The 112,518-nt window shown below is 72.0% G+C and carries 108 protein-coding genes, 1 pseudogene and 1 riboswitch (2 of these 110 running past the window's edge); of the genes and pseudogenes, 62 read left to right on the plus strand and 47 right to left on the minus strand.

The genetic code is table 11. The annotated features are described in order from the left end of the window. On the minus strand, positions 1-392 hold the 5' portion of the coding sequence (locus tag K8U61_RS11975) for a hypothetical protein (RefSeq protein WP_224123254.1). It extends 67 nt beyond the left edge of the window; 392 of the gene's 459 nt are visible here — the first part of the coding sequence; it begins with the start codon at positions 390-392; the stop codon falls past the left edge of the window. A gap of 80 nt (positions 393-472) precedes the next feature. On the opposite strand from K8U61_RS11975, the gene K8U61_RS11980 reads away from it, so the two are divergent. Then, positions 473-1,444 carry a GNAT family N-acetyltransferase gene (locus K8U61_RS11980; protein WP_224123255.1) on the plus strand — a complete coding sequence of 324 codons (972 nt, stop codon included), beginning with the start codon at positions 473-475 and terminating at the stop codon, positions 1,442-1,444. Here the strand turns inward: K8U61_RS11980 and K8U61_RS11985 are convergent. Both K8U61_RS11985 and K8U61_RS11990 read right to left on the minus strand, forming a co-directional pair. Then, complete coding sequence (locus tag K8U61_RS11985; protein ID WP_224123256.1) at positions 1,410-2,807, minus strand: sensor histidine kinase; 1,398 nt, start codon at positions 2,805-2,807, stop codon at positions 1,410-1,412. The genes K8U61_RS11980 and K8U61_RS11985 overlap by 35 nt on opposite strands. Beyond that, on the minus strand, positions 2,804-3,487 hold the full coding sequence (locus K8U61_RS11990; protein WP_224123257.1) for a response regulator transcription factor: 684 nt from the start codon (positions 3,485-3,487) through the stop codon (positions 2,804-2,806). Before K8U61_RS11990 ends, K8U61_RS11985 begins: the two co-directional genes overlap by 4 nt. Positions 3,488-3,555: 68 nt before the next feature. Here K8U61_RS11990 and K8U61_RS11995 point away from each other — a divergent pair, with 68 nt between their 5' ends. The 4 genes from K8U61_RS11995 to K8U61_RS12010 are packed head-to-tail and all read left to right on the plus strand — an operon-like array spanning position 3,556 to position 6,562. Then, the gene (locus K8U61_RS11995) at positions 3,556-4,491 is read left to right on the plus strand and encodes an ABC transporter ATP-binding protein (protein WP_224123258.1); all 936 of its coding nucleotides are present in this window, start codon (positions 3,556-3,558) and stop codon (positions 4,489-4,491) included. Next, entirely contained in the window at positions 4,491-5,366 is an 876-nt protein-coding gene (locus K8U61_RS12000) for a DUF2705 family protein (RefSeq protein WP_224123259.1), read from the plus strand. Before K8U61_RS11995 ends, K8U61_RS12000 begins: the two co-directional genes overlap by 1 nt. Positions 5,367-5,368: 2 nt before the next feature. Next, entirely contained in the window at positions 5,369-6,151 is a 783-nt protein-coding gene (locus K8U61_RS12005) for a hypothetical protein (RefSeq protein WP_224123260.1), read from the plus strand. 42 nt (positions 6,152-6,193) lie between these two features. Continuing rightward, positions 6,194-6,562 carry a DUF6054 family protein gene (locus K8U61_RS12010; protein WP_224123261.1) on the plus strand — a complete coding sequence of 123 codons (369 nt, stop codon included), beginning with the start codon at positions 6,194-6,196 and terminating at the stop codon, positions 6,560-6,562. 21 nt (positions 6,563-6,583) lie between these two features. Here the strand turns inward: K8U61_RS12010 and K8U61_RS12015 are convergent, their stop codons facing one another. The 4 genes from K8U61_RS12015 to K8U61_RS12030 are packed head-to-tail and all read right to left on the minus strand — an operon-like array spanning position 6,584 to position 10,057. After that, a complete protein-coding gene (locus K8U61_RS12015) occupies positions 6,584-7,666 on the minus strand; it encodes an NAD(P)H-dependent flavin oxidoreductase (RefSeq protein WP_224123262.1) in 1,083 nt (360 codons plus the stop codon). Next, entirely contained in the window at positions 7,663-8,427 is a 765-nt protein-coding gene (locus K8U61_RS12020) for a CoA-transferase subunit beta (protein ID WP_224123263.1), read from the minus strand. Before K8U61_RS12020 ends, K8U61_RS12015 begins: the two co-directional genes overlap by 4 nt. Then, positions 8,424-9,305, minus strand: a complete 882-nt coding sequence (locus K8U61_RS12025; protein WP_224123264.1) for a CoA transferase subunit A — start codon at positions 9,303-9,305, stop codon at positions 8,424-8,426. The genes K8U61_RS12020 and K8U61_RS12025 overlap by 4 nt, the downstream gene beginning before the upstream one ends. Then, positions 9,302-10,057 carry an enoyl-CoA hydratase family protein gene (locus tag K8U61_RS12030; protein ID WP_224123265.1) on the minus strand — a complete coding sequence of 252 codons (756 nt, stop codon included), beginning with the start codon at positions 10,055-10,057 and terminating at the stop codon, positions 9,302-9,304. Before K8U61_RS12030 ends, K8U61_RS12025 begins: the two co-directional genes overlap by 4 nt. Positions 10,058-10,107: 50 nt before the next feature. On the opposite strand from K8U61_RS12030, the gene K8U61_RS12035 reads away from it, so the two are divergent. Beyond that, entirely contained in the window at positions 10,108-10,869 is a 762-nt protein-coding gene (locus K8U61_RS12035; RefSeq protein ID WP_224123266.1) for an SDR family oxidoreductase, read from the plus strand. Continuing rightward, positions 10,866-11,759 (plus strand): SDR family oxidoreductase, encoded by an 894-nt coding sequence (locus K8U61_RS12040; RefSeq protein ID WP_224123267.1) that lies wholly within the window; start codon positions 10,866-10,868, stop codon positions 11,757-11,759. Before K8U61_RS12035 ends, K8U61_RS12040 begins: the two co-directional genes overlap by 4 nt. Positions 11,760-11,814: 55 nt before the next feature. On the opposite strand, the gene K8U61_RS25470 is transcribed toward K8U61_RS12040, so the two are convergent. After that, positions 11,815-14,061, minus strand: a complete 2,247-nt coding sequence (locus K8U61_RS25470) for a TIM-barrel domain-containing protein (RefSeq protein WP_224123268.1) — start codon at positions 14,059-14,061, stop codon at positions 11,815-11,817. Between the two features lie 284 nt (positions 14,062-14,345). Between K8U61_RS25470 and K8U61_RS12050 the strand changes: the two genes are divergently transcribed. Beyond that, positions 14,346-15,287 (plus strand): type IV toxin-antitoxin system AbiEi family antitoxin domain-containing protein, encoded by a 942-nt coding sequence (locus K8U61_RS12050; protein WP_224123269.1) that lies wholly within the window; start codon positions 14,346-14,348, stop codon positions 15,285-15,287. A gap of 194 nt (positions 15,288-15,481) precedes the next feature. On the opposite strand, the gene K8U61_RS12055 is transcribed toward K8U61_RS12050, so the two are convergent. Then, a complete protein-coding gene (locus K8U61_RS12055; protein ID WP_224123270.1) occupies positions 15,482-16,642 on the minus strand; it encodes a steroid 3-ketoacyl-CoA thiolase in 1,161 nt (386 codons plus the stop codon). A gap of 109 nt (positions 16,643-16,751) precedes the next feature. Here K8U61_RS12055 and K8U61_RS12060 point away from each other — a divergent pair, with 109 nt between their 5' ends. Next, on the plus strand, positions 16,752-17,993 hold the full coding sequence (locus tag K8U61_RS12060) for a cytochrome P450 (protein WP_224123271.1): 1,242 nt from the start codon (positions 16,752-16,754) through the stop codon (positions 17,991-17,993). Positions 17,994-18,009: 16 nt separating this feature from the next. On the opposite strand, the gene map is transcribed toward K8U61_RS12060, so the two are convergent. Continuing rightward, a complete protein-coding gene (map, locus tag K8U61_RS12065) occupies positions 18,010-18,783 on the minus strand; it encodes a type I methionyl aminopeptidase (protein ID WP_224123272.1) in 774 nt (257 codons plus the stop codon). Between the two features lie 49 nt (positions 18,784-18,832). Between map and K8U61_RS12070 the strand changes: the two genes are divergently transcribed. From K8U61_RS12070 to K8U61_RS12085, 4 genes are all read left to right on the plus strand, one after another. Then, positions 18,833-19,714, plus strand: coding sequence for an aldo/keto reductase (locus K8U61_RS12070; protein ID WP_224123273.1), 882 nt, complete (start codon positions 18,833-18,835; stop codon positions 19,712-19,714). 62 nt (positions 19,715-19,776) lie between these two features. Continuing rightward, positions 19,777-20,394 (plus strand): ClpP family protease, encoded by a 618-nt coding sequence (locus K8U61_RS12075; RefSeq protein ID WP_224123274.1) that lies wholly within the window; start codon positions 19,777-19,779, stop codon positions 20,392-20,394. Next, on the plus strand, positions 20,391-20,993 hold the full coding sequence (locus K8U61_RS12080; protein WP_224123275.1) for a ClpP family protease: 603 nt from the start codon (positions 20,391-20,393) through the stop codon (positions 20,991-20,993). Before K8U61_RS12075 ends, K8U61_RS12080 begins: the two co-directional genes overlap by 4 nt. Positions 20,994-21,007: 14 nt before the next feature. Then, positions 21,008-21,805 (plus strand): maleylpyruvate isomerase family mycothiol-dependent enzyme, encoded by a 798-nt coding sequence (locus tag K8U61_RS12085; RefSeq protein WP_224123276.1) that lies wholly within the window; start codon positions 21,008-21,010, stop codon positions 21,803-21,805. 7 nt (positions 21,806-21,812) lie between these two features. On the opposite strand, the gene K8U61_RS12090 is transcribed toward K8U61_RS12085, so the two are convergent. The 5 genes from K8U61_RS12090 to K8U61_RS12110 all read right to left on the minus strand — a co-directional run bounded on the left by K8U61_RS12090 (position 21,813) and on the right by K8U61_RS12110 (position 26,457). Next, entirely contained in the window at positions 21,813-22,664 is an 852-nt protein-coding gene (locus tag K8U61_RS12090; protein ID WP_224123277.1) for a glycerophosphodiester phosphodiesterase, read from the minus strand. Between the two features lie 113 nt (positions 22,665-22,777). Continuing rightward, a complete protein-coding gene (locus K8U61_RS12095) occupies positions 22,778-23,098 on the minus strand; it encodes a helix-turn-helix domain-containing protein (RefSeq protein ID WP_224123278.1) in 321 nt (106 codons plus the stop codon). Between the two features lie 164 nt (positions 23,099-23,262). Further along, positions 23,263-24,429: a thiolase family protein gene (locus tag K8U61_RS12100; protein ID WP_224123279.1), complete on the minus strand. Its 1,167-nt coding sequence runs from the start codon at positions 24,427-24,429 to the stop codon at positions 23,263-23,265. Beyond that, positions 24,429-25,496: a thiolase family protein gene (locus K8U61_RS12105; protein ID WP_224123280.1), complete on the minus strand. Its 1,068-nt coding sequence runs from the start codon at positions 25,494-25,496 to the stop codon at positions 24,429-24,431. Before K8U61_RS12105 ends, K8U61_RS12100 begins: the two co-directional genes overlap by 1 nt. A 10-nt stretch (positions 25,497-25,506) precedes the next feature. Continuing rightward, positions 25,507-26,457 carry a Zn-ribbon domain-containing OB-fold protein gene (locus K8U61_RS12110; protein WP_224123281.1) on the minus strand — a complete coding sequence of 317 codons (951 nt, stop codon included), beginning with the start codon at positions 26,455-26,457 and terminating at the stop codon, positions 25,507-25,509. 69 nt (positions 26,458-26,526) lie between these two features. Here K8U61_RS12110 and K8U61_RS12115 point away from each other — a divergent pair, with 69 nt between their 5' ends. The 4 genes from K8U61_RS12115 to fadD8 are packed head-to-tail and all read left to right on the plus strand — an operon-like array spanning position 26,527 to position 30,725. Next, complete coding sequence (locus tag K8U61_RS12115; protein ID WP_224123282.1) at positions 26,527-27,570, plus strand: LLM class F420-dependent oxidoreductase; 1,044 nt, start codon at positions 26,527-26,529, stop codon at positions 27,568-27,570. Between the two features lie 60 nt (positions 27,571-27,630). Then, the gene (locus K8U61_RS12120; RefSeq protein ID WP_224123283.1) at positions 27,631-28,314 is read left to right on the plus strand and encodes a sortase domain-containing protein; all 684 of its coding nucleotides are present in this window, start codon (positions 27,631-27,633) and stop codon (positions 28,312-28,314) included. Positions 28,315-28,327: 13 nt separating this feature from the next. Continuing rightward, the gene (locus K8U61_RS12125) at positions 28,328-29,098 is read left to right on the plus strand and encodes an NAD(P)-binding domain-containing protein (protein ID WP_224123284.1); all 771 of its coding nucleotides are present in this window, start codon (positions 28,328-28,330) and stop codon (positions 29,096-29,098) included. Positions 29,099-29,120: 22 nt separating this feature from the next. After that, positions 29,121-30,725, plus strand: coding sequence for a fatty-acid--CoA ligase FadD8 (gene fadD8 / locus K8U61_RS12130; protein WP_224123285.1), 1,605 nt, complete (start codon positions 29,121-29,123; stop codon positions 30,723-30,725). Here fadD8 and K8U61_RS12135 read toward each other — a convergent pair. After that, the gene (locus tag K8U61_RS12135) at positions 30,652-31,509 is read right to left on the minus strand and encodes a phosphatase PAP2 family protein (RefSeq protein ID WP_224123286.1); all 858 of its coding nucleotides are present in this window, start codon (positions 31,507-31,509) and stop codon (positions 30,652-30,654) included. The genes fadD8 and K8U61_RS12135 overlap by 74 nt on opposite strands. A gap of 205 nt (positions 31,510-31,714) precedes the next feature. On the opposite strand from K8U61_RS12135, the gene K8U61_RS12140 reads away from it, so the two are divergent. The 6 genes from K8U61_RS12140 to K8U61_RS12165 are packed head-to-tail and all read left to right on the plus strand — an operon-like array spanning position 31,715 to position 39,095. Beyond that, complete coding sequence (locus tag K8U61_RS12140) at positions 31,715-33,010, plus strand: ABC transporter substrate-binding protein (protein WP_224123287.1); 1,296 nt, start codon at positions 31,715-31,717, stop codon at positions 33,008-33,010. Continuing rightward, on the plus strand, positions 33,007-33,984 hold the full coding sequence (locus K8U61_RS12145; RefSeq protein WP_224123288.1) for a carbohydrate ABC transporter permease: 978 nt from the start codon (positions 33,007-33,009) through the stop codon (positions 33,982-33,984). Before K8U61_RS12140 ends, K8U61_RS12145 begins: the two co-directional genes overlap by 4 nt. Next, positions 33,981-34,835, plus strand: a complete 855-nt coding sequence (locus tag K8U61_RS12150) for a carbohydrate ABC transporter permease (protein WP_224123289.1) — start codon at positions 33,981-33,983, stop codon at positions 34,833-34,835. Before K8U61_RS12145 ends, K8U61_RS12150 begins: the two co-directional genes overlap by 4 nt. Beyond that, on the plus strand, positions 34,832-35,842 hold the full coding sequence (locus tag K8U61_RS12155; protein ID WP_224123290.1) for a LacI family DNA-binding transcriptional regulator: 1,011 nt from the start codon (positions 34,832-34,834) through the stop codon (positions 35,840-35,842). The genes K8U61_RS12150 and K8U61_RS12155 overlap by 4 nt, the downstream gene beginning before the upstream one ends. Continuing rightward, positions 35,839-38,127 (plus strand): beta-glucosidase family protein, encoded by a 2,289-nt coding sequence (locus K8U61_RS12160; RefSeq protein WP_224123291.1) that lies wholly within the window; start codon positions 35,839-35,841, stop codon positions 38,125-38,127. Before K8U61_RS12155 ends, K8U61_RS12160 begins: the two co-directional genes overlap by 4 nt. Beyond that, the gene (locus K8U61_RS12165) at positions 38,127-39,095 is read left to right on the plus strand and encodes an acetylxylan esterase (protein ID WP_224123292.1); all 969 of its coding nucleotides are present in this window, start codon (positions 38,127-38,129) and stop codon (positions 39,093-39,095) included. Before K8U61_RS12160 ends, K8U61_RS12165 begins: the two co-directional genes overlap by 1 nt. Here K8U61_RS12165 and K8U61_RS12170 read toward each other — a convergent pair. Beyond that, the gene (locus K8U61_RS12170) at positions 39,092-39,889 is read right to left on the minus strand and encodes a crotonase/enoyl-CoA hydratase family protein (protein ID WP_224123293.1); all 798 of its coding nucleotides are present in this window, start codon (positions 39,887-39,889) and stop codon (positions 39,092-39,094) included. The genes K8U61_RS12165 and K8U61_RS12170 overlap by 4 nt on opposite strands. Before the next feature lie 46 nt (positions 39,890-39,935). On the opposite strand from K8U61_RS12170, the gene K8U61_RS12175 reads away from it, so the two are divergent. Genes K8U61_RS12175 through K8U61_RS12190 form a run of 4 tightly spaced genes read left to right on the plus strand, consistent with a single transcriptional unit; the run spans position 39,936 to position 43,749 of the window. Then, positions 39,936-41,576: an acyl-CoA synthetase gene (locus K8U61_RS12175; protein WP_224123294.1), complete on the plus strand. Its 1,641-nt coding sequence runs from the start codon at positions 39,936-39,938 to the stop codon at positions 41,574-41,576. Then, on the plus strand, positions 41,576-42,682 hold the full coding sequence (locus K8U61_RS12180; RefSeq protein ID WP_224123295.1) for an NAD(P)H-dependent flavin oxidoreductase: 1,107 nt from the start codon (positions 41,576-41,578) through the stop codon (positions 42,680-42,682). The genes K8U61_RS12175 and K8U61_RS12180 overlap by 1 nt, the downstream gene beginning before the upstream one ends. 46 nt (positions 42,683-42,728) lie before the next feature. After that, on the plus strand, positions 42,729-42,866 hold the full coding sequence (locus K8U61_RS12185; protein WP_224123296.1) for a hypothetical protein: 138 nt from the start codon (positions 42,729-42,731) through the stop codon (positions 42,864-42,866). A 28-nt stretch (positions 42,867-42,894) separates the two neighbouring features. After that, positions 42,895-43,749 (plus strand): NAD(P)-dependent oxidoreductase, encoded by an 855-nt coding sequence (locus tag K8U61_RS12190; RefSeq protein ID WP_224123297.1) that lies wholly within the window; start codon positions 42,895-42,897, stop codon positions 43,747-43,749. Positions 43,750-43,791: 42 nt separating this feature from the next. Here K8U61_RS12190 and K8U61_RS25475 read toward each other — a convergent pair whose 3' ends face one another. The 3 genes from K8U61_RS25475 to K8U61_RS12205 all read right to left on the minus strand — a co-directional run bounded on the left by K8U61_RS25475 (position 43,792) and on the right by K8U61_RS12205 (position 47,794). Beyond that, positions 43,792-44,841 (minus strand): NAD(P)H-dependent amine dehydrogenase family protein, encoded by a 1,050-nt coding sequence (locus tag K8U61_RS25475; RefSeq protein ID WP_224123298.1) that lies wholly within the window; start codon positions 44,839-44,841, stop codon positions 43,792-43,794. A 113-nt stretch (positions 44,842-44,954) separates the two neighbouring features. Then, complete coding sequence (locus tag K8U61_RS12200) at positions 44,955-46,205, minus strand: DUF1501 domain-containing protein (RefSeq protein ID WP_224123362.1); 1,251 nt, start codon at positions 46,203-46,205, stop codon at positions 44,955-44,957. 5 nt (positions 46,206-46,210) lie between these two features. Then, the gene (locus K8U61_RS12205) at positions 46,211-47,794 is read right to left on the minus strand and encodes a DUF1800 domain-containing protein (RefSeq protein ID WP_224123299.1); all 1,584 of its coding nucleotides are present in this window, start codon (positions 47,792-47,794) and stop codon (positions 46,211-46,213) included. A gap of 213 nt (positions 47,795-48,007) precedes the next feature. On the opposite strand from K8U61_RS12205, the gene K8U61_RS12210 reads away from it, so the two are divergent. The 13 genes from K8U61_RS12210 (at position 48,008) to K8U61_RS12270 (ending at position 60,780) form a co-directional block, all read left to right on the plus strand. Then, complete coding sequence (locus K8U61_RS12210; protein WP_224123300.1) at positions 48,008-49,387, plus strand: hemolysin family protein; 1,380 nt, start codon at positions 48,008-48,010, stop codon at positions 49,385-49,387. After that, the gene (locus K8U61_RS12215; protein WP_224123301.1) at positions 49,384-50,451 is read left to right on the plus strand and encodes a hemolysin family protein; all 1,068 of its coding nucleotides are present in this window, start codon (positions 49,384-49,386) and stop codon (positions 50,449-50,451) included. Before K8U61_RS12210 ends, K8U61_RS12215 begins: the two co-directional genes overlap by 4 nt. 39 nt (positions 50,452-50,490) lie before the next feature. Further along, the gene (gene clsA / locus K8U61_RS12220; protein ID WP_224123302.1) at positions 50,491-51,090 is read left to right on the plus strand and encodes a cardiolipin synthase ClsA; all 600 of its coding nucleotides are present in this window, start codon (positions 50,491-50,493) and stop codon (positions 51,088-51,090) included. Next, positions 51,083-51,934, plus strand: coding sequence for a DUF881 domain-containing protein (locus K8U61_RS12225; protein ID WP_224123303.1), 852 nt, complete (start codon positions 51,083-51,085; stop codon positions 51,932-51,934). The genes clsA and K8U61_RS12225 overlap by 8 nt, the downstream gene beginning before the upstream one ends. Next, entirely contained in the window at positions 51,931-52,263 is a 333-nt protein-coding gene (locus K8U61_RS12230) for a small basic family protein (protein ID WP_224123304.1), read from the plus strand. The genes K8U61_RS12225 and K8U61_RS12230 overlap by 4 nt, the downstream gene beginning before the upstream one ends. 5 nt (positions 52,264-52,268) lie before the next feature. Next, complete coding sequence (locus K8U61_RS12235; RefSeq protein ID WP_224123305.1) at positions 52,269-53,000, plus strand: DUF881 domain-containing protein; 732 nt, start codon at positions 52,269-52,271, stop codon at positions 52,998-53,000. Positions 53,001-53,041: 41 nt separating this feature from the next. Then, positions 53,042-53,428 carry a glycine cleavage system protein GcvH gene (gene gcvH / locus K8U61_RS12240; RefSeq protein ID WP_372454241.1) on the plus strand — a complete coding sequence of 129 codons (387 nt, stop codon included), beginning with the start codon at positions 53,042-53,044 and terminating at the stop codon, positions 53,426-53,428. 115 nt (positions 53,429-53,543) lie between these two features. Further along, positions 53,544-54,077, plus strand: a complete 534-nt coding sequence (locus K8U61_RS12245; protein ID WP_224123306.1) for a zinc-ribbon and FHA domain-containing protein — start codon at positions 53,544-53,546, stop codon at positions 54,075-54,077. 7 nt (positions 54,078-54,084) lie between these two features. Continuing rightward, complete coding sequence (gene ftsR, locus K8U61_RS12250) at positions 54,085-54,831, plus strand: transcriptional regulator FtsR (protein ID WP_224123307.1); 747 nt, start codon at positions 54,085-54,087, stop codon at positions 54,829-54,831. Between the two features lie 52 nt (positions 54,832-54,883). Then, entirely contained in the window at positions 54,884-55,351 is a 468-nt protein-coding gene (locus tag K8U61_RS12255) for a bifunctional nuclease family protein (protein WP_224123308.1), read from the plus strand. 305 nt (positions 55,352-55,656) lie between these two features. Further along, positions 55,657-56,256, plus strand: a complete 600-nt coding sequence (locus K8U61_RS12260) for a MerR family transcriptional regulator (protein WP_372454242.1) — start codon at positions 55,657-55,659, stop codon at positions 56,254-56,256. Between the two features lie 127 nt (positions 56,257-56,383). Next, positions 56,384-56,492, plus strand: a riboswitch (glycine riboswitch). Positions 56,493-56,566: 74 nt separating this feature from the next. Next, positions 56,567-59,437: an aminomethyl-transferring glycine dehydrogenase gene (gene gcvP, locus K8U61_RS12265; RefSeq protein ID WP_224123309.1), complete on the plus strand. Its 2,871-nt coding sequence runs from the start codon at positions 56,567-56,569 to the stop codon at positions 59,435-59,437. After that, positions 59,434-60,780 carry a serine hydrolase domain-containing protein gene (locus K8U61_RS12270; protein ID WP_224123310.1) on the plus strand — a complete coding sequence of 449 codons (1,347 nt, stop codon included), beginning with the start codon at positions 59,434-59,436 and terminating at the stop codon, positions 60,778-60,780. Before gcvP ends, K8U61_RS12270 begins: the two co-directional genes overlap by 4 nt. Positions 60,781-60,890: 110 nt before the next feature. On the opposite strand, the gene K8U61_RS12275 is transcribed toward K8U61_RS12270, so the two are convergent. Beyond that, entirely contained in the window at positions 60,891-61,421 is a 531-nt protein-coding gene (locus tag K8U61_RS12275; RefSeq protein WP_224123311.1) for a hypothetical protein, read from the minus strand. A gap of 113 nt (positions 61,422-61,534) precedes the next feature. Here K8U61_RS12275 and K8U61_RS25480 point away from each other — a divergent pair, with 113 nt between their 5' ends. Beyond that, the gene (locus K8U61_RS25480; RefSeq protein WP_224123312.1) at positions 61,535-63,025 is read left to right on the plus strand and encodes a CYTH and CHAD domain-containing protein; all 1,491 of its coding nucleotides are present in this window, start codon (positions 61,535-61,537) and stop codon (positions 63,023-63,025) included. Here the strand turns inward: K8U61_RS25480 and K8U61_RS12285 are convergent. Both K8U61_RS12285 and K8U61_RS12290 read right to left on the minus strand, forming a co-directional pair. After that, positions 62,950-64,350, minus strand: a complete 1,401-nt coding sequence (locus tag K8U61_RS12285; RefSeq protein WP_224123313.1) for a metallopeptidase TldD-related protein — start codon at positions 64,348-64,350, stop codon at positions 62,950-62,952. The two genes, K8U61_RS25480 and K8U61_RS12285, sit on opposite strands and share 76 nt — an antisense overlap. Continuing rightward, positions 64,350-65,885, minus strand: coding sequence for a TldD/PmbA family protein (locus K8U61_RS12290; protein ID WP_224123314.1), 1,536 nt, complete (start codon positions 65,883-65,885; stop codon positions 64,350-64,352). The genes K8U61_RS12285 and K8U61_RS12290 overlap by 1 nt, the downstream gene beginning before the upstream one ends. Before the next feature lie 74 nt (positions 65,886-65,959). On the opposite strand from K8U61_RS12290, the gene K8U61_RS12295 reads away from it, so the two are divergent. Next, positions 65,960-66,439, plus strand: a complete 480-nt coding sequence (locus K8U61_RS12295; protein ID WP_224123315.1) for a pyridoxamine 5'-phosphate oxidase family protein — start codon at positions 65,960-65,962, stop codon at positions 66,437-66,439. Positions 66,440-66,447: 8 nt separating this feature from the next. On the opposite strand, the gene K8U61_RS12300 is transcribed toward K8U61_RS12295, so the two are convergent. The 3 genes from K8U61_RS12300 to K8U61_RS25485 are packed head-to-tail and all read right to left on the minus strand — an operon-like array spanning position 66,448 to position 71,069. Further along, positions 66,448-67,209, minus strand: a complete 762-nt coding sequence (locus K8U61_RS12300; protein ID WP_224123316.1) for a class I SAM-dependent methyltransferase — start codon at positions 67,207-67,209, stop codon at positions 66,448-66,450. Between the two features lie 25 nt (positions 67,210-67,234). Continuing rightward, entirely contained in the window at positions 67,235-69,883 is a 2,649-nt protein-coding gene (locus K8U61_RS12305) for an AAA family ATPase (RefSeq protein ID WP_224123317.1), read from the minus strand. A 4-nt stretch (positions 69,884-69,887) separates the two neighbouring features. Next, positions 69,888-71,069, minus strand: a complete 1,182-nt coding sequence (locus K8U61_RS25485) for an exonuclease SbcCD subunit D (protein ID WP_224123318.1) — start codon at positions 71,067-71,069, stop codon at positions 69,888-69,890. Positions 71,070-73,149: 2,080 nt separating this feature from the next. Here K8U61_RS25485 and K8U61_RS25630 point away from each other — a divergent pair. After that, positions 73,150-73,647 (plus strand): annotated as a pseudogene (locus tag K8U61_RS25630) (SCO7613 C-terminal domain-containing membrane protein); the annotation flags it as partial. Between the two features lie 66 nt (positions 73,648-73,713). Here K8U61_RS25630 and K8U61_RS12315 read toward each other — a convergent pair. After that, positions 73,714-74,550, minus strand: coding sequence for a formate dehydrogenase accessory sulfurtransferase FdhD (locus tag K8U61_RS12315; protein WP_224123365.1), 837 nt, complete (start codon positions 74,548-74,550; stop codon positions 73,714-73,716). Next, positions 74,547-76,991, minus strand: a complete 2,445-nt coding sequence (gene pepN, locus K8U61_RS12320) for an aminopeptidase N (protein WP_224123319.1) — start codon at positions 76,989-76,991, stop codon at positions 74,547-74,549. The genes K8U61_RS12315 and pepN overlap by 4 nt, the downstream gene beginning before the upstream one ends. 158 nt (positions 76,992-77,149) lie before the next feature. Between pepN and K8U61_RS12325 the strand changes: the two genes are divergently transcribed. Both K8U61_RS12325 and K8U61_RS12330 read left to right on the plus strand, forming a co-directional pair. Beyond that, the gene (locus K8U61_RS12325) at positions 77,150-78,934 is read left to right on the plus strand and encodes a hypothetical protein (protein ID WP_224123320.1); all 1,785 of its coding nucleotides are present in this window, start codon (positions 77,150-77,152) and stop codon (positions 78,932-78,934) included. Positions 78,935-78,984: 50 nt separating this feature from the next. Beyond that, positions 78,985-80,694 (plus strand): aminotransferase class V-fold PLP-dependent enzyme, encoded by a 1,710-nt coding sequence (locus K8U61_RS12330; protein ID WP_224123321.1) that lies wholly within the window; start codon positions 78,985-78,987, stop codon positions 80,692-80,694. Between the two features lie 35 nt (positions 80,695-80,729). On the opposite strand, the gene K8U61_RS12335 is transcribed toward K8U61_RS12330, so the two are convergent. Then, positions 80,730-81,725, minus strand: coding sequence for an NADP-dependent oxidoreductase (locus K8U61_RS12335; protein ID WP_224123322.1), 996 nt, complete (start codon positions 81,723-81,725; stop codon positions 80,730-80,732). Between the two features lie 67 nt (positions 81,726-81,792). Next, positions 81,793-82,077 carry a Fe-S cluster assembly protein HesB gene (locus K8U61_RS12340; protein ID WP_224123323.1) on the minus strand — a complete coding sequence of 95 codons (285 nt, stop codon included), beginning with the start codon at positions 82,075-82,077 and terminating at the stop codon, positions 81,793-81,795. A gap of 110 nt (positions 82,078-82,187) precedes the next feature. Between K8U61_RS12340 and K8U61_RS12345 the strand changes: the two genes are divergently transcribed. Then, positions 82,188-82,622 (plus strand): OsmC family protein, encoded by a 435-nt coding sequence (locus K8U61_RS12345; protein WP_224123324.1) that lies wholly within the window; start codon positions 82,188-82,190, stop codon positions 82,620-82,622. A gap of 62 nt (positions 82,623-82,684) precedes the next feature. Next, on the plus strand, positions 82,685-83,563 hold the full coding sequence (locus tag K8U61_RS12350; protein ID WP_224123325.1) for an oxidoreductase: 879 nt from the start codon (positions 82,685-82,687) through the stop codon (positions 83,561-83,563). 9 nt (positions 83,564-83,572) lie between these two features. On the opposite strand, the gene K8U61_RS12355 is transcribed toward K8U61_RS12350, so the two are convergent. From K8U61_RS12355 to K8U61_RS12375, 5 genes are read right to left on the minus strand one after another with little or no spacing between them, the layout of a single operon-like run. After that, entirely contained in the window at positions 83,573-84,262 is a 690-nt protein-coding gene (locus tag K8U61_RS12355; RefSeq protein ID WP_224123326.1) for a peptidylprolyl isomerase, read from the minus strand. A 23-nt stretch (positions 84,263-84,285) separates the two neighbouring features. Continuing rightward, the gene (locus K8U61_RS12360; protein ID WP_224123327.1) at positions 84,286-85,347 is read right to left on the minus strand and encodes an alanine racemase; all 1,062 of its coding nucleotides are present in this window, start codon (positions 85,345-85,347) and stop codon (positions 84,286-84,288) included. Continuing rightward, a complete protein-coding gene (locus tag K8U61_RS12365; protein ID WP_224123328.1) occupies positions 85,344-86,180 on the minus strand; it encodes an aldo/keto reductase in 837 nt (278 codons plus the stop codon). Before K8U61_RS12365 ends, K8U61_RS12360 begins: the two co-directional genes overlap by 4 nt. A gap of 13 nt (positions 86,181-86,193) precedes the next feature. Continuing rightward, complete coding sequence (locus K8U61_RS12370) at positions 86,194-86,568, minus strand: hypothetical protein (RefSeq protein WP_224123329.1); 375 nt, start codon at positions 86,566-86,568, stop codon at positions 86,194-86,196. After that, complete coding sequence (locus tag K8U61_RS12375) at positions 86,565-86,777, minus strand: hypothetical protein (protein WP_224123330.1); 213 nt, start codon at positions 86,775-86,777, stop codon at positions 86,565-86,567. Before K8U61_RS12375 ends, K8U61_RS12370 begins: the two co-directional genes overlap by 4 nt. 43 nt (positions 86,778-86,820) lie before the next feature. Between K8U61_RS12375 and K8U61_RS12380 the strand changes: the two genes are divergently transcribed. Beyond that, a complete protein-coding gene (locus K8U61_RS12380) occupies positions 86,821-87,531 on the plus strand; it encodes a M50 family metallopeptidase (protein WP_224123331.1) in 711 nt (236 codons plus the stop codon). 67 nt (positions 87,532-87,598) lie between these two features. Continuing rightward, complete coding sequence (locus K8U61_RS12385) at positions 87,599-88,471, plus strand: LLM class F420-dependent oxidoreductase (protein WP_224123332.1); 873 nt, start codon at positions 87,599-87,601, stop codon at positions 88,469-88,471. Positions 88,472-88,474: 3 nt separating this feature from the next. Here the strand turns inward: K8U61_RS12385 and K8U61_RS12390 are convergent, their stop codons facing one another. From K8U61_RS12390 to K8U61_RS12400, 3 genes are read right to left on the minus strand one after another with little or no spacing between them, the layout of a single operon-like run. Continuing rightward, on the minus strand, positions 88,475-88,981 hold the full coding sequence (locus K8U61_RS12390; protein ID WP_224123333.1) for a VOC family protein: 507 nt from the start codon (positions 88,979-88,981) through the stop codon (positions 88,475-88,477). A 33-nt stretch (positions 88,982-89,014) separates the two neighbouring features. After that, entirely contained in the window at positions 89,015-89,752 is a 738-nt protein-coding gene (gene lepB, locus K8U61_RS12395; RefSeq protein ID WP_224123334.1) for a signal peptidase I, read from the minus strand. Between the two features lie 35 nt (positions 89,753-89,787). Then, a complete protein-coding gene (locus K8U61_RS12400) occupies positions 89,788-90,339 on the minus strand; it encodes a hypothetical protein (protein WP_224123335.1) in 552 nt (183 codons plus the stop codon). An 84-nt stretch (positions 90,340-90,423) separates the two neighbouring features. On the opposite strand from K8U61_RS12400, the gene K8U61_RS12405 reads away from it, so the two are divergent. The 8 genes from K8U61_RS12405 to K8U61_RS12440 all read left to right on the plus strand — a co-directional run bounded on the left by K8U61_RS12405 (position 90,424) and on the right by K8U61_RS12440 (position 100,150). Next, entirely contained in the window at positions 90,424-91,203 is a 780-nt protein-coding gene (locus tag K8U61_RS12405; RefSeq protein WP_224123336.1) for a methyltransferase domain-containing protein, read from the plus strand. Between the two features lie 90 nt (positions 91,204-91,293). Then, a complete protein-coding gene (locus K8U61_RS12410; RefSeq protein ID WP_263427106.1) occupies positions 91,294-91,836 on the plus strand; it encodes a dihydrofolate reductase family protein in 543 nt (180 codons plus the stop codon). Positions 91,837-91,919: 83 nt separating this feature from the next. Next, positions 91,920-93,113, plus strand: coding sequence for an ROK family transcriptional regulator (locus K8U61_RS12415; RefSeq protein WP_224123338.1), 1,194 nt, complete (start codon positions 91,920-91,922; stop codon positions 93,111-93,113). Positions 93,114-93,349: 236 nt separating this feature from the next. Continuing rightward, on the plus strand, positions 93,350-94,675 hold the full coding sequence (locus K8U61_RS12420; protein WP_224123339.1) for an ABC transporter substrate-binding protein: 1,326 nt from the start codon (positions 93,350-93,352) through the stop codon (positions 94,673-94,675). A 37-nt stretch (positions 94,676-94,712) separates the two neighbouring features. Beyond that, on the plus strand, positions 94,713-95,642 hold the full coding sequence (locus K8U61_RS12425; RefSeq protein WP_224123340.1) for a carbohydrate ABC transporter permease: 930 nt from the start codon (positions 94,713-94,715) through the stop codon (positions 95,640-95,642). Positions 95,643-95,644: 2 nt separating this feature from the next. Then, entirely contained in the window at positions 95,645-96,472 is an 828-nt protein-coding gene (locus tag K8U61_RS12430) for a carbohydrate ABC transporter permease (protein WP_224123341.1), read from the plus strand. Between the two features lie 46 nt (positions 96,473-96,518). Then, positions 96,519-98,771, plus strand: a complete 2,253-nt coding sequence (gene yicI, locus K8U61_RS12435) for an alpha-xylosidase (protein ID WP_224123342.1) — start codon at positions 96,519-96,521, stop codon at positions 98,769-98,771. Then, on the plus strand, positions 98,768-100,150 hold the full coding sequence (locus tag K8U61_RS12440) for a GH1 family beta-glucosidase (RefSeq protein WP_224123343.1): 1,383 nt from the start codon (positions 98,768-98,770) through the stop codon (positions 100,148-100,150). Before yicI ends, K8U61_RS12440 begins: the two co-directional genes overlap by 4 nt. An 82-nt stretch (positions 100,151-100,232) precedes the next feature. On the opposite strand, the gene K8U61_RS12445 is transcribed toward K8U61_RS12440, so the two are convergent. Beyond that, a complete protein-coding gene (locus K8U61_RS12445) occupies positions 100,233-100,496 on the minus strand; it encodes a hypothetical protein (RefSeq protein WP_224123344.1) in 264 nt (87 codons plus the stop codon). Positions 100,497-100,618: 122 nt separating this feature from the next. Here K8U61_RS12445 and K8U61_RS12450 point away from each other — a divergent pair, with 122 nt between their 5' ends. After that, a complete protein-coding gene (locus K8U61_RS12450) occupies positions 100,619-101,017 on the plus strand; it encodes an MmcQ/YjbR family DNA-binding protein (protein WP_224123345.1) in 399 nt (132 codons plus the stop codon). A gap of 33 nt (positions 101,018-101,050) precedes the next feature. On the opposite strand, the gene K8U61_RS12455 is transcribed toward K8U61_RS12450, so the two are convergent. The 6 genes from K8U61_RS12455 to K8U61_RS12480 form a co-directional block, all read right to left on the minus strand. Further along, positions 101,051-103,399 (minus strand): ATP-binding cassette domain-containing protein, encoded by a 2,349-nt coding sequence (locus tag K8U61_RS12455; protein ID WP_224123346.1) that lies wholly within the window; start codon positions 103,397-103,399, stop codon positions 101,051-101,053. Positions 103,400-103,442: 43 nt separating this feature from the next. After that, positions 103,443-103,679 (minus strand): DUF1059 domain-containing protein, encoded by a 237-nt coding sequence (locus tag K8U61_RS12460; RefSeq protein WP_224123347.1) that lies wholly within the window; start codon positions 103,677-103,679, stop codon positions 103,443-103,445. Position 103,680: 1 nt separating this feature from the next. Continuing rightward, complete coding sequence (locus K8U61_RS12465) at positions 103,681-104,091, minus strand: VOC family protein (protein WP_224123348.1); 411 nt, start codon at positions 104,089-104,091, stop codon at positions 103,681-103,683. A gap of 5 nt (positions 104,092-104,096) precedes the next feature. Then, positions 104,097-104,558, minus strand: coding sequence for a helix-turn-helix transcriptional regulator (locus K8U61_RS12470; protein WP_224123349.1), 462 nt, complete (start codon positions 104,556-104,558; stop codon positions 104,097-104,099). 19 nt (positions 104,559-104,577) lie between these two features. Further along, the gene (locus K8U61_RS12475) at positions 104,578-104,940 is read right to left on the minus strand and encodes a hypothetical protein (RefSeq protein ID WP_224123350.1); all 363 of its coding nucleotides are present in this window, start codon (positions 104,938-104,940) and stop codon (positions 104,578-104,580) included. Between the two features lie 449 nt (positions 104,941-105,389). After that, positions 105,390-107,129 (minus strand): alkaline phosphatase D family protein, encoded by a 1,740-nt coding sequence (locus K8U61_RS12480; protein ID WP_224123351.1) that lies wholly within the window; start codon positions 107,127-107,129, stop codon positions 105,390-105,392. Between the two features lie 34 nt (positions 107,130-107,163). Here K8U61_RS12480 and K8U61_RS12485 point away from each other — a divergent pair, with 34 nt between their 5' ends. Further along, entirely contained in the window at positions 107,164-107,574 is a 411-nt protein-coding gene (locus K8U61_RS12485; protein ID WP_224123352.1) for a hypothetical protein, read from the plus strand. A 40-nt stretch (positions 107,575-107,614) separates the two neighbouring features. On the opposite strand, the gene K8U61_RS12490 is transcribed toward K8U61_RS12485, so the two are convergent. After that, the gene (locus tag K8U61_RS12490) at positions 107,615-108,634 is read right to left on the minus strand and encodes a zinc-dependent alcohol dehydrogenase family protein (protein ID WP_224123353.1); all 1,020 of its coding nucleotides are present in this window, start codon (positions 108,632-108,634) and stop codon (positions 107,615-107,617) included. 84 nt (positions 108,635-108,718) lie between these two features. On the opposite strand from K8U61_RS12490, the gene K8U61_RS12495 reads away from it, so the two are divergent. Next, complete coding sequence (locus tag K8U61_RS12495; RefSeq protein WP_224123354.1) at positions 108,719-110,248, plus strand: helix-turn-helix domain-containing protein; 1,530 nt, start codon at positions 108,719-108,721, stop codon at positions 110,246-110,248. A gap of 32 nt (positions 110,249-110,280) precedes the next feature. On the opposite strand, the gene K8U61_RS12500 is transcribed toward K8U61_RS12495, so the two are convergent. Next, a complete protein-coding gene (locus K8U61_RS12500; RefSeq protein WP_224123355.1) occupies positions 110,281-110,553 on the minus strand; it encodes a TFIIB-type zinc ribbon-containing protein in 273 nt (90 codons plus the stop codon). A gap of 60 nt (positions 110,554-110,613) precedes the next feature. On the opposite strand from K8U61_RS12500, the gene K8U61_RS12505 reads away from it, so the two are divergent. Then, the gene (locus K8U61_RS12505) at positions 110,614-111,426 is read left to right on the plus strand and encodes a glycerophosphodiester phosphodiesterase family protein (RefSeq protein WP_224123356.1); all 813 of its coding nucleotides are present in this window, start codon (positions 110,614-110,616) and stop codon (positions 111,424-111,426) included. Further along, on the plus strand, positions 111,423-112,518 hold the 5' portion of the coding sequence (locus K8U61_RS12510; protein WP_224123357.1) for an MFS transporter. The gene runs 269 nt beyond the window's last position; only the first 1,096 of its 1,365 coding nucleotides appear in the window; it begins with the start codon at positions 111,423-111,425; its stop codon lies off the right edge, out of view. Before K8U61_RS12505 ends, K8U61_RS12510 begins: the two co-directional genes overlap by 4 nt.

Below are 112,518 nucleotides of genomic sequence, written 5' to 3' on the forward strand. Positions count from 1 at the left end.
ACGGCGACCAGGCCGGCGACCAGCGCGATTCCGAAGCCGAGGTCGTAGAGGGAGTCGGAGTAGCCGAAGACCTGGGTCAGCAGCGAGAGCTGGCTGTCGTCGGTGTCGCCGAAGTCCGGCATGAACGCGCCGCCGACCAGGAGTGCCAGCCAGGTGGCCAGCTGCGCCCACGCCTGCAGGCCGGTGAGCGCGCGTGGCCGACCGTCCTGGGTGTAGGCCAGGACGGTCGTGACCAGCAGGGCGACGAGGAGCACCGGGACGACCGAGACGAGGAAGATCAGGAAGAACCAGCCGCCCACGCCGAAGACGATCCGGCCGATCCACACCCACGCCACCACCACGAGGTTGACGGGGATCATCCAGAGCAGCGTCGTCCGGCCCAGTGAGGTCACGGCGCGACCCTAGGGGAGCGGGGGAGCCCCGGGGCGGAAACTCGGATGCACGCGCGGCGACCCGGGTACATCCTCGACAGATGCAGCTGATCCCGGTCGACCCGGCCGACGCCGACGCCGTACGCCGGCTGGTCGCGGTCACCAACGCCGCCCGGTCCGTCGACTCGCCGTGGCTGCACGAGCTCACCGAGCACGAGTGCGTGGGGGAGCTGCGCTGGGGGTGGGACGGCGACCCGGACGAGGCCTTCCTCGTGACCGTCGACGGCACGGACGTCGCGGCCGCCCGCTACGAGACGTCGAGCTACGACAACGAGCACCTGGCCTGGTTCGAGATCGAGGTGGACCCCGCGCAACGGCGCCGCGGTCACGGCAGCGCCGTGCTCGACCGGCTCGTGGAGCGCGCGGTCGACGAGGGGCGCACCACGCTCGGCCTGGCCGGGTGGGACGCAGCGGCGGCCGCCGGCTTCGCCGCGGCCCACGGCTTCGAGCCGAAGCTGGTCGAGGTGCACCGGCGTCAGTACGTCGAGGGCCCGCCGGACCTGGCCGTCCCCGCACCTCCGGCGTACGAGCTGGTCCGCTGGCCGACGCCCACGCCCGCCGAGGACCTGCCCGCGCTGGCCGAGCTGACGGCGGCCATCAACGACGCACCGACCGACGACCTCGACATCGAGGACGAGGTCTTCCCACCCGAGCGGATCGCGGCGTACGAGCGGTCCTGGGCCGAGCGCGGCCACCGGATGTACCGCGTCGTCGCCCGCCACCGCGCCACCGGCGCCCTCGCCGGCCAGAGCGTGGTCTGCGTGGACGGCGAGCGACCCCACCTCGCCGAGCAGCACGACACCTCCGTGGCGCACGCCCACCGCGGCCACCGGCTCGGCGTGCTCCTCAAGCTCGAGGTGCTTCGCTGGCTCGCCGAGGCGGAGCCGCAGGTACGCGAGATCGACACCTGGAACGCCGAGTCCAACGACCACATGGTCGGCGTCAACGAGGAGCTCGGCTACCGGGTGATGGGACGGGTCATCGACTACCAGCGGTCGGCAGCACCACGGTGACCGTCATCTGACCGTCGTGCCGGCAGGGCACGCCGGTCGGGTCGCCGACGGCGTGGTGGGAGCCGTCGTGGCAGAGACGCAGCTCCCCGCCCGCGGCGATCACCAGCTGCTCGACGATCGCCAGGCCGAGCCCGGCACCGGGCCGGGCGCGGGCCTCGGCGGCGCGGGCGAAGCGGTGGGTGGCCTGGGCGAGGAGGTCGGGCGTCATGCCCGGGCCGGCGTCGGCCACGACCAGGAGCGTGTGACCCGGCGCGCCGTCGACCCGCACCCGGATCGGCGGCGCGCCGTGCAGCCGCGCGTTGGCGAGCAGGTTGGTGACCACCCGGTCGAGCGCGTGCGGGCCGATCGCGGTCGCCGGGCCGGCCGTCGTCTCGACCGCCACATCGGCCGCGTGCTCGGGCTCCGCAAGTCGCCACCGCTCGACGGCCGAGCGGACCACCGACGCGGCGTCACACTCGCCTGGCTCCTGGGCGTGCCGGTCGAGGGTCAGCAGCTGCTCGGCCAGGTCGGCCAGGCGCTCGACGTCGACGGCCAGCTCGTCGAGGACCCGCTCGTGCTCGGCCAGCGTGCGGGTCCGCCGGCGCGCGAGCTGGATGCGCGAGCGGAGGAGGGTCAGCGGCGTCCGCAGCTCGTGGCTCGCGTCGGTCACGAAGCGGCGCTCCCGCTCCAGGGACTCCTCGAGCGCGGCCAGCATGTCGTTGAGCGTGTGCCCGAGACGGGTGACCTCGTCGTCGCGCCCGGAGGGTACGTCGAGGCGCAGGTCAGCCGCGCCCGCCGCGACCTCCTCGGCCCGGCGCCGGTAGCGCTCGACGGGTGCGAGCGCCGCCCGCGCCAGGGCGTAGCCGACGAGGGAGGCGATCACCAGCGCCGTCACGCCGGCGGCGGTGAGCTGGGCCAGCAGCTCGCGGAGCGCCTCGTCGCGGTGGTCGCGGCGTACCCCGACCACGAGGTGCGCCCCCGACGGATCGTCGAGCGCGGTGACCCGGAGCCGGTACGGCGCGCCCGAGATCGGCAGCATGGTGCCCACGTCCACGGTCCGGGTCGGGTCGGTCCCGGTGAGCCGGCTCGCCGGCAGCATCGGTCGGACGGGTGCGGCGCCGCCGTGGGCGAGCACGTCGCCGTCGGCGCCGATGACCTGCCAGGCCGTGCTGGTCGCGTCGGCCTGCGCGGTCTCGTCCACCGCGCCGTCCGGGCCGACCAGCGGGACGATCGTCGACGTCGCCTGCGCGAGCTCGGTGTCGAGCCCCCGGTCGAGCGCGTACTCGACGCGCCAGTAGACGAACGCGCCGGCCGCGGCCAGCAGCACCAGCATGGCGACCGAGAAGCCGGCGACCAGGCGGACCCGCAGCGGCAGCCGCCTCACCGCTCGGGCCCGTCGACCCGGTAGCCGGCGCCGCGCAGGGTGGTGATGGTGGAGGTGCCGAAGGGCCGGTCGATCTTGCCGCGGATCGAGGCGAGGTAGACGTCGATGACGTTGCTGCGCAGGTCGGTCTCGCCGTCCCAGACCTCGTCGAGGATCTGGAAGCGAGACACGACCCTGCCGGCACGTGACACCAGCAGGTGGAGGACGTCGAACTCCCGCGCGGACAGCTCGATCTCCGTCGAGCCGCGCCGGACCCGCCGGGCACCGGCGTCGACGACGAGGTCGCCGACCTCGACGACCGCCTGCTCGTCGTACGTCGACCGCCGGCGCAGGGCCCGCAGGCGGGCGAGCAGCTCGTCGAGGTCGAAGGGCTTGGGCAGGTAGTCGTCCGCGCCGGCGTCGAGACCGCTGATCCGGTCGCGGACGTCGCCGCGCGCGGTGAGCATGAGCACCGGGGTGGTGACGCCGAGGTCGCGCAGCCGTCGGCAGACCGTGACCCCGTCGAGCTCGGGCAGCATCCAGTCGAGCAGCAGGACGTCGTAGGGGAGGCCGTCGGGCAGCGAGCGCCCGTACGCCGCGCGGCCGTCGTGGACGACCTCGACCTCCCAGCCGGCCTCGGTCAGCGACTGGTCGAGGAGCTCGGCCAGGCGCTGGTCGTCCTCGGCCACCAGGATCCGCACGCCTCCACCCTCCCACCCGGTCGGTGACTTCATCGTCCCTTCATCGAGGGCTTCGTACGGTCCCGCCCATGGATGACCAACTCGCAGTCGACGCCGTCGACGTGGTGAAGGCCTTCGGGTCGATCCGCGCCGTCGACGAGATCACCATCAAGGTCGCGCCGGGCGAGGTCTACGGCGTGCTCGGCCCCAACGGCGCCGGCAAGACGACCTTCCTCCGGATGCTGCTCGGCCTGATCCGGCCGGACTCCGGCACCGTCCGCGTCTTCGGCCGGACCTGGGCGCACGACGGCATCGCCACCCTCGACGGGGTCGCCGGCTTCATCGAGAGCCCCGCCTTCTACCCCTACCTGACCGGACGCCAGAACCTCGAGGGCCTCGGACTCCTCGACGGCGGTGCCCGCAGCGGACGGCTCGACGAGATCCTGGAGGTCGTCGACCTCGCCGGGCGCGCGGACGACCGGGTCCGCGGCTACTCCTACGGGATGCGGCAGCGCCTCGGCGTGGCCGCGAGCCTGATCCGCGAGCCGCGGCTGCTGGTGCTCGACGAGCCGGCCAACGGCCTCGACCCGGCCGGCATCCGCGACATGCGCGCGCTGGTGAAGCGGCTGGCCGACAGCGGACTGACCGTGCTCCTGAGCTCGCACCACATGGACGAGGTCGAGGAGATCTGCGACAACGTCACGATCATGCGGCGCGGCGAGGTCGCCTTCCACGGCGCCATCGCCGAGCTGCGGGCGCAGGCACCGGATCCGGGCTACGCGCTCGCGACCACCGACGACGCTCGAGCACTCGCGGTCGCGGGTCGGCTGCCGGCGGTCACCGCGACCCGAGCGCCGGACTCGGGTCTCACCGTGACCGGTCCCGAGGACGCGGTGTCGTCGTACGTCGCCGACCTGGTGCGCGACGGGATCCGGCTGCGCGCCTTCACCCCCACCCGCACGCCGCTCGAGCAGCTCTTCTTCATGCTCACCGACACCGGCGTCCGCAACGAGGAGGTCGCCTGATGACCGCCACCGACGTCCTCACCGGTCGCCCGACCCAGGCGGCCCCGGTCCTCGGCAGCAGGCCGGGCCTCGGCGCCGCCCTGCGCTGGGAGACCCGCAAGCTGCGTGCGCAGCTGCGGACCAAGGCCCTGCTGATCGGCGCCGTCCTCGTCCCGATCGCGGTCGTGGTCATCGTCCACAGCCAGCCGCGGCCGCCGAAGGACACCCTCTTCGGGCGCTTCGCGACCGACAACGGGTTCGCGATGGCGCTGCTGGTGCTGGGCTTCGCGGCCCAGTGGGTGCTCCCGCTGCTGACCTCGATCGTGGCCGGCGACATCTTCGCGAGCGAGGACCAGCACGGCACCTGGAAGACGGTGCTGACCCGGTCGACCAGCAGGTCGACCCTCTTCTGGGGCAAGAGCCTCGTCTCGATCGGCTTCGCGCTGCTGGCCCTCCTCGTGCTGGCCGCTGCGACGATCGCGGCGAGCGTGCTGATCGTCGGGCACCAACCGCTGACCGGCCTCTCCGGGCAGACGATCCAGCCCCAGAGTGCCGTGACCCTGGTCGTGGCGAGCTGGGCCTGCATGGCGCTGCCGATGATCGGCTTCACGTGCCTGGCCATCCTCTTCTCGGTCTGGTCGCGCAACGTCGCCGTCGGCATCGCGGCCCCGGTCGTCATCGGGCTGGTCATGCAGCTGGTCGGCGCCCTGGGGGGCATCGAGTCGCTCCGGCCCTACCTGCTCACCACCCCGTTCGAGGCCTGGCACGGCCTGCTCGCGGAGCCGCGCTTCACGGGCCCGCTGCTGGACGGGGTCATCACCAGCGCCGGATGGAGTGTCGTCTGCCTGGTGGCGGCCTACCTCGTCCTGCGCCGTCGCGACATCACCGGAGGTTGATCATGCGTCGTTTCATCATCAGCGTCATCGCGGCCCTCGCGGTCGTCCTCGCCGTCAGCGGCGCCGTCCTCGCCGGCACTGGCGGGGGCAGCTCGGTCACCGAGGCGCGCCTCGAGCGAGCCCTGCCGACCGAGTTCGCGAACCTCTACAGCCAGCAGGCCAAGCTGCTCGGCCACCGGGGCGTCACGCCCGCATCGCTCCACGCGAAGGCCATGTGCGACAAGGGCGGCGCCGTCGAGGACAACGTCGGCCCCGGCAGCAACTGGAACTGCCTGGTCAGCTGGACCGACCCGAACAACCCGATGCCGCCCGAGGGGTACGGCAAGTTCGAGCTCGACGTGCACAGCAACGGCTGCTTCACCGCGGGCGGACCGAGCAAGCTCGTCGGCTTCCAGACGATCACCGACACCCGTGGTCGCGAGGTGGCCAACCCGGTCTACGAGTTCGACGGCTGCTTCGACCCGAACGGCGACAACACGCCGACCGGGGTCCGCTTCCCCTCGGTCCTCAACGTCACGACGACCGCACTGCGACCCGATGCGGACAACCGGGTCGGCCTGCAGCTCAGCTGCGGCACCGGCGCCACCGGCTGCCAGGGCACGGTCACCGCGACCGCCGGGGGTACGACGCTCGGCCGGCAGCCGTTCGACCTGCAGGAGGAGCTCACGGGCACGGTCAGCTTCCCGACGCCGGTCCCCGCCGGAGCCACGGAGGTGACCTTCACGATCCGGACCGACACGGGCGTCGGCCCGACCTCGCCCTCCACCCTGTCGATGCCGGGGTGAGGGGAGCGGTTGGTCGGCGCCGGGCCGGGGTAGACCCGACGCATGGCTCACTACGACGTCCGGCTGACCGGTGACCCGGACGACTTCATCGCCCACTTCGACCAGGCGATCACCACGACGAGCGTCACGGCGTCGCGTGAGCACACCGTCGACCACCGGATCGGGGACGCGCGGATGCTGGTCGGCAACTACGAGCGGTTCAGCGCGATGGGCAGCAGCCGGGTCAGCCTGAGCATCAGCGTGCTCGCCGTGGGCAGCGAGATGGCGGTCTCGCTGGTGAGCTCCGGCGGCAGCCAGGCCATGTTCCTCAAGCTCAACACCTTCGGCGAGGAGTCGTTCCTGGAGATGGGGGTGCGGGCGATCACCGGCTACACCCAGGGCCGCACGCACATGGATGGGGACGGCCGCTGAGGGCGCCGCCGCCGTGAACGGTCAGACGACGTACGACGATGCGCGGCGCAGCTCGTCGACGGCGCGGGTGACGATCCGGTCGACCAGCTCCTCGCAGGTCGGGAGGTCGTCGATCACGCCGACCACCTGACCGCTCGCGAGGACGCCTGCCGAGGTGTCGCCCTCGACCAGCCCGGCCTTGAGCATCGTCGGGGTGTTGGCGGCCAGCGCCATCTGGCCGAGCGTGCGACCCTGCGCCTTCTTCATCGCCCGGCCGTCCTTGAGCAGCGCCGCCCACGACATGCCGGAGTCCATCTTGAACTCCAGCGTGCGGCGCATCGTCGGGCCCATCCGCTTGAGGGCGCTGGTGCCCTCAAGCTCCTCGACCAGGTCGGTGCGCAGCATCCGGTGGGGCATGCCGTCGACCTTCGCGGTGACGACGGTGTCGGTCAGCCCGCGCTCGAGGTAGAGCTGCTTGACCGCGTCGGGGACGGCCGAGTCCTGGGTCAGCAGGAAGCGGGTGCCCATGCCGACCCCGGCGGCGCCGTACGACAGCGCGGCGGCGAGGCCGCGGCCGTCGAAGAAGCCGCCGGCCGCGATGACGGGGATGTCGCTCTGCGCACTTCTCAGGCCGTCGAGCACGGTGGGCAGCAGCAGTGTCGTGGGGATCGGGCCGGTGTGGCCGCCGCCCTCGCCGCCCTGCACCATCACCGCGTCGGCGCCCCACGAGGCGACCTTGACGGCGTGCTTCGCTGCGCCGATCGACGGCATCACGACGATGCCGTGCTCCTTGAGCTTCGCGATCAGCTCGGGCTTGGGCGCGAGCGCGAACGACGCGACCTTGACCCCGTGGTCGATGAGCAGCTGGCAGCGGTCCGGTGCGTCCGCGGCGTCGGCGCGCAGGTTGACGCCGAAGGGCTGGTCGGTGCGGCCCTTGACCTCGATGATCGCGGCGTCGAGCTCGGCGAAGGACATGGTCGCGCTGGCGAGGATGCCGAGGCCGCCGGCGTTCGCCGTACCGCTGACGAGGCGGGGGCCGGAGACCCAGCCCATGCCGGTCTGCACGACCGGATGACGGACCCCGGTGAGCTCGGTGAAGGGGGTCTTGATCAGCTGGTCGATCACGGCTGTGCCTCTTCCTGGGGGACCTCCTTGAAGCGCAGGCCCTTCGGGTCGAGGACCTCCTTGATGAGGACCTGCTCCTCCGTCGTGGGCTCGCGCGTGGTCGGTACGTCGGCGGGGACATCGAGCTCGAAGCCGGTCGCCTCGCGCACCTCGTCGACGCTGACCCCCGGGTGGACGCTCAGGAGGCGGAGGGTGTCGCCGGCACCGGTCACGTCGAAGACCGCGAGGTTGCTGACGATCCGGTGGATGTCGTTGTAGCGCGCGGCCGCGGGGCCCGCCTCCTTGGCGAGCTTCGGGCCGACGCCGGAGACGATGTCGACCCGCTCGACGAAGACGCGGGGCGAGTGCTTCGGCACCCAGTAGGACGTGCGGTTGTTGACGGTGTTGCCTGGCGCCCCGCGGCTGCCGAGCAGCTGCCGCTTGGGCTGCGCCCAGTCGCCGATGGCGGAGATGTTCTGGTTGCCGTGCCGGTCGACCTGGGTGGCGCCCATCATCACGTGCCGCTTGCCGTAGGCGACGACGTCGAAGACCTTGCGGAAGGGGATCCAGCCCTCGACCACGTCGCCCTTCGCGAAGAGCGGCGGCACCCCGGCGAGGAAGAGGGACTCGCCGTCGGAGATGACCAGGTCGGGGTTGCTGGTGAGCTTGGCGAGGCGGACGCCGAGCATCGGCAGCAGGCCCATGGGGCTGGCGAAGATCTCGCCGTCGTCCTGGAAGGCGTCCGCGATGGCCGCGGCGCACACATCGGCGCGCGTGCTCATGCCTGCTCCTCCCGGAACGCGGCGACCGCGGCCTGGTAGGCCGCCTCGTCGCCCTCGAGGAACCGGGCGCTGAACGCGGCCCAGCCCTCGTCGCCGCCGGACGCCGCAGCGGCGTACGCCCGCTGGAACTTCTCGTCGCGCTCGTAGTCGGGCGTGCAGGTCGTGAAGTGCGCGCCGTTGGGCGTCTCGACGACGCCGCTGACCATCATCCGGCTCAGGAGCAGCCGCTGCACGGGGGTGTCGACGGTGAGGCCGGCGGTGTCGGTGACCTGCTCGACGCTGACGTAGGCACGGTCGGCGGCCATGCAGAAGAGATCGTCGAAGTAGGGGTCCGGGCCGAGGTACGTCGCGTTGCCGTGCTGGTCGGCGCGGTTGAGGTGGACGAGCGCCACGTCGAGGTGCAGCGCCGGGACGGCGACGAGCTCCTCCTGGTCGTCGTACGGGCTGGTGACGGTCTTGATCCACGGCTGGTTGACCAGCACGTCGGAGCCGAGACCGGCGCGCATCGGCAGGAAGGGCAGCCGCTGGGCGGCGGCGCGCAGGCCGGTCTGGAACATGCCCTCGTCGAGCTCGACCAGCTCGGGGATGGTGCCCTCCTGGCGGGCCTTCTGGAAGTTGGGCTCGAGCGGCACGGAGTCGAGGGAGACGAACGCGTAGACCAGCTTCTTGATCTTGCCGGCCCGGGCGAGCAGGCCGACGTCGGCGCCGCCCCAGCTGACGATGGTGAGGTCCTCCAGGTCGCTGCGGAGGATGGCGCGGACCAGCGCCATCGGCTTGCGCCGCGGGCCCCAGCCGCCGATGCCGATGGTCATGCCGTCCTTCAGCTCGGCGATGACCTCGTCGATGCTCATCCGCTTGTCGCGGGGTCCCTTGGTCATCGCTTGCTCTTCTCCGTTCCCGCGAAGTCGTCGCGCAGCTCGTCGCTGACGCCCAGCAGGTTGAGCTCGAACGTGAAGCCCTGCTCGAAGCGGTAGCTCTTGTTGACGTCGATCGGGTCGATCCCGTTGAGGCACTCCTTGGCCGCGCGGATCACCCGGGTGTCGTGGGCGGCGATCTCGCCGGCCACCTTCAGCGCGGCGTCGTCGAGCTGGTCGCGCGGGACCACCTCGAGCACGCTGCCGAACTGGACGAGGTCGGCCGCCTTGATCGTCCGGGCGGTGAAGTAGAGGGTGCGCATCATGTGCGGCGGCACGAGGCGGGCCATGTGGGTGGCCGCGCCGAGCGCGCCCTGCTTGACCTCCGGTACGCCGAAGAACGCGTCGTCGCTGGCGACGATGCAGTCCGCGTTGCCGACCAGGCCGACACCGCCGCCGAGGCAGAAGCCGTTGACCGCGGCCACGACCGGGACGGCGCACTCGTAGACCGCCTTGAAGGCGGCGAAGCACCCCTTGTTGGCGCCGATCAGGGCGTCGAACCCCTCGGTGTGCTGCATCTCCTTGATGTCGACGCCGGCGTTGAAGCCGCGACCCTCGGCCCGGAGCACCACGACCTTGGTGTCGAGGTCGGCCGCCGCCTCGTCGAGGGCCGACGCGACGTCGTACCACCCCTGGACGGTGAGGGCGTTGACGGGTGGGTTGGCCATCGTCACCACCCGAATCCCGTCGGGGCGGAGCTCGGACGTGATCGGCACATCTCCTCCTAGCAAGAGCCAACCAAGCAAGTGCTTGGTAGGGTAGCAGCATGGTGCTGCCGATCGACCTGTCCGGACGAGTCGCGCTCGTCACGGGCGGGGCCCGTGGCATCGGGCTCGGCATCACCCATGCGCTGCTCGCCGCCGGGGCCGACGTGGTCACCTGCTCGCGGTCCGAGGTCGACCCGGTGGCCGGTACGACGCACCGCGTCTGCGACGTCCGCGACCCCGACGCGGTCGCCGATCTCTTCAGCTCGATCGACCGCCTCGACGTGCTGGTCAACAACGCCGGGGGAGCGCCCGCGACCGACGCGGCGACCGCCTCGCCGCGCTTCCACGACAAGATCGTCGGACTCAACCTCCTCGCGCCGCTGCTCTGCTCGCAGGCGGCCAACGCCCTCATGCAGCGGCAGGAGACCGGCGGCGCGATCGTCAACATCTCCTCGATCTCGGCCCACCGGCCGGCGCCGACGATCGCGGCGTACGCCGCGGCCAAGGCCGGCCTCGACTCGCTGACCACCTCGCTCGCGATGGAGTGGGCGCCGAAGGTGCGGGTCAACGCGATCGACGTCGGGCTCTGCCGCACCGAGCAGACCGACGACCACTACGGCGATGACGGATCGGTCGCCGTCATCGAGCAGACCATCCCGCTCGGCCGGATGGCGCGGCCCGAGGAGGTCGGCCACGTGGTCGCGTTCCTCGCCAGCGACCTCGCGTCGTACGTCTCCGGCGCCACGGTCGCCTGCCACGGCGGGGGCGAGACGCCGGCCTTCCTCGCCGTCCAGCACCTCGTCTCGAAGGGACTCGCATGACACTCCTCGAAGGTCGCGTCGCGATCGTCACCGGCGCCGGCCGCGGCATCGGCCGCGCGCACGCGCTCGAGCTCGCCCGGCAGGGTGCCGCCGTCGTCGTCAACGACTACGGCGTCTCGCTGGCCGGCCAGCGGGATGGGGCAGAGGGGACGGGGGAGACCCCGGCCGAGTCGGTGGTCGCCGAGATCGAGGCGCTCGGCGGTCGGGCCGTGGTCAACACCGCCGACGTCGCCGACTTCGAGCAGGCGGCCGCGATGGTGCGGCAGGCCATCGACACCTTCGGCGGGCTCGACATCCTGGTCAACAACGCCGGCTTCGTGCGCGACCGCATGCTCGTCAACACCTCCGAGGAGGAGTGGGACGCCGTCATCCGGGTGCACCTCAAGGGCCACTTCGCGCCGCTGCGGCACGCCGGGGCCTACTGGCGCAGCGAGGCCAAGGAGGGCCGCCCGCGTGCGGCTCGCGTCATCAACACCTCGTCCGGTGCGGGACTGCAGGGCTCGGTCGGGCAGGCGACGTACTCCGCTGCCAAGGCCGGCATCGCCGGTCTCACCCTGGTCGCCGCCCAGGAGATGGGCCGCTACGGCGTGACCGTCAACGCGATCGCCCCGGTCGCCCGGACCCGGATGACCGAGGGCGCGTTCGACACCTCCGCCATGGCGCTGCCCGAGGACAACTCGCCGATCGTCGCCTGGCTCGCCTCCGAGGAGGCCGGCGACGTCACCGGCCGGGTGATCGAGATCGACGGCGGTCAGATCACCGTGGAGTCCGGCTGGGCCCACGGCCCCGCCCACGACCTCGGCCGCCGGTGGGAGGCGGCCGAGGTCGGCCCCGCCCTGCGCGACCTGCTCGCCGCCGCTCCCGCCCCGGAGCCGGTGTACGGGGCCTAGACCGGCCGCGGGAGTTTCATCGGCCGGCCGATGAAGCTCCTCCGGCCGCCGAGCCTCAGCCCAGCGGCTTCGTCCCGCAGCGGGAGTACCACGGCAGGGTGGCGAGGCCGGCCTTGGCGGTCACGGTACGGCGGCCGTCGAGCTTCGGGCCGGAGCCGTGGAGCCGCCAGCAGCCCTGGGGGAGGTAGACCTTGCGGGAGGTCGCGCCCTGGGCGACGACGGGTGCGACCAGAACGTCGGGGCCGAGCAGCCACTCCTGGTCCTGGGTCCAGCCCTTGCGGTCGTCGGGGTGCTGCCACCACAGCGGCCGGGTCGGCGGAGCACCGGTCTCGTCGGCCTCCTGCCACAGCCGGCGCAGGAGCGGCCGGGCGCGCAGGTGCAGCTCGGAGAGCTGCTTGTAGATGCGCACGGTCTGCGCGTCGTACGACCACGGCGTGTGGGTGCCGTTCTGACCGCTGCCGTGCAGGCGGAAGACGGGGCTCAGCGCCGCCCACTCGGCCCAGCGCAGGAAGAGCTCCTTGGTCGTCGGGGGAGTGCTGTAGTCGAAGTAGCCACCGATGTCGGTGCCGTAGCCGTAGGCGCCGCCGACCGCGCGGTTGAGCATGTCGGTCGTCAGTGACCCGAGCCCGGAGGCGTGGTCCCAGTCGGTGGTCTCGTCGCCGGGAAAGTTGGCGTTCTCGTAGCGCGCCGAGCCGGGCAGCCCGGAGTAGCCGGCCCGGGTGAAGAACCACGGACGCCGGGCGGGGTGCTCCAGCTTGTAGCGCTGGATCTCCTGGCGGGTCGCCTTCGCCATCAGCGTCGCGTAGTCGTTGTGCCGGTCGACGCCGGTGGTGCCGTCGGCGAAGTGCATGTCGAACATGACCTGCTCGCCGTAGTCCTGCATGAAGCCCTCGAACCCGAGGTCGAGGGTGTCGCGCACCTGCTCCTGCCAGAACTCCACCGCGTCGGGGTTCGTGAAGTCGATGAGCGCGAAGCGCCGGCCGAGGGTGCCGCTCAGGTAGTAGGGGTCGCCGTTCGCGTCGGTCACGGCGTACCCGGCCTGCACCGGCGCCGAGTCCGGCGTGAGCCACGGGCGCAGGTAGGAGAGCGTGTGGATGCCGCGCTTGCGCAGCTCGCGGATCATCTTCGCCTGGAACGCGGGCGTCACGAAGCTGTGCAGGGACAGGCCGTGGTTGTTCTCGGGATCGTCGGGGAAGACCGAGCCCTCGAGCCGGTACGCCGTGAGCGGCAGGTCGTACTTGTCGATCTTCTTCAGGTCGTCCTTGAGCTCGGACTCGTAGTGCTCGACCGTCTCGGTGCCGTTCTGGACGAGCCGGTCGAGCATCGGCCCGAGGGCCCACTTCGGTGGAGTGCGGTGCCGCCCGGTGATGGCCGTGAGGGTGCCGCTCGCCTTCGCCGGGTCGCCCGGGGCGACGACGTAGTCGAGGTGGTCGGTCGACGCCGCGACGTTCCACGCGTCGTCGCTGTCGACGGCCATCTTGAAGCGCGCCAGCTCCGGCTGGGCGAGCAGGAAGCCGTAGTGCGTCGTCCAGAACATCGCCTGCGGGTAGTAGGCCCCGGCCGGTCCGTTGGGGTACATGCTCGGGTCGTCCGCGGTGATGCCGGAGTGGAAGTTCTGCTGGTTGACGAAGCTCGAGAGCACTCGGCCGCGCTGGTCGAGCCGGTCGTGGCGGCCGCCGAAGCCGAAGAACCCGTCCTGCGGGTCGGCCACGAACGAGTCGCCGATCATCGCGACCCCGTCGGCCGGCTCGGCGTCGACACGGACGCGTACGGCGTCGGTGCCCTGCGCGCCGATCCGGACGACCAGCTCTCGTCCGCTGGGGTCGTTGGTGGAGAGCGTCAGGACCAGGTCGTCGCCGTCCTGCGTGACGCTCTCGACGGCCTGCGCGGCGTACCAGGTCCCACTCCGGGTGCCGGACTTGAGGTTCCCGACCCACTCGGTGTTGGGGTACTGCTGCAGCGTCTCGGTGCCGACCAGGAACGACAGCGGCGAGTAGAGCGTCGGCGTGTCCTGGTTGTCGGTGCCGGTGCCGATCGGGTCCAGGGTCGCGAGCTCGTCGAGCGTGTCGGTCTCCGGGCGGGCGACCTCGTGGAGCACCGTCTGCCCGTCCCCGTCGGTGACGCTGAGCCGGAACGGGTCCTGCTCGACGACCACGCGCGCGCCGCCGGCGTCGACGACGAGGTCGTCATCCGCACGCTGCGCCGCGGCGGTCGGTACGGCGTCCGCCGGCACCGCCGTGATCGTGAGCGGGACGAGGACGAGCGCGAGCGCGGCGGCCAGGGCGGCAGGAGTGCGTGACACAGCGCACACCGTAAACGGTGATCCGCGTCGGTACGCCGGAAGTCGGCCGATCCGGTTGCCCGTCGGTTCGGTGCGGGAGGTGGCGGTTCACCAAGGGATCAGGGCGAACCGTCGCTTCCCCGGGTGAACTCCGCCAGGGAAGTGCGGGTTCACCAAGGGATCAAGGTGAACCCGCTGCGACCGGGGCGACCACCAATCGTCCACAGCGCGCTTCCGATCAGCGTCGTCCACAGTGGCCGCACGCGCCACGGCGGAACGCACCGGCTGCGGGCGAGTCTTTCGCCATGGACCCACTCCGACTGCTGGTCGCCGACCACGGCTTCTTCACCAGGGCTCAAGCCCGTGAGGCCGGCTACGACGATCGCGCCGTGACCCGACAGATGCGCACGGGGAGCTGGCACCGCATGCGCCGGGGCTACTACTCGTTCCCCGACGTCTGGGCAGCTCTCGACGCGGTCGGCCGCCATCGCGCACTCGCGCGTGCCGTCGCGCACTCGCACGGCGGCGCCGTCGCGCTCAGCCACGTGTCCGGCCTCGTGCTCCACGGCGTCGACGTCTGGGGCGTCGACCTCTCGCGCGTTCACGTGACCCGGCTGGACGGTGGGACCGGACGGATCGAGGGCGACGTCGTCCACCACGAGGGCCAGTGTCTGGAGAGCGACCCGGTCGAGCTCGACGGCGCGATCGTGCTGCCCGCGGCGAGGTGCGCCGTGGAGGCGGCATCGCGCACAACGAACGAGTCCGCTCTGGTGCTGTTCGACGCTCTGCTCCGGCGTGGACTGTCGGACCACGACCAGCTCTTCGGGCAGTTCGAGCTCATGGAGCACTGGCCCTACACGCAACACCTCCACATCCCGATCCGCATGGCGGACGGGCGAGCCGAGTCGGTGGGGGAGTCGCGGGGTCGGTGGCTCTTCCGGGTCTCCGGGCTGCCTGCCCCGGTCCTGCAGTACGAGGTCCGGGACTCCAGGGGTGAGCTGCTCGGCATCGCCGACTGGGCATGGCCGAACCACGGGCTGCTCGGCGAGTTCGACGGGCGGATCAAGTACGGCCGACTGCTCAGACCCGGACAGCACCCCGGCGACGCGGTCTTCGCGGAGAAGGTCCGCGAGGACCAGATGCGCGAGGCCTCCGACATGGGGATGGTCCGGCTGATCTGGGCCGACTACGACACGCCGGCGGCCACCGCCGCGCGGGTCCGGTCGCGGCTGCGTCAGATCAGCTGAGCGTCGTACGGCGGGCACCCGGGCGACCGGCACTCGGGCCGTGTCGGGCACTCGGGCCGGGTCGGGCACTCGGGCCGGGTCGGTTCACCTTGATCCCTTGGTGAACCGACACTTCCCCCGCGGAGTTGACGTGGGGACGTGCGGGTTCACCCTGATCCCTTGGTGAACCCGCGCCACGCGGTGCCCCGGAAGCGTCAGATCCGCTCCAGCACGGTGCCGGTCGCCATCGCGCCGCCGGCGCACATGGAGATCAGGGCGGTGGTGCCGTCGCGGCGCTCGAGCTCGTGGAGGGCGGTGGTGATGAGGCGGACGCCGGTGGCGCCGACCGGGTGACCGAGGGCGATCGCGCCGCCGTTGACGTTGACCTTGTCCATGTCGGGCTGGTGGGCGCCGGCCCACGAGAGCACGACCGAGGCGAAGGCCTCGTTGACCTCGAAGAGGTCGAAGTCGGACATCGACATCCCGGTCCGGGCCAGCACCTTCGCGGTCGCCTCGATGGGTCCGTCGAGGTGGTAATAGGGGTCGGAGCCGACCAGGCAGTGGCGGACGATCCGGGCCCGCGGCTTGAGGCCGAGGGCGCGGGCCTTGTCCTCGTCCATGATCAGCAGCGCGGCGGCGCCGTCGGAGATCTGCGATGACGTGCCGGCGGTGTGCAGGCCGTCCGGGAGCACCGACCGGAGACCGGCCAGGCCCTCGAGCGTCGTGTCGCGCAGGCCCTGGTCGGCGTCGACGACCCGGGTCTCGCCGGTGGGGCCGTCCTCGCCGAGGACGGGCGCGGTGATCGGCGCGATCTCGCGCTTGAAGCGCCCCTCGTCGACGGCGACACGGGCCTTCTGCTGCGAGGCCAGGCCGAAGGCCTCGAGGTCGGCGCGGGAGATGCCGCGGTTGCGCGCGATCCGGTCGGCCGCCTCGAACTGGTTGGGCATGTCGATCGACCAGTCCTCGGGCCGCGGGTCGCCCATGCCCGGCGGCACGTTGGCGCCCAGCGGGATCCGGCTCATCGCCTCGACGCCGGCGGCGATGCCGACGTCGATCGTGCCGGCGGCGACCATGTCGTTGATCATGTGCGCGGCCTGCTGGCCCGAGCCGCACTGGGCGTCGACCATCGTGCCGCCCGTGTGCTGGGCCAGTCCGGCGTGCAGCCAGGCGCGGCGTACGGCGTCGTTGGACTGCTCACCCGCCTGCGTGACACAGCCGGCGACCACCTGCTCGACGAGGTCGGAGTCCACGCCCGCGCGGCCGAGGACCTCGGTCATCGCGTGCCCGAGCAGGTGGGCGGGGTGCAGGCCGGCGAGCCAGCCGTTGCGCTTGCCGAGAGGGGTGCGGACGGCGTCGATGATCACGGGGTTGCCCATGGAGGAAAACTAGAACACGTTCTTGTCCGTCACAACCCTTGCGGACGTACCCTCGGTATGTATGCTCTGTCACTAGAACGTGTTCCACCCGATCTCGAGGGAGCCCCCTGTGACCGCAACCGTCCTGCCCGCCGGCTTCGACTTCACCGACCCGGACCTCAACCAGGCGGGTATCCCGCACGACGAGTTCCGAGCGGCTCGGCAGAACCACCCGATCGTGTGGGTGGCCCAGGAGCCGACGTGGACGTCCGGCTTCGCGCCCGAGGGCCAGGCCGGCTACTACGCCGTCACCAGGCACGAGGACGTCGCGGCGATCTCCAAGGACAGCAAGAACTGGTCGACCGCCGAGAACGGCGCGATCATCCGCTTCCCCGGCGAGATGTCCCGCGACCAGATCGAGCTGCAGCGGGTCATCCTGATCAACCAGGACCCGCCGGAGCACGCGACCACCCGCGGCATCATCTCCCGCGGCTTCACGCCGCGCTCGATCGCCGAGCTCGAGGAGACCATGGTCCGGCGTGGCAAGGAGATCGTGGAGGCCGCCGTCGGCCGCGGCACCGGCAACTTCGTCGAGGAGATCGCCGCCGAGCTCCCGCTGCAGGCGATCGCCGACCTGATCGGCGTCCCGCAGGAGGACCGCCACAAGCTCTTCGACTGGTCCAACCAGATGCTCGCGGGCGAGGACCCCGACTACGCCGGGGAGAACGACCTCGCGGCCGCCGAGATCCTCGGCTACGCGATGATGCTCGCCGCCGAGCGCAAGGCCAACCCGCGCGACGACCTCATCACCAAGCTCATCAACGCCCACAAGGGCGAGCGCGGCCTGACCGACGACGAGTTCGGCTACTTCGTGATCCTGCTCGCGGTCGCCGGCAACGAGACGACGCGCAACGCGATCACCCACGGCATGAACGCCTTCTTCGACAACCCCGAGCAGTGGGAGATCTGGAAGCGCGACCGGCCGGCCACGATGATCGACGAGGTCGTCCGCTGGGCCACGCCGGTGAGCGTCTTCCAGCGCACCGCTCTCAACGACGTCGAGGTGAGCGGCCAGCAGTTCAAGAAGGGCGAGCGGGCGGCGCTGTTCTACGCGAGCGCCAACTTCGACGAGACCGTCTTCGAGGACCCCTACACCTTCAACATCCTGCGCGACCCCAACCCGCAGCTCGGGTTCGGCGGCCACGGCAACCACTACTGCCTCGGCGCCAACCTGGCCCGCCAGGAGATCCGGGTGATCTTCGATGCGCTGGCCGACCACGCCCCGGACATCAGCCGGCTCAAGGAGCCCGCGCGGCTGCGCCACTCGTGGGTCAACGGCATCAAGGACCTGCAGGTCAGCTACACCGGCTGAGCCCGTCGTACGACGGTCAGGAGGCGGCCCGCTCGGTGAGGACCAGCGGGCCGTCGGCCGTGATGGCCACGGTGTGCTCCATGTGGGCGCCGCGCGAGCCGTCCTTGCTGCGCAGCGTCCAGCCGTCGTCGTCGGTGTAGATCTCGTCGGTGGTCTGCAGGAACCACGGCTCGATCGCGATCACCAGACCCGGGCGGAGCTTGAGCCCACGGCCCGGGCGGCCGTCGTTGGGGACGTGCGGCTCGCCGTGCATGGTGCGGCCCACGCCGTGGCCGCCGAACTGCAGGTTGACGCCCAGCCCGGCCGCGCGCGCGACGTCGCCGATCGCGGCCGAGATGTCGCCGAGACGCTGGCCCGGTCGGGCCTGCTCGATGCCCGCGGCGAGCGCCCGCGTGGTCACGTCGATCAGCTCGAGGTCGGCGGGGTCCGGCGTGCCGGCGACGACGCTGAGCGCCGAGTCGGCGACCCAGCCGTCGACGCTGGCGGCGAAGTCGACGCTCACCAGGTCGCCGTCCGCGATGACGTAGTCGAAGGGCAGGCCGTGCAGCACGGCGTCGTTGACCGAGGTGCACAGCACCTTGCCGAACGGCGAGGCGCCGAACGACGGGTGGTAGTCGATGTAGCAGGACTCGGCGCCCCGCTCGCGGATCATCCGGTGCGCCAGCTCGTCGAGCTCCAGGAGGTTGACCCCGACCGCGATCTTGTCGCGCAGCGCGGTGAGCACGTCGGCGACGAAGCGGCCGGCGGGGCGCATCTGCTCGATCTGGGTGGGGGTGCGGAGCTCGATCATGGGGCCGACCCTATCCGGGGTCGACGGCGGGCTCCGTATCGTGACGGTCGTGGACCTCGTACTCGGCACCATGTACTTCGGCACCCGCACCGACGAGGCGACCTCGTACGCCCTGCTCGACCGCTTCGTCGAGGCCGGCGGGCGGATCCTCGACACCGCCAACTGCTACTCCTTCTGGTCCTCGCCGAGCGGCCACGGCGGGCAGAGCGAGGCGTTGCTCGGGCGGTGGCTGGCGGCCAACCCGGGGCTGCGGCACGAGCTGACGATCGCCACCAAGGTCGGCGTCGAGCCGGTCGACGGCGGGGGAGTGGAGGGGCTGTCCGCCCCGGTGATCGAGCGCGAGGCCGCACGGAGCCTGGAGCGCCTCGGGATCGACGCGATCGACCTCTACTGGGCGCACGGCGAGGACCGGTCGACCGATCTGGAGGAGACGGTCGCGGCGTTCGGCGCGCTCGTCGAGGCGGGCGTCGTACGCCGGCTCGGGGTGTCCAACCACCCGACCTGGCGGGTCGAGCGCGGCCGCGCCATCGCGGAGCGGCTCGGGCTGGAGCCGTGGACCGCGCTCCAGCTGACCACGTCGTACGTCGAGCCGCGTCCGGGCGCGCAGGTGCCGGGGAAGGACCACCGCTTCGGCTTCGTCACCGACGAGACGGTCGACTACCTCGACACGCACCCGGACGTGGAGCTGTGGGTCTACAGCCCGCTGGTGCAAGGCAGCTTCGACCGCGACGACCGGCCCTTCCCGGACGCCTACGACCACCCGGGCACGACGGCGCGGCTGGCCGAGCTGAGCGCACGCGCCGGCGAACTCGGGGTGCCGCGCTCGCAGCTGGTGCTCGCATGGATGCTCGGTCGCGGCTGGAAGCCGATCGTCGGCGTCAGCTCGGTCGAGCAGCTCGACTCGGCGCTCGCGTCGGCGTCCCTCCGCTGACAGCAGATCCGCCCCGAGCGGATTCGCTGGAACGCCGGGGTCGTACGCCGAAGTCTGGAGGCATGACCCAGACACCCAACCTCGCCGGGCTCTCGGCCGCCGACCGGCTGCTGCACCAGCGGATCATCGTCCTCGGCCAGGAGGTCGACGACGCGATCGCCAACAAGATCTGCGCGGAGCTCCTGCTGCTCTCCGCCGAGGATCCCCACCGCGACATCGCCCTCTACATCAACTCCCCGGGCGGGAGCGTGACCGCCGGGCTGGCCATCTACGACACCATGCGGCTGATCCCGAACGACGTGAGCACGCTCGCGATGGGGCTGGCGGCGAGCATGGGCCAGTTCCTGCTCTCGGCCGGCACACCAGGCAAGCGCTACGCGCTGCCGCACTCGCGCATCCTCATGCACCAGGGCTCCGCAGGGATCGGCGGCACCGCGATCGACATCGAGATCCAGGCCGAGAACCTCGAGCACGTGAAGAACGTCCTCATCGGCCTGATCGCCGAGCACACCGGGCAGCCGGTCGACCAGGTCGAGCGGGACTCGCTGCGGGACCGGTGGTTCACCGCCGAGCAGGCGCGCGACTACGGCTTCGTCGACGCGGTGCTGACCGAGATCAGCGCGGTCACCCCCGCGCGTACGGCGGCCGCATTCGGCGCGGCGTTCGGCGTCGCCCGATGAGCCAGTACACAATCCCCAGCGTCGTCGAGAAGACCCATCGCGGCGAGCGCGCGGTCGACATCTACAGCCGGCTGCTCACCGACCGCATCGTCTACATCGGCACCGAGATCGACGACGGCGTGGCCAACGTCGTCATCGCCCAGCTGCTGCACCTGGAGTCGGAGAGCCCCGACTCGCCCATCGACCTCTACCTCAACAGCCCGGGCGGGTCGGTGACGGCGATGCTCGCGATCTACGACGCGATGCAGTTCATCCGCTCCGAGATCGGCACCACCTGCGTCGGGCAGGCCGCCTCGTCGGCCGCCGTCCTGCTGGCGGCGGGGTCGCCCGGACGCCGGATGGTGCTGCCGCACGCCCGGGTCGTGCTCCACCAGCCGTCGGGCGGGGGACAGGGTGCGCTGCCCGACCTCGCCGTCCAGGCGAAGGAGATCGCGCGGGTCCGCGCCGAGATGGAGCAGATCCTCTCCCAGCACACCGGCCGGTCGGTCGAGCAGGTCCGCGACGACACGGACCGCGACCTGGTCCTGTCAGCGGACGCCGCGGTCGCGTACGGCATCGTCGACGGGGTACTCGACTCGCGGAAGAAAGTCCCCGTCTGAGAGGTTCCGCCCGCATGACCGCACCCAGCACTGCGCCCAGCGCCGAGCTCGTCGACCGCGTCATCGCGGCCCTCCGACTCAACCACGACGTCCTCGTCACCCTCGTGCCCCACCTCTCCGAGGAGCAGCTCACCGGCCCGAGCGGCGCGTCCGAGTGGACGATCGCCCAGGTCCTCTCCCACCTCGGCAGCGGTGCGGAGATCAGCCGCAAGCCGATCGCGCGGGCGGTCGGACTCGACGTCGCCGACGAGGACAACCAGTCCATCTGGGCTCGCTGGGACGGCTCGACCCCGATCGACCAGGCGGCCGGTTTCGTCGAGCACGACACCGCGCTCGTCGACCTGGTCGAGCGGCTGTCCGACGAGGACAAGGCGTCGGCGACGATCGACATGGGCTTCCTGCCCGAGCCGGTCCCGCTCGTGGTGGCGCTGGGGATGCGGCTCAACGAGGTCGCCAACCACGTCTGGGACGTGCGGGTCGGGCTCGACCCGGCCGCGGAGGTCGACGACGAGACCGCTGCGGTGCTCGTGGAGCTCTACCAGGGCCCGCTGGCCTTCCTGCTGGGCTTCTCCGGCAAGGCCGACCAGGTCGACGGCTCCGTGCTGCTCGCGGTCCCCGGCGCGGGGATCGAGATCGCCGACGCGGTCACCGTCGTCGGGTCCGCCGACGCGCCGGACGCGACGCTGACCGGCCCGAGCGGTGCGACCGTGCGGCTGATCAGCGGGCGCCTCACGCCTGAGCACAGCGACGGTGTCGAGGTCTCCGGTGCGGTGTCGCTCGAGGACCTGCGGAAGGTCTTCCCGGGCTACTGAGCCCGGGCTACTGGGCGGGCGGGGCCAGCTCCCACGCCAGGGCGTCCGCCGGTCGGTCCACCATCACCTTGGCCGCGCCGTTGTCGAAGGCGGCCTGGTAGGTGGACTCGGTGACCCAGCGTGCGTAGACGGCGATCCCGCGGGCGGCCAGGTCGGCGGTGTAGTCAGGCGTGATCGAGGCGGGAGCCTGGGTCACGTACGACGCACCGGTCGCGGCCACCTCGTCGTTGGTGGGCTGGCAGGCGATGGTGTCGCTGAGCTTGAGGCCGATGGGGAGGCCGGCGTCGTGGAGCGCCGGGAGGTCGCCGAGGTCGCACGTGCTCGACGGCTGCTTGTAGAAGCTCACGCTCGCCCCGGACTCAGCGACGTAGTCGGCGATCCCCTGCGGGTCCGCGACGCCGTTGCGCAGCTCGACCATGAGCGGCACGCCGTACCGCGCGGAGGCGTTCACGATCCCCCGCAACGTGGCGACGGGCTCGCCCCCGAGGGTGCGGATCTGGCTGACCTGGTCCCAGGTGGCGTCGGCGACCCGATCGGTCGGGAGCACGCCCTCGGGCAGGGTCGCGGGGTCGGCGACGCGCTCCCAGGTGTCGTCGTGCCAGATGATGTGGTGGTTGTCGGCGAGCCGCCAGACGTCGACCTCGCACGTCGCGCCCGGGACCGCGGCGACGTCGGCCAGCGCCGCGACGGTGTCCTCGTTGGTGACCGCGGCGTCGTAGGTGCGGCACCGGTGTCCGATGAGCACGCTGCCGTCGAGTGCGGAGGCGGGCGGCGCGACGATGAGGGGCGCCGCCACCACCAGGGGGAGGACGGCGAGGACGAGGTGCCGGACGAGGGCGCGGCGCGGGTGCGTGGCCATGGCGGCCTCCGGGGTCGGGGACGGAAGGTGCCAGTAGACGACCGGGTTCCCGCGATCAGCTCCGAACGGCCATCGGCATCCCCAATTTTGGAAGCACGGCCGCGGCGCCCCGCTCAGGCGGCCAGGCAGACGGGGCCGGAGATCGCGCCGGTGCCGAGCCGCCGGCTCACCCGGGTGGTCAGGTCCACCAGGCGCAGCCCGAGGGCGCCGGCGACCGCTCCGAGCACCTCGGAGCTGGGCTCCTTGAGGCCGCGCTCGACCTCGGAGAGGTACTGCGTCGAGACGCCGGCCTCCCGGGCCACGTCGGCGAGCGTGCGCTCCGCCGTACGCCGCTCCTCGCGGAGCTCGTGCCCGACGGCCTCGCGCCACAGCGGCTCGGGCTCGGGAGTCGACTCGTGCGCGGGCTGGTGCGGGAAGGCCAGGACGTCACCCATGGGCTGACGGTACGCCTGCCGTCGCCTGCGTGGGGACCTCCGGCGCGGCGTTCGCGATGGGCGAACGTGCGGGGTCGTCAGCCGGAACCCGCCCGACGCGCCGATGCCTCCCGGCGTGGTGAGCGGGTTTCCCCGGGCAGCCGGGGAAACCCGCTGCTGCGCGGCTAGTTGCTCGGCTTCTCGGCGCCGACGACCCACATCGCGAAGAACTGCGAGCCGCCGCCGTAGGCGTGGCCGAGGGCCTTGCGGGCGCCGTCGACCTGGTGCTCGCCGGCTGCGCCGCGGACCTGGAGGGCGGCCTCGCCGAAGCGGAGCATGCCGGAGGCGCCGATCGGGTTGGAGGAGAGCACACCGCCCGAGCAGTTGACCGGCAGGACGCCGTCCATGGCGGTGCCGCCGGACTCGGTGAGCCGCCAGCCGCCGCCGTTCTCCTCGGCGAAGCCGAGCGACTCCAGCCACATCGGCTCGAACCACGAGAAGGGTACGTAGATCTCGGCGCAGTCGATCTCGTCGATCGGGCTGGTGATGCCGGCCTGCTTCCACAGCGCGGCCGCCGCGTCGCGGGACGCCTGCGGGTTGACCTGGTCGCGCTCGGCGGCCGTGGTGGCCTCCGACCGCATCACGGTGCCGTGGATCCAGGCCGGGTTGGGCGAGGCCTTGGCGGTGTCCTCGTCGACGATCACGAGCGCGCACGCGCCGTCGGAGGACGGGCAGGTCTCGTCGTACCGGATCGGGTCCCACAGCATCTGGGACGCGAGCACGGACTCGACGGTGGTGCCCTCGTTGTGGAGGTGCGCGTAGGGGTTCTTGAGCGCGTTGTTGCGGTCCTTGGCGGCCACGATCGCGCCGACGTGCGTCGGGGCCTCGGACCGTCGGATGTAGGAGCGCACGTGCGGGGCGAAGTAGCCGCCCGCACCGGCGTGCACCGGCATGTTGAACGGCAGCGGCACCGACAGCGCCCACATCGCGTTGGACTCGGACTGCTTCTCGTAGGCGACCGTGAGCACCTTCTTGTGCACGCCGGCCTGGACGAGCGACGACGCGACGATCGCGGTCGAGCCGCCGACCGAGCCCGCGGTGTGCACGCGCAGCAGCGGCTTGCCGGCCGCGCCGAGCGCCTCCGCGAGGAAGAGCTCGGGCATCATCACGCCCTCGAAGAGGTCGGGCGCCTTGCCCACGACGATCGCGTCGATCTCGTCGAGGGTCATGCCGGCGTCCTCGAGGGCCCGGTCGATCGCCTCGCGACACAGGCCGGCCATCGAGACGTCGAGTCGCTTGGCGCGGTGGTGGGTCTGGCCGACGCCGACCACCGCGGCGGGCTGCTTGGCCATCAGTTGCTCGCCCCTTCGGGAGTAGAGACCAGGGTGCACAGGAGGTTCTGCTGGAGGGCCGGTCCGGACGTCGCGTGTCCGACACCCTTGGCGACCTCGCCGGACCAGATCCGGGTGGCGACCTCGCCGATCCGGATGCCGCCGCCCGAGAACATCGGGTTGCTGGTGAGCGCGCCGCCGGACGGGTTGATCCGTACGTCGTCGGCGAGCCCCAGCTCGCGGCGCAGGATCAGCTCCTGGTGGCTGAAGGGTGCGTGGAGCTCCGCCACCTCGACGCCGTTCAGGTCGACCGCAGCGGCAGCCCGCTCGGCGGACGGGGACCGGGTGAGGTCGCGGGTGCCCATGCCCATCGGGTCGATGTAGTGGGACAGCCCGCTGATCCAGGCCGGCTTGTCACGGACGTCGCGGGCCTTGTCGTCGGCGGCGAGCACGATCGCGGCCGCTCCGTCGGTGACGGGGGAGCAGTCGTGCTTGCGGAGCGGGTCGGCGTACATCGGCTTCGCGAGCAGCTCCTCGACCGACGAGCCGCCCTTGCGGATGGACCAGTCGTTCTTCTCCGCGTCGGTCAACGACCGGTTGGCGACCTCGGCCATCGCCGTCTCGTCCCAGACGCCGGCGTCGATCCCGGCGCGCGCCTGCAGCCCCGCGAGCGACACGGTGTCCGGCCACAGTGGCGTCATCGTGTACGGCTCGAGCTGGAGGCCGAGGGTACGGCGGAGCACGCCCGCCGACGACTTGCCGAAGGCGTAGACGAGCGCGGTGTCGACCTCGCCGGTCTGGATCTTCAGCCAGGCCTCGTACATCGCCCACGCGAGATCCATCTCGACGTGCGACTCGTTGACCGGCGGGATGACGCCGATCGCGTCGACCGCCGACACGAAGGAGAAGGACCGGCCGGCCAGGTAGTCGGAGGACCCCGAGCACCAGAAGCCGATGTCGCGGCGAGTCCAGCCGGTCTGCTCGTAGCACTCCGCGAGCAGCGGGACGAGCATCTCCACGCACGTCGGCGACCCGTCGAACTCGGGCATCTGTCGCTGGGCGAACCCGACGACGGCAACGTCTCTCATCCTCAGTCCCTCACAGGTGGTTGCGGTAGGTCTCGTAGTCGGCGTCGGGATCGCCGGTGGGCTCGAAGTGATCGATGTTCTCCAGGGAGTACGTCCACTCGGTCTCGGGCTTCCACACGGCCTTCACGCGCATGCCCATCCGCACCTCGGCGGCCTCGACGCCGAGGATCAGGTGCAGGATCGCGATGTCCGCGCCGTCGAGCAGCACGTACGCCGAGACGTACGGCGGAGTGATCTTCTGGCCCAGGAACGGCACGTTCACGATGCAGAAGGTCGTGATGGTGCCGGTCTGCGACACCTCGACCTCCTCCGCGGTCGGTGTGCCGTCGGACGGGCAGGCGCTGCGCGGTGGGACGTAGACCTTCTGGCAGGTGGGGCAGCGCTGGCCGACGATCCGACCCTCGTTGAGGCCGCGGTAGAACGCGGACTCCTCGGGGCTCGCGGCGTACAGGTAGTCGAGCGAGACCGGGACGATGACGCCGGAGACCGGGTTGTCGCCGATCGCCTCGACCCCGGTGGGGCCGGAGGCGGACAGCGGCTCGAAGACGAGGTCGGTGATCGCGCCGATGCGTTCAGCGGCCCAGCGCGCCTGCACCCGCATCCCGGTCGAGACCTCGTCGGGGGAGGAGACGTCGAGCGCGTGCAGGATCGGGACGTCGGCCCCGTCGAGCAGCACGAGCGCGAACGCGAACGGGCGGTCGAAGGGCTGGTCCTTGACCGGCTCGGGGACCCACGTCCAGGAGGTGACGGTGCCCGTGGGGGCGACCTCGACGAAGTCGGTCGTGGCCTCGTGGGTGACCGGGTCGAACTCCAGCGGGGGTACGACGACCTTGCCCTCCGACGTGCGTCCGCCGACGACGACGCCGTCGCGAAGGCCCGTGAGGAAACGACCGAGCACCGGCCCGGTCGATCGGGTGTAGTCGAACGCTACGGTGACCGGTGCTGACAGTGTTCGTGTCATGGTCCGAAAGTAGAACACGTTCTAGACTTCGGCAAGCACCCACCCCCGAACGCACGACAGGAGAGAAGGATGAAGCTCGGACTGCAGCTCGGCTACTGGGGAGCACAGCCCCCGCAGGGCGTCGGCGAGCTGGTCGCCGCGGCCGAGGAGGCCGGCTTCGACGCGATCTTCAGCGCGGAGGCGTGGGGGAGCGACGCGTTCACGCCGCTGGCCTGGTGGGGTCGGGAGACCTCGCGGCTCAAGCTCGGCACCTCGATCGTGCAGATGTCGGGGCGCACGCCGACCTCGATCGCGATGCACGTGATGACGCTCGACCACCTGTCCAACGGCCGGGTCATCCTGGGCATGGGCGTGAGCGGCCCGCAGGTCGTCGAGGGCTGGTACGGCCAGCCCTTCGGCAAGCCGCTGGCCCGCACCCGCGAGGTCGTCGACATCATCCGCAAGGTCCTGGCGCGCGAGGAGAAGGTCACCAACGACGGACCGCACTACCCGTTGCCCTTCCGCGGGGAGAACTCCGTCGGCCTCGGCAAGCCGCTCAAGCCGATCGTGCACCCGCTGCGCGCGGACGTGCCGATCTGGCTCGGCGCCGAGGGCCCCAAGAACGTCGCCCAGACCGCGGAGATCGCCGACGGCTGGATCCCGATCTTCTACACGCCCAACTCGGCCGCGATGTACCAGCCGTGGCTCGACGAGGGGTTCGCGCGACCCGGGGCCCGCCGTACCCGCGCCGACTTCGAGATCGCCGCGACCTGCCACCTCCAGGTGGTCGCCGACGCGGAGGAGAAGCAGCTGGTCCTGGACGCGATCAAGCCGTCGGTGTCGCTCTACATGGGCGGCATGGGTGCCCAGGAGGCCAACTTCCACAACCAGGTCTTCGTCCGGATGGGCTACGAGGACCTCGCCAAGGAGGTGCAGCAGCTCTACCTGAGCGGTGAGAAGGACAAGGCGACCTCGCTGATCCCGAACGAGCTGGTCGACGACATGCACATCGTCGGCACCGCCGGTGAGGTCAAGGAGAGGGTCGCCCAGTGGGAGGAGACCGGCGTGACGACGCTGCTGCTCAGCTTCCGCTCCGCCGACGAGATCCGGACCGTGGCGGAGCTGCTCGCCTAGCGGAAGGTAAATACGGACCGATCCGGGTCTGGACGCCCGCGAGGTGGGTACGACGGTCGCATGACTCCTCGCTCCCTCCGCCGGATCCGCCCGCTCCTCGGGGTCGGTGCCGTCACCCTCGCCGTCGGCCTCTCGGGGCTCGCGGTCGCGCCCGCCGAGGCGCAGGCCGCGGCGGATCACATCAAGGTCTCCAAGGACTTCAGCTCGGGCAAGCCGCGCAACGCGCGGATCACGATCCCGGCCGTCGGCATCCGCCGGCTCCCCGTGATCGCCTACCGCGGCAAGACCGACGACGCGCCCGGCACCCGCATCCAGAACCGCGGGATCGCGGCCGCGCCGTACGGGCCGAACGGTGGCACGGGTCCGGGCGGCAAGGGCAACTACCAGGTGACCGCGCACCGCACCGCCCACGGCGGGGTCTTCCGGCGTACGCCGTCGCTCGACAACGGGGCGAGGATCCTCGTGGACGTCGGCAAGTACCGCTACGTCTACCGGGTGACCCGGACCCGCTGGGTCTCCTTCCGCTCGGCGAAGTCGCTGCGCCAGCAGCGGGCCGCGGTGCCCGGTCACCCGGGCCGCGAGCCGAAGCGGGCGTTCATCACCGTCTCGACCTGCGCGACGCCCGAGGACCACGCGCGGGGCAACTACTGGACCGACCGGTTCGGCAACCCGGAGCACCGCATCGACAAGATCGGCGTGATGGTCCGCCGGACGGCCAACCCGAGCTACGAGCCGAAGGGCTGACAGACTCTCCCGGGTGACCACCTACGGCGTCCTGGGAGTCGGCTCCATCGCGGAGGCCATCGTGCTCGGCCTGTGCCGGCACGTGGCCGACCCGCCCGCGGTGGTGCTGTCGCCGCGGAGCGCGGAGCGCTCGGCCCGGCTCGCGGTCGAGCTGCCGAGCGTCCGGGTGGCCGTGGACAACCAGGCCGTGGTCGACGAGTCCGACGTGGTGCTGGTCTGCCTGCGCCCCGTGGACGCCGTCGAGGTGGTCGAGGGCCTCGACTTCCGGGACGGGCAGGCGGTCGTGAGCGCCGTGGCCGGACTCTCGGTCGCGCGGCTGGCCGAGCTGGTCGCTCCGGCCACGGACGTCGCTCGCAGCATCCCGCTGCCGGCGGTCGCGACGCGCGAGAGCACCACGCCGGTGCACCCCGCGACGCCCGCCGTGACGGACCTCTTCGACCGGCTCGGCGGCAGCCTGGTCGTCGACGACGAGCTCGCCTACGAGTCGGTCGCCGCCGCGTCGGCGACCGTCGCGGCGTACTTCCGCTACCTCGGCACCGTCGCCGGCTGGCTGTCCGAGCGCGGCATCCCGCAGGCCGAGGCCAGCCGCTACGTGGCCGACACGTTCGCCGCGCTCTCGAGCGAGCTGGGACACCCCGGCGCCGACTTCGTGGCGCTCGCGCAGGCGCACGCGACGCCTGGCGGCCTGAACGAGCAGTTCGCGCGCGACCTGGCCGACGCTGGGGTGTACGACGCGGTGCGCGCGGGCCTGGATGCCGTGGTGTCGAGGATTGCCCCGACGTAGAACACGTTCTAGTCTCGGCGCCATGACGGACGAGATGCGAGTCGGCACCCACAACGGCCACCTCATGGTGTCCGCGCTCAAGCGACACCGGACGAAGCCGGTCATGTACCTCGGGGACGCCACCATCACCGGCGGCGAGGCCGCGGACCGGATGAGCCAGTACGTCCAGGCGTTCGAGGCCCTCGGCGCCGGCTTCGGCACGGCGGGGGCGCTGCTCGCGCTCAACCGCCCCGAGGTGCTCTTCATCCTCGGTGCCGGCCAGACCCAGGGCTACCGCCGGAGCTCGCTGCACCCGCTGGGCTCGCTCGAGGACCACGCCTACGTCATCAACGACGCCGAGATCACCTCGCTGACCATCGACCCGGTGCCGATGTTCGTCGAGCGCGCGCTCGGCCTGCTCGAGCGCTGCCCCAAGCTCGACAAGATCCTCACCATCGGGCCGGTGCCCGACGAGCTCTCGCACGTCGGCCAGGACCTCGTCGCCGCGGCTGCGTCGTTCGACCCGCAGCCGCTCGAGGCGCGCACGCTCGACCCGGAGCACATGGTCTCGATCACCTACACCGGCGGGACGACCGGCAAGCCCAAGGGCGTCATCGGCCTGTCGCGGCAGATGAACACGATGACCCAGATCCAGATGTCGGAGTGGGAGTGGCCGGAGTCGCCGCGCTTCCTCATGTGCACCCCGCTCTCACACGCCGGCGCCGCGTTCTTCGTGCCGACCGTGCTCAAGGGCGGCTGCCTCTACGTGCTGGCGAAGTTCGACCCGGCCGAGGTGCTCAGGACGATCGAGGAGCAGAAGATCCAGGCCACCATGCTGGTGCCGTCGATGCTCTACGCCCTGATGGACCACCCCGACAGCAAGACCCGCGACCTGTCCTCGCTCGAGACCGTCTACTACGGCGCGTCCGCGATCAACCCGGTCCGCCTCAAGGAGGCGATCGACCGCTTCGGCCCGATCTTCGCGCAGTACTACGGCCAGTCCGAGGCCCCGATGGCGATCACCTACTTCGCCAAGGAGGACCACGTCTCGGGTGACGACAGCCGGCTGTCGTCGTGCGGCCGCCCGTCGGCGTTCGTCCGTACGGCGCTCCTCGGCGAGGACGGAAAGCCGGTACCGGTGGGGGAGCCCGGCGAGATCTGCGTGGCCGGGCCGCTGCTGGCCGGCGGCTACTGGAACCTGCCCGAGCAGACCGCCGAGACCTTCCACGACGGCTGGATGCACACCGGCGACGTCGCCCGCGAGGACGAGGACGGCTTCTGGTACATCGTCGACCGCACCAAGGACATGATCGTGACCGGCGGCTTCAACGTCTTCCCGCGCGAGGTCGAGGACGTCGTCGCCGAGCACCCGGCCGTGGCCCAGGTCGGCGTGATCGGCACCCCGCACGAGAAGTTCGGTGAGGCCGTGACTGCGATCGTCGTCCTGCGCTCGGACGCCGCGACCGACGAGGAGTCGGTCGCCCGGATGACCGCCGAGATCCAGGAGATGGTCAAGGAGCGCAAGGGCTCGGTCCAGTCGCCCAAGCAGGTGATCGTCGCGGAGTCGCTGCCCCTCACGGGGCTGGGGAAGCCGGACAAGAAGGCACTGCGGGCTCAGTACTGGACGGGAGATCGCGCGGTCGGGTGACCCTGGCCCGGTAGCGGGACAGCAGGGCGGTGTCGATCCAGAGCGCGCCGGCCAGGAGCATCAGCGCCACGATGCCGTCGAGCCACCAGTGGTTGCCGGTCGCGGAGACGACCAGCACGGTCAGCACGAGGTGGAGGAGGAAGATCCAGCGCCACCGGCTGGTGCTCGCCGCAACGATCCCGAGGGAGACGATCGCGGCCCACGCGACGTGGATCGACGGCATCGCGGCGAACTGGTCGGAGACGCCGGTGTTGGGATTGGCGCTGTAGACCGACGGTCCGTAGTGGTGCGAGAGGTCGACGTACCCGAGGCTCGGGATGAAGCGCGGGGGAGCGACCCGGATGAAGCGGATGATCAGGCAGCCCGCCGTGACCAGCGCGAGGGCGTTGCGCCACCGCGGATAGACGTCGCGGTGCCGGTAGAAGAGCCAGACCAGGAACGCCAGCAGCGCCGGCACGTGCACCGTCGCGTAGTACCAGGTCGAGAAGTCGGCGAGCTTCTCGTGGGCGATGACGAACTTCTGCAGCGCGAGCTCGGTCGGCAGGTGGATCGTCTGCTCGAACGAGGCGATGTCGTGCGCGCGCTCCCGGGCGCCGTGGACCGAGGCGATCGGCAGCATCCGGGCGAGCCGCCACACGGCGTACAGGCCGGAGATGAGTGCGAACTCCGCCGCCAGCGGCTCGAGGTGGGGCGTCAGGCGGGTACGTCGGGTCCGGACGCCGAACCAGACCAGGATGCTGATCACGCAGGCGATCGCTGCTTGGTCCCAGGTCGGCCACGGCACGCAGGGATTCTGTCAGGCCGATGAAGCCCGGGTGACCGGAAGGCGCCGGATCGGTCCACGGCGGGCGGTTCAGGCGTGTCGACATTTCGAAAAGTGCTGGACAGTGGAAAACGTTATCGACAACGATTGACACCGGGTGTGACGAGTGCCACGTTCCCTTCGTGACGGCGTCCCATCGGGCGTGGGGCGAAGGAGGAGGAACTCAATGAGGTCGAAGACTCGCAGCGCGGCGCTCGCGCTGCTGTGCGTCGGCAGCCTGGCGCTCGCGACCGCGTGCGGCAGCGACGACGACTCGTCGGAGGGCGACGGCGGGAGCACCACGATCACGTGGTGGCACAACTCCAACAACGACCCCGGCAAGAGCTACTACGAGCAGGTGGCCGCGGACTTCGAGGCGGACCACCCCGGGGTCAAGATCGAGATCAGCGCGATGGCGCACGAGGACATGGTCGACAAGCTCGACGCGGCCTTCCAGAGCGGCGACATGCCGGACATCTACATGGAGCGCGGTGGCGGCGAGATGGCCGACCACGTCGACGCGGGCCTGGTCCGGGACCTCTCCGACGACGCCTCGGAGGAGATCGGCAAGATCGGCGGCTCGGTCGCCGGGTGGCAGCTCGACGGGAAGACCTACGCGCTGCCGTTCTCCCTGGGCGTGGTGGGCGTCTGGTACAACACCGACCTCTTCAAGCAGGCCGGGATCACCGACACGCCGACCACGATGGACGAGTGGTACGACGACATCGCCAAGCTCGAGGACGCCGACATCACGCCGATCTCGGTCGGTGCCGGCGACAAGTGGCCGGCCGCGCACTACTGGTACTACACCGCGCTGCGCTCGTGCCCGGAGGACGTGCTCAAGGACGCGGTGACCAGCCTCGACTTCTCCGACCCGTGCTTCGTGCAGGCCGGCGACGTCCTGGAGGACCTCCTCGCCACGGACCCCTTCAACGCGGGCTTCCTGACCACCAAGGCCCAGGAGGGCGCCACCTCGGCGTCCGGGCTGCTCGCCACGGGCAAGGTCGCGATGGAGCTCCAGGGCCACTGGGAGCCGGGGGTCATGCAGGGTCTCACCGACGACGGCAAGGGCCTGGGCGACAAGACCGGCTGGTTCCCCTTCCCGGCGGTCGACGGCGGTGCCGGTGACCCGGCCGACGCCCTCGGCGGCGGCGACGCCTGGGCGGTGTCCGAGGACGCCCCCGACGAGGCGGTCGACTTCGTGAAGTACCTGCTCTCCGACGAGGTCCAGAAGGGCTTCGCCGAGAACGACATGGGCCTGCCGACCAACCCCGCGGCGAGCGGATCGGTCAAGGACCCGGCGCTCGCGCAGCTGCTGCAGGTGCGCGACGACGCGCCGTACGTCCAGCTCTACTTCGACACGGCGTTCGGCACCTCGATCGGTGGCGCGATGAACGACGAGATCGCGCTGCTCTTCGCGGGCAAGGCCTCGCCGCAGGACGTCGTCGACGCCACGCAGGAAGCCGCGGACGCCGAGAAGTGACCACGACGGAGGCGGCCATCTCGGGCGAGGTCACCCGGCGCGCGGCGACGCGCCGGGTGGCCCCGCGCCGCGCTCCGGGGCCGGCGGGCGCCCGGTGGCGCCAGCGGCTGGAGATCGCGTTCTTCGTGACCCCGGCCCTGGCGTTGATGGCGCTCTTCGTCGTCTGGCCGGTGGTCTCGGCGGTCCGGATGTCCTTCTACCACTGGAAGGGCTTCGGGCCGATGGACGAGCTCGTCGGCTGGCGCAACTACGACTACGTCCTCCACGACGACGTCTTCCGGGGCGCGGTGACGCACAACTTCGTCATCGTCTTCGCCTCGATCCTGATCCAGCTGCCGCTCGGGCTGGCCGTGGCGCTGCTGCTCAACCGGCGGATCCGCGGACGAGGGCTGCTGCGCACCATCGTCTTCGTCCCGTACGTCGTGGCCGAGGTGATCGCCGGCGTCGTCTGGTACCAGCTGCTCCAGCCGGAGTCCGGCGTGATCGACGGCTTGATCCGGTCGGTCGGCCTGACCCCACCCGAGCAGGGCTTCCTCGGCACGCCGTCGCTGGCCCTCGGCACGGTCTTCGTCGTGCTCACGTGGAAGTACCTCGGGCTGGCGATCCTGCTCTTCCTCGCCGGCCTCCAGGGGGTCCCCGACGAGCTCTTCGAGGCGGCGCAGCTGGACGGCGCGAGCTGGTGGCAGGTGCAGCGCCGGATCGCGGTCCCGCTGCTCGGACCGACGATCCGCACCTGGTGCTTCCTGTCGATGATCGGCTCGCTCCAGCTCTTCGACATGGTCTGGATCCTCACCGGCGGCGGCCCGGCCGACGCCACCACGACGATGGCGACGTACCTGGTCAACCAGGGCACCGGACGTCACAACTACGGCATCGCCGGCGCCGCGTCGGTCGTGCTCTTCGTCATCGGGTTCCTGATGGCGCTGATCTACCAGGTGTTCGTGCTGCGGCGCGACACCCACGAGGCTCGGTGAAGGGGGTGAGCGCGGTGTCGGGCCGGACGAAGACCTTCGGCGGGGGTGGCCTCGTCGTCTACCTGCTCGCGCTGGTCGCGGTCGTCATCACCCTCGGACCGGTGGTGTACGGCGCGCTCGGCGGCTTCCGCAGCAACGAGCAGCTGGCCAGCGACCCGTCGGGCCTGCCGGACCCGTGGGTGTTCCGCAACTACTCCCAGGTCGTGACCAACCCCGACTTCTGGCGCTACGCGCTGAACTCGACGATCGTCGCGCTGATCACCACCGTGGTCGCGGTGCTCTTCGGCGTGATGGCGGCCTACCCGCTCGCGCGCTACCAGTTCCGGCTGCGCGAGCCGCTCTTCATGGTCTTCGTGCTCGGGCTGCTCTTCCCGGCTGCGGTCGCGATCATCCCGCTCTTCATCCTGGTCACCCGCGACCTCCACCTGGGCAACTCCTACTGGGGCGTCGCGCTGCCGCAGGCGGCGTTCGCGCTGCCGATGACGGTCGTCATCCTGCGGCCGTTCCTGATGGCGATGCCGCGGGAGCTGGAGGAGGCGGCGCTGATCGACGGCGCCTCCCGGGTCGGCATCTTCTGGCGGCTCGCGCTGCCGCTGTCGATGCCGGCGCTGGTGACCGTCGGCGTGCTGGCGTTCGTCGCCTCGTGGAACGCCTACCTGCTGCCGCTCCTGATGCTCCAGGACGACATGCGTACGCTCCCGCTCGGGGTCGCTGACTACTCCAGCGAGCACTCGTCGGACACCGCCGGTGTCCTGGCGTTCACCACGCTGGCGATGATCCCCGCGCTCGTGCTCTTCCTGGCGATGCAGCGGCGGATCGTCAGCGGTCTGCAGGGGGCGGTCAAGGGATGAGCGGTCGGGTCACGATGCACCAGGTCGCGGCCGAGGCGGGCGTCTCGGTGTCGACGGTCTCCAAGGTCATCAACGGGCGGTACGGCGTCTCGCCCGAGACGTTCGAGCACGTCACCGGCGTGATCAACCGGCTCGGCTACGAGGCGAGCCTGGTCGCGCGCAGCCTGCGCAACCGACGGACGAACGTGATCGGCGTGCTCGTCGCCGACTTCGAGCCCTTCAGCACCGAGGTGCTCAAAGGCGTCGCGGACGCGATCCGTGACACCGGCTACGAGCTGGTCGCCTACTCCGCGGGCGGCCGCATCGACGAGCACGTCGGCTGGGAGCGGCGCTACCTCTCGCGGGTGATGGGCACCCTCGTCGACGGCGCGGTGATCGTGACGCCGACCGTCACCGACGTGCAGTACGACGGGCCGATCGTGGCCGTCGACCCGCACACCGGCCGATCCAGCCTGCCCACCGTCGCCGCCGACAACCTGCAGGGCGCCCGGCTGGGGGTCGACCACCTGCTGGCGCTCGGCCACCGCCGGATCGGCATGGTCACCGGCCGCCCCGACCTGGTCTCCGCGCAGCTGCGTGAGCAGGGCTACCGCGACGCGATCCACGCGGCCGGGCTGCGCGTGGACGAGGACCTGCTCGCCCTCGGCGCCTTCGACCCCGAGCAGGCACGGGAGGCGGCCCGGGCACTGCTCACGCTGCCGGACCCGCCGACCGCGATCTTCGCCGCCAACGACATCTCGGCGCTGGCGACCCTCGACGTCGCGGCCGAGCTCGGGATCGACGTACCGGGCCGCGTCTCCGTGGTCGGCTTCGACAACATCCCCGAGTCCGCGCTCTCCGAGCCGGCCCTGACCACCGTGCAGCAGCCGATGCGGCAGCTCGGTCGGGAGGCCACGGCGATGCTGGTCCGCCTGATCGCGGGCGAGGAGATCGCCGACACCCACATCACCCTGGACACGACGCTCGTGGAGCGCCGGTCCACCGCACCGACGGAGGTTCCCACGTGACCGAGCTCTGGCGTGACCCGGCGACGCCGCCGGAGGCCCGCGTCGCGGACCTGGTGTCCCGGATGACGACGGCGGAGAAGGTCGCGCAGCTCTCCGGCATCTGGTGGCTCGACCCGGACGCGGGCGGGATGGCGCCGATGCTGCGGGAGAGCATCGGGCCGCAGGACACCTGGGACGAGGTCGTCGCCGACGGGCTCGGCCAGCTCACCCGCACCTTCGGCACCGCCCCGCTCGAGCCCGAGGAGGGCCTGCGGATCCTGGCGCAGCGGCAGCGCGACGTGATGGCGGGCAACCGGTTCGGGATCCCCGCGCTGGCGCACGAGGAGTGCCTCACCGGACTCGCGGTCTGGCGGGCGACCATCTACCCGGCGCCGCTGAGCTGGGCGGCGTCGTTCGACCCTGACCTCGTCGAGCGGATGGCCGGACGGATCGCCGGGTCGATGCGCAGCCTCGGCGTCCACCAGGGTCTCGCGCCGGTCCTCGACGTGGTCCGCGACCTGCGGTGGGGCCGGGTCGAGGAGACCATGGGGGAGGACCCCCACCTGGCCGGCGTGCTCGCGAGCGCCTACGTGCGCGGGCTCGAGCAGGCCGGCGTCGTGGCGACGCTCAAGCACTTCGTCGGCTACTCCGCCTCCCGGGCGGCCCGCAACCTCGCGCCCGTGTCGATGGGCCCGCGCGAGATCGCCGACGTGATCCTGCCGCCCTTCGAGATGGCGCTGCGAGCCGGCGCGAGGTCGGTCATGAACTCCTACACCGACATCGACGGCGTCCCCGTCGCCGCCGACCCGGGCCTGCTCTCGACGCTGCTGCGCGACCGACTGGGCTTCGCGGGGACGGTGGCCTCCGACTACTTCTCGGTGGCCTTCCTCCAGACGCTGCACGGCGTCGCCGGCGACCTCGGGGAGGCGGCCGCCCTCGCGCTCGAGGCCGGGATCGACGTCGAGCTGCCCTCGACCAACGCGTTCGGCTCGCCGCTGCTCGCCGCACTCGCGGACGGCACCGTCGACGAGGAGCTCGTCGACCGGGCGCTGTCGCGGGTGCTGCTGCAGAAGTGCGAGCTCGGGCTGCTCGATCCCGGCTGGGCGCCGGTGGAGCCGGGACCGGTCGACCTCGACGACGCCGCGTCGCGGGCCCTGGCGCGGGAGCTGGCCCAGCGCTCGATCGTGCTGCTCGCCAACGACGGCACGCTCCCGCTCGCCCCGGCGACCCGGGTCGCGGTCGTCGGTCCGCGCGCGGACACCCCGGACGCGATGCTCGGCTGCTACTCCTTCCCCCTGCACGTGCTCGTGCACCACCCGGGCGTCGAGACCGGGGTCGCGATCCCGACGGTGCTCGAGTCGCTCGCGGCCGACCTGTCGACGACGTACGCCCTCGGCTGCCCGGTGCTCGGCGGCTCGGACGCCGACATCGCGGAGGCCGCGGCGGTCGCCACCGACGCCGACGTGTGCGTGGTGGTGCTCGGCGACCAGGCCGGCCTCTTCGGCAAGGGCACGTCGGGCGAGGGCTGCGACGTGCCCGACCTGACCCTGCCCGGACGGCAGGAGGAGCTGCTCGAGGCGGTGCTCGCGACCGGCACCCCGGTCGTCGCGGTGCTGCTCGTCGGCCGCCCCTACGACCTGAGCCGCCAGGCTGACCGGCTCGCGGCGATCGTCTGCGGCTTCTTCCCGGGCGAGGAGGGCGGACCGGCGCTGGCCGACGTCCTCACCGGCCGCGTCAACCCGAGCGGGCGCCTGCCGGTGGGCTTCCCGGGCGCCGGGTCGACCCAGCCGTCGACGTACCTCGCCGCGCCGCTCGCGCAGCGCAGCGGTGTCTCCTCGGTGGACCCGACCCCGCTCTTCCCCTTCGGGCACGGGCTCTCGTACGCCGCCGCGACCTGGGACGCGGTGTCCACCGCCAACGGGCCGGGGTGGGACACCGACGGCACCTGCGAGGTGGTTGTCGAGCTCGCCAACGACGCCGACCGGCCGGTCTCGGAGGTCGTCCAGGTCTACCTGCACGACCGGGTCGCCTCGGTCGTGCGTCCCGAGCAGCAGCTGGTCGCCGCCGTCCGGGTCGACCTGGGGCCGGGGGACCGCGGCGTGGTCCGGCTCGGGCTGCACGCCGACCTGACGTCCTTCACCGGCCGCGACCTGGTCCGGCTGGTCGAGCCCGGCCTGGTCGAGCTGCGGGTCGGGGCGTCGAGCGCCGACATCCGGGCCGTGCTGGAGCTGGAGCTCGTCGGCCCGGCCCGTCAGGTCGGCGTCGACCGGGCGCTCGAGCCGACGGTGGCAGTCGAGGTGCGCTGATGCACTACGACCTGCCGCTCGAGCGGCTCCAGGAGTACGCCCCGGACCTGCCCGAGCCAGCGGACCTCGACGACTTCTGGGCGCGCACGCTGGCGCCGCTGCGGCGCGACGCGTCGTACGAGCGCGTCGACAACGGCCTGGTCGGCGTCGAGACCTGGGACGTGGTCCTCTCCGGGTACGCCGGCGACCCGGTGCGCGCCTGGCTGCACCTGCCCGCCGCGGCACTGCGGAGCGGTCCGCTGCCGGGCGTCGTGCAGTACCAGGGCTACAACGGCGGCCGCGGCCTCCCGCACGAGCACGTGCTGTGGGCGACGGCCGGCTACGCGCACCTGGTCGTGGACACGCGTGGCCAGGGCAGCGGCTGGACCACCGGCGCGACCGGCGACCCCGCGGGCTCCGGACCGGCGCAGCCGGGCTTCCTCACCCGCGGCCTCGACGACCCGGACACCCTCTACTACCGGCGCGTGTACGCCGACGCCGTCGCCGCGCTCGAGGTGCTCCGCAGCCACGAGCTCGTCGACCCGGCCCGGGTGGCCGTGGCGGGAGGGAGCCAGGGCGGCGGGATCTCGACCTCCGTCGCCGCCCTGGTTCCCTCCTCCGTGGCCGCGGTGCTGGCCGACGTGCCCTTCCTCTGCGACTTCCGCCGGGCGGCGTCGGTCGCCCAGGCCGAGCCCTACCTCGAGCTGGTCCGCTACCTCGCGGCCCACCGGGACCGGGTCGAGCAGACCTTCGCGACGCTGGCGTACGTCGACGCCGCGGTGCTGGCCCCTCGCGCGACCGCGCCGGCGCTCTTCTCGGTCGCGCTGATGGACGTGACCTGCCCGCCGTCGACCGTCTTCGCGGCGTACCACCGCTACGGCGGCCCGACGGCGACCAAGGAGATCGACGTCTACGAGTACAACGACCACGAGGGCGGCGGCGCCTACCACCAAGCGCGCCAGCTCGCCTGGCTTGCGCAGGTGCTCTAGCGCCCCTGGAACTGCGGCGCGCGCTTCTCGGCGAAGGCGCGCGGACCCTCCTTGGCGTCCTCGGAGGCGAAGACCGCCATGCCGACCTTCGCGTCGTCGGCCCAGCAGTCCTCCTCGTGCTTGCCCTCGGAGTCGCGGACGGTCTTGAGGATCGCCTGGACGGCGAGGGGGCCGTTGGCGCAGATGAGGTCGGCGATCTCGTGGGCCTTGGCGAGCGCCTCGCCGTCGGGGACCACGTGGCCGATGAGTCCGATCTCCTTGGCCTCCGGCGCCTGGATCGCGCGCCCGGTCAGCAGCAGCTCGAGCGCGACGGTGTAGGGGATCTGGCGGGGGAGGCGGACGGCGGAGCCGCCCATCGGGTAGAGGCTCCACTTGGCCTCGGCGACGCCGAACCGGGCCGACTCGCCGGCGATCCGGATGTCGGTGCCCTGCAGGATCTCGGTGCCGCCGGCGATCGCCGGACCCTCGACGGCGGCGATCAGCGGCTTGGTCAGGCGGAAGCCCTTGAGCAGGCCCTTGAGCACGGACGGGTCGAAGCCGGCCTTGAAGCTGTCGTCGGGGGACCGCTTGGTGGCCGCCTTGAGGTCCATGCCCGCGCAGAAGTAGCCGCCAGCGCCGGTGAGAATGCAGGCCCGGATCTCGGGGTCGGAGTTCACCCGGTCCCAGGCGTCCTCCATGATCGCGAGCATCTCGCCGGAGAGCGCGTTGCGGGTCTCGGGACGGTTCATGGTCACGACCAGCTTGTGGCCGTCCTGCTCGACGAGGCAGTGCGGTGCTGCTGCGGTCTCACTCATGGCCGGGATGCTAGCCACAAACGAGAACGTGTTCTAGTCTCTCGGCGTGGCTCACAACATCGCAGATCTCTTCGAACACGCCGTGGACGCAGCCCCCGACGTACGGGCGGTGAAGGTCGGTGACCAGGAGCGGACGCTCGGTCAGCTGGAGGTCGAGTCGAACAAGCTCGCCCACTACCTCCAGTCGCAGGGCATCGGCCCGGGCGACCACGTCGCGATCTACTCCAAGAACTCCCTGGAGTTCGTGGTCGGCATCCTGGCGATCGCCAAGATCCGCGCGGTGAACATCAATGTGAACTACCGGTACGTCGAGGCCGAGCTCGACTACCTCTTCGACAACGCCGACGTGAAGGCGCTGCTCGTCGAGCGCACGTACGCGCCCCTCGTGGCCGCCTGCTACCCCAAGCACGAGAAGCTCCAGCACGTCGTGGTGATGCCCGACTCCGTGGAGCCCGACGACGCCTCCGACATCTCGTCCTTCGACGGGGTCCTGTGGGCCGACGCGATGGCCGGCCAGAGCGCCGAGCGCGACTTCGGCGAACGCAGCCCCGACGACCTCTACATCATCTACACCGGCGGCACGACCGGCTTCCCCAAGGGCGTGATGTGGCGCCAGGAGGACTTCTGGCGGGTGCTGTGCGGCGGCATCGACTTCATGAGCGGCGTGCCGCTCGAGGAGTACGACCAGTCCAAGCAGGCCGACCAGCCGGGCCGGCTGATCACCTTCCCGCTGACGCCGCTCATGCACGGCGCGGCCCAGGCGAGCCTGTTGATGCACCTCTTCGCCGGGCAGCTGACGATCCTCGAGCCGCGCTTCGACCCGCAGCGCACCTGGGAGATCCTCGAGCGCGAGAAGGTGATGCTGACCTTCTTCACCGGCGACGCGATCGCCCGCCCGCTCATCGAGGAGTTCGAGCGCAAGGCCGCCACGGGCGCGCCGTACGACGGCTCGAACCTGTTCGCGATCTCCAGCAGCGGGGCGCTCTTCAGCCCCGCGATCAAGGAGCGCTGGATGGCGGCCTTCCCGAACGCGATCTTCACCGACTCGATCGGCGCCTCCGAGACCGGCTTCCAGGGCACCGGCGTCCAGGACGCGAAGTCGATGGGCAACGACGGGCCGATCTGCTCGCTCGGCCCCCACATGGTGGTGCTCGACGAGGACAACCAGCCGATCGACGTGGCCACGAACGTCGGCAAGATCGGCCGGCTCGGCCGCGGCGGACACGTTCCGGTCGGCTACTACAAGGACGAGGCCAAGTCGGCGGCGACCTTCCTGGTCGTCAACGGCGAGCGCTACTCGGTGCCGGGCGACTTCGCCCGGATCGAGGAGGACAACAAGGTCACCATGCTCGGCCGCGGCTCCAACTGCGTGAACACCGGCGGCGAGAAGGTCTTCCCCGAGGAGGTGGAGATGGCGATCAAGCGCCATCCGGCCGTCTACGACTCGCTGGTCGTCGGCATCCCCGACGAGCGCTACGGCCAGGCGGTCGCCGCGGTCGTCGAGCTGCGCGAGGGGGAGAGCGTCGAGCTCGACGAGCTGCGCGAGTTCCTGCGGGCGCACCTGTCCGGCTACAAGCTGCCGCGGTCGCTGACCGTGGTCGACCGGATCCCGCGCAACGCCACCGGCAAGGCGCAGTACGCCCAGGCTCGCGACGCGGCCCTCGCCTCGAGCGGGGTGAACGCCTGATGCGTACGGCGCTCTGCGACGAGTTCGGCATCGACTACCCGATCTTCGCCTTCACCCCCTCCGAGCACGTCGCCGCAGCGGTGTCGCGGGCCGGCGGCCTCGGGGTGCTCGGCTGCGTGCGGTTCAACGAGACCGAGGAGCTCGAGAAGACGCTCTCGTGGCTCGACGACAACACCGACGGCAAGCCGTACGGCGTCGACATCGTGATGCCGATGAAGGTGCCGGAGGAGGTCAAGGGTCTCGACGTGTCGTCGATGATCCCCGAGGAGCACAAGAAGTTCGTCGACGAGACGTTGCTCAAGCTCGGCGTCCCCCCGCTCCCGGAGGGCGAGGGCCGCGAGGGCGTGCTCGGCTGGCTGCACTCGGTCGCCCGCTCCCACCTCGACGTCGCCCTCCAGCACCGACCCGTGCTGATCGCCAACGCGCTCGGCTCCCCGCCGGTCGACGTCATCGAGAAGTGCCACGAGCACGGGGTCAAGGTCGCGGCGCTCGCAGGCGCGGCCAAGCACGCGCTGTCGCACGTGCGGAACGGCGTCGACATCATCGTCGCCCAGGGCTACGAGGCCGGCGGCCACACCGGAGAGGTCGCCAGCATGGTGCTCCAGCCGGACATCGTGGACGCGGTCGGCCCCGACGTACCCGTGCTCGGTGCCGGCGGCATCGGCTCCGGCCGGCAGATCGCGGCATCGCTGGCGCTCGGCTCGCAGGGCGTGTGGACCGGGTCGATCTGGCTCGGCACCGAGGAGTACCGCGGGATGGGCGCCAACAGCCAGGCCTGGGAGACCGCCTTCACCCGCGCCACGTCGAGCGACACCGTCCGGACCCGGATCTACACCGGCAAGCCGGCCCGCCTGCTGAAGACGAAGTGGACCGAGGCCTGGAACGAGGAGGGCGCGCCGAGCCCCCTCCCGATGCCGCTGCAGAACCTGCTCGTCGCCGACGCCCACAACCGGATCAGCGCCGCGAACGACCCCGACGTCATCTCGATGCCGATCGGTCAGATCGTCGGTCGGATGAACGACGTCCGACCGGTCGCGGACGTCATCGCCTCGCTGGTCGAGGAGTTCGACGAGGCCGTCGGCCGGCTCGACTCGATCCGCACGTGAGCTGAGTGCCGCTCAGGTCGCGCCGTACGGCGCCGATCTGGGTGGCATGAAGTCGGTGCTGCACGCGATCGCGACGTTCACGGTGATCACCGTGGCCGTGCTGCTCGTCATGGGGCAGCTCGCCAAGCTCGACAACGAGATCCAGCGGATCATCGACCGGCCGGCCTCGACCGCCGAGCGGTGACCGTGGGGCTCCTCCGTACGGTGGGGCCATGACCTCTCGACCGACCGTCGCCCTGCTCGGCACCGGCACGATGGGCGCCGGCATGGCGCGCAACATCGCCGCCGCCGGCCTGCCCCTGCGCGTCTGGAACCGCACCCCGTCCCGCGCCGCCGCGTTGTCCGACGTCGCCACGGTGGCCGACGACGCCGCCTCGGCCGTCGACGGCGCCGACGTCGTGGTGACGATGCTGTACGACGGACCGTCGGTCGAGGCGACGATGGCCGAGGTGCACGACGCCGTGGCGTCCGGCGCCGTATGGGTGCAGGCCGCGACCGTCGGCGTGGCCGCCACCGCGCGGCTGATCGCGTTGGCCGAGGAGTGGGGGATCACCTTCGTCGACGCCCCGGTGCTCGGCACGAAGAAGCCCGCCGAGGACGGCACCCTCGTGGTGCTCGCCTCCGGCCCCGACTCCGCCCAGTCAGTGGTGGCGCCGGTCTTCGAGGCCGTCGGCAGCCGGACCATCTGGGTGGGGGAGGCCGGCGCCGGCACCCGGCTGAAGCTGGTCGCCAACGGCTGGGTCTTCACGGTGCTCGAGGGCGTCGCCGACTCGCTCGCCCTGGCGCGTGACCTCGGCCTCGACCCCCGGCTCTTCCTCGAGGCCGTCTCGGGCGGCGCGATGGACGCGCCTTACGTGCAGCTCAAGGGGAACGCGATGCTCGAGGACGCCCTGGAGCCGTCGTTCGCTCTCTCCGGCGCGCTCAAGGACGCCGACCTGATCCTCGAGGCCGCCGCGTCGGTCGGGACCGACCTCGCGCTGCTGCCCGGCGCCCGCGAGCACCTCGCCCGCGCCGTCGAGGCCGGCCACGGCGACCTCGACATGGCGGCCACCTGGAAGGCGCACTGAGCGCGCCCCGCCGCCCCCGCGGGCGTGGGGGTCGGCGCGGGGTCAGCGCAGGTCGGGGTGCGCCCGGCCGGCGATGAGCGGCAGGTCGAGGTAGGTCTTGATGCCGGGGTCGGCGGCGACGACGTACGGGATCGAGTTGACGCAGTGGAAGGCCGTGGCGGTGACGCCGGGGTTGCGCTCGAGGCCCTCCTCGACGGTGTCGGGCTGCCAGCCCTTGATCGTGACGAAGCAGCTGGGGTCGCCCTGGACCTCGACCTCGAAGCGCTCGCCCTGCGGGCCGAACTCCCAGGCCGGGTCGAGGTGCTCCTCGCCCATCAGCCAGTTGACCGCGATCTTCACCACGCAGGTCTCGCCGACGAACGCCTCCCAGATGAAGCGCTGACCCGCGACGTGGCCGGGCTCGATGATGCCGATGGGCGTCTCGATGGGCCTGGTCGCGACGGCGACCTCCTGCGACGTCCGCACCTCGGGGTCGGCGGCGAAGCCGAGCGCGTCGACGCACATCCGGACCGACTGGATGAAGCCGCCGGAGAGCAGCCCGAGCATCGGGCCGCCCATGGCCTCCTCGGGCTTGCCGCCGAACATCATGATGTGGCGGACGACGTCCGGGGCGTTGTAGGTCCGGATGTCGCTGAACTCCTCACCGCGCACGAAGGTCACCGCCGACGACAGCGCGGAGAACATCAGCGGGTGCAGCTCGGTGATGCCGCCCGGGTTGATGCCGGTGCCGTGCAGGGTGACCCCGGCCTCGGCGCACGCGGCCGCCAGGGGAGCGCCGTCCTTCTCGCCGGGGTAGAACCAGCCGACCGGGGTGACGACGTTCTTGCCCGACCGCAGGATCGCGGCGACCTCCTCCCGGTCAGGGATCAGCGGCGCGTAGACGACGGCGTCCGCCTCCAGGGCGAGCACCTCCTCCTTGCTGCTGGAGGCCAGCACCCCGATCGGCTCGGTGCCGAGGATCTCGCCGACGTCCACGCCGTTCTTCGAGTCCGAGTGCACCCAGCACCCGACGAGCTCGAGGTCGGGGTGGAGCAGGATTCCTTCGATCGCGGCCCGGCCCACTCCGCCGGTCGCCCACTGGATCACGCGCACGGCGTCACTGTGGCAACTAGAACGTGTTCTTGTCTACGGGTCGGCGCTTCCGGGAGTTTCATCGGCCGGCCGATGAAACTCTCGCCGGGACGACGAAGCTCCCGCGACCGACCTCAGAGCGACGACATGACCCCGACCGACTCGGGGGAGAAGCCGGGGAAGACGGCGGCGGTGGAGGCGCCGAATCGCGACGAGACGACCTCGGAGAGCACGCTGCGGTAGTCGGTGGTGACCATGACGTCGGAGTCGAGGTCCTCGCTCAGCCCCTGCCACTGGCCGTAGTAGGTGCCGCCCTTGACGCCGGCGCCGGCCAGGAACATCACGTTGCCGTAGCCGTGGTCGAGGCCCTGGCTGGCGTTCTCGACGGTACGACGCCCGAACTCGCTGATCGTGACCAGCGTGACCTTCGAGCGCTGGGCGCCGAGGTCGTCGAAGAAGGCCGCGAGCGAGGTCGCCAGGTCGCGGGCGTTGCGGTTCATCCAGCCGCCGTCGGCGGTGCCCATGCCGGAGTGCATGTCCCAGTCGCCCTGGTCGACGGTGACCACCTCGACGCCGACGTCGCCGCGGATCACGCGGGCGACCTCGGCGAGCGCACGGCCGAGGTCGGTGTCGGGGTAGTCGTCGCTGTGGTCGGCGGCGTCCTTGACCGGCGCGAAGTCGTCGAGCGCGCCGAACATCGAGCGCATGGCGGTGCCGAGCGGGCCCGACTGGCCGTCCCACAGCGTGTGCAGCGAGGAGCGGCGCCCCTTGGTGACGTCCCACTTGTCGTCGCCGGGGATCTCCACCGAGTCCACGCTGCCGGCCGACATCACCGGCTGCACGCCGTACAGGGAGGTCGGGACGACGCCGCCGGCCGCGTTGAAGCCCTGGAGCGGCGAGGTCGAGGCGTCGGTGCCGATCAGCCGGTTGAGCCAGCCGCTGCGGATCGTCGAGCCCGGGTCGGCGTCCTCGACCTCCTCCATCGCGGAGAAGTGCGAGCGGTTGGGCGCCGGCAGGCCGGTCGCGTGGACGGCGGCGAGGGTGCCGGCGTTCCAGAGCGGGACCAGCGGCTCGAGCTCGGGGTGCAGGCCGAACAATCCGTCCTTGGCCAGCAGCCGGTCGGAGGGTACGGCGATGCTGGGGCGCGCGTCGTAGTAGACGGGGTCGCCGTGGGGGACGACGAGCGAGAGCCCGTCGGCCGCACCCCGCAGCGACAGCACGACCAGCACCGACGACGCGGGCGTCACGGCCGCGGCGGACGTCGTGATCGCGGCCGAGCCGATGATCGTGGTCGCACCGGCGAGCGCGACGGCGCCGGAGAAGAGGCCTCGTCGCGAGACGGCGGCGAACTCGGGGCAGCAGGGCTGGCGCAGCGGGGACGTCATGGGGCTCACCGGGTCAGGAAGTCGGGGGAGTCGAGGAAGGTCGTCATCAGGCGGTACCAGTTCCAGCGCACCAGGCCGTGGTCCTTGGTGATCTTGTCGTGCGGCTGCACGTCGACCGCCTCGCAGCAGGCCTGCAGCAGCCGCGCGGTCGACCGCCGGTGCAGGACCACCTGCGAGAGGTGGTCGACGAGCAGGTCGAAGCGGATGCCGTAGTGCGGCATCCACCAGCCGACGGAGCGGTACGTCGCGCCGGTGCTCGGCCACCAGCCCCCCGCCAGGTTGACGTGGATCGACATCGACGAGAGCACCCGCGACGGCGACGCCCACGCGTCGTTGTCGATCGGCTGCCCGTCGGGACGGGGCCAGTCGAAGGGCTTGGTGCCGATGCCGTCGGCCTGCCAGAGGATCTGGTTGGCGGCGTACCCGTCACCGGCGTCGCCCTGCGGCGGCTTGCTGATCCGCACGTTCAGGGCGCGGTACGCCGCGACGACGTCCTCGCCGGGGTCGCGGACCTTGGCGCCGGTCGCCTGCGCGAACTCCGCCGAGCGGACCAGCGCCCGCAGCACCGGCCGGATCTCGGTGTCGTGGTCGAGGTAGACCTGCGCGAGCCGCTCGACGAGTGCGTCGGACGGGTCGTCGCTGACGAACTTCACCGCGAGCTTGCGCGCGACCCGGCGGGCCGTCGCCGGGTGGTGGGCGAGGTAGGTGAGGTAGGCGGCCGTGACGGCGCGGCCGTCGGTGTCGGCGTTGTCGTCGGTGAAGTCGATCACCCGGACCGGCCCGGTCCAGTGCCACTTCTTACGGTAGACCGGGTCGAACGTGGTCCACATGTCCGCGCTCCAGCCGGTCAGGATGCGCGCGGAGCTCTTCACGTCGTCCTCGTCGTACTCCCCGCGCCCGACCGTGTGCAGCTCGAGCAGCTCGCGGCCGAGGTTCTCGTTGGGGTGGTCGGCCGAGGAGCTGACGTTGTCGAGGTTGATCAGCATCGCGGGATGCGTGATGACGGCGTGGAGCAGGTCGTCGAAGCGGCCCAGTGCGCCGGCACGGATGGTGTCGCCGTACTGCGTGCGCCAGAACCACGCGGAGTCGTTGTACGCCGGGACGTTGAAGTGGTTCTCCCAGAGCTCGGTGACGATCTCCAGGACCTGGCGCTTGGACTGGATGCGCCGCAGCAGCACCCACCGCTGGTAGTCGGCCATCACCTCCCAGCCGCCCTCGACCGAGTTGCGCTGCCGGTCCCAGATCTGGGTCGCGGTGCGGGAGAGACCCGACCACCACGACCGGAGCCCGTCGGCCTTGTGGTCGTCGATGGAGCCGGGGTGGAGCTGGTCCTCGAACCACTTCAGCGCGCCGCCGGCCTTGCGGACGTCGGCGGCCAGCGCGGGAGTCACGCCGTAGGAGAAGCGGCCGACGAGGTGGCGCGCCTTGGCACTGAGCAGGGGAGCGCCGCCGCGGTAGTGGGCGGGCCGGTACGTCGCGGCGCGTCCGGCCGTGGCGGCCGACGCGGACGAGGCGACGGCGACCGCCGAGACGGCGCCGATGCCTCCGACGATGGCGCGTCGCGACGCGCGCGTGGTGCGGTCCTGCATCCCCAAGATCTCCCGAGTGGTCGTGGCGAAGTGACAGGCTACGACGAGACGAGCCCCGCAGGGGCCATTACGGAATCCTCGTCCGTGGAGCCTCGCCGGTAGAGTGCCTGCGAACCGCCCCCGCACCCAGTGAGGACTCGACGCACCGCCCATGGACGGCTCCCAAAGTCCCCAGCTCTCCCCGCAGCACCCTGATCGCGGAGGAGAGCCCCGATGACCGCCTGGCTGCTGCTCGTCGCAGCCCTGCTCCTGATCCTCGCCTGTGGCGTCTTCGTCGCCGCCGAGTTCTCCTTCGTGACCGTCGACCGCAGCAAGGTCGAGCAGGCCGCCGCCGCCGGTGACGCCGGCGCCCGGGGGCTCCAGCAGGCGCTCCGCACGCTGTCGACCCAGCTCTCCGGCGCGCAGGTCGGCATCACGATCACCAACCTGGCCATCGGCTACCTCGCCGAGCCGGCGATCGCCGACCTCATCGACGACCCGCTCGAGGCGCTCGGCGTCCCGAGCGGCGCGGTCACGCCGATCGCGGTCGGCGTCGGGCTCGGCCTCGGCACCGTGCTGACGATGATCTTCGGCGAGCTCGTGCCCAAGAACCTCGCGCTCGCCAAGCCGATGGAGACCGCCCGCGCCACGCAGCGGTTCCAGCGCACCTTCACCGCGATCATGCGCGGCCCGATCCGGGTCCTCAACGGCTCCGCCAACGCCGTCGTACGTCGCCTCGGCGTCGAGCCGCAGGAAGAGCTGCGCTCCGCGCGCAGCTCGACCGAGCTCGCGTCCCTGGTCCAGCGCTCGGCCGACCTCGGCACCCTCGACGTCGAGACCGCCGAGCTCATGGAGCGGTCGGTCGAGTTCGGCACCCGCACCGCCGGCGAGATCATGACGCCCCGGGTGCGCAGCACCAGCCTGGACGCCAACGACCGGGCCGTGGCCGTGATCGAGCGCACCCGCGAGACCGGGCACTCCCGCTTCCCGGTGCTCGACGCCGAGGAGAACGTCGTCGGCACCATCCACGTCAAGCACGCCGTCGCCCTGCCGGTCGGCGAGCGCGCCACGACCCGGGTCAAGCACCTGATGGCCAAGCCGATCGTGGTGCCCGACTCGCTGCGTCTCGACCCGCTGCTCGCGCTGCTGCGCGAGGACGGCTTCCAGATGGCGGTGGTCATGGACGAGTACGGCGGGTTCGCCGGCATCGTCACCCTCGAGGACGTCGTGGAGGAGATCGTCGGTGACATCTCCGACGAGCACGACCGGCTCAGCACCAACGCGCGGCTGCTCCGCGACGGCACCTGGTCGGTGTCCGGCCTGCTGCGCCCCGACGAGGTCGAGGACCTGACGGGGATCGAGCTGCCGGACCACGAGGACTACGACACCGTCGCCGGCCTGGTCCTCCAGGTGCTGGGCCGGGTGCCCGGCGTCGGCGACCTGGCCGAGGTGCCGGTGCCCGACCGCTCCGACCCCGAGGAGCCGCGCGAGCGGCTCGCGGTGCTCACCGTCGAGCGGATGGACGGCCTGCGCATCGACCGGTTGCGACTCCGGTTGCTGGACGGGCCGGCGGACCCGTCTACGGAGGGGCCTGCGGACGGGGGTGCGGCATGAGCAGCGGAACCGCGGTCGTGGTGGCCGTCCTCCTGCTCCTCGGCAACGCCTTCTTCGTCGGGGCCGAGTTCGCGCTCGTCTCGGCGCGGCGTACCCAGCTGGAGCCGAAGGCCGAGGCCGGCTCCCGGATGGCGCGCACGACGATCACCGCGATGGAGAACATCTCCCTGGTCATCGGCGTCAACCAGCTCGGCATCACGGTCTGCTCGCTGGTGCTCGGCGCCGTGGGCGAGCCGGCGGTCGCCCACCTGGTCGAGCCGCTGCTGCACGCCGCGCACGTGCCCGAGGGGCTGCTGCACCCGATCTCGTTCGTCATCGCGCTCGCGGTCGTGGTCTACCTGCACGTCGTGCTCGGCGAGATGATCCCGAAGAACATCGCGCTCGCCGGTCCCGACCGGGCCGCGCTGGTCCTCGGGCCGCCGATCTGGGGCATCGTCACGGTGCTCCGGCCGATCGTGGTGGTGATCAACTGGGTGGCCTCGGGCTTCCTCCGGCTGCTCGGCGCGCGGCTGACCGACGAGGTCAGCTCGACGTTCACCCGCGAGGAGGTCGCGGCGCTCGTCGAGGAGTCCCGCGGGGAGGGCCTGCTCGAGGACGACGAGTACGGCCGGCTGGCCGGCGCGCTCGGCTTCACGGAGAAGACGGTCGGCACCGTGATCATGCCCACCGACACGCTGACCATCGTCCGCCGCGGCTCGACGGTCGCCGAGGTCGAGGACCTCTGCGCGGCGACCGGCTTCAGCCGCTTCCCGGTCGTGAACGACGACGGAGACCTGATCGGCTACCTCCACATCAAGGACGTGCTCGAGCTCGACGAGCACCGCCGGCTGCGCCCGGTCGAGGACAAGTGGATCCGCCCGTTCGCGCCGATCGCCCCCGACGAGGCGCTGCACGACGCCCTCGAGACGCTCCAGCGCCGCGGCGCGCACCTGGGCCAGGTGATGGCTCCGGACGGGACGGTCAGCGGCCTGGTGACCCTCGAGGACGTGATCGAGGAGCTGGTCGGCGAGATCCGCGACGCCGCCCACCTCGAGGAGTCGGGCGGAGGTCAACCCGTCCTCTAAGGTGTGCTCGGCAGGAGGACCCAGGAGAAGCAGGACCAGGTGGCAGACGACGTTGCGGGCAACCGGGTGTGGACCCTCCCCAACCTGCTGAGCGTGCTGCGACTGGCCGGCGTGCCGGTGTTCCTGTGGCTCGTCCTCGGCCCCGAGGCCGACGGCTGGGCGCTCGCGCTGCTCGCCGTCTCCGGAGTCACCGACTTCCTCGACGGCTACCTCGCCCGCCGCCTCGGCCAGACCTCGGTGATCGGCCAGGTCCTCGACCCCGTCGCCGACCGGCTCTACATCCTCGCCGTCGTCGTCGGGCTCGCCCTGCGCGACGTGATCCCGTGGTGGGTGGCCGTCTCGCTGCCCCTGCGCGACCTGCTGCTGTGGGGCCTCGTGCCGCTGCTGCGCAGCCGCGGCTACAGCGCGCTGCCGGTCCACTTCCTCGGCAAGGCCGCGACGTTCAACTTGCTCTACGCCTTCCCGCTGCTGCTCCTCGGCGACGGCGACGGCGCCGTCGCCACCCTGGCCGACGTCTTCGGCTGGGCGTTCGCGATCTGGGGCATCGGGCTCTACTGGTGGGCCGGCGTGCTCTACGCCTGGCAGGTCCGCACGCTGCTGCGCACCACCGAGCGACGGACGGCGGACCACGATGCCTGACCTCCTCGACCGCACGACGCCGCTGCTCACGCGGATCACCCAGGAGTCCCTGGACGGGGACTACCAGCACGTCGCGGACCGGCGGGCGGCCGCCGGTGACGGCCGGCCCTCGTCGCGCCGCAACCGGCTCACCGCGTCCATCGTCGTCGGCGCCTTCGGCCTGCTCGTCGCGGTCGCGGCGGTGCAGACCGACGAGCAGTCCGGGGTCACCAGCGCGAGCCGGGCCAGCCTGATCGACCAGATCAACGACCAGCGCGACCGGCTCGCCGACCTACAGGCGCGGACCGTCTCCCTCCGCGAGCTCAACATCGGTCTCCAGGACGACTTCGACGAGACGAATGACAAGGCGACCGCCGCCGAGGCGCGCGCCCAGCGGCTTGCGGCGCAGACCGGCTTCGCCGCGGTCACCGGCCCGGGGATCGTCATCACGGTCGACGACGCGCCCGACGGCGAGGCGGTGCGCGACTCCGACCTTTCGCTCCTCGTCGACGGCCTCTGGAACGCCGGCGCCGAGGCGATCTCCATCAACGGCAAGCGCCTCACGGCTCGCTCTGCGCTGCGCAACTCCGGCCCGGCGATCAACCTCAACGGGCCGCCGCCGCTGTCCCCGCCGTACGTCGTCTCGGCGATCGGCAACAAGGACACGCTCCAGGCCGACCTGCTCGACACCGACAGCGGGCTGGCGTTCACCTCGCTGGCCGAGTCCTTCGGCTTCCCGGTGAGCATGGACAATGAGGACGAGCTGACCCTGCCTGCTGCCGCTCCGCGGATGTTGCGCCTGCCGACCATCGAGGCCGCCAGGGACGCCCAGAGCGACAAGAACCGGAAGGAGACCACGGAGTGATCGCCGCCCTCGGGCTGCTGGCCGGGATCGTGCTCGGCGTCGTGTTCAAGCCCGACGTCCCGCTCGGTCTCGAGCCCTACCTGCCGATCGCCGTCGTCGCCGCGCTCGACGCCGTCTTCGGCGCGCTACGCGCCTACCTCGACGGGATCTTCGACGACAAGGTCTTCGTCGTCTCGTTCGTCAGCAACGTCGTCATCGCCGCCGCGATCGTCTACCTCGGCGACCAGCTCGGCGTCGGCGGGCAGCTCTCGACCGGCGTCATCGTCGTCCTCGGCATCCGGATCTTCTCCAACGTCGCCGCCATCCGGAGGCACCTCTTCCATGCGTGAGTGCCATGCCTGATCCCGACACCGGTCGCGACCGCCTCCGCGCCGCGCTGGTGCGTCCGAGCCGCGGTCAGGTGATCGTCGCCGTCCTGCTCGCGGCGCTGGGCTTCGCGGCCGTCACGCAGGTGCGCTTCACCAACGTCGACAACACGTACGCGGGCCTGCGCGAGCAGGACCTCATCGACGTCCTCAACGGCCTCGCGGTCAACACCCAGCGCGCCGACTCCGAGATCGCGCGGCTCCAGCGGACCCGCAACGACCTGCTGTCGAGCACCGGCGCGCGCGACGCCGCGCTCGCGCAGGCGCAGAAGGACGCCGAGACCTACTCGATCATGGCCGGGCTCGTGCCGGTCACCGGTCCGGGCATCCGGATCACCATCACCGAGGGCGACGGCATCGTCGACGCGGACAGCGTGGTCGACATGATCCAGGAGCTGCGCACCGCGGGCGCGGAGGCCATCCAGTTCAACGGCCAGGCCCGGGTGACCGCCTCGACCGCGTTCGACGACACCGTCGGCGGCATCACCGTCGACGGGCAGACGATCACCTCGCCGTACGTCGTCGACGTGATCGGCGACCCCGGCACCCTCCACGGCGCCGTCGACTTCCCGAACGGTCCGCGTGACCAGTTCGAGGACGAGGGGGCGACCGTGACCGTCGACGAGCTGGGCTCGCTCGACATCGAGAGCGTCGCGAAGCCGCAGCGGTCCGAGTACGCCCAACCCGCCACCGGGCAGTAGCCTCACGGCTGGACCGGTCCATCCCCCCAAGAGGAGTCAGCGTGTACCCCGACGACCTGAAGTACACCACCGAGCACGAGTGGGTCCGTCAGCCCGGCGAGCACGAGGGATCGGTCCGGATCGGCATCACCGACTACGCCCAGGACGCGCTCGGCGACATCGTCTACGTCTCGCTGCCCGAGGTCGGCGACACGGTCGAGGCCGGCGGCACCTGTGGCGAGCTCGAGTCGACGAAGTCCGTGAGCGACGTCTACGCCCCGATCAGCGGCGAGGTCGTGGCCCGCAACGACACCCTCGACGCGACCCCCGAGCTGGTCAACAGCGACCCCTACGGCGGCGGCTGGCTCTTCGAGGTGGTCCCGTCCGACGCCGGTGCGTACGACGCGCTGCTCGACGCCGCGTCGTACCAGGCCACCCTCGACGCCTGAGCCCGGCCGAGCCTCGCGAGTCCGCCTTGAACGGCGGTCTCGGGCTGATAGGTTCGGTGCAACCATCACCCTCAAGCCCGCGTTGAGGGTTGGCCCCGATCCGAAGGACTGACCGATGCCGTTCTGCACATCGTGTGGCACGCAGAACCCCGACGACGCCCGCTTCTGCTCGCAGTGCGGCAGCCGCCTGGTGGCCCCTACGCCGCCGCCCGTCGCCGGCCTCGGCGAGGGTGCGGGGGAGTCGACGGCGACGATCGCGATCGGCGGCGCCGACAAGCTCCAGGACTCCGGCCAGCAGCTCAACCCGGTCGACGCGGCCGCGGTCGACGCGCTGCCGCCCGGGCACGCCCTCCTCGTCGTCCAGCGGGGCCCGGGATCGGGCAGCCGCTTCCTGCTCGACGCCGACGTGGTGAGCGCCGGCCGCCACCCCGACAGCGAGATCTTCCTCGACGACGTGACCGTCTCGCGCCGGCACGCGGAGTTCCACCGCACCACGGACGGCTTCACCGTCAGCGACGTCGGCAGCCTCAACGGCACCTACGTCAACCGCGACCGGATCGACCGCGTCCAGCTCAACGACGGCGACGAGGTCCAGATCGGCAAGTACCGCCTCGTGTTCTTCTCCGGCCACCCGGGCAGCGCCGGGTGACCGTGGCATGACCACCGGAGCGGGCGCCAGCGCCGCCGCGTCCTCGCGCGGGCGGATGAACATCGGCGAGGTCCTCGACCGGCTGCGCCCGGACTTCCCGGGGATCACCATCCCCAAGATCCGCTTCCTCGAGGACAAGGGGCTGATCAAGCCCGAGCGGACGCCCGCGGGCTACCGGAAGTTCTCGACCGACGACGTCGAGCGGCTGCGCTACGTGCTGCGCATGCAGCGCGACCACTACCTGCCGCTCAAGGTGATCGGCGAGCACCTCGACGCGATCGACCGCGGGCTCGAGCCGCCGCCGATCGACCCGGTCGTCCCCACGGTGCCGAAGGTCGCGCTGGCGGCCGACGGACTGCCCAGCGCCGACTCGTTCCGTCGTACCGACCAGCTGCGGCTCTCGCGGCGCGAGCTGGTGAAGATCGCGGAGATCTCCGAGGAGCTCCTCGACCAGCTCCAGCAGTTCGGGCTGATCACGCCGCGGCCCGGCACCGGCCACTACGACACCGACGCCCTGGTCGTCGCGACGACCGCGCGCGAGCTCGCCGACTACGGATTCGAGCCGCGGCACCTGCGGGCGTTCAAGACCGCCGCCGACCGGGAGGTCGGGCTGGTCGAGCAGGTCGTCGCTCCGCACAAGCGCGGCCACGACCCGGCCGCGCGGGCCCGCGCCGAGGAGACGGTCAGCGAGATCGCCGCCCTGTCGGTGCGGCTGCACGCGACGCTCGTGAAGTCCGGGCTGCGGTCCTCCTGACCGTCCTGCGGGCCGGCTGGTCCGTCGTACCGCCCGGAGTAGGGTGGGTGGCGTGCGCGAGGTAGACGTCATGGGAGTCCGGGTCGAGATGCCCTCGAACCAGCCGATCGTGCTGCTGCGCGAGGTCACGGGGGACCGCTACCTGCCGATCTGGATCGGCGCGGTCGAGGCCACCGCCATCGCCTTCGCCCAGCAGGGCGTGGTGCCGCCACGGCCACTGACCCACGACCTCATGAAGGACGTCCTCGAGGCCACCGGCAACGAGCTGTCCGAGGTCCGGATCACCGAGGTCAAGGACGGCGTCTTCTTCGCGACCCTCGTCTTCGGCTCCGGTGTCGAGGTGAGCGCCCGCCCGTCGGACTCGATCGCCCTCGCACTGCGCACCGGCACCCGCATCGTGTGCTCCGAGGAGGTCCTCGACGAGGCCGGCCTCGCTGTCCCCGCCGAGCAGGAGGACGAGGTCGAGAAGTTCCGCGAGTTCCTCGACCATGTCACCCCCGAGGACTTCGACGCCCACTAGGCGCACCGATCGCACGCGCCTCGCTTCGTTGTCGTCGCTCGACGACCCGCTCCGCTCGAAGGTCGCCTTCGCTCCTCCGCCTTGCGAGGCACGCACGCTCGGCACTGGACGCGGCGTGAGGGGTAAGCCTCAGGTAGAGGTTGAGGGTTGCGACACGCCGCCGGCATCTTTGACGGGCCCGGATGCGCGGCCTACCTTGAACTGTCTCTGTTGTAACTCCACCGCTGTGGTGCCCGGTTGTGACCCGGGCCGACCGGCACCTTCCCCGGGGGTTACGCTCAACGGAGTAGCCCACGGAGGACCGTGTGAACGAGAACGAGAAGCAGCACGACGACGTCGAGGTCGTCCTGGCTGCCCAGGCGGCCGAGGAGCAGGGTCTCCTGTTCACCGACGACGTCTCCCCGCTGCCCAGTGACACCGGCTACCGCGGTCCGACCGCGTGCAACGCCGCCGGCATCACCTACCGCCAGCTCGACTACTGGGCCCGCACCGGCCTGATCGAGCCGACCGTCCGTGGCGCCAAGGGCTCCGGCTCGCAGCGGCTCTACTCGTTCCAGGACATCCTGCTGCTCAAGGTCGTCAAGCGCCTGCTGGACGCCGGCATCTCGCTGCAGCAGATCCGTACGGCGGTCCAGCACCTCCGCGACCGCGGCACCGACGACCTGACTCGCGTCACGCTGATGAGCGACGGCGTCTCGGTCTACGAGTGCACCAGCAACGACGAGATCATCGACCTGCTGCAGGGCGGTCAGGGCGTGTTCGGCATCGCCATCGGCGGTGTCTGGCAGGAGATCGAGGGCACCCTCGCCGAGCTGCCCAGTGAGCGCACCGCCGACGACGCCACCGCCGAGCCGAGCCCGGGGGACGAGCTCGCCGCTCGCCGCGCGGCCCGCAACGCCGGCTGAGGGTTTCGAGACGGTTGCAGAGCAACCTCCTCGGCCACCGTCGAGAGCTTCTCGTCGGCCCGTCGCCCCCAGGGCGGCGGGCCGACGTCGTGTTTCGCGCGCCGCCCGGTAGATTGGGGTCCGCTGACAATCCCGCACGGGAGAGTCTTCGCCGGGGCCGGACTGGGGCTGCGGCGGAGCGCCGAAGGGGCAATTCCTCCCCGGAACCTCTCAGGCGCCCGGACCGTGCGGACCAGGCAACTCTGGAGCCACGACGACGTGACGACAGAGGGGGAGGCACCCGGACGACCTGATTCGAGGAGCCCCCCAGATGGCTGACGGCCACGCCCTTCCCGAGCTCGACCACGCCCTGCCCTTCGTCGACCGCCACATCGGTCTGCGCGAGGCCGACATCGCCACGATGCTGGAGCGGCTCGGCTTCGACACCCTCGACGCGCTGATGGACGCCGCCGTGCCCGGCGCGATCCGCGCGATGGAGCAGCTCGACCTGCCCACGCCGCTGACCGAGGAGGCGACGGCCCGCGAGCTGCGCCGGCTGGCCCGGGCCAACCGTCCCGGCGAGGCGATGATCGGCCTCGGCTACCACGCGACCCTCACCCCGGCCGTGATCCGCCGCAACGTGCTCGAGGACCCGAGCTGGTACACCGCCTACACGCCGTACCAGCCCGAGATCTCCCAGGGCCGTCTCGAGGCGCTGCTCAACTTCCAGACCATGGTCGGCGACCTCACCGGCCTGCCGACCGCCAACGCGTCGCTGCTCGACGAGGGCACGGCCGTGGCCGAGGCGATGACGCTCGTACGCCGCGCCAACCGAAAGGCCACCGGCCCCTTCGTGGTCGACGCCGACGCGCTGCCGCAGACCATCGACGTCGTCCGCACCCGCGCCGAGGGGATGGGCATCGACGTCGTCGTCGCCGACCTGACCGACGGGCTGCCCGAGGGGCCGCTGTGCGGCGTCGTGGTGCAGTACCCGGGGGCGTCCGGTCAGGTGACCGACCCCCGCCGGGTCATCGAGCAGGCGCACGAGCGTGACGCGCTCGCCGTGGTCGCCGCCGACCTGCTCGCTCTCACCCTGCTCGAGGCGCCCGGTGCCCTGGGCGCCGACGTGGTCGTCGGCTCCAGCCAGCGCTTCGGCGTCCCGCTCTTCTACGGCGGCCCGCACGCCGGCTTCATGAGCGTCGCTGCCGGCCTCGAGCGCCACCTCCCGGGCCGCCTGGTGGGCGTCTCGGTCGACGCGGAGGGCCGCCCGGCCTACCGGCTCGCCCTGCAGACCCGCGAGCAGCACATCCGCCGTGACAAGGCGACGTCCAACATCTGCACCGCCCAGGTGCTGCTGGCCGTGGTGGCCTCGATGTACGCCGTCTACCACGGCCCCGAGGGCCTGCGCGGCATCGCGCGGAGCGCCCACGGGCTCGCCGCCCGGGCCGCGGCCTCGCTCCGCGCTGCCGGGTACGACGTGCCGACGACCGCCTTCTTCGACACCTTCACCGTCCACACGCCGGGCCGCGCGGCCGACATCGTGAAGGCCGCCCGCGACCAGGGCCTCCAGCTGCGGCTGGTCGATGCCGACACGGTCGGGCTGTCCTTCTCCGAGGCCAGCACGGCGAGCACGCTCCGCGCGATCCACACCGCGTTCGGCGTCACGCCGGCAGCGGTCGAGCCGGTCGACGCGCTCCCGGCCGCGCTGGCGCGCACCACGCCCTACCTCACCCACGAGGTCTTCCACGCCCATCGCAGCGAGACCCAGATGCTGCGCTACCTGCGCCAGCTCTCGGCGCGCGACTACGCCCTCGACCGCGGCATGATCCCGCTCGGCTCCTGCACGATGAAGCTCAACGCGACCACCGAGATGGAGCCGGTCTCGCTGCCGGGCTTCGCCGACCTGCACCCCTTCGCGCCCGCCGAGGAGGCGAGCGGCTACCGCGAGCTGGTCGGCGAGCTCGAGGGCTGGCTGGCCGAGGTGACCGGCTACGACCGGGTCTCGATCCAGCCCAACGCCGGCTCGCAGGGCGAGCTCGCGGGTCTGCTGGCGATCCGTGGCTACCACCGGGCCAACGGCCAGGGCGAGCGCGACGTCTGCCTCATCCCGTCCTCGGCCCACGGCACCAACGCGGCGTCCGCGGTGATGGCCGGCATGCGCGTGGTCGTGGTGAAGTCCGGCCCGAGCGGCGAGGTCGACCTCGACGACCTGCGCGCCCAGTGCGACGCCCACTCCGAGGACCTCGCGGCGATCATGGTGACCTACCCGTCGACGCACGGCGCCTACGAGGACACCATCACCGAGCTCTGCGAGGTCGTCCACGGCCACGGCGGCCAGGTGTACGTCGACGGCGCCAACCTCAACGCGCTGCTCGGCTACGCCAAGCCCGGCGAGTTCGGCGGCGACGTCTCGCACCTCAACCTGCACAAGACCTTCTGCATCCCGCACGGCGGCGGTGGTCCCGGCGTCGGCCCGGTCGCGGTGCGCGCCCACCTCGCGCCGTACCTGCCGTCCCACGCGATGCACCCCGACACCGACAAGCGTGAGGGGATCGGCCCGATCAGCGCCGCGCCGTACGGCTCGGCGGGCATCCTGCCGATCTCGTGGGCCTACATCCGGCTGATGGGCGCGGAGGGCCTGACCCGCGCGACGGCGGCGGCCGTGCTGTCGGCCAACTACGTCGCCGCCCGGCTCGGCGAGCACTACCCGGTGCTCTACCGCGGGCACGGTGGGCTGGTCGCCCACGAGTGCATCCTCGACCTGCGCGGCATCACCAAGGACACCGGCGTCAGCGTCGACGACGTCGCCAAGCGGCTCATCGACTACGGCTTCCACGCGCCGACCATGTCCTTCCCGGTCGCCGGCACGCTGATGGTCGAGCCGACCGAGTCTGAGGACCTCGCCGAGATCGACCGGTTCATCGACGCCATGATCGCGATCAAGGGCGAGATCGACCGGGTCGCGGCGGGGGAGTGGACCCCGGAGGAGTCCCCGCTGCGCGGCGCCCCGCACACCTCCCGCGCGCTGGTCGGCAAGTGGAAGCGGGCCTACACCCGCGAGGAGGCCGTCTTCCCGACCGGCATGACAGGACCGAATGGCGTGGCTGACAAGTACTGGCCGCCGGTCGCCCGCATCGACCAGGCGTACGGCGACCGCAACCTCGTCTGCGCGTGCCCGCCTCTGGAAGCATTCGCCGAGTGAACGACGCCATCCCTGTCTCCGACAGCACCGCCCGGCGCCTCCAGGCGCGGCTCGCCCACGCCCAGTCGACCGGCCGCCTCCCGTCGGTCACGGCCGGGCTGGTGCGCGACGGCGAGCCCGTGTGGCTCGGCTCGTACGGCGGACCGGCGGTGCCCGGCCACGACCCGCACGACGTGCAGTACCGCATCGGGTCGATCACCAAGACGATGACCGCCGTCGTCGTGCTCCAGCTGGTACGCGACGGCCGGATCGCCCTCGACGACCCGGCGTCGGTCGCGCTGGGCGAGGTCGGCTACGCCGACCGCACGCTGCGCCAGCTGCTGTCCCACGGCTCCGGCATGCAGTCGGAGCCGGTCGGGTCGTGGTGGGAGCGGTCGGCCGGCCTGTCCTTCGACGAGCTGGTCGCCGCCAACGACGGCAGCCGGGCCGTCTTCCGGCCCGGCGAGCGCTTCCACTACTCCAACCTGGGCTACGCGCTGCTGGGTGAGCTGGTCGCGCGGCTCCTCGGAACGACGTGGTGGGAGGCGGTCCGCGAGCGGGTGCTGACCCCGCTTGGCATGGCCCGCACGTCCTACCTCCCCGACGGCGCGGCCGCGCAGGGCCAGTCGGTGCACCCGTACGACGGCACGCTCGTCGCCGAGCCCGCGACCGACACCGGCGCGATGGCGCCGGCCGGCCAGGTCTGGGCGACCATCGAGGACCTCGCGCGCTACGCGGTCTTCCTCGGCCAGGGCCACCCCGACGTGCTGTCCGCCGACGAGCTGGCCCAGGCGTTCGCGCCGCAGGCCGGCAGCCCAGAGGACGGGCTGGGCGGAGCCCACGGGCTCGGCTTCCAGGTCATGGCCGGCGGCTCCGGCACCCTGGCCGGCCACACCGGCTCGATGCCCGGCTTCCTGGCGACCGTGCTGGTCGACATCAAGCGGCGCACCGGCGGCGTGGTGCTCGCCAACGCGACCACCGGCTACTCGCCGGCCCGGATCGTCATCGAGCTCCTCGACGAGCTCGAGCGATCGGAGCCGACGATCGCGGCGCCCTGGGTGCCGTCATCCGGCGTGCCGGCGGAGCTCGCTGGCGTCCCCGGTCTGTGGCACTGGGGCAACACCCCGGTGGTCTTCGCGATGGCGGGCACCGACCTCGTCGGGTCCCGCAACGGCGTCGAGGCCTACCGGTTCGCCGTGCGCGACGGCCGCGTCGTCGGGACCACCGGTTACCACGCCGGTGAGGAGCTCCACGCCGTACGCCGCGAGGACGGCTCGGTCGCCTGGCTCGACATCGCGACGTTCATCTACACGCGCGAGCCCTACGACCCCGAGGCGCCGATCCCCGGAGGTCACCCGGCCTGATGGGTGACTGCGGGATTCACCGGTGCACCGGTGAATCCCGCACTTCTCGGCCGTTGCAACGCCTGAGAAGTGACGGGATCCCCTGAGAAGTCGCCCGCCGGCGCGGCGTCTCACTCCACCGGCGTCCGCGTCACGGTGAGCCGGTAGCGGAAGGACTCCGAGCAGTCGAGCTTCACCGCGCGGTCCTTCCAGTGGAAGGCGACGTTCGTGTCGAGGCCGCGCTGGGTGCCGGTGGACTCGATGGTCTGGCCGGCGTCCTCGAGGACCTCGTGGACGTGCTTCCTGGTCCCGTCGAGCCGGGCCAGGCCCTTCACGACCGCGCGCGACCCGTCGAGACGGACCCGGGTGCGGACCTGGTCGTGGGTGACGATCGAGGCGTCCTGCCAGCGCTCGGCGGCGTACGCGCCGTCGTCGATGACGACCTGGACGTGGTTGCCGTGCAGCGAGTTCTCGTAGACCTCGGCGTAGACGTGCTTGCCGCGCCACTCGCCGCCGCAGCTGATGGCGACGCCCTTCTCATGGGTCGTGGTCGAGTCGGTGCTGGTGTGGTCCGTGGTGGCGGCCCGCGCCGTGCTCCCCAGCCCGATGAGGCTCGAGGTCGCGACGACGGCCAGGACGCCAGTGATGAGCTGGTTCCGCATGACGTGCATTCCTTGTCTGGTGGAGGGATCGAACGCGGGGGATACGCACGGCGGTCCGGTCCGGTTGCATTGGATCTGCGGGAACGTTCACGTTCGTCCGCTAGACAGGTCTCGTGAGGCCGCACCACGAGATCGAGACGACCTTCGCGCCCGGGGAGGACGCCACGGTCCCGGACCTGACCGTCGTCGACGGGGTGGACGAGGTCCGCGACGCGGGCACCGTCCTCCTCGAGGCCGTCTACCACGACACCCCGGACCTGCGGTTGGAGCGCGCCGGGGTGAGCCTGCGTCGCCGCACCGGCGGCGAGGACGAGGGCTGGCACCTCAAGGTCCCGGCCGGGACCGGGCGCGACGAGTACGCCCGTCCCCTCGACGACGCGTCGACCCCGCCGCGGTCGCTGAGCGACCTCGCGCTCGGCTGGACGCGGGGCGCCGCGCTGGGGCCGGTCGCGACGATCACCACCGAGCGCCGGCGCCTGCACCTGCTCGGGCCCGAGGGCGACGTGCTCGCCGAGCTGGCCGACGACCGGGTCCGCGCCGACCGCGAGGCCTGGCGGGAGTGGGAGGTCGAGCTCGTCCTCGGTGACGCCGACCTGCTCGCCGCAGTCGCGGCCGAGCTCGCCGACCGGGGCGTTCGGCGCGCGGCCGTGACCCGCAAGATCGAGCGCGCCCTCGGCAGTGCGGTGCCGGTCCCGCCCAGGCTGCGCAAGCCGAAGCGTGACCGGCCGGTCGCACGGCTCGTCCACCGGCGGCTCGCCGAGCAGGTCGACGCGCTGGCCCGCGAGGACGTCGGCGCCCGGCTCGCGCGGGACGAGGCGGTGCACCAGGTGCGAGTCGCGTCCCGCCGACTGCGTGCGCTGCTCGGAACCTTCGGTCCGGTGCTCGAGCACGCGGCCACCGAACCGGTGCGGGTCGAGCTGCACTGGCTCGCCGGGGCGCTGGGCTCCGCCCGCGACGGGGCGGTCGTGCACGAGCGGCTACGCGCGCTGGTCGCCCAGGAGCCCGAGGACCGGCTGCACGGCCCGGTCCTCGAGCGGCTCCGGACGACCTACGCCGACCGCGGCAAGGACGAGCTGCGCTCCGTGCTCACCTCCGAGCGCTACCTGTCCCTGCGTGGGCGCCTCGAGCGGCTGGCCGCGGACCCGCCCTGGACCGAGGCCGCCGACGCGCCGGCCCGCGACGTGGTCCCCGGCCTCCTGCGCCAGGAGGTCCGCCGCTTCCGCAAGCGGCAGCGCGTCGCGTCCCGTGAGGGGTCGGGCCCGCACGAGCTGCACGACGTGCGCAAGGCCGCGAAGCGGCTCCGTTACGCGGCGGAGGCGGTGGAGCCCGTCGCCGGGAGGGCTGCGCACCGGCTGGCCGACGACGCCCAGCGGATCGCCTCGCACCTCGGCGACCTCCAGGACGCCGCGGTCACCATCACCGAGCTCCGTGCGCTCGCCCTCGCGGCGGAACGTGCTGGCGAGCCGAGCTTCACCTACGGCGTGCTCCTGGCGCGCGAGGAGGCGCGCGCGGCCCGCCTCGAGTCGGACTACTGGGCCTGGGACACGCTCGACATGTTGAAGTCGGGCACCAGGAGCGCGGGCATCGCGGTACGGGAGAAGTAGTCGTCGCCCCACTCGCGGCTGAACGCCGGCCCGGTCGCCGAGGCGTCCGTGAACCGGTTGAGGATGTCGATCGGGCTCTCGTTGAAGCGGTAGTTGTTGACCGCGCCCGTGATCTCGCCGCCCTCGACGAGGTAGACGCCGTCGCGGGTGAGCCCGGTGAGCAGGAGGGTCTGCGGGTCGACCTCGCGGATGTACCAGAGGCAGGTGACCAGCAGCCCGCGCTCGGTGCGGGCGACGAGGTCGTCGACGCCGCCGGTCGCGCCGTCGACGTCGAGCACGAGGTTGTCGATCGCGGGAGTGACCGGCTGGCCGGTCATCGCTGCGGAGTGGCGGGTCTGCAGCAGCGACGTCAGCTCGCCGCCACGGATCCAGTCGGTGCTGGTCAGCGGCAGTCCGTTGTCGAAGACCGACGACTCGTTGCCCGAGCGGGTCGCGACCTCGAAGGGCGAGCACTCCAGGCCGGGGTACGCCGGGTCGGAGTAGAGCCGCACGCTCGGCCGCGCGATCCGCTGGCCGATGCGGGTGCCGCCGCCGCGCTGGCTGTAGACCGACTGCCCCTCGTGGGCGGTGCGCGCGCCGGCGTACCAGTAGGCGTCGATCATCAGGTCGGCCATCGCGATCGGCGGCAGGATCGTGTCGTAGCGCCCGGCGGGCAGGTCGATGCGGCGCTCGGCCCACGCCAGCCGACGGGCGAGCTCGTCGTCGAGGGCCAGCGGGTCGACGTCGGAGAAGTCGCGGGTCGCGGCACCCACCCAGGCGCTGCGGGTCAGGTCGGCGGACTTGCCGGTGACCCCGACGTGGCCGGTCGGCTGCACGTGCCGCAGCCGGACGCCGGTCGAGGAGCCGAGGTAGGTCGTGGTCATCTCGTGGTTGACGAAGCCGTAGAGCACCCGGCCGGCCCCGCGGGCGCGACCGAACGCCTCGCCGAGCGCGGGTGCGACTGCGTCGTACACGTGGACGTCGGTCGGGACCGGCGGCTCGTCCCAGTCGGGGGAGACGGCGTCGCGGGCCAGCGGGTTGGCGTCCTCGGCCGGGTCGGCGTCGCGGGCGGCGGCGTCGGCCGCCTCGACCAGCGCGCTCAGCCCGTCGAGGGTGGTGACCGATCCGGTCATCGACCCGGTCGCGACCTTGTCGCCGGAGCCGACGAACGAGACGACCGTGACGTCGACGCCGGCCATCACGCCGTTGGTGGTCAAGGTGTTGTTGGCCCAACGGAGGTTGGCGCTGGTGTGGTCGCGGACCAGGACGATGCAGTCGTCGGCGCGGCTGGTCGCCAGGGCGTGCTCGACGAACGCCTGCGGCGTGGCCGGGGTCGTGGTGGTCATCAGTGGGCCGCCTCGTCGGTGGTGTTGAGGATCCGCACGCCGCGGAAGAGCGCGGTCGGGCAGCCGTGGCTGACGGCCGCGACCTGCCCGGGCTGGGCCTTGCCGCAGTTGAACGCGCCGCCGAGCACCCACGTGTCGGGGCCGCCCACCGCCTCCATCGAGCGCCAGAAGTCCGTCGTCGTCGCCTGGTACGCCGCGTCGCGGACCTGGCCGGCCAGCTCGCCGTCGACGATCTTGTAGAAGCGCTGCCCGGTGAACTGGAAGTTGAATCGCTGCATGTCGATCGACCACGACTTGTCGCCCACGACGTAGAGGCCGCGCTCGACCCGGCCGATCAGCTCCTCGGTCGACGGGCCGTCGGCAGCCGGCTGGAGCGAGACGTTGGCCATCCGTTGGATGGGGATGTGGCCGGGGGAGTCGGCGTAGGCGCAGCCGTTGGACCGGCCTGTCCCATCAGGTCCAGGATTGAGGTCGGGGTGCATGAGGCCCATCGCCCGGTCGAGCTGGTAGCCGACGAACGTGCCGTCGCGGACCAGGTCCCACTGCTGGCACTCGACGCCCTCGTCGTCGTACCCGATCGTCGCGAGGCCGTGCTCGACGGTGCGGTCGCCGGTGACGTTCATGACCGGGGAGCCGTACTGCAGGTTGCCGATCAGGTCCGGCGTCGCGAAGGACGTGCCAGCGTAGTTGGCCTCGTAGCCCAGTGCACGATCGAGCTCGGTGGCGTGCCCGATCGACTCGTGGATGGTGAGCCAGAGGTTGGAGGGATGGATGACGAGGTCGTGGGTGCCGGCCTCGACGCCCGGCGCCTTGAGCTTCTCCGCGAGCAGCTCGGGGACCTGCTCGATCTCGCCGTCCCAGTCCCAGCTGTGCTCGCCGCCGGTGAGGTACTCCCAGCCGCGGCCGACCGGCGGAGCGATGCTGGCCATCGAGTCGAAGGTGTCGGCGCCCGCGCCCATCGCCTCGAACCCCGGCTGGAGCCGGACCCGCTGCTGGGTGGTGCGGGTGCCGGTGAGATCGGCGTAGTACTTGTTCTCGAAGACCTGGAGCAGGAACGCCGACGCGTGGTCGACGGCCGCGCCCTCGCACAGCCGGTTGGTCCAGTCGATGAGCAGCGCGGCCTTCTCGGCGGTGGGCACCGACAGGGGGTCGATCTCGTACGACGAGATCCACTCGGCGTCGGCGTGCACGGGCTCCGGTGCCAGCTCGACCGGCGCGGTGGTCATCTCGGCGGCCACCCGGGCGACCGCGACGGCGGTCTCGGCGACCCGGGCCGCCTCGTCGGGGGTCAGGACGACGCCGGCGGCGAAGCCCCATGCGCCGCCGTGCAGCACCCGGACCGCGAAGCCGAGGTCCTCGGTGTCCGACGCCCCCTGCAGGACGCCGTCACGGACGGCGAGCTCCTGGTAGCGCACCCGCTCGAAGCGGAAGTCGGCGTGCGTCGCGCCGAGCTCCTGCGCCCGCGCGAGCGCGACGTCGCCGAGGTGGCGGTGGGGAAGTGCGGTGAACGACGGATCCAGCACGCGAGCGCCCATGTGGTCGAACCTACCGAACGTCCCCGCCGGGGATCAGCCCGATTAGCCCGCGGCGCTCCGGGTACGGCGTCGTCATGACCGCCGACGACGCGACCGACCACAAGCTGCTCGAGGTGATCGGTGAGATCCCGATCGCGATGATGACGACGTACGGGCCCGATGGGGCGCGCAGCGTGCCGATGGCGCGCCAGGAGGTCGATCCGTCCGCCGAGCTGTGGTTCATCACCGCGCGCGACACGGCGCACGTCCGCGCGATCGGCGCGGATCCCACCGTGACCCTCACCTTCTCCGCGCGCGACAAGTGGGCGGCGGCGTACGGCCGCGCGAGCGTGGTGGATGACGAGGCGAAGCTGAAGGAGCTGTGGACGACCTTCGCCGAGGCGTGGCTCCCGGGAGGACCCGAGGACCCGAACGCGACCCTGATCCGCGTGGACCTGCAGTCCGGCGAGTACTGGGACACGCCCGGGGGCACGGTCGCGTCGCTGATCAGCTTCGCCAAGACCAAGCTGACCGGCGACACGTACGACGCCGAGCACGGCTCGACCCAGCTCTAGGTCGTCGCTCAGGCGCGTCCGACCGCGCACCACGCGGTGCCGCTGATCGTGATCGGGCCGTCCCCGAGCAGCCGGCGCGCGGTGGCCGCCAGGCGCTCTCGGCCGGCGTCGTCGAGCGACGCGACGTAGTCGCCGGCAGGGCCGACCCCCCAGGTGTAGGGCTCCCACCACTCCTCGAAGGTCGCGTGCGGCAGGTGGACCGTGAGCGCCAGCTGCCGGACGTCGGCCAGCCCCGCCTCGCGGAAGATGGCGACGAGGTCGCCGCTGCGCTGCCCGGCCAGTCCGGACTCGTCGTACGCACCGGGATCGAACTCGGTGACCACCCGCCAGAAGGGGGACAGCGGTCCCGATCCGCCGGAGGCGTGGTCCCAGGCGGTGGCGGCGACCGGAGCGCCGGGCCGGGCGACCCGGGCCATCTCGCGGAGCCCGGCGACGGCGTCGGACATGAACGGGACGACGAGCTGGGCGAGGACGACGTCGAAGGAGTCGTCGTCGAACGGCAGCTGCTCCGCCGGCGCCTGACGGACGTCGACGCCGGGGAGTCGCTCGCGGGCGGCGGCGACGAAGGGTGGCGACGGGTCCGCGGCGGCGACGTGGTCGGCGCCGAGGAGCTCGACCAGGTGGCGGGTGAGGACACCGGGTCCGCAGCCGACGTCGAGCGCGCGGTCACCGGGCTCGGGTCCCACGGCGGCGAGGAGCTCGGGCGCCAGCAGGGTGGAGTAGCGGCCCATGAACCGGTCGTAAGCGTCGGCGGCCACGTCGAAGGCCATGCGCTGACGCTACCGCCGGTGGGCGTCAGCGGTCGATGGTCACGGTCGACCCGGTCCGCGACTTGGCGACCAGCAGCTGGGTGGGGATCCGGTCGCGCATCTCGGCAACGTGGCTGACCACCCCGACCACGCGACCGCCGTCGCGCAGCGAGTCGAGGGTGTCCATCACGTCGTCGAGGGTGTCGGCGTCGAGCGCCCCGAAGCCCTCGTCGACGAAGAGCGTGTCGAGGTCGGCGCCGCCGGCCTCCTGGGTGACGACGTCGGCGAGGCCGAGCGCGAGCGCGAGGGAGACCACGAAGGTCTCGCCGCCCGACAGGGTCGCCGGGTCGCGGGCCTCGCCGGACCAGTCGTCGCGGACCACGAGGCTGAGCCCGCCACGGGTCTCGCCGGCACCCCGGCGGCCGGTGTGCTCGAGGGTGTAGCGGCGGTCGCTCATCCGGTCGAGGCGCTCGTTGGCGGCCGCGACGACCTGGGCGAGCCGGTAGGCGAGGACGTAGGCCGAGAGGCGCATCTGCAGGCGGTTGTCGGCCGACTTGCCCTCCACGAAGGACGAGAGCCGGGTGAGCACGTCGAGCTCGTCGCGCAGCGGGCGCCAGGCGGCGACGGCCGTGTCGAGGTCGCCGACCAGGCGGGTCATCCGGTCGGCGCGCACGGTCCAGGTCGACTCGTCCGCGCGCGCCCGGCCGAGGTCGTGGAGCGCCTGCTGGTGGGCCGCGGTCAGGGCAGGGAGGTCCGGCCGCTCGGCCGCCGCGGCCTCGTCGGCGCCCGGCTCGGCGAGGACGGCGGCGACGGCGGCCAGCCGGCGGTCGTGCTCGGCGGCGCGCTGGGCGAGGGCGTCGTAGGCACGCTGGTCGAGGGCGGCCGACAGCGCGGTCTGGACGTCGTCGAGCCCCGCCTCGAGGGTGGCCAGGGTGAGCGCCTGCTCGGCGTCGGCGAGGGCCGCCTCGGTGGCCGCGAGCCGGTCGAGGGCGGCGATCCCGCCCCGAGCCGTGCGCTCGGCCTCCTGGATCTCCTCGAGCCGCTGCTCGTCGTAGTCCGCCAGCTCCTCGCGCAACGCCGCGGCCTCGAGGCCGAGCGCGTCGAGCCGGGCCGCGACGGCGCCCGTCTCGGTGGCGATCTCGGGCGGCACGGTGTCGACGCGCTCGACCGCGGTGGCCAGTGCGGTGCGCAGCTCGCGGACCTGGCCGTCGCGGGCGAACTCGGTCGCGGCGGCGTCGTCGGCGGCCTTCTGGGCGGTCTTCTCGGCCGCCTCGTCGGGGGCGTCGTGCGGCGCCACGGCCTTGTGGGGGTGGTCGCAGGAGCCGCAGACGGGACAGGACCCGCCGACGACCAGGGCGGAGGCGATCTCGGCGGCCATGCCGTTGACCCGCTGCTCGCGCAGGCCGATGGCGCGCTCGCGCAGGTCGAGCGTCTGCCGGCGGGCGACGGCGTGCGCCTCCTCGGCGGTGGCGAGCCGGGCGGTCAGGTCGACCACCAGCTCCCGCGCCGCGAGCTGGGCGCGGGCTGCGGCGTCGGTCAGCTCGAGGGAGCGGGCCTCGAGCCGCTCGGTCTCCGCGGCGACGGCCGTCAGGCGTCGGGCCCGTGGCTCCAGCGCGCGGATGCGGGCGGCGGCGTCGACCGACGCGGCCACCGCGCGCTCGAGCGACTCGCGGACGAGCCCCTCCGCCGCGCCCTCGGCCGCGCTGTGGGCCCGGCTCGCTGTGACGGCGACCCGGTGGAGCGGCACCACGCCGGCCGCCCGGCGAGCGGCGTCGAGGCGACGGAGGCCCTCCGCGTGGTCGTCCTCGGCCGCGGCGAGTCGCTCCCGCTCGGCGGCGGCAGCGTCGACCCGGGCGCGGCGGTCCTGGAGCGCCCGGGCCCGGTCGAGCTCGGTCCGGGCCGTGGTCTCGAGATCGGCGGCAGCGGCGGCGACCGTGGCGACGTCGGCACGTCGAGCGGTCGCGGTGTCGAGCAGCTCGCGGGCCCAGGCATCGGGTGCCGGCCCATCGGGGGCGTCGGGCGCGGTGGCGCCGGTGGTCTCGCTGACCCGGCTGACGAGGTCGGCGACGGTCTCGCGGGCGTCCTCGGCGCGGCGCCGGAGGTCGAGGCGCCGGTCGCGCAGCCACTTCTCGACGTCCTCGAACCGGCCGGTGCGGAAGAGCTGCTGGAGCAGCCGGTGACGCTCCTCCGAGCGCGCGCGCAGGAACGCCTGGAAGCGACCCTGGGGGAGCATCGCGACCTGGGTGAACTGGGCGACGTTCATGCCGAGCAGCCGGGACACGAGGTGGCCCGTCTCGTCGAGCCGCGTCGACAGCGTCACCCACTCGCGGTTGACCCGCTCGGCGATGGTCACCGACGCCTGCTCGGTGGTGGTGCCCTCGCCGCGCTTCTTGGGCCGCTCCCACGCCGGCGTGCGGACGATCCGGAAGCGCCGGCCCGAGAGGGTCGCCTCGAGCTCGACCTCGGGGCGGACCCCGGGGGCGGCGAGGTCGGAGCGCAGCCGCTTGGCGGCGTTGCGGTCGCCGGGGACGTCGCCGTAGAGCGCGAAGCAGACGGCGTCGAGCACGCTGGTCTTGCCCGCCCCGGTGGGCCCGGACAGCAGGAACAGCCCGGCGGTCGAGAGCTGGTCGAAGTCGACGTCGATGGTGCCGGCGAAGGGCCCGAACGCGGTCGCCCGGAGGCGGTGCAGCCTCATCGGCTCACCACAGCCCGTCCGTGCCGGCCGCCGAGACGAGCACGTCCGCCTCAGGGTCCTCGCAGCAGGCCTCCGTGGCCGCCTGGAGGAGGGCAGCCTCGGCGTCGCTCGCGGGCGCACCGCGCAGCTCGGCCACGAAGTCGAGCGCGATGGCGTGGTCGGAGCGACCCTGCGGGCGCGCGGCGGGCACGGCGTGGGCCGAGGCGCCGGCCGGCTCGAACGCGATGACCAGCGTGTGCGGGAAGCGGGCCCGCAGCCGCTCCATCGCCTGCAGCGGACGCACCGGGTCGGTGAGCGTGGCCTGGACCCAGGCAGCCTCGTGACGTCGGAGCGTCGGGTCGGCGAGCAGCTCGTCGACGGTGCCGCGGAGTCGGGCGAGCCGGCGTGGGACCGGGGCCTCGACGAACTCGGCGGCGCTCAGGCCGTCGGCGCCGAGCTCGACCAGCCAGGAGCCCTTGACCTGGTCGACCTCGGAGAAGGAGTAGGCGATGGGGGAGCCGGAGTAGCGCACCGACTCGGTGAGGGTGTGCCGCCCGTGGAGGTGGCCGAGGGCGGTGTAGTCGACGCCGCTGAAGGTGGAGGTCGGGACCAGCGAGACGCCACCGACGCTGATGTCGCGCTCGGACTCGCTGGGCTGCGCGCCGGCGACGAAGGCGTGGGCGAGCACCACCGACCGGGTGCCACGGGCCCGAGTGGCGTGGTCGGCGCGCACCCGGCGCATGGCTTCGTCCAGCGCGGCCTCGTGGGACCGGGCGGGCAGCCGCCAGGGCTCGCGGACCGCGTCGGGGTCGAGGTAGGGCAGTCCGTAGACGGCCACGTCGCCGTGCTCGTCGGGGAGCACGACAGGGGTCCCGACGCCGGCCGCGTCGGTGCGGATGAAGACGCCGGCCGCGTCGATCAGGCGGGAGCTGAAGCCGAGCCGCTGGGCCGAGTCGTGGTTGCCCGAGGTGATGACGACCCGGGCGCGGCTCGCGGCCAGCCGGGCGAGGGTCTCGTCGGCGAGCCGCACCGCGTCGACCTGCGGCAGCGCGCGGTCGTAGACGTCGCCCGCGACCACGACGAGGTCCACCCGCTCCCGCTCGACGACCTCGAGGAGGTGGTCGACGTACGCAGCCTGGTGCCCCAGCATGCCCTCGCGGTGGAAGGACCGCCCGAGGTGCCAGTCGGAGGTGTGGAGGATGCGCACACCGCAACGCTAGGAGGCGGCGCCGACACTGCCCGGCACCCCACGCCGGGACCGGCGGATCCGGGTTTGAGTACGCGTACGCATGTGGGCAGGCGCGCCGCGCGCCGAGACTCGCGGCATGCCTGCCGCGACCGAGCTCCCGAGCCCCCGATTCGCCGACCCGGACCGTTGCCCCGACTGCCGGCACCGGCTGCCCGACGACGACCGCACCCGGTGCGGCTCCTGCGGACTCCCGCTCCTGGGCCAGGCCGCCGCCGACCTTTTCGCCACCCTCCAGGGTGCCGATCGTCTGCTGGCCCAGCTGCGGCGCCAGGAGCTCGCCCCGGCCCGCGAGTGGGCGCCGCCGTACCCCGTCACCTCGACGCCTCCGTCACCCCCGTCGCTGCCTCCGACCGCCCGGCGTACGCCGGCGGCGTCCCCCGCTCCCGGCGTCGCCTGGACGGTGCCCGGGGTGCTGCTCGCGCTCGGCGCCCTCTGCCTCCTCGTCGGCGCCGTCGTCTTCCTCGCCGTGACCTGGGCGCTGCTGGGCGTCGGCGGACGCACCGCCGTCCTCGTCGTCCTCACCGCCCTGGCCGCTGCGGTCACCGGGCTCACCGCCCGTCGCGGGCTGCGCGGCGCCGCCGAGGCACTGGCCGTCGTGACCGGCGCCTTCCTGGCACTCGACGTCGCCGGCGCCGTCAACGCCGGCTGGTTCGGCAGCCCCGACCTGCTCACCGCGACCCTCGTCGGGTCACTCGCGGTCGCGACCGCCCTGGCCGCGGGGAACCAGCTCCTCTCCACCACGGCGACCGGCCGGCTCGTCGCACCGCAGGTGCTCGCCGCCGCCGGCGCGGTGACGGCCACCCTGGCGGCCCTGGGCCGGTTCGACGGCCACCTGACCACCACGGCGGTGGTCGAGGTCGTCGCGCTGCTCGGCCTGGCCGCGCTGGTGCGGGTCAGCCAGCCGGGGCTGGCCGGCGGGCTCGCCGGCGCCGCGTCGGTCGCCTGGGTCTCGCTGCTGCTCGACGGCACCGCGCAGCTGGGGCAGCACCTCGACGACGGGACCCTCCCAGTGCCGTGGGCCGTCGTCGCGCCGTACCTCGGCGCCGCCCTCCTGACCGCCCTCCTCGTCGCCGTGCCCCTGCCGATCGCTGTCCGCCAGGTCGCCCTCGTCGTCAGCTGCGGCCTGGTCGGGCTCGCGGCCGCCCCGGCGCTCGTGAGCTCCCCGGACGGGCTGGTGCTCGTCACGACGGGTGGCACCGTCGCCTGCACGATCCTGGCCGCGGCCAGCCCGTGGCGGTGGGCGCGGCAGGCGCTCGGCGTCTCGGCGGTCGGGTACGCCGCCGTCGGGGTGCTCCCGCCCTTCCTCACGGTCGTCGGTCTCGCCTCGGCCCTGATGCAGGAGCTCTCGAACCAGCGGCTCTTCCCGACGGGTGTGCTCGCGACCGCGGACCCCGAGCTCGACGGCTTCGTGGTCGGTTCCGGCTGGACGATCCCGGTCGCGGCCGGCTGCGTCGGCCTGGCGGTCGCCGGCCTGTGGCCGCGGACTCCCCGGCCGTGGACGACGGTCCTGGCGGCGCTGCCGGTCGCCGGGCTGACCCTCCTCTGCTACCTCCCGTCGCTGCTGCTCGCCGTCGTCCTGTGCGTCGGCCTGGCGACGCTGCACCTCGTCGCGGTCCGTCGTGGCGGCACCTGGTGGGGCGCCGAGGTCGATCTGCTCGCCGCGTCGGGCTGGGCCCTGCTCGGCGGCTGGCTCGCGACCTACCACCCGGCGCCGGCGTTCGCGGTCGTCGCGGCGTACGTCGTGGTCGCGACCGTAGGCGCTCTCCGGGGCTCGCGGGTGCTGGCGGCCGCGGGCCCGGTGCTGGTCGCGGCCGCGATGGCCGCCCTGGGGTGGCTGGCGGACTGGGCACCGGACCGGGTCGCCTTCGCGGCCGTCGCCGTCGTCTGCGCGCACGGCCTGGCCGTCGGGGTGGTCGGGCGGCTGCGGCGTACGGCGGACGCACCCGTGCGGCTCTGCGGCTACGCCGTGGCACTGCCGACGGCGCTCCTCGCCGGCCTGGTCAGCTCCTCGGGCGACGCCGATGCCAGCGTCGACCGGATGGTGGCCACTTTGGTGATCACCGGCGGCGCGACCGCCGCGGTCGCGATCCTCGAGCGCCGCCGCGAGGCGGCCTGGCTCGCAGCGGGTCTCCAGCTCGGTGCGCTCTGGCTGCGGCTGGTCGAGACCGACGTGGCGACGGCCGAGGCCTACTCGCTGCCGCTGGCCGGGGTGCTCCTGGCGTTCGGTGCCTGGACCCTGTGGCGCGACCCGGAGACCGGCTCGATGGCGACGTTGCTCCCCGGCCTCGGGGCGGCCTTCGTCCCGACCCTGGTGCTCGCGGCCGGCCATCCGGTCAGCCCGAGGGCACTGCTCCTCGCTGCCGGCTGCGCCGTGGCGATCACGTGGGGTGCCGGGTGGCGGCTGCGCGCGCCGCTGGCCGCCGGTGCGGTCACCGGTGCGGCGCTGGCCGTCGTCGAGCTGGCGCCGTACCACGACGCCGTCCCGCGCTGGCTCGTCCTCGGCACGGCCGGCCTGGTCCTGCTGGGCGCCGGCGTGCGCTGGGAGGCCCTCGCCACCCCCGGGCGAACACCGGACAGACCGGGTCCGTCAATAAGCCGACGGTCAGCAGTAGCGCACGCAGCGGTCGCCGCGGACGAAGCCGTAGAGCGCCAGGCCGGCGCGTTCGGCCAGCTGCACGGACAGCGACGTGGGGGCGCCGACGGCGACGAGGGAGCCGGTGCCGACGGCGACGGCCTTCTGGACGAGCTCGAAGCCGGCGCGGCCGCTGACCACCAGGCAGGCGTCGGCGGGGGAGGAGCCGGTGAGGACCCGGGCGCCGGTGACCTTGTCGACGGCGTTGTGCCGGCCGACGTCCTCGCGGACCACCAGCAGCTCGCCGTCCGCGGTGGCGAGGCCGGCCGCGTGGACGCCGCCGGTGCGGGCGAAGACCGACTGCTGCTCGCGGAGCAGGTCCGGCAGCGAGCGCACCACCTCGGGGGAGGGCAAGGGCCCGGACCAGGTCTCGACGGCGGTCGGCGTCTCCAGGGCCGCGTCGACGCTGTCCTTGCCGCAGACCCCGCACGCCGACGAGCCCGCCGAGAGGCCCGTGTGCCGGTGTCCCGGGTCGCGCGCCGGGGGAGCGGCCAGGGTCACCGTGACGACGTTGAACTCCTGCAGCGGGGTGAGGTCCGCGTCCGTGCAGTAGGCGACGCCCGCGATCCGGTCGGGCGTGGCGAGCCCCTCGTGCACCAGCCACCCGGCCGCGAGCTCGAAGTCGTGGCCCGGCGTCCGCATCGTCACCCACACCCGGCGCGCGGGCGCGCCCGGCCACGCGAGCCGGATCTCCAGCGGTTCCTCGGTCGCGAGCCGGTCCTCGTGATGACGCTCGCCGTCGCCGGTGAGCTCGTGCACGCGGGTCCGGACCGTGGGCCCGGGACGGCGCGCACGCTCGAGCGTCATGACAGCGGGTAGGTCGCGCGGATCGCCAGCCGGCGGGACAGCTCGTCGGCCTCGTCGGCCAGCCGCCGACGTACGGCGGGGTCGAGCGACTCGTCGGCGGCCAGCCCGCGGGCGCGGGCGAGCGTGTCCTCGGAGAGCGAGGTGAGCGGGAAGAAGAACGTCGTCGCGTCGGCGAGCACCCAGCCGCTGCGGACCGCGACGGTCGCGGGCAGCTCGTCGAAGTAGCGGGCCACGTAGGGCTCGGTCAGCTCCTCCTGGCCGCCCCGCCACATGCCGACGCCGGCGGCCTCGAGCTCGTAGTTGGGGACGTCGAGGTCGCCGGTGAAGACCGACCAGGCGTGCGCCTTCGCCTCCTCGGTCGGCAGCGCCACCAGTGCGCGCATGTGCTGCACCCGGGACACGGCGGTCGGCTCGGCGTCCAGCGCCGCCAGCAGCTCCTGCGAGTCCGTCGCGCCGAGGCCGGCGAGCCGCACCAGGATCCGCCAGCGCAGGTCGAGGTCCAGGTCGATGCCGTCCGGCGTGGCGGCCAGCCAACCACGCAGCTCGGCGGGGTCGGTGGCCGTCGCGATCGCCATCCGGAAGCCGGACAGCTGGAACTCCGAGCCGGCCGGCAGCGCCGCCATCTTCGTCAGTGCCGCGACGTGGATCCGCTCCAGCGAGCCGGCCGGCGCGAGCGGGACCACGTCGCGCAGCAGCCAGGCGCCGAGCCGGCGGTTGGTGTCCTCGGTCGACTCGACCGGCGGGCTCGCGACGACCAGGTCGACCACGTCGGCCGGGGCGATCGCGACGTCGTGGAAGGCGCTGCGGACGTTGTTCCAGATGCCGGCGCGCAGCGCCTCGTCCTTCACGTCGGGCAGCAGCGTCTTCAGCTGGGTGACCGTCTCGGCGTCGGGACGCACGAGCGCCCAGGTGTCCTCGTAGGGGTCGAGCACGACCGCATCGCCGTCGACCTCGAACGGCGTCTCCGGTCCGGTCACGGTGATCGAGCGGGTGTCCCACGCGCCGTCGGTGGCGACCGAGACCCGGAAGGTGTGGGAGCGGTCGGCGGGGTGCGCCGCGGGCGGCGTACGACGGACGACGCCGGCCTCGCGGTCGAGCACGAGCGTGTCGGCGCCGGCGGTGCGCAGCCAGTTGTCGGTGAAGGACGAGAGGTCCGCCGCACCGGCGCGCTCCCACGAGCCGAAGAGGTCGTGCATGGTGGCGTTGCCGAAGCGGTGCCGGGTGAAGTGGTCGACCACGCCGGCGAGGAAGACGTCGTCGCCGAGCGAGGCGTTGAGCTGCTTCAGCACGCTCGAGCCCTTGGCGTAGGAGATGCCGTCGAAGTCCTGGAGCGCGGCGCTCGCGTCGACCGCGCCGTTGCCGGCGACCGGGTGGGTGGTCGGGGCCATGTCGGCGACCAGGCCCCACTGCCGGCGCGCGTAGGCGTTCTCGACCCACGCGTCGGAGTACTCGGTGACGTCGGCGGTCACCCGGTTGCCCATGTACTCGGCGAAGGACTCGTTGAGCCACAGGTCGTCCCACCACTGCGGCGTGACGAGGTTGCCGAACCACTGGTGCGCCATCTCGTGCGCCACCGTCGTCGCCCGCTGGATCCGCATGCCGCGGGTCACCCGGCTGGTGAAGACCAGCGGGTCGCGGAAGGTCACGCACCCGGGGTTCTCCATCGCGCCGGCGTTGAACTCCGGCACGAACGCCTGGTCGTACTTGCCGAACGGGTAGCGGATCCCGAAGAGCCGGTGGAACTCGTCGAAGCACTGCTTGGTCATCGTGAAGAGCTCGTCGGCGTCCGCGTCGAGCGCGCCCGCGATGCTCGCGCGGGACAGCAGGCCGAGCGGGATGCCGTCGTGCTCCTCGCTGATCACGTGGTAGGGCCCCGCGACCAGGGTGACGAAGTAGGTCGACAGCGGTTGGCTGCGCTCGAACTCCCACTGCCCGGGCTCGGGGCTGCTGCCCGGCGCGTTGGCGACGACGGTCCAGCTCTCGGGGGCGCGCACGTGGAGGGTGTACGGCGCCTTGAGGTCGGGCTGGTCGAAGCAGGCGAACACCGACGGGGCGGCGTCCATGAACATCATCCCGTAGACGTAGCTCTGCCCGTCGGCCGGATCGAGGCTGCGGTGCAGGCCCTCGCCGTCGTTGCGGAAGGGCATCACGGCGTCGACGACGAGCTCGTTGTCGCCGGCCACGGTATGGATCGGGAGCCGCCCGCGGTCGAGCAGGTCGACGTCGACCGCGGAGCCGTTGAGCCGGACCTCGTGCACGCTGATCGGCTTGAGGTCCACCCAGGTCGGCCCACCGGCGCTGTGGAAGCGGATGGTCGTCACCGACCCGAAGGTGTGGTCGTCGGCGGCCAGGTCGAGCCGGACGTCGTACTCCTGGACCTCGAGGAGGGCGCGGCGGGCGACCGCCTCGGTGCGCTGGAGGCTCTGGTGGGGGCTGCTCACGCGGCAACACTATGTCGCGACTCGGTAACGGTGAGTGCGGGGATGCCACGGCGGCGGGCGCGCTCCCATACTCTCTGCGCGGCGCAACCGGCGACCTCGCTCGCGCGTCATACCGGGCACCACTCACGACCTCGGGGGAGAACCGAATGTCCCGTTCCATGCCACGCGCCCGCGCGCTCGCCTCACTGACCGCCGTCCTCGGCCTCGGCCTCGCCGCCGTCGCCGCGGTCGGCACCGCCACCCCAGCCGTCTCGGCCGACCCGGCCGGCGACTGCGCCACGCCGTTCCCGGAGGCCGACCTCGCCGCCGGCGACGCCGTCACCGGGCTGACCGTCACCCAGGGCACCACGCCGGAGAGCTTCACCGGTGAGGTCCTCGGCATCCTCGACGACGGGATCGCGCCCGACGTCGACATGATCATGGTCCGGCTGAGCTCGCCGGCGATCGCGGAGGCCGGCATCTGGGAGGGCATGTCGGGCTCGCCGGTCTACGCCGCCGACGGCCGCCTCATCGGCGCCGTCTCCTACGGCCTGGCCTACGGCCACTCGCCGGTCGCCGGCGTGACGCCGTACGAGTCGATGGACGACTACCTCGCCGACACCGACGCGGCCGCGTCGAAGGTCGCCGTCGGCAGGACCGCGGCCCGCCAGATCGCCCGGCGGACCTCCGTCACGGCCGCCCAGGCCAGCGAGGGCTTCAGCCAGCTCCCGATGCGGATGGGCGTCTCGGGCGTCGGCGCGCGGCGCCTCGCCGCGGTCACGTCGCACGCCGCCGGTCACCGCTGGCTCGCGCGCGACACCTACGCGGTCGGCAGCGCCGGCCGTGCCGCGACGAGCGCCTCCGACATCGTGGCGGGCGGCAACCTCGCCGCGTCGTACATGTACGGCGACGTGACCATGGCCGGGGTCGGCACCGTGACCTCGGTGTGCGGCGACCGCGTCGTCGGCTTCGGCCACCCGATGGACCTCCGCGGTGAGACCAGTCTGGCGCTGCACCCCGCGGACACGATCTACATCCAGGACGACCTGGTCACCAGCTTCAAGATCGCCAACCTGGGTGAGCCGGTCGGCACGATCACCGACGACCGCACCACCGGGATCACCGGCACCCTCGGCACCCTGCCGCACACCGTCACGGTCAGCTCCACGCTCACCTACGGCGACCGCACCCGCACGGGTGTCACCCACGTCGCGCTCGACAGCGCTGACGCGCTGGCGTCGGGCATCTTCTACGAGCTGATCTACAACCACCAGGCGGTCGTCGACGGACCGGTCAGGGGCACCGAGGACCTCGCCTGGACGATCACCGGCACCGACGCCGACGGTGCGCCGTTCGAGCTGAGCTCCTCCGACCTCTACGCGTCGAACGGCGACCTGACCTGGCGGATCGGCTTCGGGGTGGGCGACTTCGTCTACTCGCTCGCCAAGGTGCCGGGCATCTCGATCGACACCATCTCGACGACCTCCGAGCTCACCGACGACGTCTCGACCAAGCGGGTCGGCTCGATCGAGGTCAAGCAGGACGGTGAGTGGACGAAGGTCTCGCAGCGTCACCCGGGCATGCTCAGCACGGGCAAGCACGACGCCCGGGTCTCGCTCTCCGCGGGCGGCGAGCAGACGACCTTCCCCTTCGAGGTCACCATCCCGCAGCGCTTCTCGGGCCGGCTCGGCCTCTTCGAGGTCGTCGGCGGCAGCAACGTCTCGATCGGTCGCCTCCCGAAGGACCTCGACAAGATCAAGGAGGCGCTGGCCGACAAGGTGCGCGCCGACGAGATGCTCGTCCTGCTCCGCTCGGGCCCGAAGCTGCACCACGGCGGCCACTCCTCCTCGGCCACGACCGTGCGCGGCCGCTCGGCGAGCGGCAAGCGCTACGTCACGCAGGTGATCGGCCCGGTCGACTCGGTGGTGAAGGGCTACTCCGCCGGTCTGATGTACGTCGGCTGACCGACTCTCGCACCGACCCGTCACGGGGCCACGCGCACTATCGTGGCCCCGTGACGGACGGCAAGCAGCAGCTCCTCGCGCTGATCCGGGAGTCCGTGATCGGCGAGGACCACGTGATGGAGACGCCGTACGGCGCCCGCCGGGTGACCTACGCCGACTACACCGCGTCGGGCCGGGCGCTGACCTTCCTCGAGGACTTCATCCGCGACCAGGTGCTGCCCGGCTACGCCAACACGCACACCGAGTCCAGCGGCACCGGCCTGCAGACCACCCGGCTGCGCGAGGAGGCCCGCGCGATCATCCGCGAGGCCGTCGGCGGCGACGACGACACCGTCGTGCTCTTCGCCGGGTCGGGCTGCACCGGCGCGATCGCCAAGCTGATCGGCGTCCTGGGGCTGCGCGTCCCGTCGGTGCTCGACGATGCGCACGCCCTCACCGAGCACATCCCACCGGCCCAGCGCCCGGTGGTCTTCATCGGTCCCTACGAGCACCACTCCAACGAGATCCCGTGGCGTGAGTCGATCGCCGACGTCGTGACGATCCGTCAGGACGCCGACGGCGGCGTCGACCAGGACGACCTGCGGGTGCAGCTGGAGAAGTACGCCGAGCGGCCGCTGAAGATCGGCTCGTTCTCGGCGGCCTCCAACGTCACGGGCATCGTCTCCGACACCGCCGGCATCGCCACCCTGCTCCACGAGCACGGGGCGCTGAGCTTCTGGGACTTCGCCGCGGCCGCGCCGTACGTCGACATCGTGATGGGCGCGGTGCCGGACCGGCCGCTGTCCTACAAGGACGCGGTCTTCATCTCGCCGCACAAGTTCATCGGCGGCCCGTCGACGCCCGGGGTGCTGGTCGCCCGCCGCTCGCTCTTCGCCAACCGGGTGCCCGACGTGCCGGGCGGCGGCACGGTCGCCTACGTCAACGACGACGACCACCGCTACCTCGACGACGTCACCCACCGCGAGGAGGGCGGCACCCCCGCGATCATCGAGTCGATCCGTGCCGGCCTCGTCTTCCAGCTCAAGGAGGCGGTCGGGGTCGCGACCATCCGCGAGCAGGAGGAGCGGCACCTCCGGCGCGCGGTCACGGCCTGGCGCGACGACCCGGCGATCGAGCTGCTCGGCAACCTCGACGCCGACCGGCTGTCGATCGTCTCCTTCATCCTGCGCTCGCCGTCGGGGCGCTACCTGCACCACAACTACGTCGTCGCGCTGCTCAACGACCTCTTCGGCATCCAGTCCCGCGGCGGCTGCTCGTGTGCCGGCCCCTACGGCCACCGCCTGCTCGGGATCGACCTCGAGAGGTCGCACGAGTTCGAGCGCGAGATCACCGGCGGCTGCGAGGGCATCAAGCCGGGCTGGGTGCGGATCAACTTCAACTACTTCGTCTCGGACGCCGTCGTCGACTACCTCGTCGAGGCGGTCCGGCTGGTCGCCCACGACGGCTGGCGGCTGCTCGGCGACTACCACTTCGAGCCGGCGTCCGGACTGTGGCGCCACCGCGACGGCGTGGTCACGCCACCGCTGTCGCTGCGTGACATCTCCTACGCCGGCGGCCGGGCCTCGATGCCCAGCACCACGGCGACCGGGGGAGAGGAGCTCCTCGTCGCGCACCTCCGCGACGGAGCCGCGATCCTGGCCGCGGCCGAGGGGCCGGACCTCTCCGGCCACCCCGGCAACGTCAGCGCCGACTTCGAGCACCTCCGATGGTTTGACCTGCCCGCGTCGAGCCTGCTCGACGCGGCTCAGCCGAGCGGGTAGCCGAGCCGGACCTCGGGGGCAGTCATGCCGGCGGATCAGACCCGGACGAGCATCTTCCCGGTGTTGTCGCCGCGGTGCAGGCCGAGGAAGGCGTCGACGGCGTTGTCCAGGCCGTCGACGACGGTCTCGCGCCACTGCAGCTGCCCGGCGGCGGCCCAGGCGCCGGCGGTGCGGTAGAACTCCGAGGTCACGTCGCTGTGGTCGGTGACGATGAAGCCGCGCAGGGTCAGCCGCTTGCTCACCACCATCATCAGGTTGCGCGGGCCGGGGACGGGCGCGTCGGCGTTGTAGTCGGCGATGGCGCCGCACGCGGCGATCCGGCCGAAGTCGGCCATCGCGAAGATCGCCGCCTCGAGGTGGTCGCCGCCGACGTTGTCGAAGTAGACGTCCACGGGGGCGTGCTCGCGCAGCTGCCGGCCGATCGGGGCCGCCTTGTAGTCGAGCGCGACGTCGAAGCCCAGCTCGTCGGTCAGCCAGGCGCACTTCTCCGGCCCGCCGGCCGAGCCGATCACGGTCTTGGCGCCGAGCAGCCGCGCCATCTGGCCCGCCGCGGAGCCGACCGCGCCGGCCGCGCCCGAGACGAGGACGGTGTCGCCCTCGCGGACCTCGGCGATCCGGGTCAGGCCGACGTACGCCGTCATCCCGGGCATGCCGAGCGCGCCGAGGTAGGCGGAGGCCGGCACCGCCGAGACGTCGATGCGGCGTACGCCGCGCGCCGGGAGGAGTGCGTGGCTGCGCCAACCCGCCTGGTGCAGCACGGTGTCGCCGGGCTTCAGGTCGTCCGAACCCGAGGAGACGACCTCGCCGACGGCGCCACCGTCCATGGGCGCGTCGAGCGCGAACGGCGGCACGTAGGACTTCACGTCGTTCATCCGGCCCCGCATGTAGGGGTCGACGGAGAGGAAGGTGTTGCGGACGAGCACCTCGCCGGGCCCGGGATCGGGGAGGTCGACCTCGACGGTGCGGAAGTTGTCCTGGGTCGGCCATCCGTGCGGCCGAGACGCCAGGTGGATCTCGTGGGCGGTCGTCATGACCGCGATGCTGCCAGCCGGGTGGTGGCCGGCAGCACCGCGGGGGTAGCCACGACGGTGCGGCTGGCTAGCCCTGGACGGCCAGCGCGAACTCGACCTTGCCGCTGGCGTCCACGGCGGCGTCGAGGATCTTGTCGTCGAGCAGCTCGGCGGCAGCTGGATCGAGGTAGACGGTCGCGCCGCCCTGCTCGACGACCTGGTCGCCCGGCTCTCCCTGGGCCGCGGCGGTGACCTCGAAGGCCGGCTGCGGGGAGTCGTCGGAGGTGATCCGCAAACCGGCGGTGTCGGTCAGGCCGGGCTGCGAGGTGATCTCGTTGACGATGGCGCTTGCGTTCTCGGTGAGGCTGAGCATGATGCCCTTTCCGATGGCGTGTGCGGTCTCCTCGACCCTTGCCGATGTGCTCCGACGAGACAAGGCCGGGGCCGATCCCGGGCGTGTCGCCGGTCTGGCACCATGCCCTCATGACGCAGGCAGCGCACGCGGACGGACACCGCCGGATCGACCTGACGAAGATCGGCGAGGGGCGGTTCAAGGCCACCAACGCACGGGGCGGCGTGCTGCCCGTCGGGTCCGGTGACGACCCCGACTTCACACCGGTGGAGCTGCTGCTCGCGGCGATCGCCGGGTGCAGCTCGATCGACGTCGACCTGATCACCGGCAAGCGCGCCGGGGCGACGTCCTTCGACGTGGTGTCCGAGGCCACGAAGATCCGCGACGACCAGGGCAACCGGCTCGTCGACCTCCGGCTCACCTTCGAGGTCCGCTTCCCCGAGGGCGAGGACGGCGACCGCGCCCGCGAGGCGCTGCCGCGCTCGATCGCGCAGTCCCGCGACCGGCTCTGCATCGTCGGCCGCACCGTCCAGGTCGGCGCCCCGATCGAGTACGTCGAGGCCTAGGCCATGGCTCTCGATCTGGGCGGCGCGCAGCAGGCCATCGCCTCGAGAGGCAGGGCCTAGCGGTGGCGAAGAGCGCGCGCTGGGACGCCGTGCCGCGGCAGGACGGGCGCCGCTTCGTCGTCACCGGCGCGAGCAGCGGGCTCGGCCTCGAGACTGCCCGGGTCCTGGCGCGGCAGGGCGCGGAGGTCGTGCTCGCCGTCCGTGACCCCCGGAAGGGGGAGGCCGCCGCCCGCGGGATGACCGGGAAGGTCGAGGTCCAGCGCCTCGACGTCGCCGACCTGACCTCGGTCCGCGAGTTCGCCGCGCAGGTCGGGCCGGTGGACGTGCTGGTCAACAACGCCGGCGTGCTCGCCGTCCCCTACGCGCTGACCGCCGACGGGTTCGAGACGCACCTGGCCACCAACCACCTCGGCCACTTCGCGCTCGCCAACCTGATGCTGCCGACCATCTCCGACCGCGTGGTCGTGATCTCCTCGCGCGCGGCGCACAGCGGCGTGATCGACCTCGACGACCTCGACTGGCAGCGGCGCGACTACCAGCCCTTCGCGGCGTACGCCGCCTCCAAGCTGGCCGGGATGCTCTTCCTCGCCGAGCTCCAGCGCCGGCTGACCGCCGCCGGCTCGACGTTGCGGGCCACCGGAGCGCACCCCGGGTCGACCGCAACCGCGATCACGGGTGCCACGGGCAGCCGGTGGAAGACGTGGGTCGGCCACTGGGGGCACCGCCTCACCGGGATGTCCGTCGCGCAGGGCGCCCTGACCAGCCTCTACGCCGCGACCATGGACGTCCCGGGCAACACCTTCATCGGCCCCGACGGTCTCGGGGAGATGCGGGGCTGGCCGACCGCGGTCGGCCGCAGCCCGGCCGCCCTCGACCCGGCCGCCGCGCGGGCGCTGTGGGACCGGTCCGAGGACCTCACCGGAGTCCGCTTCCCGCTCTGAGGCCCGGGGTCAGCCGACCGTCACCGCGCTGATGTCCACGGCCGTGGTGGGGTGACCGTCGCCCGGACCGTTGGCGTTGTCCGTGCCGGCGGCGGCGACCTTCTTCACGAGCGTGAGGCCGGCATCGTCGACGGTCCCGAAGACCGTGTAGGCGGGAGGCAGCCGCGAGTCGCCGTACACGATGAAGAACTGCGACCCGTTGGTGTCCGGACCCGCGTTCGCCATCGCGAGGGTGCCGGCCGGATAGGCGATGGTCCCGTCCGAGTCCGGCTGGGGCAGCGCATCCAGCTCGTCGTCGAACGCGTAGCCGGGACCGCCCGAGCCCGAGCCGGTCGGGTCCCCGCACTGGAGGACGAGGATGCCGGCGGTCGTCAGCCGGTGGCAGGAGGTGTCGTCGAAGTAGTGCTGGTCGGCCAGCGAGACGAAGGAGGAGACCGTGCAGGGCGCGGCGTCGGCGTCGAGCGTGGCCCCGATGTCGCCCACGCTGGTCGCGATCACCGCGTGCACCTCTCCGCTCTCGGTCGCGTGGTCGGCGGGCGGGTCGACGTCCTTGGCCGCCTGGCCGGACTGCTGCCAGTCGCAGGAGACGCCGGTCCCACTGCCGTCGGTGGCCGTGTCGTCGGAGTCGCTGCCGCACCCGGAGAGGGCGATCGACGCGACGAGGGCGAGGCCGGCGTACGCGGCGAGGCGGGAGCGCATGCGCCGATCGTAGGGTGCGCCGCTCAGTCGTTGCGGCCCCGGGCCGCCACCGGCCAGGGCTCGAGCGCACCGTCCCCGAGGTCGGCCCAGAGCACGTCGGTCAGGTTGACGGCGTTGCAGACGTGGTTGGGGACGACGTCCACCCGGCTCCCGAGCGGCGGCAGCGGGGCGCCGGCCAGCTCGACGACGGCGTGGTGCTCGGACAGCATCACGACGCGGGCGTCCGGGTGGGCCGGGAGCCGGCCCCAGCCGGTGGCGTACGGCGCCCGGTCGGCGCCGAGCGACTTGCTGCCGGCATCGAGGACGAGGCGTCCGCCCGCGTGGCTGACGACCGTCGCGCGGCAGGTGAGCGCGATGTCCTCGGCCGGCATGGTGCCGAGCTCCCACTGCTGGGCGTCGCCGAAGACGTAGACGCCGGGCCGCAGCTCGGTGAGCACGTCGGTGTGGCTGTGCGCGAGGCTCGGCGTCGACCCACCGCTGACCACGTCGGGCTCGATGCCCGCCGCCCGCAGCGCCTCGGTGGCCTCCCGGAGGGCGGCCGCCTCGTCGTCGGCCGCGCTGCGTCGTCCGTCGGGCGCATAGCTGTGGCCGGGGAAGGTGAAGATGCCGCGCACCTCCAGCCCGGCCTCGGCCGCGGCGGCGGCGACCAGGCCGGCGTCCTCCGGTGCGACGCCCGAGCGGTGGGTGCCGCTGTCGACCTCGACCAGCACGCCGATGCCGGCGCCGGCCAGCAGGCGGCCGTCGTGGCGGGCGGCCTCGACCGAGTCGACGCCGATGGTGATCTCTGCCCGACCGGCGAGATCGCGCAGCCGCGCGGCGCCGCCGGGCGACGGCCACAGGGGATAGGCGATGAGCAGGTCCTCGACGCCGTGCTCGACGAACACCTCGGCCTCGCCGATCGTCGCGACGGTCAGCCCGACCGCGCCCGCCTCGAGCTGGAGCCGGGCGATCTCGGGAGACTTGTGGGTCTTGGCGTGTGGGCGCAGGCTGACGCCGGCGGCGGACGCACGCTGCGCCGTGCCCGCGATGTTCTGGCGCAGTCGCGCCACGTCCACCCGCAGGTACGGCGTCGCCGGCTCGCTCACATCTCCTCGTGGGTGTCCGGGTCGCCACCGAAGAGGCGGCCGTCCGGGCGGCCGAGGGCGGTGATCGCGGCGACCTCGTCGTCGGTGAGCTCGAAGCCGAAGACGTCGAGGTTCTGGCGTTGCCGTTCCGGTGTCGCGGACTTGGGGATCGGGACGGAGCCGAGCTCGACCTGCCAGCGGAGGATCACCTGGCCCGGCGTCACCCCCAGCCGCTCCGCGGCCGCGGCGACCGGCGGCTCGCTGAAGGGCGCCTGCCGCTTGCCGAGCGGGCTCCACGACTCGGTGCGGATGCCGCGCTCCGCGTTGACCGCACGCATGTCGACCTGGGGGAAGTAGGGGTGCAGCTCGATCTGGTTGACCACCGGCGTCACGCCGGTCTGGCCGATGATCCGGTCGAGGTGCTCGGCGGTGAAGTTGGAGACGCCGATCGAGCGCACGAGGCCCTCGGCGCGCAGGTCGACGAGCGCCCGCCAGGCCTCGGCGTACTTGCCGACGCTCGGGTTGGGCCAGTGGATGAGGTGCAGGTCGAGGTGCTCGAGGCCGAGCCGCTCCAGCGACTCGTGCACGCTGCGGACGGCGTCGTCGTACCCGTGGTCGCGGCCCGGGACCTTGCTCGCGACGAAGAGCTCCTCGCGGGCCACGCCGGACTGGCGGATCGCCTCGCCGACCTCGCGCTCGTTCTCGTAGTTGACCGCGGTGTCGAGCAGCCGGTAGCCGACCTCGATCGCCGACCGGATCGCCGCGACGCCGTCGTCGCCCTTGAGGGGGTAGGTGCCGAAGCCGATGGCCGGCAGGTGGTGGCCGTCGTTGAGCTCGTACGTCGGGATCGCCATGCCCACAACGTACTCAGGGCTCGTCGGTCGCCTGCGTGTGGCGCTGCTCCTTGAGCCGCGCCTCGTGGGTGTGCCGCTCGCCGCCGGTCAGGGTCTCCCGCGCCTCGGTCACGAACCTGCGGAACGTCGCGTAGTAGTCGTCGTCGTACTCCTCGACGACCTGGAAGGTCCACCGGCCGGGGAGCACGTTGCGGCCGACGAGCTCGCGGTCCAGCCGGTCGGCGAGCTCGTCGTGACCGGCCCCGCGGAGCAGGTCCACCGCCTCGCCGAGCGTGAAGTCGGCGGTCCCGGACATCCGGTGGAAGCGGTAGAGGCTGCCCCGCGCGTCCTCGACCACCTCGAACGCCTCGGAGAGCTTGCCGACCGCCTCCACCGTCGCGTCGTTCACGCCGAGAGCACCTCCTCGGCCGACACCGTGCCGTGTGCCTCCTCGATGGCGTCGGCGAGCCGCGTCACCTCGTCGTCCGACACGTCGACCTCGGCCTCCCCGAACCCGTCCCGCAGCTCGTTCGCCACGGTGCCCTCGGGTGCGCCGTCCTGGTAGGAGGAGACGCGGTCGACCACCGCCTGGATCGCTTCGATTCGCTCGTCAGTCATGGCGGGGCCGTACCCGCGTGCGCCGTCGGGCACGCTTGCCCCCGTGAGCGACGCGATCGACCGGATCTGGGGCGACGTCACGGGCACCCAGCCCGCGCCCGCCGACGACGTCGTGCTGCTCGCGCTCGTCGTGGCGCTCGCGGTCGTGCTCGTCCCGCCGCTGTGGCGGATCGGACGGCACCTGGTGACCATCGCGCACGAGGGCGCCCACGGCGTCGCGGCACTGCTGAGCGGCCGACGCCTCGCGGGGATCCGGCTGCACTCGGACACCTCCGGGCTCACCGTCTCGCGGGGCAGGCCCCGCGGTCCGGGCATGGTCGCGACCGCCTTCGCCGGGTACGTCGGCCCGTCGCTCCTCGGCCTGGGTGCGGCGTACCTGCTCTCGCGACACCACGCGCTCGCGGTCCTGTGGCTCGCGCTCGTCCTGCTGACGCTGCTCCTGGTGCAGATCCGCAACTTCTTCGGGCTGTGGGCGGTGCTCGTCGCGGGGGTCGCCGTCGCGGTCGTGTCGTGGTGGGGGAGCGGTCAGCAGCAGTCGCTGGCGGCCTACCTGATGACGTGGTTCCTGCTGCTCGCCGGACCGCGTCCGGTGCTCGAGCTCCAGCAGCTGCGCCGTCGCGGCCGGGCGCGCGACTCGGACGCCGACGTGCTGGCCCGGCTGACCCGGGTGCCGGGGCTGGTGTGGGTGGCGGTCTTCCTGCTGGTCACGCTGGGCTGCCTGGCCATCGGCGGCCGGTGGCTCCTGGCGGCCTGACCGAGACCTGCGGGCGACCGAGCCCACGGGGACGCTCGTCGTTGGCACCGCGCCGTAGGGTCGAGTCGTGCGGATCGGAATCCACTACGCCAACTTCACCCACCCCGACTGGCAGACCCGGCTGGCCGATCGGCTGACCGAGACGGCGCGCGTCGCCGACCAGGGCGGCGTCTCGATGCTCACGGTCATGGACCACTACTTCCAGATGGAGCAGCTCGGCGGACCGCCGGAGCCGATGCTCGAGGGCTACACGACGCTCGGCTACCTCGCCGGCCAGACCGAGAACGTGCGGCTGAGCCTGCTCGTCACCGGCGCGACGTACCGCCACCCGGGCCTGCTCGCCAAGATCGTGACCACCCTCGACGTGCTCTCGCGCGGCCGGGCGATGCTCGGGATCGGCGCGGCGTGGTACGACCGGGAGCACGAGGGCCTCGGCGTCCCCTTCCCGCCGACGTCCGAGCGGTTCGAGCGGCTCGAGGAGACCCTCCAGGTCTGCCGGCAGATGTGGAGCGACGACGACGGCGCCTACGACGGCCAGCACTACCACCTCGCCGAGACCGTCTGCGTGCCGCCGCCGGTGCAGGCACGGGTGCCGATCCTGATCGGTGGCGCGGGGGAGCGGAAGACGCTCCGGCTGGTCGCGCAGTACGCCGACGCCTGCAACCTCTTCGGCGGCGACGTGGACACGATCCGCCACAAGCTGGACGTGCTGCGCGGCCACTGCGAGGCGGTCGGCACCGACTACGACGCCATCGAGAAGACGATGATCAGCGGCCCGGGCGCCGACCCGGTCGGCGACACCGACGGGTTCCTCCGTCAGATGGAGGAGTACGCCGCCCTCGGGATCTCGCTCGTCACCCTGATGCCGCCGACCGAGGACCCGGTCGCGTGGACGTCCACCGTGTGCGAGGACGTGCTCCCGCGGCTGTCGGAGGTCTGAGCCTCACAGCACGACGGTGCCGTACATCTCGCCGAGCGGGTCGGAGATGAGCTCGACCCGGGTGCCGTCGGGGTCGCGCAGGTAGATCGACGACCCGCTCTCGAGCAGGTAGTCGACGCCGGCGTCGTCGAGCTTGTCCTTCAGCGCGGCCCAGCGCGCCGGGTCGACCGAGATCGCCAGGTGGTGCAGGCCGCCGAGCACCTCGGCGTACGGCCCGACGTCGAGGCCCGGGAAGTCGAAGAACGCGATCAGGTTGTGGTTGCCGATGTCGAAGAAGAAGTGGTTGGAGCCGGGGTAGTCGCGGTTCTCCACGATCTCGGTCAGCGGGAACTCCAGGAGTCCCTGGTAGAAGCGCACGGTCGTCTCGACGTCGGCGCAGACGATGGCGACGTGGTGGAGACCGCGCGCCGACGAGACGGGCCGGTCGGCGTCGGTGGAGAGGTACGTCGATCGGATCCGGTCGCGCTCGGCGGCGATGTGCTCGAGGGCGGGGGCGTCGGGGGCGGCCATGCGGGCGACGCTACTCCGCCCGCACCGGCGGGATCAGTCCTTCGGGTCGGGAACGTCGGCAAAGGTCTTCGGGCGCGAGAGCCAGTCCCAGTGGTCACGCGGCCAGATCACCGAGAAGACCTTCCCGACGACGAGCTTCTCGTCGACGTAGGCGTCGTTGGGATCGCAGCTCGGCCCGGCGTCGGAGCCGCAGAGGTGGTAGCTGCTGTCCGCGGAGTTGGCCCGGTTGTCGCCCATGAGGAAGACGTGTCCGGCCGGCACCGGCCCGGCGGTCCAGCTGCAGTCGCCGGGTCCCTCGGGGCCGCGGCAGGTCTGGGTGTCGGGGTCCTTGACGTACGAGTCCTCGTCCAGGGGCTGGCCGTTGACCGAGATCCGCCCCTGGTCGTCGCAGCAGACGATGGTGTCGCCGGCGACACCGATCACACGCTTCACGAGGTGCCCGCCGGTGGGGTAGAGACCGACCTTCGCGAGCGTCTTGGAGACCGCGCCGGTCGGCCCGGTCTTCTCCCACGCCGGCAGCCAGTCGCCCGGGTCCTCGAAGACGACGACGTCGCCGCGCTGGGGCGTCCCGCCGAACCAGTACGACGGCTTCTCGACCAGGATCCGGTCGTTGTTGACCAGCCCGGGCTCCATCGACTCCGAGGGGATGTAGAAGGCCTGGACGAAGAAGGTCTTGATGATCAGGGACAGGCCGATCGCGATGACGAGGAGGAGGATCGTCTCCTGCCACCACGAGAGGTGCCTGCGGTCCGAGTCCTTCGTCGCTGCCACGCGGTGACTCTAGACGCCCGGTGGGCGAGCGTCCCTCAGCGGCGCGCTCGTCGCTGGCTGGTCATCGCGACCCGGCCGGCGTACGTCGTCCCCGGCACGCCCGTCGCGTTGGCCGCGGTGAAGGTGTAGGTCCCGCGGGAGAGCCGACCGAGGGCGATCCGCTGGTGCGTCGCGTCGCCTCGGGTGGACCGGCCGATCGTCGTGCCGTCGGCGTCGTACGCGTAGAGGTCGACCTCCGCGGAGCTGTCCCGCCACCAGATCCGGACCCGCAGCGATCCCCGGTGGGACCTCCAGAAGTGCCGGGGGATCGTCAGGTGGAGGGTCTCGGTGTCACAGGTGGTGGCGGTCGTGGAGGGTGCATCGACGCAGGCCGCCGGGTCCATCGCGCCGGTGCCGGCGAAGTTGCCCGTCCACAGGATCTTCTGCGTGACCGGCCTCGACCGGTGGTCGAGCGGAGGTGCTCCCATCGTCTGGGCGCTCGGGTCCGCGGCCACCGCGGACGGCCCACCGGCGCCGGGGACCAGGAGGAGGGCCGTGGTGAGCGCCAGGATCGCGCTCGGTGCCACACGTCGTCGCAGATCGTTCATGCCGGACCCCTGTCCGTGAGGTGGTGCGGGTGGAGCACGACCGGGTGTCGGTCCCGACCAGTCGGATCCGGTTGAATCGGCGTGATGTCGACATCGCGTCTCTTCGAGGACCAGCTCGCCGCCTGGCGTCTCTACCTGCAAACGCCGTGGGCGCGGATCCGCTACGCGACGGTGGCCGAGGTGCTGCGCCGACACGTGGACGAGGTCGCGGCCGCCCGAACCGTGGGAGATCGGGTCCGGGTGCTCGACGTCGGGGGCGGCGACGGGAGGGACGCCCTGCCGCTGGCCCGCGCCGGGTGCGACGTGACCATCGTCGACCCCGCGGGCAGCTGGCTCGCCGAGGCGGAGCGCCGGGCCGCAGAGGCCGGCGTCGCGATCCGCACCGTCCAGGGCGGGCTCGACGACCTGCCCGCAGGGGAGTGGGACCTGGTGCTCTGCCACTTCGTGCTGCGCTACCGGCCCCCCGGGAGCCCGGACGTGGCGGTGCTCGCGGACCGGGTGCGGCCCGGGGGACTGCTGTCGGTCGTCGACATCAACCCGGCGGGCCGCGTGCTGCGTGCCCTCGTCTCCTCCGGCCCCGGCGCCGCGCTGACCGAGCTGCATGCCGAGCGGGCCGAGGTGCAGGTGTTCGGCACCGACGCCCGGAAGGTCGAGGCGGACGACGTACGCACGGAGGCGGAGGCACGCGGGTTGCGGCTCGTCGGACGCTACGGGCACCGGATCGCCAACGACCTCGTGACCGACGACGACGCCAAGCACGACCCGGACTTCTTCGCCGACCTGCTCACCCTGGAGCTCGAGCTGTGCGACCGCGAGCCCTACCGACGGCTCGGCGCGGCCTGGCAGCTCGTCCTCACGCGGTGACGCACCGCCGCTGATTCTCGGCACCGCGCCGGTCTGTACGACGACAGCGACTCACGGGAGGCTGACCACGTGCGCAGACTGAGCTATGCGATGAACGTGTCCCTGGACGGCTACATCGCCGCTCCGGGCGACGACCTCGCCTGGAGCGTGCCGAGCGACGAGCTCTTCCAGTTCTGGTCCGATCGCGTGGGGGAGACGGGCCTGGCGCTCTACGGGCGCCGGCTCTGGGAGGCGATGAGCTCCCACTGGCCGACCGCGGACGAGCAGCCAGGTGTGACACCGGCGCACGTCGAGTTCGCGCAGCGGTGGCGGGCCATGCCGAAGGTGGTGTTCTCCTCGACGATCGACGCCGTGGACTGGAACGCTCGGCTGGTCACCGGCGACGCCGTCACCGAGATCGCCCGGCTCAAGGCCGAGGACGGCGGCCCGATGGACATCGGTGCCGCGACGCTCGCCGCAGCGGCGATGCAGGCCGGGCTGGTCGACGAGTACGTCGTGGTCACCCATCCGGTGCTGGTCGGCGGCGGCACGTCGTACTTCACGGCCCTCGACGGCCCGGTGCCGCTCCGGCTGGTCGAGACCCGGACGTTCCCCGGTGGGGTGGTGCTGCATCGGTACGAGACCGAGCGCTGACCGCCCGGTCGCCGCCGACGGGCCTGGCGAGCGCCGTATGTTCGCGTCCCGAACATGAGCGCGTCGACTGCTAGGGTCCGACCATGACCACCGGGGCGACGACGACCGGCGCGCGCCTCGCGGGGACCACCGAGCAGCTCCGTCGCGCCAACCTGTCGCGGACGCTCGAGGTGCTGCACCAACGCGGGCCGACGAGCCGCTCGGACCTGACCCGGACGCTCGGTCTGAGCCGGTCGACGATGGCCGCTGTCGTGGCCGACCTCGAGGCGCTCGGCCTGGTCACCGAGACCCAGCCTGCCGCCACGTCGCGCGCCGGCCGGCCGAGCGGGTTGGTGCGACCCGCCGACGACGTGGTGGCGATCGCGGTCAACCCGGAGGTCGACGCCGTCCACGTCGGGGTGGTCGGCCTCCACGGCCGCGTCCTCGAGCACACGCGCATCGAGGTCCCCGACACCCGGATGTCCACCATCGTCCCGCTCGCGACCGCCGCGATCCGCGGGATGCTCGCCGACGACCCACCCCGCTACCGCGTGGTCGGCATCGGCCTGGCGATCCCCGGACAGGTGCGGATCTCCGACGGCGTCATCCGCCAGGCCACCCACCTCGGCTGGACCGAGGAGCCGATCGCCGACCTGTTCGTCGAGGCGACCGGCCTGCGCACCTGGGCGGCCAACGCGGCGACCCTCGCCATGCGGGCCGAGAGCCAGTTCGGAGCGGGGCAGGGCGTGCAGGACCTCGTCTACTTCATCGGCGGCGCCAGCGGCATCGGCGGCGGGGCGATCGTCGGGGGCCGCCTGCTGACCGGCGACGGTGGCTACGCCGGCGAGTTCGGCCACACGGTCGTGCGGCCCGACGGGCGGGCCTGCCACTGCGGCGGCACCGGCTGCCTGGAGGCCGAGGTCGACCAGGCCACCCTGCTGCGGGCGGTCGGGCTGGAGGCGGCGCAGGCCGACGAGCTGCCGGCACGCCTGGTCGCGAGCGACGACCCGGCCGTCGCGGACCTCGTCGAGGAGAAGTCGTCACTGCTGGCCATCGCCGTCCGCAACGCGCTCAACACGCTCAACCCCGAGGCCGTCGTGCTGTCGGGCTTCCTCGCCGCGCTGCACCGCGCCTCCGGCCGCGACCTCACCGCCGGCGCCGTGGCCTCCGCCCGCGAGCGGGTCGAGCTGCGGGACGCCGCCCTGGGCGTGGAGCAGCTGATGATCGGCGCCGGCGAGCTCGTCTTCGGCGAGCTGCTGCGGGACCCGGTCCTGCTGGCGACCCCTGTGCTCGCCTGACGCCTCCCGGTCCTCGACCGGCGCGAGCAGCCGGTCCCGACGCGCCCATGAGAGGCCTGCGGGCCGGGCTTCCGGCGCCCCCTGGACCGGCCCTGAACGCGGGGTGACGGCGCGGCGAGGCCGCCCGAACTCGCCGTCGATGTGACTTGCGTTACGCGCTCGCTCCACTTATGTTCGGGTCGCCAACATATCCGGAGCACGCAGCTGGGCGCGCTCCCACTCGAGGAGGTTCGCTCATGCGCAGTGCGCGTCTCGCGTCCGTCGTCGCCCTCTCCGTCGGTGCCCTGGTGCTGACGGCCTGCGGCGGCTCGGACTCCGGCGGTTCGAACGACGAGGTCAGCACCACGGTCGACGGCAAGGGTCGGACCCTGACCCTGTGGGACTACGAGTCCGACACCAGTGCGATGGGCATCGCCTGGCAGGCCGCGATCAAGAAGTTCGAGGAGGAGACCGGCGCCACGGTGAAGTTCGAGCCGAAGGCGTTCGAGCAGATCCGGACGACCGCGAGCCAGGTGCTCAACTCCGACAAGGCGCCTGACGTCATGGAGTACAACAAGGGCAACGCGACCGCGGGGCTCCTCGCCAGCCAGGGGCTGCTGACCAACCTCGACGACGCGGTGTCGACCTTCGGGTGGGACGACAAGCTCGCGCCGAGCCTGCAGACCACCGCGAAGTACGACGAGAAGGGCGTCATGGGGTCGGGTAGCTACTACGGCATCCCGAACTACGGCGAGTACGTCGAGTTCTACTACAACCAGGATCTCTTCGATCAGTACCACGTGAAGGTGCCGACGACCCTCGACGAGCTCGAGGACGCGATGGCGACGTTCAAGCAGGCCGGCGTCACCCCGCTCGCCGAGTCCGCTGCCGAGTACCCGCTCGGCCAGCTGTGGTTCCAGCTCGCGCTCTCGAAGGCCGACCGTGACTGGGTCACGGCGTACCAGACCTACACCGACCCGGTCGACTTCTCCGGTCCCGAGATCAGCTACGCCACCCAGACCATCAAGGACTGGCAGGACAAGGGCTACATCTCCGACGACGCGACCGGCATGAAGGCCGAGGACGCCGGGGTCAGCTTCATCAACGGCAAGGCCCCGATGTTCTTCTCCGGCAGCTGGTGGTACGGCCGCTTCGTCGACGAGATGAAGGACAAGTGGTCCACGTTCCTGTTCCCGGGATCGACGATGTCGCCGGGATCCTCCGGCAACATCTGGGTCGTCCCGACCAACGCCGAGAACAAGGACCTCGCGTACAAGTTCATCGACATCACGATGAGCCCGGAGATCCAGAGCCTCATGGGCAACAACGGCGGCCTCCCGGTCGCGGCCGACGCCTCGTCGATCACCGACGCGAAGAGCAAGGAGCTCATCGCGAACTTCAACACGCTGACCGAGCGCGACGGGCTGGGCTTCTACCCCGACTGGCCGACGCCCACCTTCTACGACCAGATCAACGCCGGCCTCCAGGAGCTCCTCAACGGGACGAAGTCGGCCGACGAGGTCGACGACGAGCTCGGCTCGGAGTACGCCGACGGCGTGGACCAGATCACCAGCGGCTTCTGACCGCTCCGCGACGGGAAGGATGACGATGGCTGTGACCGTGTCCACGAGACGGACCGGGCGACGGGGGAACGCCCCCCGGCGCCGGTCGCTCGGCTACTGGCCCTACCTCCTGCCGGGGGCCGTGCTGGTCGCGGCCATCGTCGTCCTTCCGCTGGTCCAGAACGTCTACTACAGCTTCACGTTCTACCGGGGGATCCGGCCGCCCGAGTGGATCGGCCTGGCCAACTGGCAGCACCTGATGCACGACGACCGCTTCTGGCAGTCCTTCACCCACAGCATCGCGATGATCGTGGCGATGGTGGTGGTACCGACGCTGCTCGGGCTGCTGCTCGCGGCGATCCTCTTCGACGTCGTCGGCAAGAAGTTCGGCGGCCGGGTGGCGAGCCTGCTGCGGGCGATGTTCTACGTGCCGCAGATCATCCCGATCGTGGTCGCCTCGATCGTCATCGGCTGGATCGCGCGGCCCGAGGACGGCGCGCTCAACGAGGTGCTCGGAGCGGTCGGGCTCGATGGTCTCCAGCAGAACTGGCTGGGTGACCCGCACTTCGCCCTCCCGACGATCATGACGGTGCTCATCTGGGTGCAGATCGGCTACCCGGTGGTGATCTTCATGGCGGCGCTGCAGCGCGTGGACCCCGAGCTCTACGAGGCGGCCGAGCTGGACGGAGCCAACTGGTGGCACCGCTTCCGGGCGATCACGCTGGCGGTGATCCGCCCGGAGATCTTCGTCGTCGTGCTCACCTGCACCATCGCGGCACTCAAGGTCTTCGCGCCGGTCTACGCCCTCACGCGGGGCGGCCCGGGGACCTCGACGATCGTGCCCAGCTACTACTCCTACAGCGAGTTCTTCCAGAGCCAGCAGGTCGGGTACGGCGCCGCCGTCTCGACCGCGCTGACCGTGGTGATCGTCGTGGTCGCGGTCGGCTTCCTGATCCTGCAGCGCTTCGTCGAGCGACGGGAGGCGTGACGATGTCGAGACGCACCGCCTGGGACTGGGTGCTCCTGGCACTCGCCGGTCTGGCCGCGCTGATCGTGGTCCTCCCGCTACTCCTCCTGCTGCTGAACTCGTTCAAGACCCCCGACGACTACAACAACGGCGGGCCGCTTCAGGTCCCGACCCACCTGAGCTTCCACGGCATCCAGGCGTTCTGGACGCGCGTCGACTTCCCGCAGAAGCTGTGGAACAGCATCTTCATCTCCGGGACCGTGGCCGTCCTCGCGGTCGTGGTGTCGGTGCTGAACGCCTATGCGCTCGGCATCGGACGGGTCCGCGGGCGATTCCCGCTCCTGCTGGTCTTCCTGCTCGCGAACATGCTGCCGCAGGAGGCGCTGCTCTATCCGCTCTACAACCTCTTCAAGAACGTCGGCCTCTACGACAGCCAGTGGTCGGTGATCATCATCTTCACCGCGATCCAGAGCGCGTTCGGGACCTACCTGCTCGCCAGCGTCTACGGGACGTTCCCCCGTGAGCTGCTCGAGGCGGCGTCGATCGACGGGGCGGGCCGGTGGCGCACGCTGTGGCGCGTCGTCGTGCCCGTGTCGTGGCAGACGCTCTCGGTACTGCTGATCTTCTTCTTCATCTGGACGTGGAACGAGTTCCTCATCCCCGTCACGTTCCTGATCAGCAACGACAAGCAGACCGTCCCGCTCGCGGTCGCCAGCCTCCAGGGCGACCGACTCATGGACGTCACCACCACGAGCGCCTCGGCGCTGCTCGGACTGATCCCGACGCTCGTCTTCTTCCTCCTCTTCCAGCGCACCTTGACGCGCGGCGTCACGGCTGGCGCCATCAAGTGACGGCCCGGATGACGGCCCGACCCCCGACCTCCTCGGAAGGATCATCGTGAAGTTCACCGACGGCTACTGGCAGCTCCGTCCCGACGTGAGCGTCCTCTACGCCCAGGAGGCGTACGACGTGGAGGTGGTGGCCGACACGCTGGTCGTCACCGCCCCGACCAAGGTGATCGCCACCCGCGGCGACACCCTCAACCGCCCGGCGCTCACCGTGACGCTCAGCTCGCCGCTCGAGGGCGTGATCGGCGTCAGGATCGAGCACTTCCGTGGCGGACCGGCGCCGCGAGGCTTCGACCTCCTCGGCGCCGAGAGCGGCGTGGCCAAGGTCGAGGCCGACGGTTCCGGGGGAGTGGTGCGCAGCGGCCCGCTCGCGGCGCGGGTCTCGGCCGGCGCGCCGTGGCGGCTCGACTTCGAGGCCGACGGGCAACGACTCACCGGTAGTGGCCACCGTTCCGTCGGCTACGCCCGGACGCCGTCCGGCGCCCACGTGCACGAGCAGCTCGACCTGGGGGTCGGTGAGCTGGTCTACGGACTGGGGGAGCGGTTCGGGCCGCTGGTGAAGAACGGTCAGACCGTCGACATCTGGAACGCCGACGGTGGCACCTCGAGCGAGCAGGCCTACAAGAACGTGCCGTTCTACCTGACCAACCGTGGGTACGGCGTCCTGGTCAACCACGCGGGTCGCGTCTCGTACGAGGTCGGCAGCGAGGTCGTCGAGCGGGTGCAGTTCTCGGTGCCGGGGGAGAGCCTGGAGTACTTCGTCGTCTACGGCCCGACGCCGGCCGAGATCCTCGAGCGCTACACCGCGTTGGTCGGCCGCCCGGCCGAGGTTCCGGCGTGGAGCTACGGCCTCTGGCTGTCGACCAGCTTCACGACGGACTACGACGAGGAGACGGTCAACGGCTTCATCCGCGCGATGGCCGACCGTCGGCTGCCGCTGTCGGTCTTCCACTTCGACTGCTTCTGGATGCGGGAGCTCAACTGGTGCGACTTCGAGTGGGATCCGCGCACCTTCCCGGATCCGGACGGCATGCTGCGCCGGCTGCACGAGGAGCAGGGGGTGCGGGTCTGCGTCTGGATCAACCCCTACATCGCACAGCGCTCACCGCTCTTCGACGAGGCGGCCGCGGCCGGCTTCCTGGTTCGACGCCCCGACGGATCCGTCTGGCAGTGGGACCTGTGGCAGGCCGGGATGGGCCTGGTCGACTTCACCCGGCCGGAGGCCACGGCCTGGTTCCAGGACAAGCTCCGCCGCCTTCTCCGGCAGGGCGTCGACTGCTTCAAGACCGACTTCGGGGAGCGGATCCCCACCGACGTCGTCTACCACGACGGCTCGGACCCGGAGCAGATGCACAACTGGTACACCCAGCTCTACAACCAGGCCGTGCACGACGTGCTGGTCGAGGAGCGCGGTGAGGGCGACGCGATGGTCTTCGCGCGCTCGGCGACCGTCGGCGGCCAGCGCCTGCCGGTCCACTGGGGAGGGGACTCGACCTCGACGTACGAGTCGATGGCCGAGACGCTGCGCGGCGGGCTCTCCCTGGCGATGAGCGGGTTCGGGTTCTGGAGCCACGACATCGGCGGCTTCGAGGGCACCCCGGACGCCGACGTCTTCAAGCGCTGGTCGGCCTTCGGGCTGCTCTCCAGCCACTCGCGCTTCCACGGCAGCAACAGCTACCGGGTGCCGTGGGTCTTCGACACCGACCCGGACACCGGGGACGTCGACGAGGGCCCGGAGAGCGCGGTCGCCGTGGTGCGCCGCTTCACCCAGCTCAAGCTCACGCTGATGCCCTACCTGCTCGGTCTCGGGCGGGTGGCCGGCGAGCGCGGCACACCGGTCATGCGACCGCTGGCGCTGGAGTTCCCCGACGACCTCGGCGCCTCGTACGTCGACCGGCAGTACCTCCTCGGCCCCGACCTGCTGGTGGCGCCGGTCTTCACCGCCGACGGCCAGGTCGACGTCTACCTGCCGTCCGGCACCTGGACCGACTGGTGGACCGGTGAGGTGGTCGAGGGCGGTGGCTGGCGTCGCGAGCGGCACGCGCTGGACTCGCTGCCCCTCTACGTGCGCGGCGGTGCCGTGCTCCCGATCGGGGCGCGCACCGATCGACCGGACTACGACTACCGCGACGGGCTCGAGCTGCGCGTCTTCCCGGGCCTGACGCCGGGGGAGCAGCGCACGATCGAGGTCGTGGTGCCCACCGGCGAGGTCGCGCGCTACCGGATCCGGATCGAGGCGGACGGGCAGGCGGTCCTCGCCGAGGGCTCGGCGCCGGCGCTGGTCACGCAGGTCGGTCGATGAGCGCGCTTCCCGAGCGGTTCGTGCTGGGGGCGGCGACGGCGGCGTACCAGATCGAGGGCGCCGCCGCCGAGGACGGCCGGGGACCCAGCATCTGGGACGTCTTCAGCCACACACCCGGCACGGTGCGCGACGGCGACACCGGCGACGTCGCCGCCGACCACTACCACCGGCTCGAGACCGACCTGGACCTGATCGCGTCGCTGGGGCTGGACGCCTACAGGTTCTCGATCTCCTGGTCGCGCGTCCTCCCGACGGGCACCGGCGCGGTGAACGAGCCCGGCCTGGACTTCTACGAGCGGCTCGTCGACGGCCTGCTCGAGCGCGGCGTGGAGCCCGTCGCCACGCTCTACCACTGGGACCTCCCGCAGGAGCTGCAGCTCGCGGGCGGCTGGACGGAGCGGGCGACGAGCGCGGCGTTCGCGGGCTACGCCGAGGTCGTCGGGCGACGTCTGGGCGACCGGGTGCGGATGTGGACCACGCTCAACGAGCCGTTCTGCTCGGCGTACGTCGGCCACGCCGAGGGCCGGCACGCACCCGGTGTCGTGGACGAGGTGGCCGCCCTGCGGGCGGTGCACCACCTCAACCTCGCGCACGGGCAGGCGGTCGCCGCGCTGCGCGGGGTCGTGGAGCGCCGCGACGCGCTGTTCTCGGTCACGCACAACCTGGCCTCGCTCTACCCGGCCGATCCCGAGGACCCGGAGGACCTGGACGCGGTCCGCCAGATCGAGGCCCTCCACAACCGGGCGTTCGCCGAGCCCCAGCTGCGCGGCGTGCTGCCCGACGACCTGGTGGACGACACGCGCGCGATCACCGACTGGTCCTTCGTGCTGCCCGGCGACCTCGAGCGCATCCACCAGCCGCTGGACGTGCTCGGCATCAACTACTACACGACCGGGGTCGTCGCCCGTGGCCCCGAACGGTCGAGCGTCGGCAGTGTCTACCCGGGCGCGACCCGGGTCCAGCAGGTCGCACAGCCGGGCCCGCACACCGAGATGGGCTGGCACCTGGCGCCGGAGGGGCTCTACGACCTCCTGGCCTGGGCGCACCGGCGCTATCCCGAGCTCGAGCTGATGATCACCGAGAACGGAGCGGCCTTCGAGGACACCGTGGAGCTCGACGGGGGAGAGCGACGGGTCCACGACGGCGCCCGGGTCGACTACCTACGCACCCACCTCGCCGAGACCCTGCGGGCCGTGGACGACGGCATCCCGGTCACCGGCTACTTCGTGTGGTCGCTGATGGACAACTTCGAGTGGGCGCACGGCTACTCGAAGCGGTTCGGCATCACCCACGTCGACTACGCGACCCAGGAGCGCACGCTCAAGGACAGCGGTCGATGGGTGGCCGAGCTGGCGAGGACCCGGACGCTGCCGCACTGAGAGGGGTGCTGAGCCTCCCTGACATGACATAATGTCAGTTATCGGCGATATTCCCAGGCGGGGATCCACGCTCGGGAAGGGGTCAGGACGAGGGTCCTCCACCGAGCCCTCGAGGCGGCTTCGGGAACAGCATCGACGTCTGCTTGAGCGCACGTCGCAGGCAGCGCGCCTGGAGGCTCTCGCTGCACGGCCGCAGGTGGTGCGGCTTCGCGGGACGCGCGCCGATCCCGTGGCTGCCGTCGATCCAGAGCCACCAGCACGGCTGCTCGGGTCCACGCCGAGCCGACGCCGGACGGTCCCTGCCCCAGCGTCGCCACGCGCCGGTGCCGCGGTCCGAGTCGGTCATGCCTGGTCATCGGCATCCGGGAGACCGATCTGGAGCCCGGCCGTGGTCTGGTGTCGTTCCGGCGCGAATCACACCGGTGTCAGGCTCTGTCCGGGGGACTCCGGCAGGGCTAGCGTCCTGGCATGCCGCATCCGCCGATGTTCGACGAGGACGACCCGGTGCTCGGCCGGCTGCGCGAGATCACGCTCCAGCTGCCGGACGCTGCCGAGAAGGTGTCCTTCGGGATGCCGGCGTTCTTCACGACCAAGGTCTTCACCTACTACGGCGGCCTGGAGAAGGTCGGCGACGGCCACGTCCGACACCTGACCTCGATGCTCGTCGTGGCCGACCCCGTGGACCGCCCGGCGCTGGTCGAGGACCCGCGCTGCTACCACCCGATGTACCTCGGCCCGGCCGGCTGGATCGGCTTCCACCTCACGGGCGACCCGGACTGGTCCGAGGTGGCCGAGCTGGTCGAGGCGTCCTACCGCCTCACCGCCGGCGCCCGTCGGGTCAAGCGCCTGGACGCGCACTCCCCCTGACGGCTCCAGGGCGATCCGTGGGCAGGACGAGCCTCAGCCCCCGACGTACGTCGCGAGGTGCTCGCCGGTCAGCGTCTTCTTCTTCGCGCCGACCAAGTCGGCCGGGGTGCCCTCGAAGACGACGCGGCCGCCGTCGTGGCCGGCGCCGGGGCCGAGGTCGATGATCCAGTCGGCGTGCGCCATCACGGCCTGGTGGTGCTCGATCACGATCACCGACCGGCCCGCGTCGACCAGCCGGTCCAGCAGGCCGAGCAGGTGGTCGACGTCGGCGAGGTGCAGACCGCTGGTGGGCTCGTCGAGGACGTAGACCCCGCCGGTCTCCCCCATGCTCATCGCCAGCTTCACGCGCTGCCGCTCGCCGCCCGAGAGCGTCGTGAGCGGCTGCCCGAGCTTGAGGTAACCGAGGCCGACGTCCTCGAGCCGCCCGAGGATGGTCGCCGCGGCGGGCGTGCGGGCCTCGCCGTCGGAGAAGAACGCGTGCGCCTCGGCGACCGGCAGGTCCAGCACCTCGGCGATGTTCAGCCCGCCGAGCCGCATCTCGAGGACCGCGGCCTGGAAGCGCTTGCCGCCGCAGTCCTCGCACGGCGTCGCGACGGTCTCCATGAAGCTGAGCTCGGTGTAGATCATCCCGTTGCCCTTGCAGGTCGGGCACGCGCCCTCGGAGTTGGCCGAGAAGAGCGCCGGCTTCACCCCGTTGGCCTTCGCGAACGCCTTGCGGATCGGCTCCAGGACGCCCGTGTACGTCGCCGGGTTGGAGCGCCGGGAGCCCTTGATCGCCGACTGGTCGACGTACACGACGTCCTCCTCCGCAGGGATGGACCCGTGGATCAGCGACGACTTGCCGGAGCCGGCGACGCCGGTGACGACGCAGAGCACGCCGAGAGGCACGTCGACGTCGACGTCGCGAAGGTTGTGCTCGGTCGCACCGCGGATCTCGAGGGCACCGGTCGGTGTGCGGACCTCGTCCTTGAGCGTCGCCCGGTGGCTGAGGTGCCGACCCGTGAGGGTGTCGGCCTGCCGCAGCTCGTCGACGGTGCCCTCGAAGCAGATCGTCCCTCCCCCGGTGCCCGCGCGCGGCCCGAGGTCGACGACGTGGTCGGCGATCGCGATCGTCTCGGGCTTGTGCTCGACGACCAGGACGGTGTTGCCCTTGTCGCGCAGGTCCAGGAGCAGCTGGTTCATCGCGGCGATGTCGTGCGGGTGCAGGCCGACGGTCGGCTCGTCGAAGACGTAGGTGACGTCGGTGAGCGACGACCCGAGGGCCCGCACCATCTTGGTCCGCTGGGCCTCTCCCCCGGACAGCGTCCCGGACGGCCGGTCCAGCGAGAGGTAGCCGAGGCCGATCTCGACGAAGCTGTCGAGCAGGTGGCGCAGGCCCTCGACCAGCGGCGCGACGCCCGGGTCGTCGACCTCGCGCAGCCACGCGGCGGCGTCGGTGATCTGCAGGGCGCAGACGTCGGCGATGCTGCGTCCTGCGATCGTCGAGGACCGCGCCGACTCGTTGAGCCGGGTGCCGTCGCACTCCGGGCAGGTCTTGAACACCGCGGCCCGCTCGACGAAGGCCCGGATGTGCGGCTGCAGCGAGTCGACGTCCTTGCTGAACATCGACTTGCGGATCTTCGGGATCAGCCCGTCGTAGCTGACATTGATGCCCTTGGCCTTGATCTTGGTCGTCTGCTTGTAGAGGAGGTCGTTGCGTTCCTTCTCCGTGTAGTCCTTGATCGGCTTGGCCGGGTCGAAGAAGCCGGACTCGATGTACGTCGCCACCATCCAGCCGTCCGCGGTGTAGCCCGGCACCAGGATCGCGCCGTCCACGAGCGACCTCGACTCGTCGATGATCACCGACAGGTCGAGGTCGGAGACCGTGCCGCGGCCCTCGCACTCGGCGCACATGCCGCCCAGGTAGATCGCGTCCTGGACGATCTTCTTCTCCCCCTTCGGCCCGGTCATCACCCCACTCGCCCGGGTCGTGGGGATGTTGAAGGAGAACGCCGTCGGGCCACCGATGTACGGCGTGCCCAGGCGACTGAAGAGGGAGCGCAGCATCGCATGCGCGTCGGTGACGGTGCCCAACGTCGAGCGCGGGTTGGCCCCGAGCCGCTCCTGGTCGACCAGGATGGCGGTGGTCAGGCCCTCCAGCGCGTCGACGTCGGGCCGCGGCAGGCTCGGCATGAAGCCCTGCACGAAGGTCGAGTAGGTCTCGTCGATCAGGCGTCGCGACTCGGCCGCGACGGTGCCGAAGACGAGCGAGCTCTTGCCCGACCCGGAGACCCCGGTGAAGGCGGTGAGCCGCCGCTTCGGGATGTCGACACTGACGTCCTTGAGGTTGTTGACCCGGGCGCCCACGACCCGGATCAGGTCGTGGCTGTCGGCCTCGTGCATGCGGTGCTGGCTCCTCTGATCGGTGCGGTCCGGTGCGGTCGACTCAGTCCTCGGGCAGGGCGGCGAACGCCTTCTTGGTGTCCTTGTACCAACCCATGCCCTTGATGGGGTGCTTCCAGCGGCCCCGCATGTCGTTGTTCGCGGGCACGTGCGCCTCGTCGCCCGCGGCGACCTGGTCCTTGAGGTGCTGGTCCTGCTGGTTGATCACGTCGTCGGCGCTCTTGCCCTGGAAGGCCAGGTCGCAGGGACCGCCCATCTGGCGGCAGGTCATCGTCTTCATCTCAGGCCACCTCTCGGATCCGGACCAGGTTGCCGGCCGGGTCGCGGAAGGCGCAGTCGCGCAGGCCGTAGGGCTGGTCGATCGGCTCCTGGACGACCTCGGCGCCACTGGCCTGCACCGAGTCGAACGTCGCGTCGAGCTCGGTGGTTCCCAGGAGGATCCATCCGTAGGTGCCCTTGGCCATCATGTCGGCGATCATCTGGCGCTCGGCGTCGGTGATGCCGGGGTCGACGGCCGGCGGGCCGAGGAGGATCGAGGTGCCCGGCTGGTCGACGGGGCCGACGGTGATCCAGCGCATGGTGCCGCTGCCGACGTCGGTGCGGACCTCGAAGCCGAGGACGTCGCGGTAGAAGGCGACCGAGGCGTCCGGGTCCTGGTGCGGGAGCACGGTGGTGTGGATGGTGATGTTCATGAGCGTCACGCTAGGTGCGGATCGACGCCCGGTGCTTCTCGATTCCTGATCGTTGTGGCGCGGACCGGCCGGCTGACCTGCTTCACGACGCACGACGGCACGCCCTTCATCTCCCGCGCGGCGTCCCGGTAGGCGCTCGGCGACATGCCCACCAGCTCGGAGAAGCGGGTGCTGAAGGTGCCCAGCGACTGGCAGCCGACCTCGAAGCAGACGTCGGTCACGCTGAGGTCGCCGCGGCGCAGCAGCGCCATCGCCCGCTCGATGCGCCGGGTCATCAGGTAGGAGTACGGCGACTCGCCGTACGCCGCCTTGAACGCCCGGCTCAGGTGGCCCGCCGACATGTGGGCGTCGCGGGCGAGGGCCTCGACATCGAGCGGCTGGGCGTAGTCACGGTCCATCCGGTCCCGCACCCGCCGCAGGCGCACGAGGTCCTGGCGCCGCTGGTCGTCGTTGGCCGGGCCGGTCACGCCCCGATCCTGCCACGGCTCACGCCGACGGCAGGTCCGAGCAGCCGGCCGCGTCGGGGGTGGCCTGCTCCACCACCCAGCCACCGGAGCTGGTCCTCGCGACCGAGACCCACCACTCGTCCTGCTCGCCCTCGTTGAGGATCACCACGGTGGCGGGGTCCTTGGCCCCGGAGTCCTGGACGACCCAGCCGTCGTCCGGCGGGTCGGGCAGCTCCGCGTCGGTGCCGAACCACGCGTCGAGGGCGTCGATCGGGCTCGCCGACCCCTGCTGGTCGAGGTCCGGGTGGTAGGTGCTGCCCGAGCAGGAGTCCCCGTCGTCGGAGCAGCCGGCTGCACCGAGGCCGACCAGCAGGAGCGCCAGGACGGCAGCCGTACGTCGCACCCGCCCAGCATGGCAGCGGCTGCCACGTCGGCGCGGCCGCCGGGCGGGCCCGTGCCCCGGACGGGCCATCGCGTCCTAGTCCGGTGGGGCCATCTTTGCCCCGGGTTCGGCGGTTCGGCCGACCGCCGCGCGTCGGCCTCCCTACCGTCGACGAAGGCGGAGTCACCGGGATCGACCGGCCGACCGCCTCTGGGGGGACCACCGACGCGTGGGAGGAGGTAGAGCCATGTGGGACACCGTTCAGACGAACTCCGTGCATCTCTCGCACGACATGCCGTGCCCGCACTGCGGGCACGCCCTCCACACCTACCTTGCGTGTGGAGACGGCTGCGACTGCGAGCCGGCCAGGATCGGCAGGACCGCCGACCTGGTCCACGTCTGAGACCTGGCACCGACCAGGCTCATCCTCGACCCCCCTCCGGGTCGCCGGCTCGACGCGTCTCGGCGTCTCAGCCGGCCGGGTCGACGGTCGCCACCCGCTTGAGCACGGGCTGTTCCGGGCGACCGTCGACCTTCTCCGACTCCTCGGACGCGGGCACCTCGCCCGCCGTCCACCACATCCGCAGTCCCGCCGGCTCGACCTGCAGGACTGCGAGGTTGTTGTCGTACCAGGGTCCCTGCGTCACGGCCCACCGCAGTGGCTCCAGCGGCACCCGCCCGGTCAGGGAGAGCAGCCGGCCCACGACCCCGGACGCGCGGTAGGACGCAACCCGCATGAAGGCCCGCATCGGTGTCGGCAGCGGGTTGCGGATCGGCGAGCAGACCGCCTGCAGGATGCGGCTCGCCGCCACTCCGTCGCGCGGCCACGCCTCGGCCACGTAGCTGTGGTGCACGTCGCCGGAGAGGAACGTGATCGTCCGCGGTGCCCGGCCGCGGCGTCCCCGCGCGACGTCGAGCACGATCGCCGCCACGTCCCGGAAGCCGCGCTGGAAGGCGGCCCAGTGCTCGAGGTCCGCGCGCTTGCGGGCGTACTCCCCCAGCGCCTTGCCCGGCGGGCCCCACGCGCCCTGGGCGATCGACTCGCCGAAGGACTCGATGTGGTGCAGGCCCGGCGAGAGCAGGAAGGGCAGCGACGTGCCGATCAGCAGGTGGTCGCGGTCCCCCGTCAGCTGGGTGTCGAGCCAGGCCAGCTCCTCGTCGTCGAGCATCGCCCGGCGGTCGGGCTGCAGCACCCGGGCGGCGCGTGAGTCGACGACCACCAGCCGCGCCTGGGTGTCGAAGTCGCGGCTGTAGCTCCACCGGTAGCGGGTCGGGTCGCGGTCGGCGCCGGCCGCGAGGTCGTCGAGCACCTCGCTCAGGTCGAGCTCGCCCGGGCCGTCGTACGACACGACCAGTCGCCAGACCGGGTCCTCGGCGCGCTCCTCCGGGCCGAGGTTGCCGAGGTGCTGGTGGACCCAGTACGACGCCAGCCCGCCGACGACGCGGTCGTGCCACCAGGAGGTGGCCTCCATCTCCTGGCGCCAGGTCCAGCTGGTGTTCCAGTCGTCGCGGATGTCGTGGTCGTCGAAGATCATCGCGCTCGGCAGCGTGGACAGCAGCCACCTGTTGGCCGGGTCCGACCACGCGAGCTTGTAGAGGTGTGCGTACTCCAGGTAGTCCTTCAGCTCGTACCACGGTGCCTGCTCCGGGTCGCGCCGCTGCTCGATGAACTCCCGCATCCGCGGGCTGGTCTCGTCGGCGTACACCTGGTCGCCGAGGAAGAGCACCAGGTCCGGCCACCGCTCCCCCGGGTCCTCCGAGCCCGCCTCCGTGACGCCGGCCAGGAAGAGGGCGTAGGCGCGGAGGGCATCGACGCCGAACTCGTCGTTGCCCTCACGGTCGTGGCTGATGCTCACCCGGCACGAGCCGAAGGCCATCCGCAGCGGCCGACCCGGCTCGAGGGTCGCGATCACCGACGGCGGGTAGGCCGCGAGCTCGCCCGACGCCGGCGGCCAGACCCGGACCCCGTCGACGTCCACGGTGTACGGCGTGGTCGTCCCGGGCGTGAGACCGGTCAGCTCGACGAGCGCGTAGTGGTGACCGTGCACGCGGAAGGTCGCCGCGCCGGCGCGTTGGTCGCCGGCGACGACCTCGACCGTGGCGGCGTCCGCCGTCTCGACCCAGACGCACGCGGTGGTCGCATCGACGTGGCGGAGCAGCGGCCCCAGCACCAGCAGCTCGTCGGCCGCGTCACTCGCCGGGTCGGTCATGCGTCGAGACCCTACGCGTAATACTCTGTGCGCCATGGCGACTCCCGAGCGACGTACCGCACCCAGCGTCCCCGCCCACCCGAGCACCTCGGCGGTCCCCGCTGGCCCGGTCCCGGTCGTCGCCCCGGCCGGCTGGATGCTCATCCTCGTCTCGGGCATCGGGATGGTCCTCGCCAGCTGGACGCTCTTCGGCGTCGAGGCGTCGGGCATGTGGGCCGGCTACCGCGTCGGCTTCATCGGCACCGTCGTCATCATCTGCGCGATGCTGCTCAACACCTCGCTCCCGGCCAAGCCGACCCTCGGCCTCCTGGGCTTGCTCGGCATCCTCACCGTGCTCTTCGGCGTCTTCATCGACCAGGGCAAGACCGTGATGCTCACCGAGCTCATCGGCGGCGCCGCGCTGCTGGTCGGCACCGGCCTGTACGGCGCCGGCCGCAAGTCCTGACCTGCGGCTGATCGGCTCCTGACCGGCCCCTCCGGACCGGTCAGGGCTGCACGAGCACCTTGATCGCCCGGCGCTCGTCCATCGCGCGGTAGCCGTCGGCGACCTCGTCGAGCGGCACCGTCAGGTCGAAGACCCGGCCCGGGTCGATGCCGCCCTCGAGCACGCGGTCCAGCAGCTCGGGGAGGTACTTCCGGGTGGGCGCCATGCCGCCGGCCAGGGCCACGTTCTTGCGGAACATGATCGGGTAGAGCGGCAGGTCCACGCCGTGAGGCACGCCCACCATCCCGACCCGAGCCCCCGGCCGCGCGATCCGGAACGCCGTGTTCATCGACTGGTTCGTGCCCACGCACTCGAGCACCGCGTCGGCGCCGACGCCGTCGGTGAGCTCGAGCACCGCGTCGACGCCCTCCTGGTCGCGCTCGGCCACGATGTCGGTTGCGCCGAACGCGCGGGCCAGCTCCTGGCGGGGCTGGTGCCGCGACATCGCGATGACCCGCTCGGCGCCCATCAGCGAGGCCGAGAGCACGCCGAACAGGCCGACCGCGCCGTCACCGACGACGACCGCCGTACCGCCCTCGCGGACGCCGGCGGAGACGGCCGCGTGCCAGCCGGTCGGGAAGACGTCGGCCAGCGTGAGCAGCGACGGGATCAGTCCCTCGTCGGGCATCCCGTCGGTCTTCACGAGGCTGCCCTCGGCCTGGGTCACCCGGGTGTACTCGGCCTGGCCGCTCGCGGTGAAGCCCAGGTTGACGCAGCCGGACTGGGCGCCGGCCAGGCAGTGCGGGCAGGTGTTGTCGCAGTGGTCGAACGGCACCACGACGAAGTCGCCGGGCCGGAAGGACGTGACGGCGGAGCCGACCTCCTCGACCACGCCGACGCACTCGTGGCCGATCGTGTCGCCCGGGGTGATCGCGTTCTCGCCGCGGTAGGGCCACAGGTCGGAGCCGCAGATGCAGCCCGCGACGACGCGGACGACCGCGTCGGTCGGGACCTCGATCGTGGGGTCGGGGACGTCGGAGACCCGGATGTCACGGGTGCCGTGGATCGTCGTGGCGCGCATGTCCCCCATCCTCCCAGGCGGGACGCGACACCCCGCGACCCGGGGTTTCTTGCGTTATCTCACATGTGAGTTACCGTGGCTGACATGAGCGACGAGGGCTACAAGAACCGCATCGGCAACCTCATCCGGGACGCTCGCAAGCACCGGGGGCTGACCCAGACCCAGCTGGCCGAGCTGCTCGGCACCAGCCAGAGCGCGATCAACCGGATCGAGAAGGGCCACCAGAACCTCTCCCTGGAGATGCTCGCCCGGATCGGCGCCGCTCTCGACTCCGAGATCGTCGCCGTCGGCGCCGGACCGACCCACCTGCGCGTCACCGGTCCGACGACGCTCTCCGGCGAGATCGACGTCAAGACCTCCAAGAACGCCGGCGTCGCGCTGCTGTGCGCCACGCTGCTCAACCGCGGTCGCACCACGCTGCGCAAGGTCGCCCGGATCGAGGAGGTCAACCGGCTGCTCGAGGTGCTGACCAGCATGGGCGTGCAGGCCCGGTGGCTCAACGACGACAACGACCTCGAGATCATCCCGCCGCGCGAGCTCGACCTCGACCACATCGACGCCGCGGCCGCGCGCCGTACCCGCTCGATCATCATGTTCCTCGGTCCGCTGCTGCACCGCGTGGACACCTTCGAGCTGCCCTACGCCGGCGGCTGCGACCTCGGCACCCGCACGGTCGAGCCGCACATGTCGGCGCTGCGGCCGTTCGGTCTCGAGGTGAAGGCCACCGAGGGTCACTACCACGCGGCGGTCAACCGGGCGATCGAGCCGGGACGCCCGATCGTGCTCACCGAGCGCGGGGACACCGTCACCGAGAACGCCCTGATGGCGGCGGCTCTGCACCCGGGCACCACCGTGATCCGCAACGCGTCGTCCAACTACATGGTCCAGGACCTCTGCTTCTACCTGCAGCGCCTCGGCGTCACCGTCGAGGGCGTCGGCTCCACGACCCTGACCGTCACGGGCCTCGCCGAGATCGACGTCGACGTCGACTACGCCCCGAGCGAGGACCCGATCGAGGCGATGTCGCTGCTCGCGGCCGCGATCGTCACCAAGTCCTCGATCACGATCCGCCGCGTGCCGATCGAGTTCATGGAGATCGAGCTCGCGCTGCTCGAGGAGATGGGCCTGCGCTACGACCGCTCCGACGAGTACGTCGCGCTCAACGGCCACACCCGGCTGGTCGACATCACGACCAAGCCGTCCGAGCTGCACGCCCCGCTCGACAAGGTCCACCCGATGCCCTTCCCGGGCCTCAACATCGACAACCTGCCGTTCTTCGCGGTCATCGCGGCCGTCGCCGAGGGGCAGACGCTGCTGCACGACTGGGTCTACGAGAACCGCGCGATCTACCTGACCGACCTCAACAAGCTCGGTGCGCGGGTCAAGCTCCTCGACCCGCACCGGGTGATGATCGAGGGCCCGACCAGCTTCACCGGCACCGAGCTCATCTGTCCCCCGGCGCTGCGGCCGGCGGTGGTCATCCTGCTGGCGATGCTCGCCTCCAAGGGCACCTCGGTGCTGCGGTCGACGTACGTCATCCACCGCGGCTACGAGGACCTCGCCGAGCGCCTCAACCATCTCGGTGCGAACATCGAGACGTTCCGCGACATCTGAGCTGCCCCGGCCTGTCAACCACCGTCCGGCGGTCAGTCGAAGAGGGTCTCCACCCAGGCGCGGGCGGGCGCCTTGCCGGCCGGCGGAGCGGTCATGTCGGCGGTGATCCGCGGCATCGGGGCGGTGTGCTGGCCGGCGTGGCGGTGCCAGTCGCTCTCGGCCTCGATGAGCGCGCCGAGGTCGACGCGGGCGAGGAAGACACCGTGCCCGTCGGGGCACGAGGCGATCTCGCCCTCTCCGTGGGCCGCACCGAGCGAGCGCGTGCCCATCTCGGCACCGCAGCGAGGACAGGTCAAGGTCTCCATGCGACGACGCTACCGCCCACCTGGTCGTGGGCCCGGGACGCTCGCGGGGATACTTCATCCGTGACCGCGCCGCGCACCGGATTCCCCTACCTGGACCGGGTGCTCGCTCCCCCGGGCTCCGTCCTCGCCTTCGCCCACCGCGGCGGCGCCTACCACCCCGACATCGAGGGCCTCGAGAACACGCTGGCCGCCTTCCGGCACGCGGTGGCGCTCGGCTACGACTACCTCGAGACCGACGTGCACGTCACCCGCGACGGCGTGCTCCTCGCCTTCCACGACAGCATCCTCGACCGCGTCACCGACCAGCAGGGCGAGATCGGCGCGCTCACCCTGGCGGAGGTACGTCGGGCGCGGGTCGGCGGCCGGGAGGCCGTCCCGACCCTCGCCGAGCTCTTCGACGCCTTCCCGGACGCGCGCTTCAACATCGACCTCAAGTCCGAGGGCGCGGTCGACGCCCTCGCCGACTTCGTCGCTGCCCGGGAGGCCTGGGACCGCGTCCTCGTCGGCGCGTTCGCCGCCCGCCGGATCGCCCGGTTCCGCCGGCGCACGGGCGGCCGGGTCCCGACCTCGGCGGCCCCGCTCGAGGTCGCGGCCTTCCGGCTGCTGCCCAGCGCCCGGCTGGCCGACCGGCTGACACGGGGCCGGTTCGCGGCCCTCCAGGTGCCCCACCGGCGAGGCCGGATCCGGGTCGTCACCCCCGGCTTCGTGCGCCGCGCGCACGCCGCCGGCAAGCACGTCCACGTCTGGACGATCGACGAGCCCGCTGAGATGCGCGCGCTGCTGGACCGGGGCGTCGACGGCCTCTTCACCGATCGCACCGACATACTCAAGGACGTGCTGACCGAGCGTGGCGCCTGGCCGGTGGACCGATGACCGCGGCGACGGTCGAGCCGGAGGAGCGCCGGCGCGAGCAACGCGCCTGGAACTGGTACGACTGGGCCAACTCGGCCTACTACACGACCGTCCTGACGGTCCTCTTCGCGCCGTACATGATCACCGTCGCCGGCGAGGCCGCCGGCTGCGTCGACGCCGATGACACCTGCTCCAAGACCGTGAGCGTGCTCGGGCTCGACGTCGCGGCCGGCTCGCTTCCGTTCTACCTCACCAGCTTCGCGACGATCGCCAGCGCGTTCATCCTGCCCGTGGTCGGCGCCTTCGTGGACCGCTCGGCACACAAGAAGTGGCACATGGCGGGCTTCGCGTGGGCCGGCTCCTTCTTCTGCGCACTGCTCTTCTTCCTCCGCGGCGACCAGTGGCAGCTCGGCGCGTTCGCGATCGTGGTCAGCAGCATCCTCGGCGGCTGCTCGCTGGTCAGCTACTACGCGATCCTGGTCGACATCTCGACCGAGGACGAGCGTGACGCCGTCTCCGCGCGCGGCTGGGCCTTCGGCTACCTCGGTGGCGGCCTGCTGCTCCTGCTCAACCTGGTCATGGTGCTCGGGCACGACGCGTTCGGGTTGTCCAAGGGCATGTCGGTACGGGTCTCGCTGCTCAGCGCCGCGGTGTGGTGGGCCGGGTTCACGATCATCCCCCTGCTCCGGCTGCGCGACCGTGAGCCGCAGGGCGTGGTGCGCGAGGACGGCAGCCTCTTCCAGCGCAGCTTCGGGCAGCTCTTCACCACGCTGCGGGAGATGCGGCGCTTCCCGATGACGCTGACCTTCCTGGTCGCCTACCTCTTCTACAACGACGGCATCCAGACGGTCATCTACGCCGCCTCGACGTACGGCTCGAAGCAGCTGCGCTTCGGCGACTCGGTGCTGATCGCGACGATCCTGCTCATCCAGTTCGTCGCCTTCGGCGGCGCGCTCTTCTTCGGCCGGATGGCCACGACGTACGGCTCCTACCGGACCATCCTCTGGGGCGTCGTCGGCTGGATGGTCATCGTGGTCGCCGCGATCTTCCTGCCCGAGAAGAACGTGGCGCTCTTCCTGGTCGTCGGCATCGCGATCGGGATCGTGCTCGGCG

The organism is Nocardioides mangrovi (genome assembly GCF_020073815.1).
In the GTDB taxonomy this organism is placed as follows: Bacteria; Actinomycetota; Actinomycetes; order Propionibacteriales; family Nocardioidaceae; genus Nocardioides; species Nocardioides mangrovi.

Excerpts from the sequence above, each read along its gene's own strand:
- K8U61_RS11980 (WP_224123255.1), top strand. The coding sequence starts at position 473 with ATGCAGCTGATCCCGGTCGACCCGGCCGACGCCGACGCCGTACGCCGG.
- K8U61_RS11995 (WP_224123258.1), top strand. The coding sequence starts at position 3,556 with ATGGATGACCAACTCGCAGTCGACGCCGTCGACGTGGTGAAGGCCTTC.
- K8U61_RS12000 (WP_224123259.1), top strand. The coding sequence starts at position 4,491 with ATGACCGCCACCGACGTCCTCACCGGTCGCCCGACCCAGGCGGCCCCG.
- K8U61_RS12005 (WP_224123260.1), top strand. The coding sequence starts at position 5,369 with ATGCGTCGTTTCATCATCAGCGTCATCGCGGCCCTCGCGGTCGTCCTC.
- K8U61_RS12010 (WP_224123261.1), top strand. The coding sequence starts at position 6,194 with ATGGCTCACTACGACGTCCGGCTGACCGGTGACCCGGACGACTTCATC.
- K8U61_RS12020 (WP_224123263.1), bottom strand. The coding sequence starts at position 8,427 with ATGAGCACGCGCGCCGATGTGTGCGCCGCGGCCATCGCGGACGCCTTC.
- K8U61_RS12025 (WP_224123264.1), bottom strand. The coding sequence starts at position 9,305 with ATGACCAAGGGACCCCGCGACAAGCGGATGAGCATCGACGAGGTCATC.
- K8U61_RS12035 (WP_224123266.1), top strand. The coding sequence starts at position 10,108 with ATGGTGCTGCCGATCGACCTGTCCGGACGAGTCGCGCTCGTCACGGGC.
- K8U61_RS12040 (WP_224123267.1), top strand. The coding sequence starts at position 10,866 with ATGACACTCCTCGAAGGTCGCGTCGCGATCGTCACCGGCGCCGGCCGC.
- K8U61_RS12050 (WP_224123269.1), top strand. The coding sequence starts at position 14,346 with ATGGACCCACTCCGACTGCTGGTCGCCGACCACGGCTTCTTCACCAGG.
- K8U61_RS12055 (WP_224123270.1), bottom strand. The coding sequence starts at position 16,642 with ATGGGCAACCCCGTGATCATCGACGCCGTCCGCACCCCTCTCGGCAAG.
- map (WP_224123272.1), bottom strand. The coding sequence starts at position 18,783 with ATGATCGAGCTCCGCACCCCCACCCAGATCGAGCAGATGCGCCCCGCC.
- K8U61_RS12075 (WP_224123274.1), top strand. The coding sequence starts at position 19,777 with ATGACCCAGACACCCAACCTCGCCGGGCTCTCGGCCGCCGACCGGCTG.
- K8U61_RS12080 (WP_224123275.1), top strand. The coding sequence starts at position 20,391 with ATGAGCCAGTACACAATCCCCAGCGTCGTCGAGAAGACCCATCGCGGC.
- K8U61_RS12085 (WP_224123276.1), top strand. The coding sequence starts at position 21,008 with ATGACCGCACCCAGCACTGCGCCCAGCGCCGAGCTCGTCGACCGCGTC.
- K8U61_RS12090 (WP_224123277.1), bottom strand. The coding sequence starts at position 22,664 with ATGGCCACGCACCCGCGCCGCGCCCTCGTCCGGCACCTCGTCCTCGCC.
- K8U61_RS12095 (WP_224123278.1), bottom strand. The coding sequence starts at position 23,098 with ATGGGTGACGTCCTGGCCTTCCCGCACCAGCCCGCGCACGAGTCGACT.
- K8U61_RS12100 (WP_224123279.1), bottom strand. The coding sequence starts at position 24,429 with ATGGCCAAGCAGCCCGCCGCGGTGGTCGGCGTCGGCCAGACCCACCAC.
- K8U61_RS12105 (WP_224123280.1), bottom strand. The coding sequence starts at position 25,496 with ATGAGAGACGTTGCCGTCGTCGGGTTCGCCCAGCGACAGATGCCCGAG.
- K8U61_RS12110 (WP_224123281.1), bottom strand. The coding sequence starts at position 26,457 with ATGACACGAACACTGTCAGCACCGGTCACCGTAGCGTTCGACTACACC.
- K8U61_RS12115 (WP_224123282.1), top strand. The coding sequence starts at position 26,527 with ATGAAGCTCGGACTGCAGCTCGGCTACTGGGGAGCACAGCCCCCGCAG.
- K8U61_RS12120 (WP_224123283.1), top strand. The coding sequence starts at position 27,631 with ATGACTCCTCGCTCCCTCCGCCGGATCCGCCCGCTCCTCGGGGTCGGT.
- fadD8 (WP_224123285.1), top strand. The coding sequence starts at position 29,121 with ATGACGGACGAGATGCGAGTCGGCACCCACAACGGCCACCTCATGGTG.
- K8U61_RS12140 (WP_224123287.1), top strand. The coding sequence starts at position 31,715 with ATGAGGTCGAAGACTCGCAGCGCGGCGCTCGCGCTGCTGTGCGTCGGC.
- K8U61_RS12155 (WP_224123290.1), top strand. The coding sequence starts at position 34,832 with ATGAGCGGTCGGGTCACGATGCACCAGGTCGCGGCCGAGGCGGGCGTC.
- K8U61_RS12165 (WP_224123292.1), top strand. The coding sequence starts at position 38,127 with ATGCACTACGACCTGCCGCTCGAGCGGCTCCAGGAGTACGCCCCGGAC.
- K8U61_RS12170 (WP_224123293.1), bottom strand. The coding sequence starts at position 39,889 with ATGAGTGAGACCGCAGCAGCACCGCACTGCCTCGTCGAGCAGGACGGC.
- K8U61_RS12180 (WP_224123295.1), top strand. The coding sequence starts at position 41,576 with ATGCGTACGGCGCTCTGCGACGAGTTCGGCATCGACTACCCGATCTTC.
- K8U61_RS12185 (WP_224123296.1), top strand. The coding sequence starts at position 42,729 with ATGAAGTCGGTGCTGCACGCGATCGCGACGTTCACGGTGATCACCGTG.
- K8U61_RS12190 (WP_224123297.1), top strand. The coding sequence starts at position 42,895 with ATGACCTCTCGACCGACCGTCGCCCTGCTCGGCACCGGCACGATGGGC.
- K8U61_RS12200 (WP_224123362.1), bottom strand. The coding sequence starts at position 46,205 with ATGACGTCCCCGCTGCGCCAGCCCTGCTGCCCCGAGTTCGCCGCCGTC.
- K8U61_RS12205 (WP_224123299.1), bottom strand. The coding sequence starts at position 47,794 with ATGCAGGACCGCACCACGCGCGCGTCGCGACGCGCCATCGTCGGAGGC.
- K8U61_RS12210 (WP_224123300.1), top strand. The coding sequence starts at position 48,008 with ATGACCGCCTGGCTGCTGCTCGTCGCAGCCCTGCTCCTGATCCTCGCC.
- K8U61_RS12215 (WP_224123301.1), top strand. The coding sequence starts at position 49,384 with ATGAGCAGCGGAACCGCGGTCGTGGTGGCCGTCCTCCTGCTCCTCGGC.
- K8U61_RS12225 (WP_224123303.1), top strand. The coding sequence starts at position 51,083 with ATGCCTGACCTCCTCGACCGCACGACGCCGCTGCTCACGCGGATCACC.
- K8U61_RS12235 (WP_224123305.1), top strand. The coding sequence starts at position 52,269 with ATGCCTGATCCCGACACCGGTCGCGACCGCCTCCGCGCCGCGCTGGTG.
- K8U61_RS12245 (WP_224123306.1), top strand. The coding sequence starts at position 53,544 with ATGCCGTTCTGCACATCGTGTGGCACGCAGAACCCCGACGACGCCCGC.
- ftsR (WP_224123307.1), top strand. The coding sequence starts at position 54,085 with ATGACCACCGGAGCGGGCGCCAGCGCCGCCGCGTCCTCGCGCGGGCGG.
- gcvP (WP_224123309.1), top strand. The coding sequence starts at position 56,567 with ATGGCTGACGGCCACGCCCTTCCCGAGCTCGACCACGCCCTGCCCTTC.
- K8U61_RS12275 (WP_224123311.1), bottom strand. The coding sequence starts at position 61,421 with ATGCGGAACCAGCTCATCACTGGCGTCCTGGCCGTCGTCGCGACCTCG.
- K8U61_RS12285 (WP_224123313.1), bottom strand. The coding sequence starts at position 64,350 with ATGACCACCACGACCCCGGCCACGCCGCAGGCGTTCGTCGAGCACGCC.
- K8U61_RS12290 (WP_224123314.1), bottom strand. The coding sequence starts at position 65,885 with ATGGGCGCTCGCGTGCTGGATCCGTCGTTCACCGCACTTCCCCACCGC.
- K8U61_RS12295 (WP_224123315.1), top strand. The coding sequence starts at position 65,960 with ATGACCGCCGACGACGCGACCGACCACAAGCTGCTCGAGGTGATCGGT.
- K8U61_RS12300 (WP_224123316.1), bottom strand. The coding sequence starts at position 67,209 with ATGGCCTTCGACGTGGCCGCCGACGCTTACGACCGGTTCATGGGCCGC.
- K8U61_RS12305 (WP_224123317.1), bottom strand. The coding sequence starts at position 69,883 with ATGAGGCTGCACCGCCTCCGGGCGACCGCGTTCGGGCCCTTCGCCGGC.
- K8U61_RS12315 (WP_224123365.1), bottom strand. The coding sequence starts at position 74,550 with ATGACGCTCGAGCGTGCGCGCCGTCCCGGGCCCACGGTCCGGACCCGC.
- K8U61_RS12325 (WP_224123320.1), top strand. The coding sequence starts at position 77,150 with ATGCCACGCGCCCGCGCGCTCGCCTCACTGACCGCCGTCCTCGGCCTC.
- K8U61_RS12335 (WP_224123322.1), bottom strand. The coding sequence starts at position 81,725 with ATGACGACCGCCCACGAGATCCACCTGGCGTCTCGGCCGCACGGATGG.
- K8U61_RS12340 (WP_224123323.1), bottom strand. The coding sequence starts at position 82,077 with ATGCTCAGCCTCACCGAGAACGCAAGCGCCATCGTCAACGAGATCACC.
- K8U61_RS12345 (WP_224123324.1), top strand. The coding sequence starts at position 82,188 with ATGACGCAGGCAGCGCACGCGGACGGACACCGCCGGATCGACCTGACG.
- K8U61_RS12355 (WP_224123326.1), bottom strand. The coding sequence starts at position 84,262 with ATGCGCTCCCGCCTCGCCGCGTACGCCGGCCTCGCCCTCGTCGCGTCG.
- K8U61_RS12365 (WP_224123328.1), bottom strand. The coding sequence starts at position 86,180 with ATGGCGATCCCGACGTACGAGCTCAACGACGGCCACCACCTGCCGGCC.
- K8U61_RS12375 (WP_224123330.1), bottom strand. The coding sequence starts at position 86,777 with ATGACTGACGAGCGAATCGAAGCGATCCAGGCGGTGGTCGACCGCGTC.
- K8U61_RS12390 (WP_224123333.1), bottom strand. The coding sequence starts at position 88,981 with ATGGCCGCCCCCGACGCCCCCGCCCTCGAGCACATCGCCGCCGAGCGC.
- K8U61_RS12400 (WP_224123335.1), bottom strand. The coding sequence starts at position 90,339 with ATGAACGATCTGCGACGACGTGTGGCACCGAGCGCGATCCTGGCGCTC.
- K8U61_RS12405 (WP_224123336.1), top strand. The coding sequence starts at position 90,424 with ATGTCGACATCGCGTCTCTTCGAGGACCAGCTCGCCGCCTGGCGTCTC.
- K8U61_RS12410 (WP_263427106.1), top strand. The coding sequence starts at position 91,294 with ATGAACGTGTCCCTGGACGGCTACATCGCCGCTCCGGGCGACGACCTC.
- K8U61_RS12415 (WP_224123338.1), top strand. The coding sequence starts at position 91,920 with ATGACCACCGGGGCGACGACGACCGGCGCGCGCCTCGCGGGGACCACC.
- K8U61_RS12420 (WP_224123339.1), top strand. The coding sequence starts at position 93,350 with ATGCGCAGTGCGCGTCTCGCGTCCGTCGTCGCCCTCTCCGTCGGTGCC.
- K8U61_RS12430 (WP_224123341.1), top strand. The coding sequence starts at position 95,645 with ATGTCGAGACGCACCGCCTGGGACTGGGTGCTCCTGGCACTCGCCGGT.
- K8U61_RS12440 (WP_224123343.1), top strand. The coding sequence starts at position 98,768 with ATGAGCGCGCTTCCCGAGCGGTTCGTGCTGGGGGCGGCGACGGCGGCG.
- K8U61_RS12445 (WP_224123344.1), bottom strand. The coding sequence starts at position 100,496 with ATGACCGACTCGGACCGCGGCACCGGCGCGTGGCGACGCTGGGGCAGG.
- K8U61_RS12450 (WP_224123345.1), top strand. The coding sequence starts at position 100,619 with ATGCCGCATCCGCCGATGTTCGACGAGGACGACCCGGTGCTCGGCCGG.
- K8U61_RS12455 (WP_224123346.1), bottom strand. The coding sequence starts at position 103,399 with ATGCACGAGGCCGACAGCCACGACCTGATCCGGGTCGTGGGCGCCCGG.
- K8U61_RS12460 (WP_224123347.1), bottom strand. The coding sequence starts at position 103,679 with ATGAAGACGATGACCTGCCGCCAGATGGGCGGTCCCTGCGACCTGGCC.
- K8U61_RS12465 (WP_224123348.1), bottom strand. The coding sequence starts at position 104,091 with ATGAACATCACCATCCACACCACCGTGCTCCCGCACCAGGACCCGGAC.
- K8U61_RS12480 (WP_224123351.1), bottom strand. The coding sequence starts at position 107,129 with ATGACCGACCCGGCGAGTGACGCGGCCGACGAGCTGCTGGTGCTGGGG.
- K8U61_RS12485 (WP_224123352.1), top strand. The coding sequence starts at position 107,164 with ATGGCGACTCCCGAGCGACGTACCGCACCCAGCGTCCCCGCCCACCCG.
- K8U61_RS12490 (WP_224123353.1), bottom strand. The coding sequence starts at position 108,634 with ATGCGCGCCACGACGATCCACGGCACCCGTGACATCCGGGTCTCCGAC.
- K8U61_RS12495 (WP_224123354.1), top strand. The coding sequence starts at position 108,719 with ATGAGCGACGAGGGCTACAAGAACCGCATCGGCAACCTCATCCGGGAC.
- K8U61_RS12500 (WP_224123355.1), bottom strand. The coding sequence starts at position 110,553 with ATGGAGACCTTGACCTGTCCTCGCTGCGGTGCCGAGATGGGCACGCGC.